Origin of the sequence: Streptosporangium sp. NPDC000509 (genome assembly GCF_042898365.1) — a bacterium.
GTDB lineage: Bacteria > Actinomycetota > Actinomycetes > Streptosporangiales > Streptosporangiaceae > Streptosporangium.
The window spans coordinates 113,822-229,164 of record NZ_JBIAYX010000004.1 but is presented as its reverse complement, the minus strand read 5'-3'; the positions used below and the strand labels follow the sequence as shown (position 1 = coordinate 229,164).

The 115,343-nt window shown below is 69.9% G+C and carries 100 protein-coding genes and 1 pseudogene (1 of these 101 cut by a window edge); 64 read left to right on the top strand and 37 right to left on the bottom strand.

All coding sequences use genetic code 11. The features are described from left to right. Both ACFY3D_RS09750 and ACFY3D_RS09745 read left to right on the top strand, forming a co-directional pair. On the top strand, window positions 1–1,446 hold the 3' portion of the coding sequence (locus tag ACFY3D_RS09750; protein ID WP_389977109.1) for a metallophosphoesterase family protein. It extends 63 nt beyond the left edge of the window; the window shows 1,446 of its 1,509 coding nt (coding positions 64–1,509); its start codon lies off the left edge, out of view; its stop codon occupies window positions 1,444–1,446. A gap of 35 nt (window positions 1,447–1,481) precedes the next feature. Continuing rightward, complete coding sequence (locus ACFY3D_RS09745; RefSeq protein ID WP_389977106.1) at window positions 1,482–3,077, top strand: bifunctional 3'-5' exonuclease/DNA polymerase; 1,596 nt, start codon at window positions 1,482–1,484, stop codon at window positions 3,075–3,077. An 83-nt stretch (window positions 3,078–3,160) separates the two neighbouring features. Here the strand turns inward: ACFY3D_RS09745 and ACFY3D_RS09740 are convergent, their stop codons facing one another. The 5 genes from ACFY3D_RS09740 to ACFY3D_RS09720 form a co-directional block, all read right to left on the bottom strand. Beyond that, window positions 3,161–4,462: an MFS transporter gene (locus ACFY3D_RS09740; protein WP_389977103.1), complete on the bottom strand. Its 1,302-nt coding sequence runs from the start codon at window positions 4,460–4,462 to the stop codon at window positions 3,161–3,163. 238 nt (window positions 4,463–4,700) lie between these two features. Continuing rightward, the gene (locus tag ACFY3D_RS09735) at window positions 4,701–6,791 is read right to left on the bottom strand and encodes a protein kinase (RefSeq protein ID WP_389977100.1); all 2,091 of its coding nucleotides are present in this window, start codon (window positions 6,789–6,791) and stop codon (window positions 4,701–4,703) included. 215 nt (window positions 6,792–7,006) lie between these two features. Next, window positions 7,007–8,416, bottom strand: a complete 1,410-nt coding sequence (locus ACFY3D_RS09730) for a DUF1116 domain-containing protein (protein WP_389774585.1) — start codon at window positions 8,414–8,416, stop codon at window positions 7,007–7,009. 122 nt (window positions 8,417–8,538) lie between these two features. Next, window positions 8,539–9,981 (bottom strand): FdrA family protein, encoded by a 1,443-nt coding sequence (locus ACFY3D_RS09725; protein ID WP_389977097.1) that lies wholly within the window; start codon window positions 9,979–9,981, stop codon window positions 8,539–8,541. Next, window positions 9,968–10,879 carry a DUF2877 domain-containing protein gene (locus tag ACFY3D_RS09720; protein WP_350946737.1) on the bottom strand — a complete coding sequence of 304 codons (912 nt, stop codon included), beginning with the start codon at window positions 10,877–10,879 and terminating at the stop codon, window positions 9,968–9,970. The genes ACFY3D_RS09725 and ACFY3D_RS09720 overlap by 14 nt, the downstream gene beginning before the upstream one ends. 189 nt (window positions 10,880–11,068) lie before the next feature. Here ACFY3D_RS09720 and ACFY3D_RS09715 point away from each other — a divergent pair, with 189 nt between their 5' ends. From ACFY3D_RS09715 to ACFY3D_RS09680, 8 genes are all read left to right on the top strand, one after another. Then, window positions 11,069–12,640, top strand: a complete 1,572-nt coding sequence (locus tag ACFY3D_RS09715; RefSeq protein WP_362900160.1) for a PucR family transcriptional regulator ligand-binding domain-containing protein — start codon at window positions 11,069–11,071, stop codon at window positions 12,638–12,640. A gap of 80 nt (window positions 12,641–12,720) precedes the next feature. Next, entirely contained in the window at window positions 12,721–12,936 is a 216-nt protein-coding gene (locus tag ACFY3D_RS09710) for an RNA-binding S4 domain-containing protein (protein ID WP_350946739.1), read from the top strand. A gap of 211 nt (window positions 12,937–13,147) precedes the next feature. Then, window positions 13,148–14,536 (top strand): uracil-xanthine permease family protein, encoded by a 1,389-nt coding sequence (locus tag ACFY3D_RS09705; RefSeq protein WP_389977095.1) that lies wholly within the window; start codon window positions 13,148–13,150, stop codon window positions 14,534–14,536. Next, entirely contained in the window at window positions 14,533–15,402 is an 870-nt protein-coding gene (locus ACFY3D_RS09700; RefSeq protein ID WP_389977093.1) for an FAD binding domain-containing protein, read from the top strand. Before ACFY3D_RS09705 ends, ACFY3D_RS09700 begins: the two co-directional genes overlap by 4 nt. Beyond that, complete coding sequence (locus tag ACFY3D_RS09695) at window positions 15,395–15,871, top strand: (2Fe-2S)-binding protein (RefSeq protein ID WP_389977090.1); 477 nt, start codon at window positions 15,395–15,397, stop codon at window positions 15,869–15,871. Before ACFY3D_RS09700 ends, ACFY3D_RS09695 begins: the two co-directional genes overlap by 8 nt. Next, window positions 15,868–18,258 (top strand): aerobic carbon-monoxide dehydrogenase large subunit, encoded by a 2,391-nt coding sequence (cutA, locus tag ACFY3D_RS09690; protein WP_389977087.1) that lies wholly within the window; start codon window positions 15,868–15,870, stop codon window positions 18,256–18,258. The genes ACFY3D_RS09695 and cutA overlap by 4 nt, the downstream gene beginning before the upstream one ends. 232 nt (window positions 18,259–18,490) lie before the next feature. Next, on the top strand, window positions 18,491–18,892 hold the full coding sequence (locus tag ACFY3D_RS09685; protein ID WP_350946744.1) for a hypothetical protein: 402 nt from the start codon (window positions 18,491–18,493) through the stop codon (window positions 18,890–18,892). Window positions 18,893–19,362: 470 nt separating this feature from the next. Next, complete coding sequence (locus ACFY3D_RS09680; RefSeq protein ID WP_389977083.1) at window positions 19,363–19,782, top strand: PPOX class F420-dependent oxidoreductase; 420 nt, start codon at window positions 19,363–19,365, stop codon at window positions 19,780–19,782. 65 nt (window positions 19,783–19,847) lie between these two features. Here ACFY3D_RS09680 and ACFY3D_RS09675 read toward each other — a convergent pair whose 3' ends face one another. Next, a complete protein-coding gene (locus ACFY3D_RS09675; protein WP_389977081.1) occupies window positions 19,848–20,747 on the bottom strand; it encodes an LLM class flavin-dependent oxidoreductase in 900 nt (299 codons plus the stop codon). Between the two features lie 323 nt (window positions 20,748–21,070). Between ACFY3D_RS09675 and ACFY3D_RS09670 the strand changes: the two genes are divergently transcribed. Continuing rightward, window positions 21,071–21,721 carry a hypothetical protein gene (locus ACFY3D_RS09670; RefSeq protein WP_389977078.1) on the top strand — a complete coding sequence of 217 codons (651 nt, stop codon included), beginning with the start codon at window positions 21,071–21,073 and terminating at the stop codon, window positions 21,719–21,721. Between the two features lie 172 nt (window positions 21,722–21,893). On the opposite strand, the gene ACFY3D_RS09665 is transcribed toward ACFY3D_RS09670, so the two are convergent. After that, window positions 21,894–22,457: a MarR family winged helix-turn-helix transcriptional regulator gene (locus ACFY3D_RS09665; protein ID WP_389977075.1), complete on the bottom strand. Its 564-nt coding sequence runs from the start codon at window positions 22,455–22,457 to the stop codon at window positions 21,894–21,896. A gap of 151 nt (window positions 22,458–22,608) precedes the next feature. On the opposite strand from ACFY3D_RS09665, the gene ACFY3D_RS09660 reads away from it, so the two are divergent. Continuing rightward, entirely contained in the window at window positions 22,609–24,207 is a 1,599-nt protein-coding gene (locus tag ACFY3D_RS09660; RefSeq protein WP_389977072.1) for an LLM class flavin-dependent oxidoreductase, read from the top strand. 41 nt (window positions 24,208–24,248) lie between these two features. On the opposite strand, the gene cydB is transcribed toward ACFY3D_RS09660, so the two are convergent. The 3 genes from cydB to ACFY3D_RS09645 all read right to left on the bottom strand — a co-directional run bounded on the left by cydB (window position 24,249) and on the right by ACFY3D_RS09645 (window position 28,048). Beyond that, a complete protein-coding gene (cydB, locus tag ACFY3D_RS09655; protein ID WP_389977070.1) occupies window positions 24,249–25,190 on the bottom strand; it encodes a cytochrome d ubiquinol oxidase subunit II in 942 nt (313 codons plus the stop codon). 11 nt (window positions 25,191–25,201) lie between these two features. Continuing rightward, entirely contained in the window at window positions 25,202–26,686 is a 1,485-nt protein-coding gene (locus tag ACFY3D_RS09650) for a cytochrome ubiquinol oxidase subunit I (protein WP_389977067.1), read from the bottom strand. A gap of 489 nt (window positions 26,687–27,175) precedes the next feature. Continuing rightward, entirely contained in the window at window positions 27,176–28,048 is an 873-nt protein-coding gene (locus tag ACFY3D_RS09645; protein WP_389977064.1) for a polysaccharide deacetylase family protein, read from the bottom strand. Window positions 28,049–28,319: 271 nt separating this feature from the next. Between ACFY3D_RS09645 and ACFY3D_RS09640 the strand changes: the two genes are divergently transcribed. The 9 genes from ACFY3D_RS09640 (at window position 28,320) to ACFY3D_RS09600 (ending at window position 37,828) form a co-directional block, all read left to right on the top strand. Continuing rightward, a complete protein-coding gene (locus ACFY3D_RS09640) occupies window positions 28,320–29,387 on the top strand; it encodes a fatty acid desaturase family protein (RefSeq protein ID WP_389977062.1) in 1,068 nt (355 codons plus the stop codon). A gap of 220 nt (window positions 29,388–29,607) precedes the next feature. Then, on the top strand, window positions 29,608–30,327 hold the full coding sequence (locus ACFY3D_RS09635; protein ID WP_389977059.1) for a carbon monoxide dehydrogenase subunit G: 720 nt from the start codon (window positions 29,608–29,610) through the stop codon (window positions 30,325–30,327). Between the two features lie 209 nt (window positions 30,328–30,536). Next, entirely contained in the window at window positions 30,537–33,329 is a 2,793-nt protein-coding gene (locus ACFY3D_RS09630; RefSeq protein WP_389977057.1) for a Na+/H+ antiporter subunit A, read from the top strand. Beyond that, window positions 33,326–34,147, top strand: coding sequence for a Na(+)/H(+) antiporter subunit C (locus ACFY3D_RS09625; protein WP_389977054.1), 822 nt, complete (start codon window positions 33,326–33,328; stop codon window positions 34,145–34,147). The genes ACFY3D_RS09630 and ACFY3D_RS09625 overlap by 4 nt, the downstream gene beginning before the upstream one ends. Next, window positions 34,147–35,760 (top strand): Na+/H+ antiporter subunit D, encoded by a 1,614-nt coding sequence (locus ACFY3D_RS09620; protein WP_389977051.1) that lies wholly within the window; start codon window positions 34,147–34,149, stop codon window positions 35,758–35,760. The genes ACFY3D_RS09625 and ACFY3D_RS09620 overlap by 1 nt, the downstream gene beginning before the upstream one ends. Next, entirely contained in the window at window positions 35,757–36,317 is a 561-nt protein-coding gene (locus tag ACFY3D_RS09615; protein WP_389977048.1) for a Na+/H+ antiporter subunit E, read from the top strand. The genes ACFY3D_RS09620 and ACFY3D_RS09615 overlap by 4 nt, the downstream gene beginning before the upstream one ends. Continuing rightward, window positions 36,314–36,574: a monovalent cation/H+ antiporter complex subunit F gene (locus ACFY3D_RS09610; RefSeq protein WP_362508508.1), complete on the top strand. Its 261-nt coding sequence runs from the start codon at window positions 36,314–36,316 to the stop codon at window positions 36,572–36,574. Before ACFY3D_RS09615 ends, ACFY3D_RS09610 begins: the two co-directional genes overlap by 4 nt. Beyond that, window positions 36,571–36,903, top strand: a complete 333-nt coding sequence (gene mnhG / locus ACFY3D_RS09605; protein WP_389977044.1) for a monovalent cation/H(+) antiporter subunit G — start codon at window positions 36,571–36,573, stop codon at window positions 36,901–36,903. Before ACFY3D_RS09610 ends, mnhG begins: the two co-directional genes overlap by 4 nt. Before the next feature lie 25 nt (window positions 36,904–36,928). Next, window positions 36,929–37,828: a hypothetical protein gene (locus tag ACFY3D_RS09600; protein ID WP_389977041.1), complete on the top strand. Its 900-nt coding sequence runs from the start codon at window positions 36,929–36,931 to the stop codon at window positions 37,826–37,828. An 8-nt stretch (window positions 37,829–37,836) separates the two neighbouring features. On the opposite strand, the gene ACFY3D_RS09595 is transcribed toward ACFY3D_RS09600, so the two are convergent. Then, window positions 37,837–38,811, bottom strand: a complete 975-nt coding sequence (locus ACFY3D_RS09595) for an MBL fold metallo-hydrolase (RefSeq protein ID WP_389977038.1) — start codon at window positions 38,809–38,811, stop codon at window positions 37,837–37,839. A 322-nt stretch (window positions 38,812–39,133) separates the two neighbouring features. Then, on the bottom strand, window positions 39,134–40,015 hold the full coding sequence (locus tag ACFY3D_RS09590; RefSeq protein WP_389977035.1) for a serine hydrolase: 882 nt from the start codon (window positions 40,013–40,015) through the stop codon (window positions 39,134–39,136). Between the two features lie 245 nt (window positions 40,016–40,260). Here ACFY3D_RS09590 and ACFY3D_RS09585 point away from each other — a divergent pair, with 245 nt between their 5' ends. The 3 genes from ACFY3D_RS09585 to ACFY3D_RS09575 all read left to right on the top strand — a co-directional run bounded on the left by ACFY3D_RS09585 (window position 40,261) and on the right by ACFY3D_RS09575 (window position 43,301). Further along, window positions 40,261–41,373, top strand: a complete 1,113-nt coding sequence (locus tag ACFY3D_RS09585) for a LysR family transcriptional regulator (protein ID WP_389977032.1) — start codon at window positions 40,261–40,263, stop codon at window positions 41,371–41,373. Window positions 41,374–41,777: 404 nt separating this feature from the next. Further along, complete coding sequence (locus ACFY3D_RS09580; protein ID WP_389977029.1) at window positions 41,778–42,230, top strand: ATP-binding protein; 453 nt, start codon at window positions 41,778–41,780, stop codon at window positions 42,228–42,230. 372 nt (window positions 42,231–42,602) lie between these two features. Next, window positions 42,603–43,301, top strand: coding sequence for a DsbA family oxidoreductase (locus ACFY3D_RS09575; RefSeq protein ID WP_350946769.1), 699 nt, complete (start codon window positions 42,603–42,605; stop codon window positions 43,299–43,301). 27 nt (window positions 43,302–43,328) lie between these two features. Here the strand turns inward: ACFY3D_RS09575 and ACFY3D_RS09570 are convergent, their stop codons facing one another. Next, window positions 43,329–43,961 carry a thymidine kinase gene (locus tag ACFY3D_RS09570; protein ID WP_389977026.1) on the bottom strand — a complete coding sequence of 211 codons (633 nt, stop codon included), beginning with the start codon at window positions 43,959–43,961 and terminating at the stop codon, window positions 43,329–43,331. A 232-nt stretch (window positions 43,962–44,193) separates the two neighbouring features. Continuing rightward, complete coding sequence (locus ACFY3D_RS09565; protein ID WP_389977023.1) at window positions 44,194–44,832, bottom strand: SRPBCC family protein; 639 nt, start codon at window positions 44,830–44,832, stop codon at window positions 44,194–44,196. 335 nt (window positions 44,833–45,167) lie between these two features. Here ACFY3D_RS09565 and ACFY3D_RS09560 point away from each other — a divergent pair, with 335 nt between their 5' ends. The 7 genes from ACFY3D_RS09560 (at window position 45,168) to ACFY3D_RS09530 (ending at window position 54,594) form a co-directional block, all read left to right on the top strand. Then, window positions 45,168–45,614: a hypothetical protein gene (locus ACFY3D_RS09560; RefSeq protein WP_389977020.1), complete on the top strand. Its 447-nt coding sequence runs from the start codon at window positions 45,168–45,170 to the stop codon at window positions 45,612–45,614. Window positions 45,615–45,823: 209 nt separating this feature from the next. Continuing rightward, entirely contained in the window at window positions 45,824–47,938 is a 2,115-nt protein-coding gene (locus ACFY3D_RS09555) for a hydantoinase/oxoprolinase family protein (protein ID WP_389977017.1), read from the top strand. Continuing rightward, window positions 47,931–49,850: a hydantoinase B/oxoprolinase family protein gene (locus ACFY3D_RS09550; RefSeq protein WP_389977014.1), complete on the top strand. Its 1,920-nt coding sequence runs from the start codon at window positions 47,931–47,933 to the stop codon at window positions 49,848–49,850. The genes ACFY3D_RS09555 and ACFY3D_RS09550 overlap by 8 nt, the downstream gene beginning before the upstream one ends. A 278-nt stretch (window positions 49,851–50,128) precedes the next feature. Next, window positions 50,129–50,332, top strand: coding sequence for a cold-shock protein (locus tag ACFY3D_RS09545; RefSeq protein ID WP_389977011.1), 204 nt, complete (start codon window positions 50,129–50,131; stop codon window positions 50,330–50,332). A gap of 113 nt (window positions 50,333–50,445) precedes the next feature. Next, entirely contained in the window at window positions 50,446–51,093 is a 648-nt protein-coding gene (locus tag ACFY3D_RS09540) for a histidine phosphatase family protein (RefSeq protein ID WP_389977008.1), read from the top strand. 797 nt (window positions 51,094–51,890) lie between these two features. After that, window positions 51,891–53,048 carry a CaiB/BaiF CoA transferase family protein gene (locus tag ACFY3D_RS09535; protein WP_389977542.1) on the top strand — a complete coding sequence of 386 codons (1,158 nt, stop codon included), beginning with the start codon at window positions 51,891–51,893 and terminating at the stop codon, window positions 53,046–53,048. Window positions 53,049–53,097: 49 nt separating this feature from the next. Beyond that, entirely contained in the window at window positions 53,098–54,594 is a 1,497-nt protein-coding gene (locus ACFY3D_RS09530; protein ID WP_389977005.1) for a carboxyl transferase domain-containing protein, read from the top strand. A 124-nt stretch (window positions 54,595–54,718) separates the two neighbouring features. Here ACFY3D_RS09530 and ACFY3D_RS09525 read toward each other — a convergent pair whose 3' ends face one another. From ACFY3D_RS09525 to ACFY3D_RS09500, 6 genes are all read right to left on the bottom strand, one after another. Beyond that, a complete protein-coding gene (locus ACFY3D_RS09525; protein ID WP_350946785.1) occupies window positions 54,719–55,150 on the bottom strand; it encodes a hypothetical protein in 432 nt (143 codons plus the stop codon). Beyond that, window positions 55,147–55,608, bottom strand: a complete 462-nt coding sequence (locus ACFY3D_RS09520) for a hypothetical protein (protein ID WP_362906107.1) — start codon at window positions 55,606–55,608, stop codon at window positions 55,147–55,149. The genes ACFY3D_RS09525 and ACFY3D_RS09520 overlap by 4 nt, the downstream gene beginning before the upstream one ends. 10 nt (window positions 55,609–55,618) lie before the next feature. After that, window positions 55,619–56,413 (bottom strand): carbon-nitrogen hydrolase family protein, encoded by a 795-nt coding sequence (locus ACFY3D_RS09515; RefSeq protein ID WP_389977002.1) that lies wholly within the window; start codon window positions 56,411–56,413, stop codon window positions 55,619–55,621. Continuing rightward, the gene (locus ACFY3D_RS09510) at window positions 56,410–57,399 is read right to left on the bottom strand and encodes a DUF418 domain-containing protein (protein ID WP_389976999.1); all 990 of its coding nucleotides are present in this window, start codon (window positions 57,397–57,399) and stop codon (window positions 56,410–56,412) included. The genes ACFY3D_RS09515 and ACFY3D_RS09510 overlap by 4 nt, the downstream gene beginning before the upstream one ends. 88 nt (window positions 57,400–57,487) lie before the next feature. After that, window positions 57,488–58,843, bottom strand: coding sequence for an extracellular solute-binding protein (locus ACFY3D_RS09505; protein ID WP_389976996.1), 1,356 nt, complete (start codon window positions 58,841–58,843; stop codon window positions 57,488–57,490). Between the two features lie 107 nt (window positions 58,844–58,950). Next, window positions 58,951–60,954 carry a VWA domain-containing protein gene (locus ACFY3D_RS09500; RefSeq protein ID WP_389976992.1) on the bottom strand — a complete coding sequence of 668 codons (2,004 nt, stop codon included), beginning with the start codon at window positions 60,952–60,954 and terminating at the stop codon, window positions 58,951–58,953. A gap of 493 nt (window positions 60,955–61,447) precedes the next feature. Here ACFY3D_RS09500 and ACFY3D_RS09495 point away from each other — a divergent pair, with 493 nt between their 5' ends. From ACFY3D_RS09495 to ACFY3D_RS09485, 3 genes are all read left to right on the top strand, one after another. Continuing rightward, window positions 61,448–62,641 (top strand): pyridoxal phosphate-dependent aminotransferase, encoded by a 1,194-nt coding sequence (locus ACFY3D_RS09495; RefSeq protein ID WP_389976989.1) that lies wholly within the window; start codon window positions 61,448–61,450, stop codon window positions 62,639–62,641. Window positions 62,642–62,861: 220 nt separating this feature from the next. Continuing rightward, a complete protein-coding gene (locus ACFY3D_RS09490) occupies window positions 62,862–63,779 on the top strand; it encodes a tetrahydrofolate dehydrogenase/cyclohydrolase catalytic domain-containing protein (protein WP_350946792.1) in 918 nt (305 codons plus the stop codon). A 225-nt stretch (window positions 63,780–64,004) separates the two neighbouring features. Further along, window positions 64,005–64,505, top strand: coding sequence for an RICIN domain-containing protein (locus ACFY3D_RS09485; RefSeq protein ID WP_389976986.1), 501 nt, complete (start codon window positions 64,005–64,007; stop codon window positions 64,503–64,505). Window positions 64,506–64,708: 203 nt separating this feature from the next. Here the strand turns inward: ACFY3D_RS09485 and ACFY3D_RS09480 are convergent, their stop codons facing one another. Then, entirely contained in the window at window positions 64,709–66,298 is a 1,590-nt protein-coding gene (locus tag ACFY3D_RS09480; protein ID WP_389976983.1) for an MDR family MFS transporter, read from the bottom strand. A gap of 80 nt (window positions 66,299–66,378) precedes the next feature. Here ACFY3D_RS09480 and ACFY3D_RS09475 point away from each other — a divergent pair, with 80 nt between their 5' ends. The 5 genes from ACFY3D_RS09475 (at window position 66,379) to ACFY3D_RS09455 (ending at window position 70,679) form a co-directional block, all read left to right on the top strand. Beyond that, window positions 66,379–66,939: a TetR family transcriptional regulator gene (locus ACFY3D_RS09475; RefSeq protein WP_389976980.1), complete on the top strand. Its 561-nt coding sequence runs from the start codon at window positions 66,379–66,381 to the stop codon at window positions 66,937–66,939. Between the two features lie 129 nt (window positions 66,940–67,068). Then, on the top strand, window positions 67,069–67,797 hold the full coding sequence (locus ACFY3D_RS09470; protein WP_389976977.1) for a thioesterase II family protein: 729 nt from the start codon (window positions 67,069–67,071) through the stop codon (window positions 67,795–67,797). Between the two features lie 88 nt (window positions 67,798–67,885). Next, window positions 67,886–68,794 carry a carbamate kinase gene (locus ACFY3D_RS09465; RefSeq protein WP_362906086.1) on the top strand — a complete coding sequence of 303 codons (909 nt, stop codon included), beginning with the start codon at window positions 67,886–67,888 and terminating at the stop codon, window positions 68,792–68,794. A gap of 27 nt (window positions 68,795–68,821) precedes the next feature. Further along, a complete protein-coding gene (locus ACFY3D_RS09460; protein WP_350946798.1) occupies window positions 68,822–69,913 on the top strand; it encodes a ring-opening amidohydrolase in 1,092 nt (363 codons plus the stop codon). Window positions 69,914–70,115: 202 nt separating this feature from the next. Then, the gene (locus ACFY3D_RS09455; RefSeq protein ID WP_389976974.1) at window positions 70,116–70,679 is read left to right on the top strand and encodes an SseB family protein; all 564 of its coding nucleotides are present in this window, start codon (window positions 70,116–70,118) and stop codon (window positions 70,677–70,679) included. Here the strand turns inward: ACFY3D_RS09455 and ACFY3D_RS09450 are convergent. Together ACFY3D_RS09450 and ACFY3D_RS09445 are read right to left on the bottom strand one after the other, a co-directional pair. Continuing rightward, a complete protein-coding gene (locus ACFY3D_RS09450; RefSeq protein ID WP_389976970.1) occupies window positions 70,600–71,619 on the bottom strand; it encodes a hypothetical protein in 1,020 nt (339 codons plus the stop codon). The two genes, ACFY3D_RS09455 and ACFY3D_RS09450, sit on opposite strands and share 80 nt — an antisense overlap. Then, window positions 71,598–72,590 carry a hypothetical protein gene (locus ACFY3D_RS09445; protein ID WP_389976967.1) on the bottom strand — a complete coding sequence of 331 codons (993 nt, stop codon included), beginning with the start codon at window positions 72,588–72,590 and terminating at the stop codon, window positions 71,598–71,600. The genes ACFY3D_RS09450 and ACFY3D_RS09445 overlap by 22 nt, the downstream gene beginning before the upstream one ends. 385 nt (window positions 72,591–72,975) lie before the next feature. Between ACFY3D_RS09445 and ACFY3D_RS09440 the strand changes: the two genes are divergently transcribed. The 5 genes from ACFY3D_RS09440 (at window position 72,976) to aroQ (ending at window position 77,415) form a co-directional block, all read left to right on the top strand. Beyond that, window positions 72,976–73,740, top strand: a complete 765-nt coding sequence (locus ACFY3D_RS09440; protein ID WP_389976964.1) for a prepilin peptidase — start codon at window positions 72,976–72,978, stop codon at window positions 73,738–73,740. A gap of 356 nt (window positions 73,741–74,096) precedes the next feature. Beyond that, window positions 74,097–75,275: a chorismate synthase gene (gene aroC, locus ACFY3D_RS09435; RefSeq protein ID WP_389976961.1), complete on the top strand. Its 1,179-nt coding sequence runs from the start codon at window positions 74,097–74,099 to the stop codon at window positions 75,273–75,275. 64 nt (window positions 75,276–75,339) lie between these two features. After that, window positions 75,340–75,843 carry a shikimate kinase gene (locus ACFY3D_RS09430; RefSeq protein ID WP_389976958.1) on the top strand — a complete coding sequence of 168 codons (504 nt, stop codon included), beginning with the start codon at window positions 75,340–75,342 and terminating at the stop codon, window positions 75,841–75,843. Next, the gene (aroB, locus tag ACFY3D_RS09425) at window positions 75,840–76,916 is read left to right on the top strand and encodes a 3-dehydroquinate synthase (RefSeq protein ID WP_389976955.1); all 1,077 of its coding nucleotides are present in this window, start codon (window positions 75,840–75,842) and stop codon (window positions 76,914–76,916) included. Before ACFY3D_RS09430 ends, aroB begins: the two co-directional genes overlap by 4 nt. Window positions 76,917–76,980: 64 nt before the next feature. Beyond that, on the top strand, window positions 76,981–77,415 hold the full coding sequence (gene aroQ, locus ACFY3D_RS09420; RefSeq protein ID WP_350946856.1) for a type II 3-dehydroquinate dehydratase: 435 nt from the start codon (window positions 76,981–76,983) through the stop codon (window positions 77,413–77,415). Between the two features lie 101 nt (window positions 77,416–77,516). Here aroQ and ACFY3D_RS09415 read toward each other — a convergent pair whose 3' ends face one another. After that, on the bottom strand, window positions 77,517–79,598 hold the full coding sequence (locus ACFY3D_RS09415; RefSeq protein ID WP_389976953.1) for an ATP-dependent DNA helicase: 2,082 nt from the start codon (window positions 79,596–79,598) through the stop codon (window positions 77,517–77,519). A gap of 265 nt (window positions 79,599–79,863) precedes the next feature. Here ACFY3D_RS09415 and ACFY3D_RS09410 point away from each other — a divergent pair, with 265 nt between their 5' ends. Both ACFY3D_RS09410 and ACFY3D_RS09405 read left to right on the top strand, forming a co-directional pair. Beyond that, complete coding sequence (locus ACFY3D_RS09410) at window positions 79,864–81,264, top strand: hypothetical protein (protein ID WP_389976950.1); 1,401 nt, start codon at window positions 79,864–79,866, stop codon at window positions 81,262–81,264. A 298-nt stretch (window positions 81,265–81,562) separates the two neighbouring features. Beyond that, window positions 81,563–83,146, top strand: coding sequence for a Na+/H+ antiporter (locus tag ACFY3D_RS09405; RefSeq protein WP_389976948.1), 1,584 nt, complete (start codon window positions 81,563–81,565; stop codon window positions 83,144–83,146). An 84-nt stretch (window positions 83,147–83,230) separates the two neighbouring features. Here the strand turns inward: ACFY3D_RS09405 and ACFY3D_RS09400 are convergent, their stop codons facing one another. After that, complete coding sequence (locus ACFY3D_RS09400; RefSeq protein ID WP_389976945.1) at window positions 83,231–84,196, bottom strand: helix-turn-helix transcriptional regulator; 966 nt, start codon at window positions 84,194–84,196, stop codon at window positions 83,231–83,233. 88 nt (window positions 84,197–84,284) lie between these two features. On the opposite strand from ACFY3D_RS09400, the gene ACFY3D_RS09395 reads away from it, so the two are divergent. Next, window positions 84,285–84,692, top strand: coding sequence for a VOC family protein (locus tag ACFY3D_RS09395; RefSeq protein WP_389976942.1), 408 nt, complete (start codon window positions 84,285–84,287; stop codon window positions 84,690–84,692). A 153-nt stretch (window positions 84,693–84,845) separates the two neighbouring features. Here the strand turns inward: ACFY3D_RS09395 and ACFY3D_RS09390 are convergent, their stop codons facing one another. Then, window positions 84,846–85,103 carry a UBP-type zinc finger domain-containing protein gene (locus tag ACFY3D_RS09390; RefSeq protein WP_362906063.1) on the bottom strand — a complete coding sequence of 86 codons (258 nt, stop codon included), beginning with the start codon at window positions 85,101–85,103 and terminating at the stop codon, window positions 84,846–84,848. A gap of 213 nt (window positions 85,104–85,316) precedes the next feature. Between ACFY3D_RS09390 and ACFY3D_RS09385 the strand changes: the two genes are divergently transcribed. The 3 genes from ACFY3D_RS09385 to ACFY3D_RS09375 all read left to right on the top strand — a co-directional run bounded on the left by ACFY3D_RS09385 (window position 85,317) and on the right by ACFY3D_RS09375 (window position 86,563). Further along, the gene (locus tag ACFY3D_RS09385) at window positions 85,317–85,718 is read left to right on the top strand and encodes a hypothetical protein (protein ID WP_389976939.1); all 402 of its coding nucleotides are present in this window, start codon (window positions 85,317–85,319) and stop codon (window positions 85,716–85,718) included. Between the two features lie 163 nt (window positions 85,719–85,881). Next, window positions 85,882–86,223 (top strand): DUF202 domain-containing protein, encoded by a 342-nt coding sequence (locus tag ACFY3D_RS09380; protein WP_350946813.1) that lies wholly within the window; start codon window positions 85,882–85,884, stop codon window positions 86,221–86,223. Between the two features lie 7 nt (window positions 86,224–86,230). Continuing rightward, on the top strand, window positions 86,231–86,563 hold the full coding sequence (locus ACFY3D_RS09375; protein WP_389976936.1) for a DUF202 domain-containing protein: 333 nt from the start codon (window positions 86,231–86,233) through the stop codon (window positions 86,561–86,563). A gap of 276 nt (window positions 86,564–86,839) precedes the next feature. Here the strand turns inward: ACFY3D_RS09375 and ACFY3D_RS09370 are convergent, their stop codons facing one another. Continuing rightward, window positions 86,840–87,214, bottom strand: a complete 375-nt coding sequence (locus tag ACFY3D_RS09370; protein WP_389976933.1) for a transglycosylase SLT domain-containing protein — start codon at window positions 87,212–87,214, stop codon at window positions 86,840–86,842. 460 nt (window positions 87,215–87,674) lie between these two features. Then, a pseudogene (locus ACFY3D_RS09365) lies at window positions 87,675–87,917 on the bottom strand (transglycosylase SLT domain-containing protein); the annotation flags it as partial. Between the two features lie 368 nt (window positions 87,918–88,285). Between ACFY3D_RS09365 and ACFY3D_RS09360 the strand changes: the two are divergent. Then, window positions 88,286–88,771 (top strand): glutathione peroxidase, encoded by a 486-nt coding sequence (locus tag ACFY3D_RS09360; RefSeq protein ID WP_389976930.1) that lies wholly within the window; start codon window positions 88,286–88,288, stop codon window positions 88,769–88,771. Here the strand turns inward: ACFY3D_RS09360 and ACFY3D_RS09355 are convergent. Next, window positions 88,743–89,741, bottom strand: a complete 999-nt coding sequence (locus ACFY3D_RS09355) for a LacI family DNA-binding transcriptional regulator (RefSeq protein ID WP_389976926.1) — start codon at window positions 89,739–89,741, stop codon at window positions 88,743–88,745. The genes ACFY3D_RS09360 and ACFY3D_RS09355 overlap by 29 nt on opposite strands. A gap of 177 nt (window positions 89,742–89,918) precedes the next feature. On the opposite strand from ACFY3D_RS09355, the gene ACFY3D_RS09350 reads away from it, so the two are divergent. Further along, window positions 89,919–91,139, top strand: a complete 1,221-nt coding sequence (locus ACFY3D_RS09350) for an ABC transporter ATP-binding protein (RefSeq protein WP_389976923.1) — start codon at window positions 89,919–89,921, stop codon at window positions 91,137–91,139. A 118-nt stretch (window positions 91,140–91,257) separates the two neighbouring features. Here the strand turns inward: ACFY3D_RS09350 and ACFY3D_RS09345 are convergent, their stop codons facing one another. Continuing rightward, window positions 91,258–92,013, bottom strand: coding sequence for an SDR family NAD(P)-dependent oxidoreductase (locus tag ACFY3D_RS09345; RefSeq protein ID WP_389976920.1), 756 nt, complete (start codon window positions 92,011–92,013; stop codon window positions 91,258–91,260). Between the two features lie 631 nt (window positions 92,014–92,644). Between ACFY3D_RS09345 and ACFY3D_RS09340 the strand changes: the two genes are divergently transcribed. After that, on the top strand, window positions 92,645–95,131 hold the full coding sequence (locus ACFY3D_RS09340; protein WP_389976917.1) for a DNRLRE domain-containing protein: 2,487 nt from the start codon (window positions 92,645–92,647) through the stop codon (window positions 95,129–95,131). A gap of 15 nt (window positions 95,132–95,146) precedes the next feature. Then, window positions 95,147–95,563, top strand: coding sequence for a hypothetical protein (locus ACFY3D_RS09335; RefSeq protein ID WP_389976915.1), 417 nt, complete (start codon window positions 95,147–95,149; stop codon window positions 95,561–95,563). A 747-nt stretch (window positions 95,564–96,310) separates the two neighbouring features. Here ACFY3D_RS09335 and ACFY3D_RS09330 read toward each other — a convergent pair. Then, a complete protein-coding gene (locus ACFY3D_RS09330; protein WP_389976912.1) occupies window positions 96,311–96,769 on the bottom strand; it encodes an ATP-binding protein in 459 nt (152 codons plus the stop codon). 225 nt (window positions 96,770–96,994) lie between these two features. On the opposite strand from ACFY3D_RS09330, the gene ACFY3D_RS09325 reads away from it, so the two are divergent. The 8 genes from ACFY3D_RS09325 to ACFY3D_RS09290 all read left to right on the top strand — a co-directional run bounded on the left by ACFY3D_RS09325 (window position 96,995) and on the right by ACFY3D_RS09290 (window position 105,146). Further along, the gene (locus ACFY3D_RS09325) at window positions 96,995–97,822 is read left to right on the top strand and encodes a Scr1 family TA system antitoxin-like transcriptional regulator (RefSeq protein ID WP_389976909.1); all 828 of its coding nucleotides are present in this window, start codon (window positions 96,995–96,997) and stop codon (window positions 97,820–97,822) included. Continuing rightward, window positions 97,810–98,025: a DUF397 domain-containing protein gene (locus ACFY3D_RS09320; protein WP_389976905.1), complete on the top strand. Its 216-nt coding sequence runs from the start codon at window positions 97,810–97,812 to the stop codon at window positions 98,023–98,025. Before ACFY3D_RS09325 ends, ACFY3D_RS09320 begins: the two co-directional genes overlap by 13 nt. A gap of 505 nt (window positions 98,026–98,530) precedes the next feature. After that, entirely contained in the window at window positions 98,531–99,271 is a 741-nt protein-coding gene (locus ACFY3D_RS09315; RefSeq protein ID WP_389976902.1) for an ABC transporter permease, read from the top strand. Window positions 99,272–99,785: 514 nt separating this feature from the next. Further along, window positions 99,786–99,956, top strand: a complete 171-nt coding sequence (locus ACFY3D_RS09310) for a hypothetical protein (protein ID WP_389976899.1) — start codon at window positions 99,786–99,788, stop codon at window positions 99,954–99,956. A 244-nt stretch (window positions 99,957–100,200) separates the two neighbouring features. Next, window positions 100,201–101,379 carry a PQQ-dependent sugar dehydrogenase gene (locus ACFY3D_RS09305; protein WP_389976896.1) on the top strand — a complete coding sequence of 393 codons (1,179 nt, stop codon included), beginning with the start codon at window positions 100,201–100,203 and terminating at the stop codon, window positions 101,377–101,379. A gap of 195 nt (window positions 101,380–101,574) precedes the next feature. Further along, on the top strand, window positions 101,575–102,483 hold the full coding sequence (locus ACFY3D_RS09300) for an LPXTG cell wall anchor domain-containing protein (protein WP_389976893.1): 909 nt from the start codon (window positions 101,575–101,577) through the stop codon (window positions 102,481–102,483). A gap of 49 nt (window positions 102,484–102,532) precedes the next feature. Continuing rightward, a complete protein-coding gene (locus ACFY3D_RS09295; protein ID WP_389976890.1) occupies window positions 102,533–104,305 on the top strand; it encodes a DUF4012 domain-containing protein in 1,773 nt (590 codons plus the stop codon). Window positions 104,306–104,414: 109 nt separating this feature from the next. After that, window positions 104,415–105,146: a hypothetical protein gene (locus tag ACFY3D_RS09290; RefSeq protein ID WP_389976887.1), complete on the top strand. Its 732-nt coding sequence runs from the start codon at window positions 104,415–104,417 to the stop codon at window positions 105,144–105,146. Here the strand turns inward: ACFY3D_RS09290 and ACFY3D_RS09285 are convergent. Genes ACFY3D_RS09285 through ACFY3D_RS09265 form a run of 5 tightly spaced genes read right to left on the bottom strand, consistent with a single transcriptional unit; the run spans window position 105,124 to window position 110,698 of the window. Further along, a complete protein-coding gene (locus tag ACFY3D_RS09285) occupies window positions 105,124–106,494 on the bottom strand; it encodes a polysaccharide biosynthesis tyrosine autokinase (protein ID WP_389976884.1) in 1,371 nt (456 codons plus the stop codon). The genes ACFY3D_RS09290 and ACFY3D_RS09285 overlap by 23 nt on opposite strands. A 4-nt stretch (window positions 106,495–106,498) precedes the next feature. Continuing rightward, window positions 106,499–107,536, bottom strand: a complete 1,038-nt coding sequence (locus tag ACFY3D_RS09280) for a glycosyltransferase family 4 protein (RefSeq protein WP_389976880.1) — start codon at window positions 107,534–107,536, stop codon at window positions 106,499–106,501. Further along, window positions 107,533–108,522 carry an NAD-dependent epimerase/dehydratase family protein gene (locus ACFY3D_RS09275; protein WP_389976877.1) on the bottom strand — a complete coding sequence of 330 codons (990 nt, stop codon included), beginning with the start codon at window positions 108,520–108,522 and terminating at the stop codon, window positions 107,533–107,535. Before ACFY3D_RS09275 ends, ACFY3D_RS09280 begins: the two co-directional genes overlap by 4 nt. Before the next feature lie 59 nt (window positions 108,523–108,581). Beyond that, window positions 108,582–109,547: an NAD-dependent epimerase/dehydratase family protein gene (locus ACFY3D_RS09270; RefSeq protein WP_389976874.1), complete on the bottom strand. Its 966-nt coding sequence runs from the start codon at window positions 109,545–109,547 to the stop codon at window positions 108,582–108,584. Further along, window positions 109,544–110,698, bottom strand: coding sequence for a glycosyltransferase (locus ACFY3D_RS09265; RefSeq protein WP_389976871.1), 1,155 nt, complete (start codon window positions 110,696–110,698; stop codon window positions 109,544–109,546). The genes ACFY3D_RS09270 and ACFY3D_RS09265 overlap by 4 nt, the downstream gene beginning before the upstream one ends. 390 nt (window positions 110,699–111,088) lie before the next feature. Between ACFY3D_RS09265 and ACFY3D_RS09260 the strand changes: the two genes are divergently transcribed. Both ACFY3D_RS09260 and ACFY3D_RS09255 read left to right on the top strand, forming a co-directional pair. After that, complete coding sequence (locus ACFY3D_RS09260; protein ID WP_389976868.1) at window positions 111,089–112,345, top strand: hypothetical protein; 1,257 nt, start codon at window positions 111,089–111,091, stop codon at window positions 112,343–112,345. 393 nt (window positions 112,346–112,738) lie between these two features. Further along, window positions 112,739–113,665: a glycosyltransferase family 2 protein gene (locus ACFY3D_RS09255; RefSeq protein WP_389976865.1), complete on the top strand. Its 927-nt coding sequence runs from the start codon at window positions 112,739–112,741 to the stop codon at window positions 113,663–113,665. Window positions 113,666–113,799: 134 nt separating this feature from the next. Here the strand turns inward: ACFY3D_RS09255 and ACFY3D_RS09250 are convergent, their stop codons facing one another. Next, complete coding sequence (locus ACFY3D_RS09250) at window positions 113,800–115,116, bottom strand: lipopolysaccharide biosynthesis protein (RefSeq protein ID WP_389976862.1); 1,317 nt, start codon at window positions 115,114–115,116, stop codon at window positions 113,800–113,802. Between the last annotated feature and the right edge of the window lie 227 nt (window positions 115,117–115,343).

Here is a 115,343-nt window from a genome sequence, read left to right as displayed (position 1 = left end):
GGGGCGGGCTGGTCCTGCGCCCAGACGGGCACCTTCAAGGACCTGCTGCCCAGCAAGGAGACCTTCTCCTGGCTGAACCCGCGCACCATCTGGCGGTCGCGGAACGAGGTCCTCGCGATCCTGTTCGGAGACCCCTCGGGGCAGGTGAGGGCGCGCTGGGTGGGCTCGCAGCGGGACCGGGGCGTCGACCCCTCCTTCCGCATCCCGATGGACGTCGGCTCCGAGTTCTCCTTCCTTGTCCTCGGCGACACGGGGGAGGGCGACGCCTCGCAGTACGCCGTGGTGCCGGGCATGCTCAAAGTCGGTGAGGACACCGCGTTCGCGGTTGTCGCCAGCGACGTGATCTACCCCACCGGCTCGGGCAACGAGTACGAGGACAAGTTCTTCCGCCCGTACCAGGACTATCGAGCGCCGATCTACGCGATCCCCGGCAACCACGACTGGTACGACGGGCTCGGTGGTTTCATGCGCGTCTTCTGCGAGGCCCCCGCCCTGGAGGCCGAGAACGAGGGGTTCAAGTTGTCGCCCTCGGGATTGCGCGGTCTGCTCTGGCGCAAGCCGGAGAAGATCGACGAGGCCCGGCTGGCGAGGGCGCGCGAGCTGCGGGCGAAGCCGGAGCAGCGGGCCGTGCAGCCCGCCCCCTACTGGGCGATGGAGACCCCGGGGCTGCTCATCGTCGGGGTGGACACCGGTATCCGCGGCGACATCGACTCCGAGCAGGCCACCTGGCTGCGCGAGGTCTCCCGCGATCCCCGGCCCAAGGTGCTGATCACCGGAAAGCCCATCTACAGCCGTAACGACTACAAACCGTCGAAGCTGGCCGGCGGCGGAACCATCGACGACATCGTCACCGACCCCGCGCACAACTACGTCGCGGCGATAGGCGGCGACGTGCACAACTACCAGCGCTTCCCGGTCAAGGTCGGGGACCGGACCATCCAGTATCTCGTGGCGGGCGGATCAGGGGCCTTCATGCACGCCACCCACACCATCCCGAGGGTCACCGTGGGCGGCGTGCACGAGGACGACTACCGCTGCTACCCGCTGCGCGGTGACTCGCTCTCGTTCTACAGCGGGCTCTACAGCGACCGGCTGCGCATGCGGTGGCTCTACCTCACGCCCGACGAGAGCGCGGCGCTGATGTCCCGGCGGATCGGCAACACCCCGGTGAGGGACATCCCGGCCGTGCCGATCACCCGGCGGATGCGGTGGGCCGCCAGGATCCTCGGCGGCTGGCCGATGCCGCTGCGGCTCCCGGTGGGCAGGACGTTCCACCGTTACCTGTCGGAGCTGTCCGACTGGGACACCCCGCCGTTCTTCAAGAGCTTCCTGCACGTCTCGGTCACCTCGGAGGCCCTCACGATCCGCTGCTTCGCCGCCACCGGCTGCCTGCGGCAGGAGATCGAGCCCCCGGTCGAGGACGAGATCGTCATACCGCTCGTCTGATCGAGAATGTCGTACCGGCGTGGCAGGGTGGGCATATGCACGTGTCGGTCGCGGCGGCTCCCGGGGGTGGGGGCATGCTGCGTGTGGACGGCGAGCCCGCCGGGGCCGTCGCCGATCTGGCCTCGGCCGTCCGCGAGCTGGAGGCCCGGGGGCCGCGCTGGATCTGGGCCGACACGCGGGAGGTCTATCCCGCCCTGCTCGCCGCGGGGGTGCGGCTCGCGCGCTGCCACGACCTCGCGCTGACCGAGGGCCTGCTCCTCGCCCACGAAGGGCGGTTCGGCGAGCCGAGGTCGGCCCCCGCGGCCTACGCCCGGCTGCACGGCCTGCCCGTGCCCGACGATCCGCACGGACCCCAGGCACGGCAGGCCACGCTTTTCGAGGAGGAGGCGTCCCCGCCGGACGCGGATTTGGTCGCGGAGGTCTACGCCGACCAGTTGCGGCGCGTGGAGGCGACCACCGACCCCGGGCGCTTCCGGCTCCTGGTCGCCGCGGAGTCGGCCGGGGCGCTGGTCGCCGCGGAGATGGCGAGGGAGGGCATGCCCTGGCGCCGGGACGTGCACGACGAGCTGCTGACCGGCCTGCTCGGCCCGCGTCCTGTGCACGGCATGCGGCCCGCCAAGCTCCAGGCCCTGGCCGACGAGGTGGCGGCGGCGTTCGGCACGCCGTTCAACCCCGACTCCCCGCAGCAGATCGTGAGGGCGTTCAAGGCGGCGGGCGTGCCCGTCGCCTCCACCAGGGCCCACGACATCAAGCAGGTCGAGCACCCGGGCGTCGCGCCCCTGCTCGCCTACAAGGAGATGGCCAGGTTCTACAGCTTCCACGGCTGGGCCTGGGCCGACCAGTGGGTGCGCGACCACCGTTTCCGGCCCGAATACGTGGTGGGCGGCGTGGTGACGGGCCGGTGGGCGACCAACGGTGGCGGGGCCCTGCAGATCCACAAGCTGATGCGCAAGGTCATCGTGGCCGACGACGGCTGGACGCTCGTCGTCGCCGACGCGGCCCAGCTGGAGCCGCGTGTGCTGGCCGCGATGGCGGGGGACGTCGGCCTCGCGAGGGCGGCCGGGCAGATAGACCTCTATCAGGCGCTGGCGCAGGCGTTCGGCGGCGAGCGCGACAACGCCAAGATCGCGATGCTGTCGGCGATGTACGGAGGCACCAGCGGAGACGCGCCCAAGCTGCTGGCCGTGATGCGCCGGCGCTTTCCCCGCGCCTACCAGTTCGTGGAGGACGCCGCCAGGGCGGGGGAGGAGGGCAAGGTGGTCCGCTCCTGGCTGGGCCGCACCTCGCCCCCGCCCTCCGCCCGCTGGCGGGAGCTGGTCTCCGGCCCCGAGGGAGGCCGCGCGGCTCGCGACCGCGGCCGGTTCACCCGCAACTTCGTCGTCCAGGCGACCGCGGCCGAGTGGGCTCTCGTGCTGATGGCCGTGCTGCGCGGCCTGCTGCCAGAGCCGGCCAGACTGGTGTTCTTCCAGCACGACGAGGTGATGGTGCACTGCCCTGCCGAGCAGGCGGAGGAGGTCGTCGCGGCGGTCGGCAAGGCCGCGGAGGAGGCGACCCGGTTGTTGTTCGGATCGACCCCGGTGCGCTTCCCCATGCTGGCCGTCCCGGTCAGGTGTTACGCCGACGCCAAGTGACGCCCGGTGGGGCCGGGCGTCCCGGACGGTTTCGGACACTCCCGGGCGCCGGTTGAGCGGACCGGGGCGAGGGCCGTCGCGGCTCAGGCGCGGGTGAGGGCGAGCCAGGCGCCGGTGACCGTCACCATGACCGCGACCGCCGCGCCGAGCACGCCGTACGACAGGCCACCGACGATCAGACCGGCGATCACGGTGCCGGCCGCGCCGCAGACGTTCATCAGCAGGTCGGAGAGGCCCTGCACGGGGGTGCGGTGTTCCAGCGGCACGGCCTCGCTGAGCATCGCCGAGCCGGAGATCAGCCCGAACGACCAGCCGAGGCCGAGCAGGAGAAGTCCGACGGCCACCTGCGTGACGTCGTGCGTCCCGGCCCCGCCCGCGAGGACGGCCGCGGCCAGTAGCAGACCCATTCCCGCTACCAGCACCGTTGTCCTGCCCACCCGGTCGGCGAGCCAGCCGACCACGGGCGACAGGACGTACATCCCCGCGATGTGCAGACTGATCACGATCCCGATGACCGTGTACGTCGAACCGCCGTGGTCGAGGTGGACCGGGGTCATGGACATGATCGAGACCATCGCGGTGTGGCTCACCGCGATCGCGACCAGCGCGCGTGCCGCCACGGGGGTCCCGCGCAGCACCCGCCAGGCGGTGCGGAACGTCCCGGCGCCCTTCTCCGAGGGGGCGGGTCCGGGCGCGGGGACGTCGGAAGACGCGTTGGAGGACGCGGAGCGGGCCAGGAGCAGGGGGTCGGGACGCAGGGCGACCACGATGATGCCGAGGGCGATCGCGAAGCTCACCAGGGCGACGGCGAACGGGCCGCTGCCCGACGGCATTCCGAGCCCGGTGCTGAATCGCTCGGCCGGTTCCGCCAGGTTCGGCCCGGCGACCGACCCGACGGTGGTGGCCCACACCACCAGCGAGAGGTGCCTGGCCGAGTGCCCCGGCGGGGACAGATCGGTCGCGGCGTAGCGCGAGGCGAGGTTGCCCGCGCTGGCCGCGCCGAACAGCACCAGCCCGGCGAGCAGCAGCGGCCAGGAGCCCAGGGCGACCGCGAGCAGCGAGACCAGGCAGCCGAGCAGGGCGCAGCCGTAGGCCAGGGTGAGCCCGGCGCGCCTGCCACTCCTCCCGGACGATTTCGCGGTGGGCAGCGCGAGCAGCGCCGCACCCAGCACGGTCGCGGTGCCGGCCAGCCCGCTGAGCGCCGTGGAGCCGGAGAGCTCCTTCACGGTCACCGAGCTGAAGGTGAGCCCCACTGCGACCCCGATCCCGCCGCTGATCTGGGCGGCGGACAGGACGGTGAGCGTCCGCCGCTGTACGGCGGTGACTCGCGTCTTCCTGCCGGGGGAGGCGCCGGGGGGCGTGGTGTTCGTGGGGTTCGCGGTCACGAGCGAAGTCTGCCATCACTCATGACCGTGCCACGAGACCTTTTCGGGAGCGGCACGGTGGACGGCGGGCGCGACCTGGACATGGCGGGACGGCGGTGCAGGGCGAAGGACGACGGGACGGGGTTCGGCCGATGAGGCATGTGATGAGACGAAGGAGGACGGACGGCGGGAGGGATCGGTGGTGAGGTGAAGGATGGTGGACGGCGAGAAGGCCGGGGGTGACGGCCGGTCGCCGGGATCAGCTGACCGAGCTGAAGGTGGCGAAGAACGTCTCCAGGATGTCCGCGTTCTTCTCCCAGTCCAGGTCCTGGACCTTGAACGTGATCTGGTAGGCGGTCCGGCCGTTGAGGGCGACGTAGCGCGTCAGCCCGTGCATCGGGACACCGTTCGGCTGGACGTAGGTGTACTCCCAGTCCGCGGCCTTCCACGTACGGTAGTTCACCGCCATGACGCTGACCTCGGTGTATTCGTCCAGGCCCTTCTTGCTGGCCTTGCCCAGTGCCGTCATCGGTTCCTCGACCGGCACCTCGGCGACGACGATGGTCTGTCCGCCGCTCTTCGGCCCGGTGAAGGTGACCACTCCGCCGGAGCTCGCCTTCACCGTCCAGTCGCCGGGCACCGCGCCGGAGACGCCGGCGGCGCTCGCCAGTTTGAAGCCCTCGGGGATCTCCTCGCTCGGCCCGGTGGACGTCACCGGCGCGTCCGTGGCGGAGATCGCCGTGGACGGGATCGTGGAGACCGGGGTGTCGGAGGCGTCGCTGGGCAGGAAGACGAGCAGTCCGGCGACCACGATGGCCAGCACGCCGCCCCCGCCGAGCATGAGCAGCCGGAAGTCGGGGCCGCCCTCGCTGTTTCCCCGGGCGCGGCGCGAGGTCCCGCGCATCCCGCTCCGGCCGGGCGAGGTGACGGACCGCGAGTCCCGTACGGCGGTGCGGGAGGACGGTTCCCGCGCCGAGGGGGTGGGCCAGAGCGTCGCCTCGCGGGCCCTGGACGCCTCGCTCTGCCCGCCGTGACGCGGTGCGGACGGCTGCGCGGGCGACGGTGCCGACGATGCCGCGACGGGCAGGTCGCCGGAGAAACTGCTCAGCGGGTCGAACGGGTCTCCGTCGGGTCCGGTGGCCGGGATGCGCAGCGCGTCGTAACCGCGTTGGTGCCCTCCGGTCAGACCGGTGGCCCCGCCCGCCTGCGGGAACCCGCCCGAGCCGGACGCGGGAAAGGACAACAGGTCCGCGCGGTGCGACCTCGGAGGGCCGGAGAGCGCGTCGCCGCCCGAGGAGTTGTTGGCGTACGGGACCCGGATCGGCCCCGAGGGCGTCTCGATGATCCGGGAGGGGGGCGGCCCCGACGGCGCGTTCAGCGGGGGCACCAGGTGGATCGGCATGGAGTCGCCCGGGATCGGCATCGACGAGGGCATGGGGCTGGGCGCGCGGTTCGGGGTGCTGGAGCCGTGGCTGCGCAGCACCCGATCGAGCAGGTCCGACACCTGCGAGGCGCTCATCCGGTCGGCGGGGTTCTTGCGGAGCAGGCCCTCGATGACGGCGATGAGGGCACCGGCCCGCTGCGGGCGGCTGGGCTCCTGGGTGAGGATCGCGCCGAGCACGGCCACCGCGTCCGGTCCCTCGTAGGGGGGTCGCCCCTCGACCGCCGCGTACAGCGTGGCGCCGAAGGACCACAGGTCGGAGGCCTGCGTGAACGGCTGGCCCGACAGCCGTTCCGGCGGGATGTAGGCGGGTGAGCCCATCATCAGGCCGGTCTGGGTGACCGTCACGTCTCCCTCGATCGCGGCGATACCGAAGTCGGTGAGCACCACCCGGTCGGAGGTGAGCAGCACGTTGCCCGGCTTGACGTCGCGGTGCATGATCCCGGCGGCGTGGGCGTGGCGGAGCGCGTCGAGCACCCGGACGCCGATCTCCGCGGCCTGGACCACGGGCAGTGGCCCGCTCTGCCGCACGGCCTGCTCCAGCGACCAGGCGCGGACCAGCTCCATCACGATCCAGGGGCGGCCGTCCTCCTCGACGACGTCGTGGACGGTGACGATGCCGGGGTGGCTGAGCCGGGCCGCCGAGCGGGCCTCGCGCAGCATCCGCCGGTGGGCTCCCTGCTTGCCCGCGTGGTCGAGGCCGTAGGGGAGGATCAACTCCTTGACCGCGACGTCCCGGTCGAGCAGGACGTCGTGCGCGTGCCACACCATGCCCATCCCGCCACGTCCGACCGGTGACACCAGGCGGTAGCGCCTGCCCACCAGCCGGCCCTGGCCCTCCGGTGTCGCGCCCGCGGAATCGCCGCCCTCAGGCCCCAGGGGGTTTCTCCCGAGCAAGCGATCGGTCATCGTTCCCCGTTCCCCAAAACCAGCCCTGTGCGGTGGACACGATATCGGGAGGGCATTCGGTTATGGAAGTTTGCATGCCGAGAAGGCGTATGACGGTATTTGTCAGGATCGGTGCTCTTCAGATCACTGATCTTGCGTCCACGCTCTGAACGTCGCCGAATGCTACCGGCGGATGGAGAAATTGTCAGCTTTACCCAATCTTAATAGACAAAAGATCAATACGTAGCCGTGTGTTCATGATCGGCGGCCTCGGCGAGTGCGGCGAGGGCCGAGGTGAAGGCCGAGGCGGGCGGGCTGACCAGCCCCGCGCCGACCTGCCCGGTTCCCGCGACCCGTCCGGCGATACCGGTGTTCACGGTGGGCAGCAGGCCGGTCCTGGCCACCAGCGTGACGTCGACGCCGACCGGCGTGCCCCGGAAGTCCAGCCCCGGGATCTGGTACGCGGGATGCTCGGCCAGGGTGATCTCGTACATGGACCGGGTGGCCGCCATCGCGTCCGACACGTTCCCGCCGACGAACCTCACGATCGCCGGGGCCGCGGCCATCGCGAAGCCGCCCAGCCCCGCCGTCTCGGTGATCGTCGAGTCGCCGATGTCGGGGTTGGCGTCCTCGGGGCCGTAGGCGCCCAGATAGAGGCCGTCAGGCACGCCCGCGGGGCCGGTGAACCAGCGGTCGCCCAGCCCGGAGACCTGGATCCCGAAGTCCGTGCCGTTGCGGGCCATCGCGACGACCATCGTGGAGCCGGGGACGTTCCTCGCCGCGTCCGTGCTGACCTTGCACGCGGCCATGCCCGCGTTGAGGAAGAAGTGGTCGTTGCCGTTGACGAAGCGCAGGACCTCGGAGGCGTGGCCGGGCGCGGCCTCCACCACGTCGGGGGCGAGCTCACGCACCATCAACGAGGTGGCGGCGCGGTTGCGGTTGTGCAGCTCGTCGCCCATCTGCAGGGCCTGCGCGGCGAGCGACCTGAGATCGAGCGGCCCGCTCCGCTCCAGGGTGGCCTGGAGCACCGGGCCGAGCACCTCCGCCATCCAGCGCAGCCGCTCCAGCACCTCGGGCCCGTACGCGCCGTAGCGCAGCACCTTGCCCAGCCCCTCGTTGAGCGAGCAGTAGGCGGTGCCGCCGTGCTCGGCGTCGCGCACCTCGAACATCCACATCGACGGGGTGACCACACCCGCCATCGGCCCGACGGTGCGGTGGTGGTGGCAGGAGTCGAACCGGGCACCCCCGGAGGCGAGCCGCTCCTCGGCCTCCTCGGGGTCGGCGGCGAGCCCTTCCAGTAGCATCGCCCCGATGAGCGCGCCCCGCATCGGTCCCGACGCCCGCTCCCACTCGATCGGCGGGCCGGCGTGCAGGAACGTGCCCTTCGGCAGGTCGAGCACCTCGTGCGCCGGCCGTACCCCGACGAGCTGCGGCCGCGCCGCGACCAGGCGGCCCACGGCCGTCTCGTTGGCGCGGACCCTGCGCGGGTCGGCCAGCACCCTGGCCAGGTCGGCCTCGGTGCCGGGCATCGGCGGGCGCCAGTCCACCCGGACCCGCGAGACGGCCTGCGCGTCCAGCGCCTCGCCGAGCACGTCGGCCCCCACCGTGATCACTTCCGGCTCGCCGGAAAGCATGGACAGCGTCATCACTTCTCCCTGATGAACCTGAGACCCGAGCCCTGAACGGGTCTGAAGACCCGAGCCGGAAACGAGCCCGGAAACCTCCGCTTCCGAGGAGGAGGCACGAACGGCGTGAACAGTGCGAACGATCAACGAGTGTTCGCGGTGATCCCGGCGGCCACCCGCGCGGCGTACCCGGCCGCCTCGGCGTTGGACGTGAACACCGCGGCCCCCGCCGCGTTCAGTGCCCCGGCCTGCGCGGCCAGCCCCTGCGGGTCGCCTTCCGAGCCGACCAGCGCCACCACCGCGGTGACGCCTCCGGCGACGGCCTCGGCGATCGCGGGCGCGAGCCTGGCGGACGGATCGGGGTCGGAGCCGTGGCCGAGAACCACGTCGAGCAGGACGACGTCGCCGGGCGGCACCTCGGCCAGGGCCTCCAGGCGGAGCGTCGGGTCGATCATCGGATGGGCCCTGCCGACCGTGTAGGCGTCGTCGCCGAAGTCGGTGAACTCGCCGGTCCCGGCGATGAGCCTCGCCTCCACGCACAGCGTCCCGCCCGAGTAGATTCCCCGCACGTTCCTTTCCGCGCCCGGGTCACCCGTCCCGGAGAGCCCGGGGGACGCGGGGGCCGCGTCGGTCGTCGCCGGAGCGGGCCAGGAGGGCCAGGTGGGGATCGGGACGCCGAGGGCACGCAGGGCGGCCTCGGTCACCGAGGTGAGGTCGGCCTGTCCGGGACCGAGCAGCGCGGTCACGACCGGTGTGCCGAGCCTCGCGACGGCCTCCTCGACGGCCCGCGCGACCTGAGGGGCCGGAGGCTTGGAGATCAGGACGATCAACTCGGTGGCGGGGTCGGCGTCGAGGGCCTCCAGAGCGCGCAGGGTGGACAGCCCGCCCACGTCCGCGGACAGGTCGCGACCGCCCACGCCGAGCACGTGGGACACCCCCACTCCCGCGAGGTCGAGCAGGCAGGTCACCTGCTGCGCGCCCGTTCCCGAGGCCGCCACCAGCCCGACAGGACCGGGTCTCAGGACGTTCGCGAAGCCGAGGCCCGCCCCGCCGATCACAGCGGTGCCGCAGTCCGGCCCCATGACCAGCACGCCGCGCTCGGCGGCGCGCCTCTTGAGCAGAACCTCCTGCTCGACCGGCACGTTGTCACTGAAGATCATTACCGACAGTCCGGCCTCGACCGCGTCCAGCGCCTCGGCGAACGCGTGCGGGCCGGGCACCGAGACGAGGGCGAGGTCGGCCGCGTGCTCGCGGGCCGCGGCGCGGACGGTGCGCGGAGGGAGCTCGGCGTCGCCGCCTCCGCCCGAGGACGGGGCCGACAGCGCGGCCAGCAACCCGTCCAGTTCCGCGGACGCGGCCTCCAGGGCGTCACTCTCGCCGCGCAGTGCGATCAGCAGGTCGGCGGGACCGGCCTGGGGGAGGTCGAAATCCAGCTCGGAGGCGATCTGCAGGTTGAGTTCGGTGGCCATCGCCACCACCGCGACCTCCACACCGGGCAGCGCGCTCGCCGTGCGGCTGACCCGCATCAGGCTCACGGAGTCGTGGTAGACCCCCGTACGCGTCCGGACCACGTCAGTACTCGCCATTGCCCCCGCCTTCCAAATCGATCACCGCCGCGAGCCCGATCCGCAACCCCCACGCCAGATCGGCCCCGGAGGTGTGGCCCAGTTGCAGAAGGCGGTGCAGCGCCGGCTCCAGGGAGTGCCGGCCCGCCAGACCCCGCAGCACGGCCAGTACCTCACCGCTCGCCTCGCCCCGGGCGGCGCAGTGCAGCAGCGCCGCCGAGATGGGGGTGGTCCTGCCGCGCACGTCGAAGGTGACCGCGGCGGCGAGCCAGTCGGCCAGCCACACGGCACGTCTCGCGCCCACCGCCCCGCCCAGGTGACGCAGCGCGACCAGCAACCCCGCGAGCACGTCGTCGCCGCTCGGCGTGAGCCCGGGACCCAGGCCGACCAACTGCTCGGCGGCCGTCACGCTTTTCAGCAACGAACCCTCGGCGCACCCCTGGGCCAGCAGGCCGGCAGCGCCGTTGCCCTCCAGCCCGGGACGCCTCGGCGACCGCTCGCACAACTCCGCCATCGCGGGCAGCGAGCGGGCCAGCCGCGCCGTCTCCACGGCACCGAGCGCCGGGGCCGGGTTCCACCAGCGGTGGGCCCGCAGGCTGAGCCGTCCGACGTCGATCGAGCCGTCTCCGACGGACGCCTCGTCGCCCACCGCGACGCGAGGCATCGGGTCGGTGACCACCATCGCGTTGGGCAGGCGGGTGGCCTCCCCGGTCACCACCGCGATGACCTGCGGTTCCATCTCCGTGCGTACCTCAAGGTAGACGCCTGCCGGGAAGGCCGCCAGCACCCGCGCCGGACGGCGGGGCGCCTCCAGCACCTGGCGCAGGGCGGTACTGGCCGCACCGGTCCCGTGCGTCCACGCGTGTACGCGCTGCGTCTTCGGCGCCCTCGGCGTCCTCTGGCGTGTTCCAACGGTCATGAGCGCTCCTCGGCAGGCCCCGTGGGTGTGAAGGTGCTCTCTCCAGCGGTTCGCTCGCTCACGGACTCCCCCATCCATTGAGCAGACGGTAGAACGGGCGTGAACGCAGGCCGTACGGAGAAAGCTGCCAACACTCCGCTCAAAGGTTGGCTCTTCCTGACAGACGGGTCCATCAGTCACAATCACCTCATGGAACCCCCCGTACGCCCGGCGAGCACCGGAACGATCATTCACGGCGTCGCCGTCGGCGAGGTCCTCGGCGTCTCGACACTGGCGGGAGCCCGGCTGATCGCGGGGGAGCGGGGGCTGGACCGTGTCGTGCAGCGCCTCAACGTGATGGAGGTGCCCGACGTCCTGGCCTGGGTCAAGCCGCACGAGCTGCTGCTCACCACCGGCTACCCGCTGCGCAACACGCCCCAGTCACTCGGCAGGCTCGTGGCAGACCTCGACGAGCGCGGCCTGGCCGCGCTCGCCATCAAACTCGGCCGCTATCTCGACGAGTTGCCCGAGGAGATGGTGGAGCAGGCCGACCGGCTGGGATTCCCGCTCATCCAGCTCCCCGACGACGTCGGCTTCGACGACATCCTCAACCAGGTCCTCACCGACATCCTCAACCGCCAGGCCGCCGTACTGGCCAGGGCAGAGGAGGCGCACCGGGCACTGGTCCAGGTCGTGCTCGCCGGGGGAGGACTGCGCGAGGTGACGGCCGAGGTCGCCGGGCTGCTGGGCGCGGGGGTGGCCGTGCTGGACGGGACGGGGCACGTGCTGGCCGCGGCAGGGCCGGTCGAGCACGTGGCCGCGCTGCGCGAGGCCTCGAAGGGCCCCGACGGGCGCCACGCCTCGGTGCCGGTGGTGGCGGGCGGCCACCACCACGGCAGAATCGTCGCCTGCGGCCCGGTCGGGGCGATCGGTGACAGCGACGTCGGCATTCTGGAACGTGCCGCCACGGTCGCCGCGCTGGTGGTGACCCGGCAGGAGGCGGTCAACGCCGTCGAGAGCAAGTATCGCGCCGACTTCCTGCGCGATGTGCTCACCGGCAGGGCGGGAGGCTCCGAACGGGTCGCCTCCCGGGCCAGGGCCTTCGGCTGGGACCTGCAGCGCCCGGTCACCGTGCTGGTGGCCGAGCTCGACCCCGAGGGCGACGAGCGCGCCGCCCAGGACCGCCTCGTCACGTGCTGGACCGGTGCGATGCGCCGCCACGACGCACGCGGCGCGGTGGCCGGGTTCTCCCACGAGGTCGTCACCATCGTGGACGCGTCCGTCGACGCGGGCCGCCTCGCCAAGGACGCCGCCGCGGCCTTCGCCGAGTCCCTGCCCGCCACCTTCTCCACCGGCGCGAGCCGCACCGCCGTCGGGGCCGAGGCGCTGCCCGAGGCGTACGGCCAGGCGCTGAAGGCCGCGCGGGTGGGCCGCCAGCTCCACGGCAACGGCGCGGTCGCGAACTTCGACCAGCTCGGCGTCTACCGGCTGCTGTCGCTGGTCAACGACACCGCCGAGCTGCACGCCTTCGTCCGCGAGACCCTCGGCCCGCTCGCCTCCGACGACGACGCGGAGAACGCCGACCTGCGCCGTACGCTGCAGGTGCTGCTGGAGACCAACCTCAACGTGGCCGAGACGGCGCGCAGGCTGCACTTCCACTACAACACGCTGCGCTACCGGATCGGCAAGCTGGAGCGCATGCTCGGCGGCTTCACCGAGGACGCCCACCTGCGCCTGAACCTCACCCTCGCCCTGCACGTCCTGCGGATGCGCGGCATCTGACGGCGGCGTCCGGCGGGGCACCCGGCGGCGGCGCCCGGTACGGCGAGGAGGGCGCGCAGGCGGGATCTAAGCTGTTCGGCGTGAACGAGACCTTCGAGCTGGAAACCGAATACATCCCGCTGTGCGACCTGCTCAAATACTGCGGCGTCACCGAGACGGGCGGTCAGGCCAAACACTTCATCGCCGACGGCAACGTGCTGGTGGACGGCGAGGTCGAGCTCCGCAAGACCTGCAAGATCCGTGACGGCCAGGTGGTGAGCGGCGACGGCTTCGAGATCCACGTGGTCGGGAAGTGACCGCTCCGCGGTCCGCGGGCGGCCCTCACCGGTGCGGCGGGTGCGCGGTGTGCGAGCTGTCCACTGGTACGCCCCGCAGATTTGGCAGATCATGACGATGTAAGGGCATGCTTTCGGTCCTAACGTGCCCGCAACAGCTGTAAGGGGATTCGCCGGAGGGAAGCCCGCGGGGTGGTTCACCGACCGACGGCCCGGTGAAAGGTGGGGCTCGATGGTTGCAGGTTGGACGAAGTACGGCGACGGCAAAACGCTCGCTCCAGGAGAGGTGGTCAAACCCGACGAGCGGCTGTCATGGCCGCGGATGGTCGGATTCGGGGCGCAGCACGTCGTCGCGATGTTCGGCGCGACCTTCGTCTTCCCCCTGGTGATGGGACTCGACCCCAACGTCGCCATCATGTTCTCGGGCGTCGGAACGATCATGTTCCTGCTCATCGTGAAGGGGAAGGTCCCCAGCTACCTCGGGACCAGCGCGTCGTTCGTGGGCGGCGTGCTCGCGATCCGGGCGCTCATGGGCGGTGACACACCCGCCACCGACGCGATCGTCACTGGCGCCATCCTCGTCGCCGGACTCGTCCTCGCGCTCGTGGGCGTGGCCATCCACTTCCTCGGCGTACAGATCATCAACCGCGTCTTCCCGCCGGTCGTCACCGGCGCCGTCGTCATGCTGATCGGCTTCGGTCTGGCGTACGTCGTCGCCGACATCTACTGGCCGCAGGACCAGTGGATCGCCCTGATCACGATGACCGTCACCTTCGTCCTCATCGTGCTCTTCAAGGGCTTCATCGGCAGGATCGCTATCCTGCTCGGTCTGATCATCGGCTTCGCGCTCTCCTGGCTGGCCGACAGGGTCTTCGGGAACATCACCGCCTTCAACGCGGGCACCGGCGCGGTCGACACGCACCCCAGGGTGAGCTTCGAAGGCGTGGCGGCGGCCGACTGGATCGGCCTGCCGAACATGCACTTCCCCGACTTCAAGTTCTCCGCCGTGCTGCTCGTGCTGCCGGCGGTGATCGCATTGGTCGCCGAGAACGTCGGCCACGTCAAGGCCGTCGGCGAGATGACCAAGACCGACGTCGATCCGTACATGGGCCGGGCGGTCGCCGCCGACGGCGCCGCCACCGTCGTCGCCAGCGCCTTCGGCGGCTCCCCGACCACCACCTACGCCGAGAACATCGGCGTCATGGCCGCCACCCGCGTCTACTCGACGGCCGCCTATTACATCGCCGCCGTCATCGCGATCCTGTTCGGCCTCTGCCCGAAGTTCGGCGCGCTGGTCGCGGCCACGCCGGGCGGCGTGCTCGGTGGTATCACCGTCATCCTGTACGGCATGATCGGCCTGCTCGGCGCGAAGATCTGGATCGAGAACCGGGTCGACTTCGCCGACCCCGTCAACCTCGTCCCGATCGGGGCGGGGATCATCCTCGCCATCGGCCCGGTCAAGCATATGATCAGCTCGGACTTCACGCTGGAGGGCATCGCCCTCGGCACCATCGTGGTGGTGGCCGGCTACCACCTGCTCCGGGTCATCGCCGGGCGGGGCGGCAGCGGCGGCGGTGCCGGTCCGCAGGTGTCGGAGGCGCGACGAGAGGCCACCGGGTGAAGCCACCCCCGTTCGAATACCACGCTCCCCGCTCCCTCGGCGAGGCACTCGACGCCCTCGCCGGGGCCGGGGAGCACGGCAAGGTGCTCGCCGGAGGGCAGAGCCTGATCCCGATGCTGAACATGCGGCTCGCCGCCCCCGCCCACCTGATCGACATCAACCGGCTGCCGGAACTGGCGTTCGTCGACGTCACACCGGAGGGCGTCCGCGTCGGAGCCCTCGCCAGGCACGCCCAGGTGGAACGCGACGGATCGGCCGCCGCCGCCCAGCCGCTGCTGGGCAAGGCGCTCCGGCTGGTCGCCCACCCGGTGATCCGCAACCGGGGAACCGTGGTCGGCAGCCTGGCCCACGCCGACCCCGCCGCCGAACTGCCCGCCGTCCTCGCCCTGCTGCAGGGCTCGGTGCGCCTGGCGCGGCCCGGCGCCGTCAGGGACGTCCCCGCCGACGCCTTCTTCACCGGTCCGCTGGAGTCGGCGGTCGCCCCCGGCGAGCTGGCCGTCTCCGCGTTCTTCCCCGCGCCGCCCCCGCGCTCGGGCACCGCGTTCCGCGAGGTCGCCCGCAGGCACGGCGACTACGCCCTGGCCGGGATCGCGGCGCTCGTCGCCCTGGACGACGACCTGAGGATCACCTCGGCGACGGTGGCGTGCGTGAGCCTGGGCCCCGTGCCGCTGCTCGTCGACGTCTCCGAGGCCGTCGGCCACCGTCCGGCCGCCTCGGCCGACTGGGCCTCGGCGGCCCGCGTCGTACGGGACCGGGTCGACCCCGAGGCCGACATCCACGCGACCGCCGCCTACCGGCGGCACCTCGCCGGAGTGCTCACCGAGCAGGCACTCCGTGACGCCGCCAGGGAGGCCGCGGATGCATGAGATCACGCTGACCGTCAACGGGGTGCTCCGGCAGGCCGAGGTCCCCGCGCGGCGGCTGCTGTCGGACTGCCTGCGGCACGACCTCGGTCTGACCGGCACGCACGTCGGGTGCGAGCACGGCGTCTGCGGATGCTGCACGGTGCTGCTGGACGGCGAGCCCGTCCGCTCCTGCCTGACGTTCGCGGTCACCGTGGACGGGCGCGACATCACCACCGTCGAAGGACTCGCCGACGAGGACGGCACGCTCTCGCCGGTGCAGCGGGCCTTCGCCGAGTGCCACGGCCTGCAGTGCGGCTTCTGCACCCCCGGCTTCCTGTGCACGGTGACCGCGCTGCTGCGCGACAACCCGGCGCCGACCGACGAGGAGGTGCTGGAGGGCGTCTCCGGCAACCTGTGCCGGTGCACGGGCTACCAGAACATCGTCAAGTCCGTCCACCGCGCGGCCGAGATCATGGCGGAGGACCCGTGACCACGAAACTGTTCGGCGAACCGATCACCCGGCGCGAGGACCCCCGGCTGCTCACCGGCAGGGGCCTGTACCTGGACGACCTGGGAGCCGGGGCGCTGGAGGCGGCGTTCGTCCGCTCCCCGCACGCCCACGCCAGGATCCGCGACATCGACGTCTCGGCCGCCATCGAGGTCGAGGGACTGGTGGCGATCTACACCTGGGAGGACCTGCCCGGCGCGCTCGCCCAGCCGCTGCCGCTGCTCATCCCGCACCCGGCGCTCACCCACGGCCGCACCGCGTACCCGCTCGCCCGCGAGATCGTCAGGCACGTCGGCGAGCCCGTCGTGATGGTCGTCGCCCGCGACCGCTACCTCGCCGAGGACGCCTGCGCGCTCATCCAGGTCGACTACGAGATCCTCAAGCCGGTGGTCGGCGTGGAGGAGGCCGCGCAGTCCGCCCAGCTCGTCCACGAGGGCGTGCCGGGCAACGTCGGCGCGCACCTGGTCCAGGAGGTGCCCTCGGACGCCGGGCTCGGCGCGCGCGAGGCGATCGACGCCGCGCCGCACACGCTCTCCTTCCGGCTCGACATCGAGCGCAGCGCGTCCATGCCGCTGGAGGGACGCGGCGTGCACGCCCGCTGGGACGCCGACGACCGCTCCCTGCGCGTCCACTCCAGCACCCAGACCTCCACCAGCGTCCGGATGGCCATCGCCGCCAAGCTCGGCCTGCCGCTGCCGAAGGTCGAGGTGATCGCCCCCGACGTGGGCGGCGGGTTCGGCGTGAAGATCGTCCACCCGTGGCCTGAGGAGATCCTCGTCCCGTGGGCGGCGATCACGCTCGGCCACGAGGTGAAGTGGACCGAGGACCGGCGCGAGCACTTCGTCTCCTCCGCGCACGAGCGGGCCCAGGTGCAGTCGGTCCGGGTCGGCTTCGACGACGAGGGCCGGGTGCTCGGCCTGGACGTCGAGATCCTGCACGACCACGGCGCCTACACGCCGTACGGGATCATCGTGCCGATCATCACCTCCACCCAGCTGCTCGGCCCCTACCGGATCGGCGCCTACCGGGTCGAGTTCTCCTCGATCTACACCAACACCGTGCAGGTCACCCCGTACCGCGGGGCGGGCCGCCCCCAGGGGGTCTTCTGCATGGAACGGACGATGGACCACATCGCCGAGTATCTGGGGGCCGACCGTACGGCGGTGCGCGCGGCCAACTTCATCCAGCCCGACGAGTTCCCCTACGACCAGGGCCTGATCTTCCAGGACGGCCGTCCGCTCATCTACGACAGCGGCGACTACCCCGAGTCGCTGCGGATGCTCAAGGAGCTGATCGGCTGGGACGACTTCCCGGAGCTGAAGGCCCGCGCCGCCGAGGAGGGCCGCACGATCGGGATCGGTATCGGCTGCTACGTCGAGGGCACCGGCGTCGGCCCGTACGAGGGCGGGCACGTCCAGATCACCTCGGACGGCCGGGTGCACGTCTCCACCGGCCTCACCTCTCAGGGCCAGGGCCACGAGACGGTGTTCGCGCAGATCGCCGCGTCCGAGCTGGGCGTGCCGATGGAAAGGGTCTCGGTCGTCACCGGCGACACCCGCAGGTTCGGCTACGCGGTCGGCACCTTCGCCTCGCGTGCCGCGGTGATGAGCGGCAACGCGATCGCGCTGGCCTGCAGGAAGGTGCGGGAGAAGGCCCTGCGGATCGCCGCCGACGCGCTGGAGGCCGACCCCCGCGACCTGGAGATCGTCGACGGGGAGGTGCGGGTGGCGGGCACTCCCGGCGCCTCGATCCCGCTCGCGACCGTGGCGGTGCTGTCCAACCCGCTGCGCTACGCCTTCGACGAGGAGGCGGCGAGGGCCACCCAGTTCGCCGGCGTCGCCTCCTACGACCGGCCGCCGGTGGCCGACGGGGAGGAGCCGGGGCTGGAGGGCCGCGACTACTACTCGCCGATCCGCTCGACCTTCGCCTCCGGCATGCACGCCGCCATCGTCGAGACCGACCCGCTCACCGCCGAGATCCGCATCCTGCGCTACGCCGTCGTCCACGACTGCGGCAAGCTGATCAACCCGATGATCGTCGAGGGCCAGATCCACGGCGGCGTCGGCCAGGGCGTCGGCGGGGCCCTGTACGAGAAGATGGTCTACGACGGTCACGGCCAGCTGCTGAACGCCTCCTTCATGGACTTCCTCATGCCGTACGCCACCGAGGTGCCCCTCATCGAGACCGCCCACCTGGAGACGCCGTCCCCGCTCAACCCGCTCGGTATCAAGGGCGCGGGCGAGGCGGGGGTCATCCCGGTCTCGGCGGTGCTCGCCTCGGCGATCGAGGACGCCGAGGGGATCCGGATCGACAAGATGCCCATCTCCCCGTCGGACCTCTTCGACCTGCGCCACGCCGCTACGACCTGACCTCCGGGGGCATCGGGGTTTCCGGGGCCGGTTCTTCTCGGCCGGACGGGAGTCGTCTCCGGGAGATCTGCGGGATCACTCGGCCGCTTGACCGCGCGTTCCCTCTACCTTGTTCTACCTTGTCGGTGCCTCAACGGCACCCTGGAGCCTTACAGGTTGTCGAAAGCAGGGCCGAACAGTGATCGTTGCCTAGGTTCCACAGAACAACGGTTCATCTAGGAAGGATCAACGAGTGATCACTCGTCGAATCGGCGCCGTCGCGCTCGCGGCAGTGTGCGCCGCTGTGCCGCTGACCGCCCTTTCCGCATCCGCGGCCCAGGCAGGAACGGCAGCCTTTCTCGGCCCGGTGAAGTGCGCTCCGATCAGTAACAACGAATTGTGCGCGCGTGGTATCACCGGAAGTCCGGGCGGTTACGACGTGGCCTACTACAAGAACGAGGGGTCCAAGCTCACCGCGCGATTCCGCCTGATGTGCATAAATGGTTTCCAGAAAGACGACAACGGCCCCTTCTCCATCTCGGCGGGCCAGGTGAAGAGCTTCGTCTTCGCGGTCGGTAACCAGGGCTCATGCCGGGTGCGAATGCAGGACATCACCAACGGAGGGTACTACTACAGCCCTTACGTGGTTCCCTGAAAATCGGTGGACAACGATCTGTCGCCTCATCGATAGATCGTTGAATCGAAAAGCCGTCGGGCATCGCCCCTTTTCAGGGACGATGCCCGACGATTTTTTTGCAAGCTCCGGCGGCTCCTGTCCCAGCGCGGAATCATGGCCTCTTCCCATATCCGCGTCCCGACGATCTGGCATGTCCGGAATCTGTGGATCACCTCATCCTCAAAGCTTAGGGTCGCCGTCAAAAGGCAGGGGCGCTCGTGTGATGGTTTCTGCGGTGGATTCCTCGACCTTTCCCGATCTCCTGAGACGGGGGGCGTGGAGGCGACGTCCAGACCTGTGGCCGCGACGGGTCCTTCGGGGGCCGGCGGCGACCATTTGCGGAGAGTCGCCGGACCGTTACCATCCGGGATGTGGCACGGTGGACGGGTATCTCGTGAACCGCACGCGTCACCTGCATCGCAGGGGCACGGAGACGAAGAGGAGCGATCATGTCAAAGCCGCCGCTTCCCGATGAGGCAGTCGCGATGCTGAAGAAGCCGAACCCCGCCGTCATCACCACGCTTCGGCCCGACGGACGGCCGGTGTCCACGGCCACCTGGTATCTCTGGGACGACGGCCGGATCCTGGTCAACATGGACGAGGGCCGCAGACGGCTCGACCACATGCGCGGTGATCCCCGCGTCTCCCTGACCGTGCTCGACGAGAACGGCTGGTACACCCACGTCAGCATCAGCGGGAATGTCGCCGAGATATATGACGACAAGGATCTGAGCGACATCGACAGGCTGTCCCGTCAGTACACGGGGAAGCCGTACCCCCAGCGGGACCGCGGCCGGGTCAGCGCCTGGATCGAGATCGTGAACTGGCACGGCTGGGGCGCGCTCAAGGACAACAGCCAGCCCGGCTGACGGCCGCCGCCCGCGTCGCCGTGTCGGTGTCAGCCGAAGAGGGGGCCGAGCCCTCATCGAGGTGGTCAGGGCAGGAGGGTGCGGGTCTCGGCCAGGAGGTCGCACTGTTCGCGCCAGTCGCCTCCCGCGAACCCCAGGACCACGTGACGCGCCCCGGCCTCGCGGTAGGCGGCCAGCCGCTCTGCCACCCGCGCGGGTTCGCCGGTGAGGGGCAGACGCACGGCCTTCTCCATGGGGATGCCGTATCCGGTGATGCGCGAGGCGATGGCATCGAGGGTGGGCAGTCCGGGAGCCGTGCCGAGGACGCCGGTGGCGCCGATGGCGACGACCGGCTCCGGGCGTCCGTGGGAGGAGGCGAGCTCGGCGAGCGTGGCCCTGCCCGAGGCCACCTCCGACGGGGGGATCATCGAGGGGAACCAGCCGTCCCCGTGGCGGGCCGCGCGTCGCACGGCCACCGCCGACGCGTTGCCGACCCAGATCGGCGGGGGCGTCACGGCCGGTTCGAGCCGTACCTCTCCCGGCTCGTCCACCAGTGCGACGGTCTCCCCGGCCAGTAGCCGCGCGAGCAGCTCCAGCGCGGTGTCGGTGCGCCTGCCGCGCTCCCCGTACGGCACTCCGGCCGCCGCCCACTGCCCGGGGCCGCCGCCGGAGCCGACGCCCAGGACCAGCCGTCCGCCGGAGACGTGCTGCAGGCTCGCGACCTGTTTGGCCGCCCACGCCAGGGGGCGGATCGCCGGGACGAACACGCTCGCCCCGATCCTGATCCGCGCGGTCGCCCCGGCCGCGACGGCGAGCGCCACGGCGCAGTCCAGTGACGCCGTTCCGGTGGCCAGATGGTCGCCGTGCCAGACGCCGTCCAGCCCCACCTGCTCCGCGTGCCGTGCGGCGGTGCCCAGGTCGAGCCGCTGCTCTCGCTGTACGGCGACGGTGGGCAGGATCACTCCGATGTCCATGAGGGAGGCCATGGGAGTCAGTTTTCAACCTCAAGTCTTCTTGAGGTCAATCGCGCTTTCGTGGAGATGTGTACAGGAGCTCCTGCCTGGTGGCCAAGGCAACAAAAGTATAGTCAGATAAATTAACTACAATGCCGACAAATAGTGCGTTGCTCCGGGCAGATGGTCGAGTTGATCTGTCTTTTTCCCTCGATTCCTGTTACTTCTCCAGATCGTATTGCCCTCCGTCTTTCGGGAAAGGAAGGTTTCACTTTACGCTACTCCTGTAGTCAGGAATGCATCTTCTGCCGCCGGGTGGGAGACAGGGTGGAGAGGATGCCGGGAGGGAGATCGGCATGGATTTCATGGGGTCGAGGGGTCGAATCCGGGCGAGGGCGAGGGCGAGGGCGGACGAGGACGGGACGTGGAGCAGGAGGGCCGGGGCCGGGAGGAGCAGGGGAAGGGCGGCGAGGGCGCTCGCCGCGGGGGTGTTGCTCGCCGGGGCCGTGGTGTCGGCTCCTGTCGCGCAGGCGTCCACGTCGGGACAGGCCGGGGTGAGCGCGCCCACCGGGTCCGGGCAGGTGGTGAGTGCCGCCTTCCCCTACCGCTTCCGTACGGCGAGGGTCACCCGGTTCCAGCAGCTGAAGGGGCAGCCCGCCTGGGCGAACAGCGCGCTCTCGCGCGTCAGGAACGCGGTGTGGGTCTTCTCCGGAAACGGCACGTTCGCCTTCAACACCACCAACGTGCGCACGGACCTCTATCCGCTGCGCGGCCGGTTCCAGAGGCAGGGAAACAGCTGGGTCTTCGCGGCGAACGGCTCGTCGCGGATCGGTGGCAGCAGTAGCTTCACCGAGATGGTGGGCAACATCGACTTCAGCGGGAGTCAGCCGGTGATGACGTTCCACTGGGCGAGCGGCGCCGGTTACGGAGCGGTGGTGAACAACCAGCGATTCGGTGCGGGAGCGTCTTCCGCCTACAGCTCCACGCTGATCCTGTCCGTCGGTTGAGTCGCGTCCGGGGCGGTTCCGGGTCGGGGGTGGGGGCGTCCCCGGGCCGGAACGGCTTCTCCGGATCTTCGGTGCGCCCGGTTCGGCGGGTTCTCGGCGCCTGGTTCTTCATGCCCACCGATCCTCCGGCGGCCTCGCGAGCGTGCTCACGGGCGCTCGCGACGGCCGGTGGTCAGCGGCGGGGGGAGCGTCGCGGCTTGGCGGGGGCGGCCGATGCCGAGGGGATGCTTTCCGGGGCGAGCTCCTCGACGAGCCGGCAGGTGTTGTGCTCCGGGTCGAGGCTGTCGGCCCGGGCGGCGAGCCTGCGCAGCAGCTCCCGGAACACCGAGCGGTCGGCGGGGTCCAGCGGCTCCAGCACGTGGTCTTCGGCGTGCTCCAGCCGGGTCTGCGTGTCGACCCAGGCCGCCCTGCCCCGCTCGGTGGCGACGACGCGCTTGTTGCGCCGGTCGGCGGGGTCGGGGCGGCGCTCGACCAGCCCGGCCTTCTCCAGATCGTCGAGCAGGTAGGTCATGACGGTCTTGTCGACGCCGAGACGCTGTGCCAGCGCGCCCTGGCCGCCGGGGAGTCCTTGGGCCGCCGCGGCGAGCACCTGGTAACCGCGCGGGCCGCCGGGGAGGTGGCTGACCAGCGCGTTCGCCGTCCTGACGTAGGCGCGGAAGACGACTCCGAGGGTCCAGCCCAAATCGCTGTCCAGGGCGTCCTGGGTCTCGGCACTGGTGGGTCGGGGCGCGGGCATGTCACGAGGTTACCAGGATCGACGGTTAGTGAGACCTTCTGTTTGACAATTCATCTGTTTTACATACGATCTGTCCTGCCGCACCATCGCGGTGCCGCGCGTCCGGAAGGGACGTGTGTCGCGCATCCGAGATGACGCACCGAGGAGAGACATGCCCGACTACCGGCACGAGTTGTTGTTCGGGACATTCCTGACACCGGTGGCCGACCAGGCCGAGAGGGTCGTCGCGCTCGCCAGGCTCACCGAGCAGGTGGGGCTGGACCTGGTGACCGTGCAGGACCATCCGTACCAGGCGCGGTTCCTCGACACGTGGACCCTGCTCTCGGTCATCGCGGCCGGCACCTCGACGCTGCGAGTGTCGCCGAACGTGGCGAACCTGCCCCTGCGCCCGCCCGCGGTGCTCGCCCGCAGCGTCGCGACCCTGGACATCCTCAGCGGTGGCCGCGTCGAGCTCGGGCTGGGAGCGGGCGCCTTCTGGGACGGTATCGCCGCTCTCGGTGGCCCGCGGCTGACCGCGGCCCAGGGGGTCGACGCGCTTGAGGAGGGCATCGAGGTCATCCGGGCCATGTGGGAGGCAGGGGGCAAAGCCGTGCGGGTGGACGGCGGCCACCACCGCGTGCGGGGGGCACACCCCGGTCCGGCCCCCGTCCACGACGTCGGCATCTGGCTGGGGGCCTACAAGAGGCGCATGCTCGACATGACCGGCAGGCTCGCGGACGGCTGGCTGCCCAGCCACGCCTACGCCGGCCTGGACGCACTCCCGGCGATGAACGCGATCATCGACGAGGCCGCTCTCGGCGCGGGACGCTCACCCGCCGACATCCGGCGTCTGTACAACATCGGCGGCACCTTCACCGGCTCCGGCCGCGCCTTCCTTCAGGGACCCGCGGGCGTGTGGGCCGAGCAACTCGCCGAGCTCACCCTGGACCAGGGGATGAGCGCCTACATCCTCGCGAGCGACGACCCCGACGACATCCGGCGGTTCGCCGCCGAGGTCGTCCCCGCCGTACGCGAACTCGTGGACGCCGAGCGTGCCGGTTCGCGTACGGCCACCGGCGCGGGCCGGTCCACCGGGGTGAGTGCGGCGATCGCGCGGAGCGTGTCACCGGACGCCCCCGCCGCCGTCGCCGCTCCCGGGGGCGGGGTCCCTCCCGCCCTGGGGGTCACGCCGACCCCGGACGACGGCACCCGGCTCTCCGATGTCCGGGTCTGGGACGAGACCACCCGGCCCACCGGTCCCGCTCCCGACCCGGCCCGCACCTACACCCCCAGGGAGCAGGCGGCGGGACGCCATCTCGTCGACATCCACGACCACCTCCGCCAGGAACTGGCCGAGGTACGGCGGCTCGTCGAGGAGGTCACCTCCGGAGCGATGGATCCCGGCATCGCGCGCTCGCACATCAACGCGATGACGATGCGCCAGAACAACTGGACGGTCGGCGCGTACTGCGAGTCCTACTGCCGGGTCGTCACGACCCACCACACCATCGAGGACCAGAGCCTCTTCCCTCGTCTGCGCCGCGCGGACCCCGGACTGGTGCCCGTCGTCGACCGGCTGGAGCAGGAGCACCACGCCATCCACGAGGTCCTCGAAGACGTCGACCGGGCGCTGGTCGCCTTCGTCTCCGAACCTGACGGTCACAAGGCCCTGCGGGGCGCGATGGACCTGCTGAGCGACACGCTCCTGTCGCACCTGTCCTACGAGGAGAGGGAACTCGTCGAGCCGCTCGCCAGGCTCGGCCTGCACTGAGGCGGCTGCCCGGGGCGGCCGGGTCGGGGTGGCCGGTGTTCTCAGGAGACCTCGGCGACCAGGCGCTTGCGGAAGACCCAGTACGACCAGGCCTGATAGCCGAGCACGAACGGCAGCGCGATGAGGCCGATCCAGGTCAGCACGCCCAGCGTGTACGGGCCTGAGGCGGCCTCGGCGACGGTGAGGCCGGGGAAAGGGGCGGGCCACAGGGCGCCGAACAGGGCGGCGCCGCCCAGCGCGATGGACGAGGCCGTGGCGGCGAAGGCCCAGCCGTCCCGGCCGCGCCAGGTGAGCGCGATTCCGGCGGCGAGGGCCGCCATCGCGGCGAGCGAGGCCGCCCACAGCCACGGGGCCGCCGACCACGCGCCGATCGCCGTGGTCGCGACGGGAATGTTCGACAGCGCCGTCACCGCGGCGGGCAGTGCCACCACGGAGGCGATCAGGGCGGCGCGCCGGGCACGGGAGCGCACCGGTCCGGTGGTCTTGAGCGCGATGAACACCGCCCCGTGCAGCACGCACACCGAGAGCGAGAACACTCCGCCGACGAGGGCGGCCGCCGCGCTGCTCCGCAGCAGATCGGCGAAGACCGCGCCCCACAGGAACGCGGGCAGGGCGCTGCCGACGAGCACGCCCAGGTCGCACCAGACGCGGTCGGAGGCGTGCTGGACCTTGCCGCGCCACTCCAGGCCGATGCCGCGCACGATCAGCCCGACGAGGACCAGCACGATCGGCAGGTAGAACTCGCTGAGCAGTCCGGCGTACCAGGCGGGGAAGGCGGCGAACATGGCGCCGACCGCGGTGATCAGCCAGACCTCGTTGCCGTCCCAGACCGGGCCGATCGTGCCCAGGACCTGCTTGCGCTCGGCCTCGTTCCTCGCCAGTGCGGGTGCCAGCATGCCCACGCCGAAGTCGAAGCCCTCCAGCACGAAGTAGCCGGTCCACAGGAACGCGATGACCGCGAACCAGAAGGTGGTGAGTTCCATTGTCGTCGCCTTCAGTACATGAGGGTCGGCTGGAGCCGGGCGTCCGCGTCCTCGTCGTCGCGGGAGGGCGGCGGCGCGAGGGGAGCGGCGGGGGCGGCGGGCTCGGGCCCCGCCTTGACGTGGCGCGTGAGCAGTACCGCCTCGGCCAGCGCGAGCGCGCCGTACAGCGTCGTGAAGACCGCGAGCGAGACGGCCACCTCGGCCAGGCTGACGCCCGGCGAGACGCTCGCGGCCGTGAGCAGTTCGCCCTGGACGGTCCACGGCTGGCGGCCGATCTCGCTGAGCAGCCAACCGGCGATCATCGCGACGGTCGGCAGCGGCAACGCGAGCACGCAGAACCGGGCGAACCAGGTGGGGATCTCCCGGGGGGCGAGGGGGGTGCCGCGCCGCCTGCGGCGGGTGAGCCAGAGACCGAGCACAGAAAGGGCCACCGTGGACAGACCGAAGACGATCATCACGCGGAAGGACCAGAAGACCACCGGCAGGTTGGGCCGGTAGTCACCGGGGCCGAACCGCTCCTCGTACCGTGCCTGCAGGTCCTCGGTGCCCTGGACCACGGCGTTCGGGTCGCCGGTGGACAGGAAGCTGAGCAGCATGGGCACCTCGATCCCGGGGACGGGCGAGAACGCCGCGCCGGCGGTGTCGTGCCGCAGTCCTTCCGCGGCGGCGAGTTTCATGGGCTGCTGCTCGTACAGCAGCTTGGCCGACATGTCGCCGCTGCCCGCGACGAGGGCCCCGGCGATCGCCGTCATCAGCAGCGCGGCCCGCATCGGGGTCCGCCAGATGCTCGGGCCGCCACGCGGCGCCGTCACCGAGGCCGTGCCGGCACCCGGGAGCGCGCCGGCACCCGGGAGCGCGCCGGCGCCGGTGCGGCGCTCGCGCAGGAGGTGGTAGCCGCAGATCGCGAGCACGAAGCCGCCCGCCACGACGAAGGCCCCGGCGATCACGTGGGGCACCTGGGCGAGCGCCGCGGAGTTGGTGAGCACCGCCCACAGGTCCGTCATCCTGGCCTTGCCGTCGACCACCTCGTACCCGACCGGGTGCTTCATCCAGGCGTTGGCGGCGAGGATGAAGTACGCCGACAGGTTGGACCCGATGACCGCGGCCCAGATGGTGGCGAGGTGGACGCGCTTGGGGAGCCTGTCCCAGCCGAAGATCCACAGGCCGATGAAGGTCGACTCCAGGAAGAACGCGAGCAGTGCCTCCAGGGCGAGTGGCGCGCCGAAGACGTCGCCCACGAAGATCGAGTACTCGCTCCAGTTCATGCCGAACTGGAACTCCTGCACGATGCCGGTCACCACGCCCATCGCGAAGTTGATCAGGAAGAGCTTCCCGAAGAACTTCGTGAGCCGCAGGTAGTGCTCCTTGCCCGTCCGGTGCCAGGCGGTCTGCAGGCCGGCCACGAAGACGCCGAGACCGATCGTGAGGGGTACGAACAGAAAGTGGTACACGGTGGTCACCCCGAACTGCCACCGGGCCAGGTCTAGTGCGTCCATCTTCCCCTTGCGTTCCCTTCGCGGGCCAGGAGCTCTACGACTCGTAGTTCTACTTCTAGTAGTACTACGGCTTGTAGAGCAACGGGAGGGGGAGGCGCCGCGAACCGCTGCGATCTTTGTCACATGGCCCGGTGGGAGACCGCACTTCTCCGTCGAACCAAGATCGTCTCTGTCGGCTCGCGACGCCGGATCTTCCTCGTGCCCCCGAGAATCCCCTCTCGGGCGCCCCTCGCGCGCAGGACATGTGTTCCGCCGGATCCGGCGATCCCCGCGCCCGCTTCCCCTCGGGGCGTGGCTCAATGATGGGCCGGGCGCCCTCTCCGGGACGTCCGTCTCCTGGGGGATTTCCGGGTACGCCGGGCGGCGGACCCGCCGTCCGGTACGCGGCCGAGATCGCTTGGAGGGTTACGCCGGGCGGTGGACCCGCTGTCCGGTACGCGGCCGAGATCACTCGGCGGGGCGCGGCCCCCCGCTGTGCGCCGAGATCGCTCAGCGGGTCGCGGCCTCCAGATACGCGTCGAGGTTGCCGATCTCGAAACCCCGGCGCTTGATCTTCGCGACGAGGATCCCGAAGTCGCGGGCGAGGTTCGGCCGGAAGTGCAGCAGCAGGATGTCTCCGGGGCGGAGCCTCTTGTCGGGCACCTGGTAGGCGATCTTCCCGCCCGGCTGCACGGTCGCGGTCCAGAGCAGGAGCGCGTCGATGCCACAGGCCTTGGCGGCCCTGCGGGTGAGGGTGTTGTGGTTGCCGAACGGCGGGCGGAACAGGGTGGGCGCGGTGCCGGTGTGCCTGCGGATCAGCTTGGAGACGCCGCAGATCTCGGCCTTCTGGCCCTCGTAGCCGAGCGTCGGCAGGTTCGGGTGGGTCAGCGTGTGGTTCTCGATCGTCGCCCCCGCGTCGCGCAGGTCGCGCACGTACCCCCACTTGCCCGCACCGAGGTATCTGCCGCCCTGTGCGGTCGGGTCGGCCGCGCCCTTCGCCTCCACGGCGTCGCGGGTGACGAAGGCCGCCACGGGAATCCGCTGGTCGCGGATTCGCGCCACGAAACCGGGATCCTGCTCCCAGCCGTCGTCGATGGTAAGGAAGACGACCTTCCGCTTGGTGGGAATGGAGCTGATCACCGGGGGCAGGCCGTCACCGGGGCGGGGGATCCTGCCCACCTCGCCGGGCCTGGGCCTCACCCCGGGAGGCCCTGCCGGTCTCGCCGTCCGTTCTCCTGGGGAGGGCTTCGAGGCTCGGGAGGCGCCCGGTGCGGGGGTGGCACCGTCCTCGCCCGCACCGTCGAGGCCGGTGGCACACCCGGCGCTCACCGCCAGGGCCGTCGCCGCCGCCGTCCTGATCGTCCAGTATGTCCCCGATGCCATGGGCGACCATCCTGCCAGCAGCCGGGAGCCCGGCCTAACGCCGCTGAAAGCGGCGAATGTGATTACTTCCATGACTGCCCTGCGACAACCCCTAAATCCGTATATTTGCCGGGGTAGGGTCAGCACTACCACAAGCTGGGGTGGAAGCGGGGGTTTGTGATCACAGCTACCGCGCAATCCTAAGATGGCCGTCCTGCTTGGTTGACGCAGATCTGTGCCCCTCCTTGCTGACGCAATCATGTCGAGTGATCCGGCCCATTTGAGGAGAAGCGTGTCCAACTCAACCGCGATCGATGACGAGGACCTTCCCGCCGTCCCGGTAAACGGAGAGCGGGGCAGTGATTTCGCCCGCCTGTCGCGCCGGATCGCCAAAGCCGGTCTGCTCGACCGGCGCCCCGGTTACTACGCCGCGCGACTCGGCCTGGTCGCCGCGGCCTTCGTCGGCGGCTGGGCCGCCTTCTTCGCCCTCGGCGACTCCTGGTACCAGCTGCTGGTGGCGGCCTTCCTCGCGGTGGTGTTCGCCCAGATCGGGCTCGTCGCCCACGACCTGGCCCACCGTCAGGTCTTCCGTTCCCGCCGCTCCAGCCAGATCGCCGGACTGGTGGCGGGAAACCTCGCCATCGGCATGAGCTACGGCTGGTGGATGGACAAGCACACCCGCCACCACGCCAATCCCAACCACGAGGACCACGATCCCGACGTCAGCCCCGACTTCCTGCTCTGGTCACCCGAGCAGGCCGCCGTCAGCAAGGGGTTGCCCAGGTTCATGGGCCGCTGGCAGGCGTTCCTGTTCTTCCCGCTGCTCACGCTCGAGGGGTTCAACCTCCACGTGTCCAGCGTCCGGGCGCTGGCGCGCCCGACGATGAAGAACCGCGTGCTGGAGGCCTCGCTGCTGGTCGTGCACGCCGTCCTGTACGTGGGCGCGCTGTTCGCGGTGCTGTCTCCCGCCAAGGCGGTGGTCTTCTTCCTCCTGCACCAGGCGATCTTCGGCGTCTACCTGGGCTGCACCTTCGCCCCCAACCACAAGGGCATGCCGATGCTCAGGGGCGAGGACAAGCTCGACTTCCTGCGGCGCCAGGTGCTGACCTCGCGCAACGTGCGCGGCGGCGTGCTCCTCGACGTCGTCCTCGGCGGGCTCAACTACCAGATCGAGCATCACCTCTTCCCGAGCATGCCGATGCCCAACCTGCGCCGCGCCCAGCCGATCGTCCGGGCGTACTGCGAGGAAGTGGGGGTCGACTACCTGGAGTCCGGGGTCGTCAGCTCGTACGCGCAGGCGCTGCGCCACCTGCACGACGTGGGCGAGTCCCTGCGGGTGAAGAGTCCCGCGCGCGGCTAGTCCGGTTCGGATCGGTCGGTTCGGCCCGTCCCGCGGTGCCTCGCGTTCGGCCCGTCCCGCGCGGGGCCCGCGTTCCGCAGGCGCGAAGGCCCCGCCCGGGACGCCGAGGCGGCGTCCCGGCGCCGGCGCAGCACTGACACAGCACTGACAAGGGCGGGGCGCGGCGGCGGGCAGATGTTGCTGTTATCCGCCCGACCGGCGATTGCCTATGGTGCTTGGTGTGAAGCTCGCAGGCAGTGCCGTGCTCGGCATCGACAGAGATCGTGTGTGGTCAGCGCTCCAGAACCCGGCCGTGCTCGTACGCACGATCCCGGGGTGCGAGCGCCTTGAGGAGACGGGGCCGGACACCTACCGGATGACCGTCACCGCGGGGGTGGCCTCCATCAAGGGCGTCTACCAGGGCGAGGTCGCCCTGTCGGACCCCGAGGCACCGGAACGGTTCGTGCTCAGGGCCCGGGGCCAGGGCGCTCCGGGAACCGTGGACGCCACCGTGGAGATCCGCCTCAGCGAGGTCGAGGGCGGCACCCGGGTCGACTACGACGCCGAGGCCGTGATCGGGGGCATGATCGGCGGCGTCGGCCAGCGCATGCTCGGCTCCGTCGCGAGGAAGACCGCGGGGGAGTTCTTCTCCGCGGTGGAGAGCCATCTCGCCTCCGGAGGGGTTCCCGCCGCTCCCGCCGGCCACGCCCTCGCCGAGATCGCGCCGGGCGAATCCTCGCTCGCCGCACCCGCCGCCCTCTCGTCCGCCGCGCCGGCATCGTCGGCCGGGGCGGGCCAGGCCGGAGCCGCGCACGTCTTCGAGCGCCCGGTCCCGCCCAGGGAGACCAAGTCGGGAGTCCCCGCCTGGTCGCTCCTGGCCGCGTTCGGGATGGGCGCGGGCGTCGCGCTCGGCGGCGCGGTGATCGGCTGGTTGCTCGGCCGTGGCGGCGGAAAGCGGTGATGTCGCTCACAGCCGGAGCGGGGTGATCGCCTCCTTCGCCCGCGCCGCCGGAGATGTGAATGGCCCTGCCAGCAGGAATGCTCATGGAGTCGATCATGGCTCGGTGGAGAGCGGGCGCTCCCCGGGCAGGCGGCCCGCGAGTTTGACCTGTCAAAGTCGGGCCTTTTAGGATCCTGGCGTACGTCTGCCACGACGGGTCACGGGGGAACATGGAGCCGCTGCTGATCCTGCACGCCGTGGCGGCGATACTCGCTCCGGCGTTGGTACGCCGCTTCGGCAGGAACGCGTTCTTCCTGCTCGCCGCGCCGCCCGCCTGCGGATTCGTCTACACGATCTGGATCGCCCTCACCGGCATCCCCGTCGAGTCGCACCACGACTGGGCGCCCGGCCTCGGCATGGGGCTCTCCTTCCGCGTCGACGCGCTCGCCCTGCTCATGATGGCCCTGGTCACCGGCGTGGGCACCCTGGTCGTGCTGTACTGCTCGCGTTACTTCTCCGCGGGCGCCGAAGGGCTCGGCCTGTTCGCCGGGGTGCTCGTCGCCTTCGCCGGGGCGATGCTCGGGCTCGTGGTCGCGGACGACCTGCTGTTGCTGTTCGTCTTCTGGGAGCTGACCACGGTCTTCTCCTACCTGATGATCGGTCACGACCCCGCGAGCAGAAGCAGCCGCAGGGCCGCGATGCAGGCGCTGATCGTCACCACCACCGGTGGCCTCGCGATGCTGGGCGGCATGATCATACTCGGCGAGTCGGCGGGAACGTACCGCATCTCGCAGATCGTGCAGAGCCCGCCGTCCGGCGGCCTGACGGCGGTCGCGGTGGTGCTGATCCTGATCGGCGCGCTGTCGAAGTCGGCGGTCTTCCCGTTCAGCATGTGGCTGCCCGCCGCGATGGCCGCGCCGACCCCGGTCTCGGCCTACCTGCACGCCGCGGCGATGGTGAAGGCGGGCGTCTACCTGCTCGCCCGCCTGGGCCCCGCCTTCGGAGGGCTCGCCGCCTGGTGGTGGACCGCCGTACCCTTTGGCCTGCTCACCATGCTGTTCTGCGCCTGGCGGGCGCTGCGCGAGCACGACCTCAAGAAGCTGCTCGCCTACGGCACGGTGAGCCAGCTGGGTTTCCTGACGGTGCTGTTCGGCGCGGGCACCCGCGACGCCGCGATCGCCGGGGTCGGGATGCTGCTCGCGCACGCGTTGTTCAAAGCCTCCCTCTTCCTGGTCGTCGGCGTCATCGACCACTCCACCGGCACCCGCGACCTGCGCAAGCTGAGCGGTCTGCGGCGCTCGGCACCCTGGCTGGCCGCGGTCGGCACCGGGGCCGCCGCCTCGATGGCCGGCATCCCGATGTTCCTGGGGTTCGTCGGCAAGGAGGCGGCCTTCGAGTCGCTGATGACCGGGCGGGGCATCGACACGGCGGTGCTCGCCGGGATCGTCCTCGGCTCCGCGCTCACCGCCGGCTACAGCGCGCGTTTCGTGTGGGGCGCCTTCGCCGCCAAGCCCGGTGTCGAGCCGGTGGACGTGCGCTCCTTCGGCGCCGCGGAGTTCGTGCCGCCCGCGCTGCTCTCCGCGCTCGGCCTCGCCGCCGCCCCGTTCGCCGCCCTGTACGGCGGGGCGATGGAGAGCTACACCGACACCTTCGCCGGACCCGGCCACGGCACCCACCTCGCGCTGTGGAGCGGCGCCCTGGTGCCGCTGCTGCTCTCGGCCCTCGCGCTGGCGGGCGGAGCGCTCCTGTTCCGGTTCAGGGAACCGGTGGCGCGGGTCGGGGAGTCCCTGCACGTGATCGACTCCGGCCGGTCCTACTGGGCACTGGTCCGCGGGCTGGAACGCTTCTCCCTGCAGCTGACCGGCGTCGTCCAGCGCGGCTCGCTGCCCGACTACCTCACGATCGCGTTCGTCTCGGTGGCGGCGGTGGGGGTCTTCTCACTGAGCTACGGCCCCGGATTCGACCTCGGGCTGGACATGGTGGTCTGGGACCGCATCGAGCAGCCCGTCATCGGCGTGCTCATCGTCGCCGCGGCGGCCATCGCGCTCCGGATGCGCTCGCACGTCGTGCTCGTGCTGCTGGCCGGCCTGACGGGGTACGGCACGGCGTTGCTCTTCCTCGTCCACGGCGCGCCCGACCTCGCGCTCACCCAGTTCCTCGTCGAGACGCTGAGCCTGGTCGTGTTCGTGCTGGTGCTGCGGAGACTCCCCCTCGGGCCGAGGGAGGACCGGGGCCGGCTGTCGTTCGGCGTGCGGCTCACCCTCGGCATCGTGAGCGGTCTCGTGGTGGCCGGGGCCGGCATGTTCGCGATGAACGCGCGGCAGGCGATACCGATCGGCACGCTGATGGCCGAGGCGGCGCAGGAGGCGGGGGCCGCCAACATCGTGAGCGCGCTCCTCGTCGAGATCAGAGCCTGGGACACCATGGGGGAGAGCTCCGTCCTCGTCGTCCTCACCCTCGGCATGACCGGCCTGGTCTTCCTGCGCAGCCGGGCGCACGCGACGCAGCCCCCGCAGCAGAGAGCCGACGAGGAGAAGCCCAGGACGTACTGGCTGGCGAACACCCAGCCCGCGGGACAGCGGATGGTGATCCTGGAGTTCGTCGCCAGGGTGACCTTCCACACCGTGATGCTGGTCTCGATCTTCCTGCTGTTCACCGGGCACAGCGCAGTGGGCGGCGGGTTCGCCGGAGGCATCGTGGCCGGTCTCGCGCTGGTCCTGCGCTATCTCGCCGGAGGCAGGCACGAGCTGGCCGCCGCCGTGCCGGCCGCCCCCGGGGTGCTGATCGGTCTGGGCCTCCTGCTGTCCACGCTCACCGCGCTGGTGGGGCTGGTCGCGGGTGCCGGGGCGCTGGACATGCTCGCCGCCGATCTGTACGTCCCGCTGGTCGGCAAGCTGCACCTGTCGACGGTGCTCCTGTTCGACATCGGCGTCTACATCACGGTGATCGGCATGGTGCGGGACATCCTGCGCAGCCTGGGCTCCGAACTGGATCGGCAGATCGACGAGGAGGAGAGCCGGTGACCGCGCCCGTAGTGCCGCTCCTGGTGGTCGCCGTGCTCGTGGCCGCGGGAGTCACGCTGCTGCTGGAGAGAAGCCTGGTCCGGCTGCTCGCCGGCGTCATCATGCTCAGCAACGGAGTGAACCTGCTCATCCTCACCGTGGGCGGGCCACCGGGAGCGCCGCCGATCCTGGGCACGACGGAGCCGGAGCGGATGGCCGACCCGCTGCCGCAGGTCATGGTGCTCACCGCCATCGTCATCACGCTGGGCGTCACCGCCTTCCTGCTCGGCATGATCCACAGGTCCTGGCAGCTCACCGGGGCCGACGAGGTGCAGGACGACACCGAGGACCGCCGGGTGCGGCTGCGTGCCAGGCGGGGCGAGCTGAGCCAGGCCGTACTCGACCGTCAGGCGGCCTACCAGCAGCTCGTCCTTGAGCAGCGCGCCGAGCTGGCCCGGCTGGAGGAGGAACACAACGAGTGGGAGCGCAGGGAGGCGGAAGAACTGGAGCAGCGGATCCTCGACGTCAACGCCGACCTGGGCCGCTGGCTGCAGGCGCACAAGAACGACGAGTTGTCCGCGGAACGGCTCGCCGAGCGGTTCGCCGAGGCCCAGCAGGCCGAGGACCTCTCCAAGGAGGAGCGGGAAAGACGCCTCAGTGACGTGCGTGCCGAGTTCGCCCGCAGAGAGCGCGAGCAGGCCGCGCGCGAGCGTGAGATCCGCAAGCGGCTCCGCGTCCGCCAGCGCGACGCCCGCAGGCAGATGCGCGCCGCGATCCGGGAGGACCGGGCACGACAGGCCAGGGCGCAGGATCCCGAGCTCGAGGGGGAGGAGGACTGATGGAGGCACTCATCCCGGTGCCCGTGGTGCTGCCACTGCTCGCCGTCGGCCTCAAGCTGGCCATCGGCAGCAGGCTGCGCAAGCTCCAGGCGCTCATCAGCGTGGGCACGCTCGCGGTGGTGCTGGTCGTCTCGCTGGTCCTGCTGTTCGCGGCGGACCAGGACGGCCCGCTGGTGGCCCATGTCGGGGGCTGGAGCGCGCAGATCGGCATCGCGCTCGTCGCCGACCGGCTCTCCACGCTGATGCTCGCGGTCTCCTCCGCGGTGACGCTCTGCGTGATGATCTACTCCCTCTCCCAGTCATGGGCGGACCAGGACTACAAGGCCTCGCTCTCGATCTTCCACCCGGCTTACCTGATCATGGTCGCCGGAGTGTCGGACGCCTTCCTCTCCGGTGACCTGTTCAACCTCTTCGTCGGGTTCGAGATGCTGCTCGGCGGCTCGTACGTGCTGCTCACCTTCGGCGGGACCGAGTCCCGCATCCGGGCGGGCGCCACCTACACGGTGGTGGGACTCACCTCCTCACTGCTCTTCCTCGTCGCGATCGCGGTGACCTACGGCGCCACGGGCACCGTGTCGATGGCGCAGCTGGCCGAGCGGTTCGCGGTCCTGCCCGAGCACATCAGGCTGCTGATCGAGCTGATGCTCCTGCTGGTCTTCGCGGTCAAGGCCGCGATCTTCCCGATGTCGGCGTGGCTGCCCGACTCGTACCCGACCGCGCCCGCTCCCGCGACGGCGCTCTTCGCCGGTCTGCTCACCAAGGTCGGCGTCTACTCGATCATCCGCCTGGAGGCGCTGCTCTTCCCCTGGGGGCCGGTGAGCAACCTGCTGATGTGGGCGGCGCTGCTGACCATGCTCGTCGGGGTGCTCGGCGCGGTGGCGCAGAGCGACATAAAACGAATGCTGTCCTTCACCCTGGTCAGCCACATCGGCTACATGGTGTTCGGAGTCGCCCTGTTCAGCGCCCAGGGGATGGCGGGTGCCGTTTTCTACGTGGCCCACCACATCACCGTGCAGACGAGCCTGTTCCTGGTGACCGGCATGATCGAACGTCGCACCGGCACCACCTCCCTGGACAGACTCGGCGGCCTGGCGAAACTGTCACCCGTCATCGCGGTGCTCTTCTTCGTGCCCGCGATGAACCTGGCGGGCATCCCGCCGTTATCAGGCTTCCTGGGCAAGCTCGGGCTGATCCAGGCCGGGGTGGCCGACGGTAGCCCGATGGCGATGACCCTGGTCGCCGGGGGACTGGTCACCAGCCTGCTCACCCTGTACGCGGTGGCCACGACCTGGAACAAGGCGTTCTGGCGGGTGCCGCCCGAGGGAATGGTCACCGAGGGGGGAACCGTGCTGGAGACCCAGGAGAACGGTGATGGAGAGGACCCGAAGGGGGCGCCGGTCACGAACGGGAACGGGAACGGGAAGGGGAACGAGGCGATCGTCACCTCCGTAACCCTGCCGAAGCTCATGTTCGCCTCCACGGCCGCCCTGGTGGCGCTCGCCCTGTCCTTCACCGTCCTGGCCGGCCCGCTGCACGCCCTGTCCGAGCGGGCCGCGGAGGAACTCCTGGCCCGCGAACCGTACATCTCCGCGGTGCTCGGCGGTGGGCGATGAGCGAGTCCCGTCCGGCGTTCACGGTGCTGAAGCTGCTGGGCAGGCCCGTGCCGCTGCCGCAGGTGCTCTGGCTGACGCTGATCTGGCTGATGCTCTGGGGCGACCTGAGCGTGGGCAACGTGCTCGGGGGCCTGCTGGTCGGGCTGCTCCTCGTGTGGCTGCTGCCCCTGCCGCTCCAGGACACCGGTATCCGGTTCCATCCCATCAACATCCTGTCGTTCATCGTCCGCTTCGTGCGGGACATGGTGATCTCCAGCTCCCGAGTGATCTTCTGGGCGCTGAGGCTGGGCAAACCACCGCCGATCCAGATCGTCGAGGTGAGGTTGCGCACCTCGTCGGAGCCGATCGTGGTGCTGATGACGGTGGCGCTGTCGGCGCTGCCGGGCAGCCTGGTGCTGGAGGCGAACACCCAGGAGAAGAAGCTCCTGCTCCACGTGCTCGGTATCTCCGGCGACCTGGAGACGGTCAGCCGGATCACCCAGGACGACGTGACCCGGCTGGAGAAGCGCCTCGCGGCCGCCTTCGGTACCCGAGCGGACCAGGAGGAGGTGCGATGACGACGGTCTACCTGATCGTTCTGGGGATGCTCGCCGTCGCGGCGGCGATGACGCTCTACCGGCTGGTGCGCGGCCCGACGATGCTGGACCGCGCCGTCGCGCTGGACGTGCTCACCGCCGTCGTCATCTGCGCGGTCGGGGCGGGGGCGGCCGTCTACCGGGAGTACTCGGTGCTGCCCGTGCTGCTGGTGCTCTCCCTGCTGGGATTCGTCGGCTCGGTCTCGCTGGCCAGGTTCTTCTCGGGACGTGCCCGGTGAGCGCCGCGATGGACGTGGCCGCGGCCGTCTGCCTGCTGCTGGGGGCGATTCTGGCGTTCGCGGCGGGGGTCGGCATGGTCAGGTTCCCCGGCACCCTGGCGCGCATGCACGCGGCGACCAAACCCCAGGTGCTCGGCCTGCACCTCATCCTGCTCGCCATGTGGCTGCGCGACCCCAGCTGGAAGATCGCCGGTGTCATCCTCCTGGTCGCCGTCTACCAGGTGGTGACGGCGGCGGTCGCCGCCTACGTGGTGGGAAGGACCGCGCATCTCACCGAGTCGCCACAGGACGACGGCACGGCCGTACCGCACGGTGACACTCGCGCCTAAGGATCTCCCGGCGTACCGTGTCGGTATGCGTGATGCACGTGCGGAGGACGCGAGGACCGAGGCCAGACGACTGATCCGTGATCTCCTGGGCGAGGAGCGGCCGGACGCCGCCCTGCTGCTGAGCCAGGCGAGGTCGGCGCTGGGCGCCGACCGCGTCGCGCGTTCCGTCGAGCTCGCGCGCGGCGCCCCCCTCACTCGCAGGTCCACCGAACTCGCCGCGCTCGCCGGTCTGCTGGTCGGCACCCGCGAGCTCGGCGAGCGGTGGTGGCACCAGGAGCGCGGCGACAAGCTGCCCGCGCCCGACGAGGCGCTTCGGACCTCCACGGCGATCGACCCGTGGACCGACCTGACCGTCCTGGAGATGCTCGCCGCCTGGATCGCCGACGACGCGGCCGACGAGGCCTGGGGTCGTCCGGCCGCCGTCACCGATCTCAACTCCTGGCAGGCCGAGGACCGGGTCGAGCTGCCCAAGGACGCGCACCCCGGCCAGCGGGTCGTGGTCTCCTTCGACGCCGGCGGCCGCCTCGACGCGGTGGTCCTGCGCCGTCCCGACGACGAGCTCGGCTCCAACCTCGACTTCGACTCGCTGCGCTACTCCCGCCCCGCCGAGGCCCAGTGGAGCTGGGGCGTCGCCGCCGGGCTCGGCCCCCACCGGCTGGACGAGCACCCCGACCCGTACGAGCGGCCGGTCGACGCCGAGGCCGCCGCGACCCTGCACACCTGGGCGCTGCGCCACGGCGCCTCCGCCGAGCAGGCCGGTGAGGTGTGGCGCGACAGGGGCGACGTCGTCGCCTCCATCGAGCGGATCGACTGGATGTGGCGCAGCGGCGAGTGGTTCGCCTGGTGGCGCGGGGTGTCCGCCCTGGTCGACGGCGAGCCCGAGCAACTGGCCGCCCGCCTGCAGGAGATCGCCTCCGTCTCCTGACGCGGACGTCAGCCGAAGGTGTGCGGTGTCAGATAGTCCGGGATCATGACCTTCGTCGTGGGGCTCACCCTGCGCACCGCAGCGACGAACTCGGCGAGGCTCTTCCTCGACTTCTCGTCGGCCTGAGGAGGGTTGCGCAGAGCCACCTCGAAGTTGTCCCAGTGCACCGGCACGACCACCCCCGGCATGTCCAGGGCCTTCAGCAGGCGCGGCACGTAGTCGTACGTGGACGACGAGGAGGTGGTGGGAATCATCGCGACGTCCGGGGCGAGACCGCTGAGGTTACGCTCGACGAAGTCGCTGCCTCCCATGAAGAAAACCGAAGGACCGCCCTTGACCGTCACCTGGAACGCCAGGGTGTCGCCCTCGGGCAACTCGGAGATGTTCTTCGGTTTGCGTTTCGGCCTGGTCAGCCGGACACCGGGAAAGAGCATGGAGTAGTTGGCGTTGCGGCTGTGCAGCGACGCCACCACCTCGACGACGTAGTCGCCGAAGTCCAGGACCTCCCCGCCCTTCACCGGGCTGAGCAGGCTGTCCTGCACGTCGTACGCCAGGGCCAGGTTGCAGGTGGTGGCGGTGCCGACCACCCGTGCCCCGGTCGAGGTCGCGATGTGCGGGACGTCGTTGAAGTGGTCCCAGTGCGCGTGCGTCACCAGCACCACCCGTGGGGTGCCCGTGTGCCTGCGGACGGCCTCGGTGTCCACCTTGAGCGATGTGGCGGGATCGAACTTGCCCGCCGCCAGGCCGGTGTCGAACCGGGTCACGTACGGGTCGACGAGGAGCGTCGACGATCCCACATCCACCCGCCAGCCCGACGTGCCGAGCCATCGGAACGTCGCGGAGGTCTTCCTCCCACTCGGAGCACTCGGACGCGGGGTCGCGGCCCCGGTGGGGGACGGGGACAGGAGGGTTCCGGCCATCGGTGCCAGCGCGGCCCCCGCCGTCGCGGTACGCAGGAAACCTCTTCGATCAAATCGGGACATGTCTCCCCTTGGGTGCGTGTGAACATACGGCCGTCGTCCAGGCATTCCGGGGACGACCGTCGGCCGCGTGCGGCCCGATGAGGACCCAACCATCGCCGCACCGGCCGCGTCCAAGATTCGCGACCGTCGCCTCCCATAGGCGAACACGTATCGGAGCAGGTGAAACGGGGTCCCGGCGGCCCTCGGGGCGGCAGAAGCCGCCTCGGCCGCGATGTGCCGGCGGCGGGAGTCGCCGGGCTCGTCAGCGCGTCGCCGGAACTCGTGTCGGCGGGACTTGAGGGGCTCGTCGACGCGGGCTCGTCGACGCGTCGGCGGGCAGGGCTCACCCGGCTCGCAGCGCGTCGACGGCGGTCCGCGCGGCCTGGCCGATCGCCAGGTCGACGTCGAGACGCCGGGTGGGCAACTCCCCGCTCCGGGCGAAGACCGCCACCGCGTAACTCTCCCCGGAGGGATACTCGACGACCCCGGCCTCCATGTGCAGGCTCGGCAGCGTCCCCGTCTTGGCCGCCACCCGCGTACCCGGCGGGAAACCCGAGGCGATCCGCGTCCAGAAGATCTGTCGTGTCAGGTAGTCGCGGACGGCCGCGCACGCCTCCGGCGGCCCCGCCTCGTCGCGCCAGATCAGCCCGAGCAGCCCGGTCACGTCGCGCGCCGTGCTGGAGGTCGTGCGATCGGGGTCGAGGACCCGCAGCCCCCGAACCCGCTCTGGGGACAGTGTCGGGAAGATCCGCGCGAACTCGGCGTCGTCCCGCGCCCCCACGTCCGCGAACATCGACTCCAGCACCTGCCTGGGCCCGCCGATCACACGCGTGCGCTCCAGTCCCAGCTCCGCGGCGAGCATCCGCACGGTGTCCAGGCCGATCCTCCGCATCAGCAGGTCGGCGGCGGTGTTGTCACTCACCTGTACGGCGAAGTGGACGAGATCACGCAGCGACATCTCCACGTCGTCCGCGCATCCGGCGGTGCCCCACCCGCCGAGCCTGTCCTCCGCCGTCACGAGAACCCGCTCGGCGGGGTCGAGCTGGCCTGCCGCCGCCTGACGGGCGAACTCCAGGACGAGGAGCACCTTGAAGATCGAGGCGATCACGACCTGCTCGTCGGCGCGTACGGCGATCTCATGGCCCTCGGCGACGTCCAGCGCGTGCAGGTGCCCCTCCACCCCCGCGGCCGCGAAGATCTCCGCTATCCGTTCCTCTGGCGACATGCCCGCAACGCTATCCAGTCCCGCGCCCCTGTCCGGACCCGCCGCCGGGTTCCCGCCCGTGCTCGCCCCGGGAAGCACGCCGGGACCCGCCGCCGGGTTCCCGCTCGCGCTCGCCCCGGGAAGCCTCCGGGACCAGCCACCGGAGCCCTGAGCCTGCCCGGACCCGCCGCCGGAAGCCTGTTCTGACCTGCGACGCGACGCGACGCGGGTGCGCGGGGCCGTGGGCGATCGCCTATCGTGACGCCGTGGACCTCACCCGGCATCTGCGGCACTTCCTCGTCGTCGCGGAAGAACTGCACTTCGGCCGTGCCGCGGAGGTGCTGGGCATCGCGCAGCCTCCGCTCAGCCAGTCGATCCAGAGGCTGGAGCGCGAGCTCGGCGCGGAGCTGTTCGACCGCTCGCGCCGGCAGATCGAGCTCACCATGGCGGGACGGCTCCTCGTCGGGGAGGCCGGACGGTTCCTGGCCGGTGAGGAGCGGCTGCGGACGACGATGCGCCAGGCCGCCGACGGTGAGCTGGGAACTCTGCGCGTCGGGGTGCCCCCGGAGATGCCGGCCGTGACGCTGCACGCTCTGCTGGGACATGTCGGGGAGGAGACACCGGGACTGCACCTGGAACTCCACGAGCTCACCACTCCGGAACAGCTGCGCGGCCTGGCCTCCGCCCGCCTCGACGCGGGTCTCGTGCACCACCCCGTCGAGGTTCCTGGCCTGCGGTCTGGCCCCGTCGTGGAGATCCCGCTGGGCGTGGTGCTGCCACGTACCTCCCCCCTGGTACTGACGCGGCCGGGCTCGCGACCCGAGGCGGGGCAGAATCCATGGCCGCAACAGGACCACGGGTCCGCCTTCGGTTTCCGGCCGGAGGCCGGGAGCGGGGCGAACTCCAAGCCGGACCCGCAGCCGGAGACGCGACGGCCGAGGGGGCGGCCGTGGGAGATCGCGCTGGCCGACCTCGCCGGGCACGACCTCGTCGTCTTTCCTCGCGAGACCTCCCCGGCGTGGTACGACCGGATGCTCGATGTCTGCCGCGCCGGGGGTTTCTCGCCCGTACGCCTCCAGCACGCCCGCAACCCGGAGTTCCTGCTGGGGCTCGTGCTGGCCGGGCAAGGGGTGGCGTTCGAGCAGGAGGCGATAGCCCGCAGGGAACCCCGCCTGGTCTGGCGCCCTCTCGCCGGTAACCCCCTCGTCCGAGGGATCCACGTCGTCTGGCCGGAGCGGTCGGCGCACCCCGCCGCCGCCAGGTTCGCCACCCTGGCCACCGAGGTCCTCACCCGGGACGCCGCAGGGACACCACGGGTGGCACCCCGGACCTCACCGTCGCCCACGCCCCGCCCCTGGTCCGTCATCTACACCCCCTAGTTTCCTCGCCCCCGGCGGGTCGTGAGGGAGACGAGCTTTACCCGGCGTGTGGAGAATTCCGCATCGCAAAGAATGCTCTACCAGGACAAGACCGTGTATCTGTCGACCCTCCATACACCTGGGTGTAAATACAGATAAATCGATACATAAATGGCGACAAAATCGACGGCGCGTTCGCTCGGGGAGTGTGGTGGAAGATCCCACACCATGTACGGGTCATAGAACGGATGAATGCGGTCGACGACGGAGTTTCCCGGTTACGGTCGGAACCGTCCGCCGCGAACCGGCCGTGCCGAGGGACCGCCGAGGGCCGCTGAGAGGCGGGAGGCGCGGGTGCGTGTTAGGGCGCTGTCGCCGGGAGACGGAAGCGTTCCCGTCCATCGAGGGCTTTTCGGGAGGTCGGCATGAGACTGTTCGCTCATCTCGCCCTCTTCGTGGCCGCCGTCCCGCTGCCTCGACCCCGCCCCAAGAGAGCGTCCTGGCCGCTCTTCCCCGTCGCGGCCTCGGTACCCAGGGCCCGGTGGCTGATCGGCGGTCGGCTGGCCCAGTGGGGAATCGACGGCCAGAGCGAGGTCGCCCGGCTGCTCGTCAGCGAACTCGTCACCAACGCGCTGCGCCACGCGTGGGGACCGATCCGGCTCACCATCTCCTACCGGGACGGAACGCTGCGCTGTGAGGTGGGTGACGCCAATCCCGACCCGCCCATCCCACGCGACGCCCATGAGGACGACGAGGGAGGGCGCGGGTTGCAGCTGCTGGAGCTGCTCTCCGACCGGTGGGGCAGCGACCGCACGCCCATGGGAAAGGTCAGCTGGTTCGAACTGGCCGACAGGCGTTTCGGTGGTTCAGCGGCGTGAGAGGGGTAAGAGGGCTTTCGGGGACCCGGCTCACCCGACGCGAGAGGACGCTTCTTCCCCGTGAACGACACGCACGACTCGCGCCGCTCGGACGGCGGTACGCGAGGAGGAAAGCGGGCCATGCCCGCGCACGCACACGAAGGAGTCCCGAACGATGCGTCAGATCCGGATCCGCAGGCGACCGCGACGCCCCATCAAGGGCCTGCTGGACCTGCGGACCCCGTCGGGAAGGCTGCTGCCGTACTGACCCCGCCCCGCCGGGCGTGAACACCCCGTCCGGCGCCGCCCCTCATCCCGTCGCGCGGCCCGCGTCCCCGGATGACGGGACGAATCAGCGGAATCAGCGGCCCCCCGTACCGGTTGCAGCGTTGTGTGAAGGTTGAAATTTACTCAGACGTCGTCTGCCCCTGGTGCTACATCGGCCACACCCGCTTCGCCCGCGCCGTGCAGCGCTATCGGGCCAAGGGCGGTGAGGTGGAGGTCGAGTTCAGGCCGTTCCAGCTCGCTCCGGACGCGAAGTCCAGCGGCGAGCTCACGCGAACCTGGGCGGCGGCGAAGTTCGGCGGGGCCGAGCAGGCCGCCCAGATGTTCGCGAGGGTGAGAGGGGTCGCCGCCGAGGACGGGCTGGTGCTGGACTTCGATCACGCGATCCAGGCCAACACCCTCGACGCGCACCGCCTCATCCAGCTCGCCGGGGAGCAGGGCAAGGGGGAGGAGGCGCTCTACGCCCTCTTCCGCGCCCACTTCACCGACGGTCTCGACATCGGTTCCCGGGAGGTTCTCGCCGGGCTGGCCAAGGAGATCGGCGTACAGGCCGACCTGGACGGGGAGGACGGCGTGGCGGCGGTGAAGGAGGAGCTGGCCCAGGCCCGCGCGATCGGTGTCAGCTCGGTACCGCTCTTCCTTTTCGAGGGCCAGTTCGCCGTCTCCGGAGCCCAGCCGGAGGACACCCTGCTCGCGGCTCTGGAGGAGGTCGCCGAGCGGACCGGCCAGTCCCCGGCCGCGCGGGCCGTGAAGGCCGCGACGGCGGGTGGCGACGCCTGCGACGACGAGGGCTACTGCCCGGTCTGATGGTTTTTCTCCTGCCCGGCGGAGAGGTCAGCCGGGCAGGCCGAGCTCGCCGGAGCGGTGGTGGCGGCGGCACAGGACCTGGTAGCGGATCGGATCGGCGCCCGTGTCGCCGATGACGACCTGCTCACCCGTACGGACCATCCTGCCGCCGACCACCCGGGCGTTCAGGCGCCCGGGGCGCCCGCACCAGCACAGCACCTCGACCTGCAGGCGGCTGATCTCGTCGGCCAGCTCGAACAGCCGCTGGGCGGCGGGGAACATCTGCGAGCGGAAGTCCGAGGCGAGGCCGAAGGCGTAGACGTCGATGCCGTGGTCGTCGGTGAGATCGGCGAGCTGCTCGATCTGGGCGACCGTGTAGAAGCACGCCTCGTCGCAGATGACGTAGTCGATGGGTTCGTGCGCGCGGACCAGGGCGACCAGGTCGAGGTCGTCGACGACCTCGACGGCCTCGCTGCCCAGGCCGATCCGGCTGGTGACCTGCGGGGCGCCCGAGCGGTCGTGCTTGGTGAGCACCAGCCCGCGCCTGCCCTGGCGGCCGTGGTTGTAGTTCATCTGCAGGGCCAGCGTGGACTTGCCGCAGTCCATCGGGCCGAAGTAGAAGCGCAGCACTCCGTCCCGGGAACCGGCGGGAACGGCGGAGAGGGCAGACAATTCGGTCACGGGGCGCCAGCCTAGTACTCCGGCCACGCTCCGCGATCTCCACCCCTGACGATCGGTTCGCCGCTCTCGGCTGCCGCCGGGGCGTACGGCGTCTCCCGCCTCGCCTGGCGGGACCGTTCGCGGCTTCGCCGGGCGGAAGCCTCCGGAGCGCCCGGGGGCCAGGGGGGCGGGACGGGGCCCGCCGAGGGAGGCTCGCCATCCCCCGGCGGGCGAACTCCCCTCGGCCGGGGGATTAGAGCTCGCCGCTCTCGATCGCCGCCTTGAGACCCGCCTGCGTCGCCTGGTGGGAGGAGACACCGTTCGTCACGGTGAAGTCGAGGAGCAGGATGCTCGCCTCGAAGGTGAGATGCTCGGTGACGCGCGTCCGTCCGTCGCCCAGGTCATGAAAGACGATCTTCTGGTGCGTGACGACGTTCGGCAGCGTCCAGGTGTCGGTCTCGTAGTAGAGAGCGTCGCGGTGAACGCGCTGCTGTGCGTGCGTGTTGACGGTGACGGGCAGTCCGGCGACCGGGATGTTCTCCACGGCCGTGAAGTTGACGTAGCGCGTGCCGGCGTCGGTCCAGTCGGCGTGGGTGACGACCCGCTGCAGGAACGAGTGCGCGCCGAGGTGGTTGTCGATGTTCGAGTAGGCGTCGAACACGTGCTCCACCGGGGCGTCGATCTCAATGGAGACGTCGCGCTTGGCCTGGCCGCGTCCCGTGATCGGCAGGGGAGCGGTGAGGCACTCGTAGAACCTGTAGGTGTTCCACGCGATCTGCCACTGGGCGGCGAGAACGGGGTCGGTGTCGGCGCGGGCGGGGGTCGAGAACACGGTGGTGAGGAGGACGACGGCGGACAGCGGGGCCACGAGGAGCCGGAGAAGCTTCGTCACAGATACCTCTGAGAGCCGGGCGAGAGTAGTAGATCTCTTGTATCTCGTCTGACCGTGGTTTAGTACGCCGCGACCGGATTGTGATCGCGATGTTTCATGGATGGCTCGTTTTCTTACATCCGCCAGAAAAGAGGGCGATCTCCGCGCGACACTGAGCCGTGCGGCGTATGAGGACGTTTGGGGAGATGATGTCCTGGTAGGGGTGGGGGGTCCCCGGCCGACAAGCCCCGGCCACGCCCCGACTAAGTCCCGACAAGACCTGACATGGTCTGACTTGGCTTGACGGCGAAAACCATGGGAGATTCCTTTTGGTCTATCGAAAAGTGGGAGAATCTGTGACGACCACCAACAACTCCGCTCCACCCCACGGCAAGACCCCGGCCGTCGTGACCTCAGGCCCCTCCAGCGCGGAGACCACCGAGATACCCACGGCCCTCGCGGCGATGATGACCGAGGACGAGGCCGTCGCCGCCCAGGCCGAGGCGGCCCGCTGGCGGTACGGGTTCTACGTCGTCATCGTGGGACTCCTGGTCATCCTGATCGGCTTCGTGGTGATCGCGCTGCGCGCCGGCGACACCGCCGCGCCGTTCGCCGGACTCGTCGGCGTCTCCGGCGCCATCATCGGCGCCTACTTCGGCGTGCAGGTCGGCCAGTCCGGCAAGGACCGGGTCGAGGCCGAACTGCGCCGTACGAACGAGATGGCGATCCGCCTCGCCGCCAAGATCCACGCGCACGACGCCGACGCGGTGATCAACACCACCATGGGCCCCCGCCGCCGCTAGAGCCCGCACCTCGACCCTCCCGGCCCGTGACGGCGAGGCCGTCTCCGGGGCGGGAGGGTCGCCTTCGGCAAGACCGTCTCCCGGGTGGGAGCGTCCCCGGCGAGGCCGCCTGCCACGCCACCTGCCGCCAACACTGCACAAGGAACGGCCACAGCTTCGGCAGGGTCCGCCGATTTGTGGACTCGCCGGGACTGGGTAGACACGGGGGCATGCGCAGCGTCCGTATCGGGGTCGACACCGGAGGCACGTTCACCGACGTGGTAGCGGTGGACGAACAGACCGGTGAGATCACCACCACCAAGACTCCCTCCACCCCGGCCAACCCGGCCGACGGGTTCATGGAGGGGGTGCGAAAAGTCCTGCGTAAGGCGGCCGGCGCCGAGGACGTGACGATGGAGGCCGTCTCCGCCGTCGTGCACGGCACCACGGTCGCCACGAACCAGCTCCTCGAAGACCGCATCGCCGACCTCGGCTTCGTCACCACCGAAGGCTTCGAGTTCATCCTGGAGATCGCCCGCCAGAGCGTGCCGGACGGCTACGGCAACTCCTACTTCTGGGTGAAACCACCCCGCATCGTCCCGGTGCACCGGGTCAAAACCGTCGGCGGACGCCTGGACCACACCGGAGCGGAGGTGCGGCCCTTCGACGAGGAGCAGGCCGTCGCGGCGGCCCGCTGGTTCCGCGACCGCGGCATCACCGCGATCGGCGTGTGCTTCCTGCACTCGTACGCCAACCCCGCCCACGAGCAGCGCATGCGAGAGGTCCTCGAAAGAGAGCACCCGGACGCCGTCGTCTCGCTCTCGTGCGACGTGCTGCGCGAGTACCGCGAGTACGAGCGGTCGGTCACCACCCTCGTCGACGCGGCGGTCAAACCGACCATGCGCCGCTACATCGCGAACCTGGCCGAACGCCTGGAGGCGGCGGGGAGCACGCGTACGGGAATCCCGGAGGAAAGCACGCGGCAGGGGAGCGCGGGGAGGGGGAGCGGCATGCCGTTCTCCGTCATGAAGAGCAACGGCGGCGTGCTGTCCGCGGCCGAGGTCGTGCACCAGCCGATCACCACCGTGCTCTCAGGACCGGCCGCGGGCGCGCTCGGCGCCGCCCTCGTCGCCGCCACCGCCGGACACCCCTCGGTGATCACCCTGGACGGCGGCGGCACCTCGACCGACGTCGCGGTGGTCGTCGACGGCGAACCATCCCTCACCACCGAGGGCAGCATCGGCCGCTACCCCTGCAAGATCCCGATGATCGACATCGTGACCGTCGGTGCGGGCGGCGGCTCCGTCGCGTGGATCTCACCCGAGGGCACGCTCAAGGTCGGCCCCCGATCGGCCGGAGCCGACCCGGGCCCGCTCTGCTACGGCCGGGGCGGCACCGAGGTCACCGTCACCGACGCGCACGTCTTCCTCGGCCGGGTCCCGGCGCACCTGCTCGGCGGGGAGATCCCGCTCGACGCCGACGCCGCCCGCGAGGGCATCGAGGCACTCGCCGGCAAGATCGGCCTGACCCCGGAACGGGCCGCGGCGGGCATCCTGGAGATCAGCGCGTTCAACCAGTCGAACGCCATCCGCCAGATCACCGTCAAACGCGGCCTGGACGTACGCGACTTCCCCATGGTCGCCTTCGGCGGCTCGGGACCGCTGCTGGTCTGCCGGTTGATCGACATCCTCGGCCTGCCATCGGTGATCGTCCCGCCGGACCCGGGCAACGTCTCGGCCTTCGGGCTGCTCACCGTGGACGTCAAGAACGACTACGTACGCACCTTCGTCACCCGAGACCTCTCCCTGAAGGACGCCGAGGAGATCTTCGGCGACCTGGAGGGACAGGCCGCCTCCGCCCTGGACCGCGAGGGCTTCCCCGTCGACGCGCACGTCTACGCGCGCAGCGCCGACCTGCGCTACAACGGCCAGGCATACGAGGTGAGAGTGCCCGCCCCCGCAGGACGGCTCGACGAGGCATGGCGGGCCGAGGTGCTGGACCGCTTCCACACCGAGCACCGCAAACTCTACGGATACGGCTACCGCGACGACCCCCGGCACGGCGTCGAGTGGGTCAACCTCCGCGTCTCCGGCATCGGCCCGATCACCCGGCCCTCCATCGGACGCAGACCCCACGGCGACCCGCGCCCCGAGCCCACCGCCTCCCGCGAGGTCTTCTACGACGAGTGGGGCAGGGTCCCCATCCACCGCCGCCGCGACCTGACCGCCGGAGCGAGGATCACCGGCCCGGCGGTCATCGAGGAGTACGGCTCCACCCTGCCGCTCCACCCCGGCTTCACCGCGACCATGGACGAGTTCGGAAACCTGGAGGTACGCCGTGCATGACGCGGATCGGCCGACGATCGCGGACGAGCGAGGCACGGTGAGCGGTGAGCGACCGGTGAGCACGGGCGGGCGGCCTACGAGCGGGGCCGACCCGGTACTGGTGGAGATCGTCGAAGGGACCCTCGCCTCGGTCGAGATGGAGGTGGAGACGGCGATCGCCCGCACCGCCCGCTCACCCATGATCCGCGACGCGCACGACTTCCGCGCGGGCATCCACGACGTACGGCTGCGCAAGCTGACCGGCAGGTCCTACTCGGCGCTGGTCCAGCCGATCGTGCGCGACTTCCCGATCGACGAGATGAAGCCCGGCGACGTGTTCTTCCACAACGACGTCTACCTGTCCGAGGGCGGCATCGGCCACCTGCCCGACCTGTGCGTGACGGTCCCGGTCTTCCACGAAGGACAGGTCGTCGCCTTCGTCCAGGCGTTCGGCCACCACGACGACATCGGCGGGGCCGTACCGGGCTCCATGCCGAGCAACGCGCGCAGCGTGTTCGAGGAGGGACTGATGGTCCCGCCGATCAAACTGTGGGACGAGGGCGTACCCAACCGGGCGGCACTCACGATCATGACGCGAAACTCCCGGATGCCCGACTCCCTCGCCGGAGACCTGGACGCCGAGTGCTCGGCCTGCCTGATGGGCGCGCGGCGGCTGGGAGAGCTGTTCGACCGCTACGGGCGCGAGGCGGTCGAGGCGTGCTTCGACACGATCATCTCCAACACCACCGAGACGTTCCGCAGGGAACTGCTCGCCAAGATCCCCGAGGGCACCCACGTCTGGGAGGACTACGCGGAACACGACGGCGTGGACGCCCCCCGCCTGCACACACAGCGGATGACCCTCACCGTCGACCACTCCGCGCCGGTGCCGCTGGTGATCGACTTCACCGGCACCTCCCCGCAGGCCAAGGGCCCGATCAACCACGCCGGCGACTACGCCGACGGGGTCTTCCTGAAGAAGTGGCTCGCACCGATCCTGCGCAACCTGGCCGACACCCCCGAACGGATGGCCGAACTCGACGTCAACGAGGGCGTCGTCCCCCTCATCGAAATGCGCTTCCCCGAGAAGGGCACCCTGCTCACCCCGATCTTCCCCGCCCCCACCAACGCCCGCACCTTCGTGATCCTGCGCCTGCTGGGCGTGCTGGCCGGGGTGCTGGCCAAGGCGACCGGCGGCCGGATGCCCGCCGACCAGGAGACCATCCGCTACACCGGCGTCTACGGCGACGGCCTCGACGGCACCCCGTACCTGATGAGGGAGGTCCTCGGCGGCGGCTCTGGCGGCCGATGGTACGCCGACGGCGAGGACACCATCCACGTGGTGCCCGACTCGCGCAACATCCCGGTCGAGTTCGCCGAGTCCCGCTGGCCCTTCCGCGTCGAACGGCTCGGCCTGGCCCGCGACTCCGGCGGCCCCGGCCTCTACCGGGGCGGCCTCGGCTACGACAAGCACCTGCGGATGCTCCGCGACGCCTCGTTCATGTCCATCGCCGACCGCTCGATCCTGTCCTGCTGGGGCGTGAACGGCGGCCGGGCCGGGCGTCCCTTCGTCGTGGAGATCGAAGGTGAGGGGATGGAGGGCCTGGTGGACGACTCACCGGTCCGCGCGGGCGAGATCATCCGGGTCCGCACCACGGGCGGAGGCGGCTGGGGCTCCCCGCTGGATCGCGACCCCGTCCTGGTGGCCGCCGACGTCCGCGACGGCAAGGTCTCGCCCGAGGGCGCCCGCGACGACTACGGGGTCGTCCTGAGCGGCGACCCCGACGATCCCCAGGCGGACACCGAGGCCACCGAGGCCCGCCGGGCGGAACTGCGTGATCTCGTCCCCGCCGACGCGCCCTTCTTCGACCGAGGCCCCGGTTTTCCCACCCTTTCGGGCGGCCTGCCGTACGCGGAGGTGGACCTCATGTGACGCTCCGTGCGGTGCCCATCCCCGGCCGCCCACGCCGTCCGCCGGGCCTGTCGCGACGGCGGCCCGGCGGCGGGGGTGGGCTCGTGCGATGGTCCGGACAGGTGCTAGCCTGGACGTAGTTGCGGTTGTGGTACCCATGAAACTTTGTGTGCACCTGACGGATGACCCTTCAGGTGCATTTTTGTTTTGCCGGTCATCTCCGGATGGGCTCATCGCGGCGACGCGGGTTCCGCGCGGTGCGGATCCCGGCTCTGCCCCCTGTTCGAAGGAGAATGATCATGGCAACTGGAACCGTCAAGTGGTTCAACTCGGAAAAGGGCTTCGGCTTCATCGAGCAGGACGGCGGCGGCGCCGACGTCTTCGCCCACTACTCCAACATCGCCGCCCAGGGCTACCGTGAGCTGCAGGAGGGCCAGCGGGTCTCCTTCGACGTCACGCAGGGCCAGAAGGGCCCGCAGGCGGAGAACATCACCCCCGCCTAGTAGCACCTGTACTTTCACGGGCCGGGGCCCGCACCTTTTCAAGGTGCGGGCCCCGGCTCGTTTCGTGTCCGGTGTTTCTTTCCCACTGATCGAGAAAGTGTTTTCATACGAGAATGCCACTGACGATCACTGTGGTTCGACATGGCCAGAGCGAGTCCAACCTGGCCTTCGAGGAGGCTTTTCACGCGGGCAGGGCGGTCGTCCTGGGGCGCCCCGATTCCGAGACCGAGCTGACCCCGCTCGGCAGAGAGCAGGCCACCAGGCTGGGGCGGCACCTCGCGGCGGGGGATCCGCCGGAACTCGTCCTGTGCTCGCCGTACCTCAGGACCGTGCGGACCTGGGAGCTGGTCGCCGCCGAGCTGGACGCGGACCCCGAGGTCCGGCTGGAGCCGAGACTCAGGGACCACGACATGGGCCGCTGGTCCGGGATGAACGCACTGGCGCTCAAGGAGAGGTTTCCGGACGAGTCGGAGAACTTGATCGCGCGCCTGTACGGCGGCTTCCGGCCCCCGGAGGGGGAGAGTTTCCCGGACCTCGCCGCTCGGATCCGCGAGGTGGTCGAGGAACTGCGTGCCGGGCACACCGATCGCCGCATTCTCGTCGTCGCGCACGACTCCGTCGTGTTGATGTTCAAGCACGTGATCGAGGGCGTCCCGATCGCCTCCGTCGAGGCGTCCGGCCCGGTCGGCAACGCCTCGGTCTCGGTGTGGCGCGACTCCAAGCCCGAGATCTTCAACGAGACGGGCCACTTGCGGGGGTAGTTTCCTAGGGAATGTCTGACAATTCAGAGCGGCGGAGCCAGAGCATGGCGCCACTTACTACTGGGCACATCCGTTCATCCAGGCGAGAGTACGCCACATCCTGTTCGTTCTCCCTTCCCTCAGCCTGAGGGGATCCTCAGAGGGTCACGAGAACCGTGATCCGTCACTTCTTGCCGCGTGAGAGGGCCCGGATCGTGCAGGGCGGAACATCCCCGCAGGCGCGGGGCCAACGAGGTGCACGCGGCGAATGTCTACATGTCGCAGGGGACATCCCCGCAGGCGCGGAGCCGACACCTGCTGACCTGCGATTCCAAGCGGGGAAGGGGGCGAAAATCTTTAGTTGGTCAGTGGGTTGATGCTTCACCGTCGAGAGGCTCGCCCTCTGAGGTGATCTGGGCGTTGAACATTGTAACGAAGCCGAACGAGGTGACAGGTCTCCAGAGAGTTCTCGCACATAAGTTAAATTTCCTATCATTTGGGAAAATTAACCACAAAAGATTCTCGGATCTTTAGTCGGCCAGCCTGCTGTGTTCGGTTTGCGGAGTTGACTGGAGTGTGCGGCGTTGTTTCTGTGCGAGCCGACTGTGGGTGCCCCTGCGTTCTCCGGCCGGAGCCATACGGGAGATCGTGACTGACACGTCCTCGTGATCTTCCCCTCCGGTCCCGCCCGGTGACGGTATGGGAGATCATGGGTGTCCCTCCGTCCGGATATCGTGCCAAGTGGTCTCATGACAAACGGGTCGGAAGCGGGGGAGCCCTCGTCGGCCGGGCCGGCCGCCACGCACCGGAGGTTGATCTTGCAGGGAGCACTCGGCGACATCGTCGTCCTCGATCTCTCTCGCGCGCTCGCGGGTCCGCACGCCGCGCAGATGCTCGGTGACCTGGGGGCCCGGGTGATCAAGGTGGAGCATCCCGCGGGGGGTGACGAGTCGCGGGGGTGGGGGCCGCCGTTCGTGGGGCCTGATCATGATATTTCCACGTATTTCCTGGCGGCCAACCGCAACAAACAGTCGATCGCCGTCGACCTCAAGTCCGCCGAGGGTAAATCGCTGATCGAGCGGCTGGTGCGCCAGAGCGACGTGCTGGTGGAGAACTTCCGTACCGGGGTCCTGGACCGGCTGGGCTTCTCCGTCGAGCGGCTGCACGAGCTCAACCCCCGTCTCGTCATCCTGTCGATCACCGGGTTCGGCCATGACGGCCCGGAGGGTGGCAGGCCCGGCTACGACCAGATCGCGCAGGGGGAGGCGGGGCTGATGAGCCTGACCGGTCCGTCGCCCGAGGAGCCGTACCGGGTGGGCGCCTCGATCGCGGACCTGCTCGGGGGCATCCACGGCGCGTACGGGGTGGTCGCCGCCCTGTACGAGCGGGAGCGGACCGGGCGGGGCAAGGTCGTGCGGACCTCGCTGCTGGCCGCGGTGACCGGAGTGCACTCCTACCACGGCACGGCCTGGACGGTCGGCGGGCAGGTGCCCGGGGCGGGCGGTAACCACCACGCCTCCATCGCCCCGTACGGCGCCTTCCGCTGCGCCGACGGCATGATCCAGATCGCGGCGGCGAACGACGTGCAGTGGCGCAAGGTCGCCGCCCTGCTGGACATCGACCCAGATGTCGCGAAATATGCCACCAATAGGGAAAGATTTGCGCACCGGGACGAGCTGATCGCCGACATGGAGCAGGCGCTCACCAAGCACGACAGGGAGCACTGGCTGGCCGCGCTCGCCGAGGCCGGGGTGCCCGCGGGGGCCATCAGGTCCATCGACGAGGTCTACGCCTGGGACCAGACCCGCTCCCAGGGCCTGGTGGTCGAGGTGGACCACCCCGTGCTCGGCACCATCGAGCTGCCGGGACCGCCGCTGCGCTTCGACGGTGAGGCTCCCGTGCGCCACACCGCCCCGCCGGCCCTCGGCGAGCACGGCGACGAGGTCCTCGCCTGGCTGGAGGAGCGCGAGCGATGACAGGCAGCCTTCCGGCCCACGCCCGCGTGCCGTCTCCCGGAGCGTGGTTATGACCCCGGTACGGCCCGACGCGCGGACGCTGATCGACACCTTTCTCGATCCGGGGACATGGGTCTCGTGGGACGAGCCGCCCGCCGACCCCGCCGCGCCCGGCTCCGGGTACGCGGAGGAGCTCGCCGCGGCCCGGGCCAAGACGGGGTACGACGAGTCGGTGATCTCCGGTGAGGGCCTGCTCGAAGGGCGGCGGGTGGCGATCGTCGCGTGTGAGTTCTCCTTCATGGCCGGTTCGATCGGGGTGGCCGCCGCCGAGCGGCTCACCGCCGCGGTCGAGCGCGCCACCGCGGAAGGGCTCCCGCTGCTGGCCGCCCCGGCCTCGGGCGGGACCCGCATGCAGGAGGGCGCGGTGGCCTTCGTCCAGATGGTGAAGATCACCGCCGCCGTGGCCGCGCACCGCGCGGCGGGGTTGCCGTACGTCGTCTACCTGCGTCATCCCACCACCGGTGGCGTCTTCGCCTCCTGGGGGTCGCTCGGGCACGTCACCGCCGCCGAGCCGGGCGCGCTGATCGGCTTTCTGGGGCCGAGGGTGTTCGAGTCGCTGCACGGCTACCCGTTCCCCGAAGGTGTCCAGGTCTCCGAGAACCTCTTCGCCCACGGCCTGGTCGACGCCGTGGTGTCGGCACAGGACGCCCGGGGGATCGCGGTACGGGCGCTCGCCGTGCTGTGCGCACCGCGCGCGGGCCTGGATCCGGGGGAGGAGCCCGACGGGCGGATTCCCGCGATCGAGGCGTGGGAAGCGATCAGCCGTTCCCGCCGTGACGACCGCCCCGGGGTGCGGGCGCTGCTCAAGCTCGGTGCCTCCGACGTCACCCCGCTGCACGGCACCGGTGTGGGCGAGAACGATCCCGGGCTGATCCTCGCCCTGGCGAGGTTCGGCGAGGCCCCCGCGGTCGTGCTCGGCCAGGACCGGCGGCACCAGCGGATCGACGCCCCGCTCGGCCCGGCCGGGCTGAGGGTCGCGAGGCGGGGCATGCATCTCGCCTCCGAGCTGGGGCTGCCGCTGGTCACCGTGATCGACACCGCCGGTGCCGCGCTGTCGAAGGCGGCCGAGGAGGGCGGCCTCGCCGCGGAGATCGCACGTTCCCTGGCCGATCTGGTGATGCTCGACGCCCCGACGGTGTGTCTGCTGCTGGGGGAGGGGGCGGGCGGTGCCGCCCTGGCGCTGCTGCCCGCCGACCGGGTGCTCTGCGCGCAGCACGGCTGGTTGTCGCCGCTGTCTCCCGAGGGGGCCTCGGCGCTGCTTTACCGGAGTGTCGACTTCGCACCGGAGATCGCCGCGGCGCAGGGGGTGAGATCCACCGACCTGCGCGGGAACGGGCTCGTCGACCGGATCATCCCGGAGTTTCCCGACGCCGCCTACGAGCCGGAGGCGTTCTGCGTCCGGGTCGCGCGCACCCTGGAGCACGAGATCGCGGGGCTGCTGAGCCAGGCCCCCGCCGACCGCCTCGCCGCCAGACTGGCCCGTTACCGGCGGCTCGGCACCGGCTGAAAAGGCAGCGGCTGAGAAAGGCGCCGGCCGAGCGGGATACCGGTTGAGCGGGACCCTCGCCGAAGTGGACCTCGGCTGAGAGGGACGCCTCCGAGGAGGCGCCGGTCGAGAGGAGGGCGGCGGGTTACGGCTCGGCGCCCTCCGGCGAGAGGGGGACGGGCAGCCGCTCGATCCTGATGGAGAAGACCTCGTCGCGGGGGACGACGACCTCGTACGCCCCGTGGTCGACCATCCAGTAACCCAGCGCCTCGGCCTTCATCCCGCTGTGCCCGGTGTAGGCGATGTGCAGGCTCTCCTCGCCGTTCTCCTCGGAGACGTCGAGGACCAGGCACGGCTCCCCGCCGAACGCGCCGACCGTGCGGACCAGCACCAGCCAGTCGAGGTCCTCGCGGGCGACGACGAGCCGCCAGTAGCCGGAGGCCGCCTCGAAGCCCTTCTGGGCCTCCTCGTTGAACAGCACCACCTCGGAGGCGCCGGGACCGAGGGCCGCGGCGTACGTACGGCCCAGGTAGCGGGCGGCGAAGCCCGAGGCCACCGGCTCGATCTCGGCGCTCATGAGGCGGGCCGCCAGCTCAGGCCGTCGTAGAGGCCGAAGAGGCGCTCCTCGCCGGGGACCACGTGGATGATCTCGGCTCCCGCGGGGATCGGCATGGGTGTGGTGTGGAACTGCGGCACGACGTGCTCCCGCGAGGTGGTGAAGCCGTTTCCCGCGAAGGGCGGTGAATCGTTCCAGTCACCGCCCATGTGCGGTCCGTACGGCACGATGTAGGCGTCCATGTCGCGGGCGAACCAGCGCATCAGGTAGATCTCGGGGACCGTCGCGGTCAGCTCCGACCCCTCGAACCCCAGGTCGAGGCCGACGAAGAGCTGCGCGGGGGTGGTCAGCCGCGCGCAGTCCTGAACCCGGTAGACATATCCGGAGATCACGGTGCGTCTGCCGGCCAGATAGGGCACGAGCAGCCGAGGCGGTATGACCTTCTGCATCTGCGTTCTACGCCCAGGTGGCTCACTCACGATCGGCATTTTACGATCTGCCGAGAGGGAGTCGCCGGTGTTCCAGGCACGGTACGGCATTCCGGGTGGCAATCGTGATCTGCGAGTCGATTTCACACGTCTGTACGGCCGGCGTGGGTCCCATATCGGTGCGTATCACTCCCATCGGATCGACCAGCATGCTCCGTCCGATCCCGAATCCGTCGCGGGCCTCGGGGTTCGGCGCCTGGCCCACGGCGGCGACCCAGGTGGTGTTCTCGATCGCGCGGGCCCTGACGAGGGTGGTCCAGTGTTCTTCCTTCATCGGCCCCGACCCCCACGCGGCGATCACCGCGAACACCTCGGCCCCCAGGTCGACGAGGGCCCGGGTGAGCTCGGGGAAGCGGATGTCGTAGCAGGTGACCAGTCCCACCCGGAGCCCGGCCAGCTCGACCACGACCGGCGTGTCGCCCGGCGCGACCAGCTCGGACTCGCGGGCGCCGAAGGAGTCGAACAGGTGGATCTTCCGGTAGGCCGCCTCGATCGAGCCCGAGGGGCCGATGGCGACCGCGGTGTTGTAGACCCGGCCCTCGACGGGCTCGAACACCCCCGCGATCACGGCAAGCCCGTGCTCCCGCGCCGCCGCGGCCAGTCCGGTGACGAACGGCCCGTCCAACGGCTGGGCGAGGTCGGTGACGCGCTTGCCGTACCGGGTGAGGGTGGCCTCCGGGAAGATCGCCAGCTCGGCGCCGCCCGCGGCGGCCTCGGCGAGGGAGTCGAGGGCCCGGCTCAGATTGGCGGAGGGATCTTCGGCCACCGGGATCTGGCAGAGGGCTATGCGCGTCACGGGTGTGACCCTATCCGTCTGTTCGGCACTCGTTCCATCCATGTGAGGCTTCGCCACGCCCATTCCAGCGGGCCGTACCTGAACCTGCCCAGCCACACACGGCTAAACAGCACCTGGAGCGCCAGAACGGCGGCGGAGAGCGCCACACCGGCGAGCCGGGTGGTGTCCGCGACGAGCAGCGGCACGAAGAGCAGGATGATCGGGGTGCTCATGAGGTAGTTCGTGAGCGCCATCCGGCCGAGCGGGGCCAGAAGCGCGAGCAGGAGGTCGCGCAGCCGGGTCCGCAGCAGGAGCAGCAGCCCGGTGCAGTAGGCGGTGGCGGCGGCGAGCCCGGCGGCCGGGTAGACGGACGCGTGGAACAGGGCGGGATCCTTGGCGATGACCACCCAGAGCCAGGTGAGCGTCACGCCCAGCACCGTGCTCGCGACGAACGCGGGGAACAGCAGCCATTCGGGCGGCGGGTGTTCCATCAGGGCCATGCCCAGCACGAACAGGCCGGGGACGAGGATGATCCCGCCGCCCTGGTACACCGCCCACGCGGTGAGGGCGACGCCCAGCACCACCACCGCGGGCTGCGGGAAGAACGAGGCGGGCAGCAGGACCAACACCCCGAAGATCGCGTACGGCAGGAGCACCTCGCCGTGGTTGAAGACCTGGTGGATCGCGCCGAGTGCCGCGAGCACCGCGAGCCTGCGTAGCAGCACGGCCCAGGGGTGCGCGGTCCGTGCGGCCGCCGACCTCAGGAAGAGGACGAAGCTCAGCCCGAACAGGAAGGAGAAGATCGGATAGAACCTGCTCTGCAGCAGGTTGTCGATCGCCCAGTCGACCGCGTTGCGATCGGACTCCCTCAGGTGCTCACGCGTGTGCTGCCAGGTGTTGACCACCATGATCCCGCACACCGCGAAGCCGCGAAGCGCGTCGAGCTCGTGGAGCCGGGGCGGTCCGGTCGGTCCTGACGGTTCCGCCGGTCCGGTCGGTCGGGTCATTCGGGTCACAGCAAATAGACGTACCACCCCATAATCACCTACGCATAGACGACCCCATCCATAAGCCCTTTCAGGCTTCCGGTCCGGCTCAGCCGCCGGCCAATGCCTTTCTCAGCTTGAGGGCGAGGCCGGCCGTGAACGTCTTCGCGTCCTCGCAACCCTTCCGCCCGAGTGACCAGCAACTGAGCAGCTCGTGGACCTCGGTGCGGAAGACCCGGCTGAACTCGCTGTAGTACGGGGAGGGCGGACGGAGCCTGGCCTGGGTCAGCGCGCGCAGCAGCGTGTCGGGCCGCACGCTCTCGGACTCCGGTTCCGCGCTTGAGGAACCGGAGGAACCGGAGCGAGGGCCGGGTGGGGCCGCCGGGGCCGGGCCGTCGCAACCGGTCCCCGCCTCCGTGTAGAGGGCTGAGACTCTGGCCGGGGCGAACCCGCCGCACCGGTAGAGCAGTCCGGCCGCCTCCTCGCCGGTCAACGCCGCCACCAGTCGCTGCGCGAGGTCGCGCCGGGGAGTGTGTCTGGAGACGGCGAGGTACTGGCCGCCGAGGACCCCCTGCCAGGGGAGTGGCGCCGCCCGGAAGGCGATTCCGCCCGACTTCCGTTCCCCGGAGAGCACCTCGTGGGCGTAGGGCCAGTGCCTCAGGAACAGCGCGCGCCTCTCGCGGAAGGCGGTCAGCGACTCCGCCTCCGTGCTACCGAGGGTCTCCCCGGAGATCACGCCGGCCTTCACCGTCTCGATGAGCCGTCCGACGGCCTCCACACCCTCCTTCTGGGCGATCACCACCTGGCCGTCCGCGTCGACCACCTCGCCGCCGTTGGCCCAGATCGCCTCCAGGGCGTTGACCGTGAGCCCTTCGTAGGAGGCGAACTGCCCGGAGAGGCCGAGGGCGGTGGGGTCGGGCCCGGCGCGGCGCGCCTTCGCGAGGTCGGTCATGTCCCGCCAGTTCGCCGGTGCCCGCAGGTCGTCGCGGTAGTAGAGCAGTCCCACGTCGGTGTTGAACGGCACCGCGTACTGGACGCCGTGCCAGGCGCCCGCGGACCAGATCTGGGAGAGGAAGTCGTTGGTCCCGCCGTGTGCGGTGGTGTCGATCGGGCGCAGGTATCCCTCCTCGGCGAACTCGGGGATCCACTGGATGTCGAGGTTGTACACGTCGTAGTGCCCGGCCTTCGACTGGGCGGCCGAGATCATCGCGCTGCGCTGCTCGTCCGCGACCGAGGAGATCGCCACGAAGCACGCCCGGGGCCTGCCCTTGACGCCGTTCCAGACGGCTTCGAGCGCCCGTTCGCGGGCACCTCCCGAGACGTCGGCGCCACTGGCGATGCGCAGGACGCAGTCCTGCCTGGGCGGTCCCGGGGGAGGGGTGGGCGCGGTGCTCGCCGCCAGGGAGGGAAAGCAGGCGAGTAGCAGGAGGAGAAGGATCACTCCGCGGCCGGCCGGCTCCGCCACGGCCGGTGTTCCTTGCCTGGCCGTCCCACTTGAGGAAGCCGGTGTGACCCGCCCGCCCGTCCCACCTGAGGAGAACGGCGATGACGGCGGAGGCGGCGTGGGACGGATCATCCGGTGACCGGCCGGAGTTCGGTGAACGCGTCGTCCAGCTTCTGGTCGGGGTCGGTGCTCGCGTCGTAGCAGGACATCAGGCCCTCGTCCCTGAGCGCGGGCAGTGGGGAGGTGTCGCAGCCGTGCAGGTCGAAGGAGAGCATCAGCAGGCGCACACCGTCGCGTCCTTTGATGTCCTCGCCGCTCAGCCCTCTCGGATTCCCGCCGTCGGTGAGCACGAGCACGACCTTCCGCTCCCCCGGGGCGCCCGTCCTCTCCAACTGGTCGAGAGCCTTTTCGATGATCGGACGCATCGGGGGATCGGGGCGCGAACCGCCTCGGTAGGCGTTCTGGACTTCGGTGAGCCTGCCGGTGAGGGCCTTTCCCTCGTCGCCGACGGGTGCGGGGGAGACGGCGCGGCCGTCATCGGGGAAGAACGTCATGATTCCCGTGGTCCGCTCGCCGCGCTTGGACGTGACGGCGACCTGGGCCACCTGGATCGCCGCCTCCAGCCGTGACCTGCCGTCGTTCACCTTGTTGCGCGCCATCGAGCCGGAGACGTCGACCACGACGAGGACGTGGTCCGCGAGGGGGGTCGTCAGCTTGTACAGCAGCTTGGGAATGTCGGGCTTCCAGTTCGCCGCCACCGGCGCGTCGCTCCTCAGCCGATGTGTTCTCACCGGCAGCCTCTGGACGTCCAGGCGGCCCTCGGCGTCACGGAATCCGTAGTGGGGGAGGGTCTCCCGCAGGAAGTCGCAGAACTCCTCGACCGTCTGCTCGACGGCAGGGGGTCGCCTCAGGTCGGGCCACCGCTTGGAGACGCATTCGTACCGCATGGCGTGGCCGCCCTTCGGGTAGACGGCGACCGGTCGCGGAGGCTTCTTGCCGGCGCTTCGCGGCACGGAGACGGCGCCGGGCGACGGCCGTTCGCCTCCCGCACCGGAAAGGGCGCAGCCGCCCGGCTCGGGAAGCGCGGGGTCGGCGCCCGACAGCGCGACGTCGAGCTCGTAGAACTGCTGCTCGGTCATGATCATCGCGGAGGTGTCGAGGGAGTTCGCGTACCGGCACATCACGTCGCGGACGGTGTCGCCCGGCCGCACCTTCCTGGACAGTCCTTCCGCGGGGCCGGGCGCGGCGGCCGTGGCCATCAGGCCGACGTTGGAGGCGAGCGGATGGGTGCGCACGACCTGCTGCCGGGCGCCGGGCCTGCTCCGCAGCAGGTCGGCCCAGTCGCGCTCTCCGGGATTCCTGTTCGCCTCGGTGAGCTCCTCCGCGAGCCTCTCCGGTGCGGCGATGACCAGTGGCGAGGTCGCGACGACCGTCCGCTCGCCGAACGTCGCCACGCCGTCCGTGTCCCTGTTCACGTAGTCGATCTCCTGGGAGGAGTCGGCGATCCACCCGTCGGGCCGGGCGCCGGGGGGTTTCCTCGCCGTCCGGCCGGCGCCGGGCCCGACGGCCGGTTGGACGGGGAACGTCCAGTCGCTCAGCCGGTCCCGCACCTCGGCGGCGCGCAGCCCGCTGACGTTGATGTTGATCTGCCGGCAGCCCCACAGGTCGACCTTCCCTGCCATGAACTCCCCGGCCGCCCGCTGGACGACCGGGGAGGTCTCGGCGGACGCCAGGAGCGTGATCTCGTCGGGGACCCGGCAGGTCACCCACGGCTCGTCCTTGGGAACGACCGCGAGGGCGGCGACGACGGTGACCGCGACTCCGGTGCAGAGGAGCCACCAGACGTCCCGGCGCACCCATCGGGAGAACATCGTGAGAACGCCGTACGACCGCTCGGGAATGACGCGACGCAGCCATGCGGTGCTTTTCAGCAGGTGGCCTGGGAAGATGGTCAGCGTCGTCAGCGCGAGAATCCCGAGGACCAGGGCGACTTTCGAAGCCGTGGAAATGGAGAGGGCGAGAAGCACGAGAAGTGTCTGGATGAGAGCGTTGGAGAAACCCGTCACCATCTGCCAGGCGCGGTTCGTCGATCCGGCGGGCGGGGTCTCCGAAGTCTTCTCGCTGTTCACCATCTGTCAGCTGTCTCCGCCGGTGGTTTCCCGCTGGTCCGCCTTCACCCTACGTCGGATCATCACCACCGAGAGATGCTTTCTGTGATCTAGGGAAGGGGGATTAACCGCTTTGGTGTTTACGGTCGGCCGCATTTGAGGGCGGGAGAGGCCGGGGCATTCGGGCTGGTGTGTTACGTCCGTATCGCGAACTCCAGTGGAATGAAGAGTCGACAATCGGGCGACTCGCCGCCGGACGCAGCCGATGTGTGATTGTCGAGGCGCGTCTATCATCGTTGACAGAACGTATTCGGCGTGCTTTCCCGTCGCGTGCTCACCGCTTTTCCGGGCGCTCTTCGTGAATGCCGGCGCGTCAGGCCCCCGTCACCGCGCCTGCGACGCTCTCGGGACGCGACGCTCTCGGGACGAGATGTTCCCGGGAAAGGGCGCGCTCGGGAACGAGCGCCGGGGCGGAGGCCACGAGGCGGCGGGAAAGGGCGGGACTACGCTGTAGCGCGTGAACGATCCTCTGGTGGCGCGGATGCGCGAGTTCGGTACGACCATCTTCGCCGAGATGTCGGCGCTCGCCCTGCGAACCGGCTCGATCAACCTCGGGCAGGGCTTTCCCGACACCGACGGGCCCGCCGCGATGCTGGAGCGGGCGGTGTCGGCGATCCGGGAGGGCTCCAACCAGTACCCGCCGGGGCCGGGGACGCCCGAACTGCGCCAGGCCGTCTCCGAGCACCGCAAGGACCACTACGGGCTCGACTACGACCCCGACGGCGAGGTCCTCGTCACCGTCGGAGCCACCGAGGCCATCGCCGCGACGATCCTCGCGCTGTGCGAGCCCGGCGACGAGGTGATCGCCTTCGAGCCGTACTACGACTCCTACGCCGCCGCCGTCGCCCTCGCCGGGGCCGTGCTCCGCCCGGTCACCCTGCGCCCGGTCGAGGGCCGCTTCACCTTCGACCCCGCCGAGTTGCGCGCGGCGGCCGGGCCGCGCACCCGGGTCGTCCTGGTCAACTCCCCGCACAACCCCACCGGCACGGTCTTCACCCGCGCCGAGCTGGACGAGATCGCCCGGCTGTGCCTGGAGCGCGATCTGGTCGCGGTCACCGACGAGGTCTACGAGCACCTCACCTTCGACGGGGTCGAGCACGTGCCGATCGCCACCCTGCCGGACATGCGCGAGCGCACCGTGATGATCTCCTCGGCGGGCAAGACCTTCTCGGTCACCGGCTGGAAGACGGGCTGGATCTGCGCGCCGCCCGAGTTCGTCAGGGCCGTGCAGACCGTCAAGCAGTTCCTCACCTACACCGCCTCCGCGCCCTGGCAGCTCGCCGTCGCCCACGGTCTGCGGCACGAGTCGGCCTGGGTCTCCGCCCTGCGGGCGGATCTGGAGTCCAAGCGCGACCGCCTGATGGCGGGCTTGTCCGCGGCGGGATTCGAGGTCTACCGCCCCGCGGGCACGTACTTCGTGCAGACCGACATCCGTCCCCTGGGGTTCACCGACGGCCTCGCCCTCACCCGGGAGCTGCCGTCCCTGGCGGGAGTGGTCGCCATCCCGACCCAGGTCTTCTACACCCACCCCGAGCGCGGGAGCCACTTCGTCCGCTTCGCCTTCTGCAAGCGGGACGAGGTCATCGACGAGGCGGTGAGCCGCCTGGCCGGGCTCGGCGCGGCGGGCGCGGCGCGAGGTGGAGGGGGATGATGCGCTTGGCCGGCCCCGGTGGGGCGGGCGCGGCGCGAGATGGAGACAGAGGGGGATGATTCGCCTGGCCGGGCCCGGTGCGGCGGGGGCGGTTCGACCTGGAGGGGGATGATCGGGCATCCTTGGGGATGACGCGACTGGCGGCAAAGGGATGGCATCAACCATCGGGGAGCTCGCCGTGGGAGTCGACCGCCTGGGCGCCCACGCCGGGAGGAAGCGCATGTCCCAGCCCGTATCGAACGGTTCCAGCTCCGAGGGCACGTCGTCGGCCCGGTTGCTTCCCGGCGGCCCGGTCGCCGAGCGGATCCTCGCCGACGTGGCCGAGCGGGTGGCCGCCCTGACCGGCCGGGGTGTCACCCCGAGCCTGGCGACGGTCCTGGTCGGTGACGACGACGCCAGCGCCGGATACATCCGCATCAAGCAGCGGCAGGCCGCCGAGCTCGGTTTCGCCTCGCCGCACGAGCACCTGCCCGCGAGCGCCACCCAGGCGGACCTGCACGCGGTCATCACCGCCTTCAACGACGACCCGGCGGTGCACGGTCTGCTCGTGCAGCACCCCGTCCCCAAGCACCTCGACTACGACCGGGCCCTGCAGGTCATGGATCCCGACAAGGACGTCGACGGCATGCACCCGCTCAACATCGGGCGGCTGGCGCTGGAGCTTCCCGGCCCGCTGCCGTGTACGCCCGCCGGGATCGAGGCGCTGCTCGCGCACTACGAGATCCCGGTGGCGGGCCGGGAGGTGGTCATCCTCGGGCGCGGGGCCACGCTCGGCCGTCCCCTCTCGATCCTCCTCGCGCAGAAGCGCCCGACGGCGAACGCCGCCGTCACGGTCGTGCACACCGGGGTGAGCGACTGGCCGCGCTACACGCTCCGCGCCGACGTCCTGGTCGCCGCCGCGGGCGTGCCGGGGATCATCCGGCCCGAGCACGTCAAGCCCGGCGCGGTCGTCATCGGCGGCGGGGTGCGTTACGAGGGCAGGCGTCTGCTGCCCGACGTCGACGAGTCCTGCGCCGAGGTGGCCGGGGCGATCACCCCCAGGGTCGGCGGGGTCGGGCCCACCACGGTCGCGATGCTGTTCCGCAACGCGATCACGGCGGCCGAGCGCGCCGTGGGCTCCGCCTCCTCGGAAGGCTGAGGACACCCGGTAGCCGCCCGGAAGGCGCCCGTACCTCCCTGAAACGCCGGTCGCCGTCTCGTCCACCCGGGACCGATCTCCGTACGTGTACTTTCTGCTGCGGAGAGTGATCGACGGGCGTGTCCGCGGGGTGACGCGCACGGTGCGGGGCGGGTGGGCGGCGGGTTCCTTCCGCCGACGCGCCGCTCTCCACCTCCGTGATTCGCAGGAAGGAGAGCATCGACGATGCGACGGGGATTCAGGGTGCTGGTGTCGGCGGCGGCGGTCGCGCTGGGTTGCGCGGGATTCGTCCCGGGTGCGGCGGCCTCGGACTCGGAGTCCGCCGCCTGGGGGCCCGTCCGCAGTCACCAGAACTGGCGCTGCCTGGACGCGGATCTCGGGACCATCGGCCCGAACGGGACCAAGGTGCAGCTGTGGGGCTGCAACGGCTGGGACAACCAGTCGTGGAGCTACGAGGTCTCCACTCACACGATCCACAGCAAGGAGAACGGCCGCTGCCTGGACGCGGATCTCGGGACCATCAACGCGAACGGCACCAAGGTGCAGCTGTGGGACTGCAACGGCTGGACCAACCAGAAATGGATCTACGACGCGACGAGCCACACGATCTACAGCATGCACAACGGCCGCTGCCTGGACGCGGACCTGGGGACCGTCAACGCGAACGGGACCAAGGTGCAGCTGTGGGACTGCAACGGCTGGGCCAACCAGAAGTGGACGCTCTGACGGCCGCCCGAGGGCGGCGCTACGTGCCATGTCCGTCGTTCGCCCGCGCGGGGGCCTGATCCCGGCCGGGGAAGGGGGGCGACTCCCCGTGGCGCCGCCATGAGGGGCCGCCCTCGCCCGGGGGAGGGCCGATGCGCGCGAGGCGGAGGTGAGAGGGCCCGGGGCCGGCCGGAGAGCGGGCCGGTCCCGGGCCGCGCGGGGGGTTACGGCCTGCCCGCGCCGATCGGCGGGGCGGCGGGGTCGGCGGCCGCCGGGGCGGGGGTCCGCGCCGAGCGCAGCGGGATCTCCTTGATCATCAGGACGGCGAGCGAGGCGAGGACGGCGATCGGGACGCCGACCACGAAGACCGCGCTCATCGCCCGGGTGAAGGCCTCCAGGATGATCTCCAGGACGGGCGCGGGGAGGTTGTGGATGGCCTCGGGGGAGCCGAGGCTGGGCACCGCGCCACCACCGCTCAGCGGCAGGTGCGCCGCCTTCGCGAGGGAGACCAGCTCCGCGGTGAGCCGGTTGGACAGGATCGCGCCGAAGGCCGCGACGCCCACCGCGCCGCCGAGTGAGCGGAAGAACGCCACCCCGGAGGTCGCCGAGGCGAGGTTCGCGCGGCTCACCGCGTTCTGGGCGGCGAGGATCAGGATCTGCATGGAGGCGCCGAGCCCGATGCCGAGCACCGCGTTGTCGATGCCGACGATCACCAGCGAGCTGTCGACGTGCAGGCGCGAGAGCAGGAACAACCCGAGCGCGACCAGCAGCATGCCCACCACGGGGAAGATCTTCCAGCGGCCCGTCCTGCTGACGAGCCGGCCGGTGAGGATCGAGGAGGTGAGCAGGCCGAGCACCAGGGGGAGGGTCATCAGGCCCGATCCCGTGGGGCTCATGCCCTTGACGATCTGCAGATACTGCGGCAGGAACATCAGCGCGCCGAACATCGCCGCGCCGACCAGCAGGGAGGCGACGGAGGTGAGCACGAAGGTGCGGTCGCGGAACAGGTGCGGGGGCAGGATCGGGTCGACGGCCCTGCGCTCGGCGACGACGGCGAGACCGAACATCACCAGGCTGAGCGCGCCCAGGCCGTAGGTCCACGCGGAGTTCCAGCCGAACTCCTTGCCCCCGAGGGAGAGCAGCAGCATCAGCGCGGTGGTGCCGCCGGTGATGAGGGTCGCGCCCCACCAGTCGACCTTCGTGTCGCGGCGGACGAGCGGCAGCCTCAGCACCCTCTGGATGACGACGAAGGCGACCACGGCGAGCGGTACGCAGATCCAGAAGGTCCAGCGCCAGGACATGTTGTCCACGATGAACCCGCCGAGCAGCGGGCCGGCCACGGTCGAGACACCGAAGACCGCGCCGATGTAGCCCGAGTAGCGTCCGCGCTCGCGGGGCTCGACCACGTCGCCGAGGATGATCTGCGGCAGCGCGGCGAGGCCGCCGGCGCCGATGCCCTGCAGCGCCCTGGCGGCGATGAGCTGGGCCATGTCCTGGGAGAACCCGGCGGCGATGGAGGCCACCACGAAGACGACCAGCGAGACCTGGAACATGAGCTTGCGGCCGTAGAGGTCGGAGAGCTTGCCCCAGATCGGGGTGGAGGCGGTCATGGTGAGCAGGGTCGCGCTGGCGACCCACGCGAGCTGGTCCTGGCCGCCGAGCGTGCCGACGATCGTCGGCAGCGCGGTGCCCACCACGGACGTCGAGATCATCGACGTCAGCATGGCGAGCATCAGTCCGGCCAGGATCTCCAGCACCTGCCTGTGGGTGAAGGACGGTGCGGCCTCGGCCTGGATCTGTTGTTCGGTCAGCATGAACCGCCCCCAATGTATGTACGGTACATGCGAAGTTAGTAGACGCTTGTTTACTCGTCAAATCTGGAAGGATCCCGTAAGTGGATGAGACACGGCATCGCGACAGGGAGGGCACCAGGCGGCGCATCCTCGACGCCGCACGCCTGCTGTTCGCCGAGCTCGGGTACGACCAGGTGACGATGCGGATGATCGCCGCCGAGGCGGACGCCAACATCGCGCTGATCAACCGCTACTTCGGCAGCAAGCGGGACCTGTTCGCCGAGGTGCTCGCGATGCAGGGACGTTTCCCCGGCGTCCTGGAGGGCCCTGAGGAGGAGCTGCCCCGCCGGCTGGCCGAGTACGTCGCCGAACGGCTCCGCTCCGACCAGGGGAGCGTGGTGCTGGCCGCGCTCATCCGGTCGTCCAGCGCCCCGGAGATCCACGAGATCATCAGCGACCGGGTCAGGACGGCGATCCTGGAACCCCTCTCGGCGCGGCTTCCCGGCCCCGACGCGGCCTTCCGGGCGATGATCGCCACCGCGCTCGTCACCGGCACGGGCACGATGCGCCAGCTCTACGGCCCCGACGCGGCCGGCGCCCCCGACCGCGAGACCGTGATCGCCCGCCTCACCGCCGTCTTCGAGGTCTGCCTCAGGGCATGAGGTCCGTCGGAGGACATGAGCCCGCCCCGGGACATTGGGGCCTGCAGCAAGACATGAGGTCCGCCCCAGGAGATCGAGGTCCGCCCCAGGGCATGAGGCGCCGGGCCCACGCCATGGGATCATGGTCACATGACCTGGTTGCGCTGTGCCTTTCCCCGCCCGGGGGCGACCACGCGGTTGTTCTGCCTCACGCACGCGGGCGGATCGGCCAACGCCTACCGCGCGTGGTCCGAGCTGCTGCCCCTGTCCGTCGAGCTGCACGCGACGCAGCTGCCCGGCAGGGCCGACCGGTTCGCCGAGCCGCTGCCCGGCGACATGGACGCGCTCGCCGACGAGGTGACCGGGTCGATGCTGCCGCTGCTCGACCGGCGTTTCGCGCTGTTCGGGCACAGCATGGGGGCGACGCTCGCCTACGAGGTCACGCGCCGCCTCGAGGCGAGGGGGATAGCTCCGGCGCGGTTGTTCGTCTCCGGCGCGAGAGCGCCGCACGATCCCCGCGACAGGCCCGCGATCTCGGAGTACGCCGACGAAGACTTCGCGGCCGAGCTGGCGAAACTCGGCGGCACCGAGGCGGAGGTGCTGTCCCATCGGGCGATGCGCGAGGTCGTCCTGCCCTACGTCCGCGCCGACTTCCGCCTGGCCGAGGCCTACCGGCACCGTCCCGGCCCCCCGCTGCACACCCCGATCTCCGTCCTCGTCGGCGACGCCGACCCGGTGGTCACCCCGGCCCAGGCCAAGTCGTGGGAGACCCGTACGAGCTCCGGCTTCTCCCTCACGGTCTTCCCCGGCGACCACTTCTACCTGCAGCCGCGGCGCGTGCCGGTGGTCGAGGAGATCACCCGTACGCTCATGGGGTGAGAGATTGGCCGGTTGTGCCGAAGGACGGGCGCCCCTTGGGCAATGAGTGCCCATGAGGCGGGACGGGCAGGCCGTTAACGTCGGCCAGGTGGGTGAACGAATACTGATCGCGCTCGGCGGCAACGCCATGACCGGGCCCGACGGAGGCGCCTCGCCAGGCGACCAGCACCGCGCGGTCGAGCAGGCGATGCGCCACGTCGTCGCGCTCATCCAGGAGGGTCACCAGGTGACCCTCACCCACGGCAACGGCCCCCAGGTCGGCAACCTGATCCTGAAGAACCAGCTCGCCGCCCACGTCGTGCCCCCGGTGCCGCTCGACTGGTGCGGGGCGCAGACCCAGGCCACCATCGGCACCCTCGTACTCAACGCGCTCGACGGCCGCGCCGCGGTCGTGGTCACCCGTACGCTCGTCGACCCCGACGACCCCGCCTTCGCCGACCCGGTCAAGCCGATCGGCCGCTACTTCAGCGAGGCCGAGGCACGCCGGTTCGAGGAACTCGGCCAGACCTGGCGCCACTTCGAGCGGGGCTGGCGCCGCGTGGTGGCCTCCCCCGAGCCGCTGGAGATCCTCGACGCGCCCGCGGTGGCCGCGCTGGTGGCCGCGGGCTTCACCGTCGTGGCCGCGGGGGGCGGCGGCGTGCCCGTGACCCGCGACGCGCAGGGGCGGCTCGCCGGGGTCGAGGCCGTGATCGACAAGGACCTCGCCGCCGCGGTGCTCGCCCGGGCCGTGCGGGCGACGGTCCTGATCATCGCGACCGACGTCCCCCAGGCCGTCGTCGGGTTCGGCACGCCCCGGGCCAGGCCCCTGGGTCACATCACCGCGGCCGAGCTGCGCGTGCTGCACGCCGCGGGCCATTTCGCCGGGGGCAGTATGGGGCCGAAGGTCGAGGCCGCGCTGCGCTTCGTCGAGCAGGGCGGCGACCGGTCGGTGATCACCTCCCTGCAGGACATGGGCGCGGCGCTCACCGGGGAGACCGGCACCGTGGTGCGAAAGTGAACAGGACGCGATCGAAAGGCGGCAGAGATGCCCGAACCCATTGAAGTGCGCAAGGTGCCCATCGAGAGTGTGACCGACGCCTCCGGGCTGGCCAGGCTCATCGACGACGGGGTGATCGAGGCGCACCGGGTGCTCGCGGTGATCGGCAAGACCGAGGGCAACGGCGGCGTGAACGACTACACCCGCATCCTGGCCGACCGGGCGTTTCGCGAGGTGCTCCAGGCCAAGGGGCACCCGTCCCCGGAGAGCGTGCCCCTGGTGTGGTCGGGCGGCACCGACGGCGTGCTCAGCCCGCACGCCACCGTCTTCGCCACCACCGCGAACGCCGAGCCGAGCGACGAGCCGAGGGTGAGCGTCGGCATCGCGATGAGCGAGGTGATCCTGCCCGAGGACATCGGCCGCCCCGCGATGGTGGAGAAGGTCGCCGCCGGAGTCCGCGAGGCGATGAAGATCGCCGGGATCGACGACCCCGCCGACGTCCACTACGTCCAGACCAAGACCCCGCTGCTCACCCTGTCCACGATCAACGACGCCAAGTCGCGCGGCAAGGACGTGGTGATCGAGGACACCGGCCCGTCGATGGACATCTCCAACTCCACCACCGCCCTCGGCATCGCCGTCGCCCTCGGCGAGATCGAGATGCCCTCCGCCGACCAGATCCACCGCGACCTGTCGCTCTACTCCTCCGTCGCGTCGTGCTCCTCGGGCGTCGAGCTGGACCGCGCCCAGATCGTGGTCGTCGGCAACGTACGGGGGATCGGCGGCCGATACCGGATCGGCCACTCGGTCATGAAGGACGCGCTGGACGCCGACGGCATCTGGGAGGCGATCCGCTCCAGCGGCATCGAGCTGCCCGAGCGCCCCCACCCGTCCGACCTCGGCGACCGGCTCGTCAACGTCTTCATGAAGTGCGAGGCCGACCCGTCGGGCAGCGTGCGGGGGCGCCGCAACATCATGCTCGACGACTCCGACGTGCACTGGCACCGCCAGATCAAGGCCACCGTCGGCGGTGTCGCGGCGAGCGTCACCGGAGACCCGGCCGTGTTCGTCTCGGTCGCGGCGGTCCACCAGGGGCCCAGCGGCGGCGGCCCCGTGGCCGCCATCGCCGACCTCGGCTGACGGGCGGCACACGCCCCGGCGCACCGCCCGGGGACACCTTTACCCCTGGCTACCCCCGGCGTCCCCGTGCTCCCGGCCCCCCGCGTGATCGGGGTGCCCCGGCCCGGTGCGCCGCTCCGGTGTACGCGTCACGCCCGAGCCAGGGTCGGGCCGGGTGGGGCGATCGTCCCCCCTGGCCCGGCCGAGGGTAGGCTCCCGGTTCGTGCCGAGCATTCCGCGACCCCTGGTCCCCGGCGACGACGGTGCCGCCGACGCCGCCGTGACATCCGCGCTCGCCGCCTTCGCCGAGGGAAAGGCGCAGGCCGGCGAGGTCGTCGCCGCGCTGAGCGGGGCCCGGCTGCTCGTGCCGGTGGTCGCCCTGCTCAAGGAGTCGGAGATCGGCGAGCACGGGCTGCGGCAGGAGAAGGAGAGCGAGATGGCCCTCCCGAAGCTCGTCGGAGCCGACGGCCGCGAGGCGGTGCTCGCCTTCACCGGGACCGAGGCGCTGCGGCGGTGGCGCCCCGACGCCAGGCCCATCCAGGCCACGATCCTTCAGGTCTGCCAGGCCGCGGTGCACGAGGGCAGCGCGGCGGCGGTGGTCGACGTCGCGGGCCCGGTGCCCTTCGTGATCGAGGGCGGTCTCCTGCGGGCGCTCGCCGCGGTCGAGTCGGGCACCCTGGACCGGCTGGCATCCGAGGCCCCCGACGTCACAGTGGCGCGGATGGAAGAGATCGTCGAGCCTCCCAGGCGTCGGCGGTTCGGTTGGCCGCCGCGTGGACGAGGTTGACCGTGAGGATCGCCGGGGCGATCACGGCAACGAACCCCCCGAAGTCGCGTTCGAAGACCAGGGCGAGGATCACCGCCGTCACCCCGTTCTGCTGGGCCAGCCCCAGATGCACCCGGTCGATCATCGGCAGGCCGTGGGTGAGGACCAGCGCGGCGACCATCTGCGCGGCGTACGCGGCCAGTCCGAGCAGCACGCCCATCCCCATGTTCGTCCCGCCGACGAGCAGCAGGCCGGTCAGGAACGCCGACAGCGCGAACGCCGCGCTCACCGCCCGGCCCAGCCAGCGCGCGTCGGGCAGGCGTAGGTAGAGCCCGACGGTCGCGATGCCGAGCATGAGGGAGGTCCAGGCGGCCGAGGCGACCGCTCCGGCGGCCGTCACGTAGGTCAGCACCGGAGGGGCCTTCCTGATCAGCCGCCACAGCAGATAGACCGCGACCGCGAACAGCACGTTCAACCCCAGGTCGGCGAAGTACGAGGCCGACTGCCCGCTGCCGCCGGAACCGCTCACCAGCGCCGCCGCGTAGACGGCGAGGATGATCGTCACGGGGTCGTCGAAGGAGGACCACGCCCCGAGGATCGTCTTCGCCCGGTTCGACAGACGGCTGTCCCGCATCACGCCGGCGACCGAGAGCGGGTCGATCTGGGCGACCACCACCGCCATGATCAGAGCCCGGGGGTCGCCGGAGACGAGGTAGACGACCCCGGCGATGAACGCGGTCTTGAGCAGCACCCCGACGGTGACCGCGAGCACGATCAGCCGCGAGTGCTCTCTGGCCTCGGCGCGGTCGATCCCGTGCGTGCTGCCGTACAGGCCGATCGCGAGCAACAGGCTGCTGAACAGCACGTACGCGCTGGAGTGTTCCAGATCACGCAGGCCGCCCAGGTCGGCGGCGAGCCAGCCGAAGCCGACGACGACGATCAAGAGCCCGATTCGGGCCAACGTTCGCTCCTTGGGATGGATCGCAGGTGCCCATGGGATTTCGGGGCGCGTTCTCGCTGGTTGATCGGGGGCAGGGTGAAGTGCCCGCGGATGGTGTCCACGAGCCGTGCCATCTTGTCGTCGGCGATGTCGACCTTGCGCTGGTCCAGGGTCACCCCGATGAGATAGCGGGTCTCGTCGACCCAGTAGAAGAACATGGCCCCGCGCTCCACGTCGAGGACCGTGCGGATGAGGATGCCGCCCTCCAGCCTGTGCAGCTGCTGGTTGAGCCGCTGGGTCAGCCAGTTGAGCTGGTTACCCGCTCTGAGATAGATCTTCCTGCGCTCCTCCTGGTCGGTCTCGTGGAAGAAGTGGGCCAGGTCGCCGTCCTCCAGCACGTCGGTGTAGAAGCGGCATCTCTGGTCGCCGAAGTAGGCCACGAAGTGCAGGTCGTCCTGGTCGACCATGGCCACGCAGCTGGCCAGTGCCTTCTCCACCGAGGGGCCGATGTCCGGCATGGTGCGGATCAGGATCTCCGACTCGCCGATCACCCTGCGCTTGGTGGCCGTGGGCAGCGGGCCCATCCCGGCCTCCAGGTAGGGGAGGTAGAGGCCCCGGCGATACTGGACGAGCAGGTAGACGCCGGTGGCCACGGCGAACGCGCTCACCCCCGCGGTCACCAGGCCGTGCAGCTCGCCGGGCACCCCGCCCCGCCAGAGCACGGGGCCGAACGCGGCCACGAACCCCAGGACCGCCTCGCCCGCCGCGGTGACCGTGAGCGCGACCACCATCAGCACCGGCAGCCGAGCCCTGATCCGGCCGAGCACGGTGGCGATGAGGGCGAGCGCGACGATCACCGTGATCACGGTGGCCGCGCGGGCCACGTCGTACTCCTCGCCCTCGATGTACCACGCGAGGAGTTCGAGCAGCACGGGCAGGAGAACGAGTGACGCGATGACCGCGGGCAGCTTGCTGAAGCGATCCGTGTCCACGCGTTCCTGACCTCCGGGGGTAGGTAGGGATGCCTACAGCCTCCGTGATCATCGCCGTCATCGTCAATGACCTCCGAGGTCACTTCGATCCTTCGGTGTGGACGGGGCTCGGCGTGCGGGGTGGCCACCGGATGCGCACCGCTCGGGGCTCTTTCCGCGGAGCTGGAGACCGGTGCGGGACGGCCACCGAATGCGGGTCTTCTCGGCCACTCTGGTGGGGGCGGGGCTCGGCGTGCGGGGTGACCACCGGGTCCCTTCGGCGGGGAGGGAGGTCGGTGCGCGGCGTGGTCGTCGGGCGCGGGCCGTTTCGGCACACCCGGCGTGGGAGGGGAGGAGTGCCCGGATTCCCGGCGCGGGCAGAGGACCGCCGATTATGGTCGGCTTCATGAGCCCCCTGACCCTTCTGCCCCTCTCCGCGACGGCGGTCCTGGCGGCTCTGGCCGGACTCGCGATCGGGCGCGGGACGCGGCGCCTGGTGGCCCGTTTCTCGGGGGCCGAGTTGTCGGGGGCCGAGTTGTCAGGGGTCGAGGGGGAGCGGCGGGGCGCCCGGCCCGTGGCCGGGGCGGTGGAGGGGGTCACCGCGGTGGTGCTGGCCGCCCTCGCGCTGCGGGCCCTGTGGCCGGACGCGGCGGCGGGAGCGGCCGCCTGGCCGGGAGTGCCGGAGGGGGCGGAGGTCACGCCGGTAGGGAGGGCGACGGAACTGCTCGCCTTCGGCTGGCTCGCGGTGGTCGCCGTCGTCCTGTCCTTCGTCGACGCCGCCGTTCACCGGCTGCCCGACAGGCTCACCCTCGCCGCCTACCTGGGGACCGCCGCCCCGCTCGCCGTCTCGGCCCTCGCCGACGGCCGCCTCGGGGACCTGCTCGGCGCCGGGCTGGGCGGCCTCGCTCTGGCGGGCTTCTACCTGCTGCTGTTCCTGGTCAACCCGGCGGGAATGGGGTTCGGCGATGTCAAGTTCGCGGCGAGCCTGGGCACGGCCCTCGGCTGGCTGGGCTGGAACACCCTGGTCACCGGGGCCTTCCTCGGTCTGCTGGCCGGAGGGCTCTACGGGGCCGCCCTGATGGCCGCGCGCCGCGCGGGCCGCAAGAGCGAGATCCCCTTCGGCCCCTTCATGGCCGTCGGCGCGCTCGCCGCCGTCCTCACCGCCCTGTGACCGGACCGTCCTTGAGAGCGCCCACTCCCCGAGGGCGTCCCCGGACCGTCGTTCCCCGGATGGTCCGCGTTGCGAACGGCTCGTCTCCTGAGAACCCGTCCCCGTGGACGGCTGTTCTCCGGACGGTCCGCCTCGCGAACGGTTCGCCTCCTGAGAGCCCGTCCCTTGGACGGCCGTTCTCCGGACGGTGTCCTGTGAACGGTCCGTCTCCCGGATGGTCCGCCCCTTGGACCCGTTCGTTTCACGAACGGTATGTCCCCCCGGATCACCCGTCTCCGGTTCGACGATCACCCGCGGATGTCTCAACCGGTGAACGAAGGCCATTCCAGTGGGCGGCACGTGGAAGACTTGTCACCATGTTGCGCTGGTTGACCGCAGGGGAGTCCCACGGCCCCGAGCTCGTCGCGATCCTGGAAGGACTGCCCGCCGGGGTGGAGGTGACCACGGCACAGCTGGACGAGGCGCTGCGCCGTCGCCGCCTCGGCTACGGGCGCGGGGCGCGGATGAAGTTCGAGCAGGACGTCGTGACCATCGTGGGCGGAGTCCGCCACGGCCGGACGCTCGGCAGTCCCGTCGCCATCCGGGTGGGCAACACCGAGTGGCCCAAGTGGGAGACGGTGATGGCCGCCGACCCCGTCGACCCGGCCGTGCTGGAGGGCCAGGCGCGCAACGCGCCGCGTTCCCGCCCCCGTCCCGGCCACGCGGACCTCGCCGGGATGCAGAAGTACGGCTTCGACGACGCCCGCCCGGTGCTCGACCGGGCCAGCGCCCGCGAGACCGCCGCCCGCGTCGCGCTCGGCCAGGTGGCGCGGAACTTCCTCAAGCAGGCGCTCGGCGTCGACATCGTCAGCCACGTCGTCTCGATCGGCGGGGCCGCCACCACCCCGGGCGTCGTCCCCGGCCCCGGCGACCTGGAGGCGATCGACGCCGACCCGGTGCGCTGCGCCGACCCCGCGGGCAGCGCGGCCATGGTCGCCGAGATCGACAAGGCGCACAAGGACGGCGACACCCTCGGCGGCGTCGTCGAGGTGATCGCCTACGGCCTGCCGCCGGGCCTGGGCAGCTACACCCACTGGGACCGCCGCCTCGACGCCCGCCTCGCCGCCGGTCTGATGGGCATCCAGGCGATCAAGGGCGTCGGTGTCGGCGACGGGTTCGAGACGGCCCGCCGCCCCGGCTCCCTGGCCCACGACGAGATCGAGAACACCGCCGACGGCGTACGCCGGATGACCAACCGGGCCGGTGGCGTCGAGGGCGGCATGACCAACGGCGAGCCGCTGCGCGTCAGCGCGGCGATGAAGCCGATCTCCACCGTCCCCCGGGCGCTCGCCACCGTCGACGTGCTGACCGGCGAGGCCGCCAAGGCCCACCACGAGCGCTCCGACGTGTGCGCGGTCCCGGCGGCCGCGATCGTCGCCGAGGCGATGGTCGCGCTGATCCTGGCCGACGCCGCGATCGAGAAGTTCGGCGGCGACTCCGTCGAGGAGGTCGCCCGCAACCTGTCCGGCTACCTCTCCTCGTTGGTGATCAAGTGAGCGGGCGTCCCGGCGAGGCCGCTCTCGGCTCCCCGACGGGCGGGCCGGCGTCGAAGGAGATCGCATGAGTCCCCGAGCAGTGCTGATCGGTCCTCCCGGATCGGGCAAGTCGACCGTCGGGCAGCTTCTCGCCGAACGGCTCGGGGTCGCCTTCCGCGACACCGACACCGACGTGGAGCAGGTGGCGGGCAAGCCGGTGAGCGACATCTTCGTCGAGGACGGCGAGGAGGTCTTCCGCGAGCTGGAGGCCGACGCCGTACGGCGGGCGCTGGCCGAGCACGAGGGGGTGCTCTCCCTGGGCGGCGGCGCGATCCTCGCCGAGGCCACCCGCGCGCTGCTGGCCGGGCAGCCGGTGGTCTACCTGGAGGTCGGTCTTTCCAACGCCGTCCAGCGGGTGGGCCTGGGCTCGGCGCGACCGCTGCTCGTGCTGAACCCGCGCAGTCAGCTGAAGAAGCTGATGGACGCCCGTCGCCCCGTCTACGAGGAGCTCGCCACGATCGTGGTGGCGACCGACGAGCGCGAACCCGGCCAGATCGTCGACCAGATCGTGGAGGACCTGAAGCCGTGACGATCTCCAGGATCGGTGTGCCCGGCGAGAGCCCGTACGAGGTGGTGGTCGGCACCGGGGTGCTCGGCGAGCTGCCCGGCCTGCTGGGGGCGGGGGTGAACACCGTCGCCGTGATCCACCCGGGGAGCCTGCCGGAGATCGCCCGTCCCGTCTGCGGCGCGATCGAGGCGGCCGGGTACGAGGTCGTCGCGCTGCCTGTGCCCGACGCCGAGCGCGCGAAGACGGTCGAGGTGGTCGCGGAGCTGTGGTCGGCCTTCGGCCGCGCGGGCGTCACCCGCTCGGACGCCGTGGTCGGCGTCGGCGGGGGAGCCACCACCGACCTGGCGGGGTTCGCCGCCGCCACCTGGCTGCGCGGCGTCAAGGTCGTGCAGGTGCCGACCACCCTGCTCGGCATGGTCGACGCGGCGGTGGGCGGCAAGACCGGCATCAACACCCCCGAGGGCAAGAACCTCGTCGGGTCCTTCCACCCGCCCGCCGGGGTGCTGTGCGACCTGGCGACGCTGGTCTCGGTGCCTCGCGACGACTACGTGGGCGGCCTGGCGGAGATCATCAAGGGTGGTTTCATCGCCGACCCCCGGATCCTTGAGCTCATCGAGGACGACCCGGACGGCGCCAGGCGCCCCGAGGGCCGCCACACCCGCGAGCTGATCGAGCGGAAGGTCCGGATCAAGGCCGAGGTCGTCGGAGCCGACCTGCGCGAGAGCGGTCTGCGGGAGATCCTCAACTACGGCCACACGCTGGCGCACGCGATCGAGCGCGTCGAGGAATACCGGATGCGCCATGGCGAGGCCGTCGCGATCGGCATGGTCTACGCGGCCGAGCTGTCCCGGCTGGACGGCAGGATCGGCGCCGACGTCGTGGAGCGGACCAGGTCCATCCTCACCTCGGTCGGGCTGCCCACCGCCTACCGCCGCGAGGCCTGGCCCGAGCTGCGCGACCACATGCGCCTCGACAAGAAGAGCCGCGGAGCCAAGTTGCGCTTCGTCCTCCTGGACGACCTGGCGAAGGTGTCTCCGCTGGTCGACCCGCCGGAGGAGCTCCTGGAGGCCGCCTACCACGAGGTCGCCCGGTAAGTCTGCTGAGTCACGTCGGCCGCCGCGGCAGGCGCGCGGCCATCAAGGAGCGGTGAGTGACCCGATGAGACCCGTCTACGTGCTCAACGGCCCCAACCTGGGGCGGCTCGGCACCCGCGAGCCGGATGTCTACGGCGCGGAGACCTTCGCCGACCTGGCCGCGCTCTGCCGGGACACCGGCAGGGAGCTCGGCCTGTCGGTCGACGTCCGGCAGACCGACGACGAGGCCGAGATGCTGGGCTGGCTGCACGAGGCGGCCGACGGCAGGATCCCCGTGGTGCTGAACCCCGCCGCGTTCACCCACTACTCCTACGCGCTGCGCGACGCCATCGCCCAGCGCACCGCGCCCCTGGTCGAGGTGCACATCAGCAACCCGGCCGCCCGCGAGGAGTTCCGGCACAACTCGGTGGTCGCCGCCGTGGCGACCGGCACCATCGCGGGCTTCGGCCTGCGGTCGTACGTGCTGGCGTTGCAGGCCATCGCCGAGACCGCCACCTGATCCCGGGCCGGTAAGAGGGCCTCGGCCTGCCGCACCGGCCGTTTTCGGATCCGCGGATCCCTCGGCGACGAGGGACCCGCGCGGTCCGGCGGCCGATGGTCTCAGGAGGAGCTGAGGCGCTTGAGGGCGCTGCGGACCTTCGCCGGATCGTTGGTGGGCCAGAAGGGCGGCAGCGAGTCGCGCAGGAACCCCGCGTAGCGTGCCGTCGCGAGCCGGGGGTCGAGCACCGCGACCACACCCTTGTCGTGCTGGCTGCGCAGCAGGCGCCCCGCGCCCTGGGCCAGCAGCAGCGCGGCGTGGGTGGCGGCGACGGACATGAACCCGTTGCCGCCCTTGGCCGCGACGTGGCGCTGGCGGGCGGAGCTGAGCGGGTCGTCGGGGCGGGGGAAGGGGATGCGGTCGATGATGACCAGGCGCAGCGAGGGACCGGGGACGTCGACACCCTGCCAGAGCGACAGCGTGCCGAACAGGCAGGTCGGCTCGTCCTCCGCGAACTGCTTGACCAGCAGCATCGTGGAGTCGTCGCCCTGGCAGAGCAGCGGCACGCTCAGCCGGTCGCGCAGGGCCTCGGTGGCCGCCTTGGCGGCGCGCATCGAGGAGAACAGGCCGAGGGTGCGGCCTCCCGCCGCCTCGATCAGCTCGGTGATCTCCTCAAGGTATGCCTCGGGCAGACCGTCGCGCCCCGGCTGGGGCAGGTGCTTGGCGACGTAGAGGATGCCGCTGCGCGGGTGGTCGAAGGGGGAACCGACGTCGATGCCGGTCCAACCGGCTCCGCCCTTGTCGCGTTTCTTCCGCTTCCTGTCCCCGCCTTCCCGCGTCTCCTCTTCCACGGGTTCCGCGGCGTCCTTCCCGCCGCCCAGGCCCCACTGGCGGGCCAGGCCGTCGAAGGCGCCGCCCAGGGCGAGCGTGGCGGAGGTCAGGATGACCGTACGGTCGCCGAAGAGCTTGTCGCGCAGCATGCCCGCCACCGTGAGCGGCGCCACCCGCAGCAGGGGAGGACGCCGGTCGGTGCCCGCCTCCAGCCAGACCACCTCGGCCCGGTCGATCTCCTCGGCGTGGCCGAAGGCGTCGAGCATGCGCTGCGCGGTGTCGTGGACCTCGTCCAGCGAGGTGAAGGCCGCCCTGCGCAGCCCCGCGCCCTCCGGGTCGTCCTTGTCGCCACTTCGCGGGCCGAGGGCGGTGATGCACGCCCACGCCGCGTCGCGGATCAGGGCGAGGGTCATCCCGAGCACCTGGGGGAGCTCGTCGAGGCGCCCGGCCGGGGCCGCGGCGAGCAGGGCCTTGAGGTCCTCGCCGGCCTCCATGAGCCGGTCGGCGAGGTGCTGCTCGATGAGCTTGCCGACCCGCCGCGCGGCGACCGCGACCATGGTCTCCGACAGCTCGCCGCTCACCACCGAGGTGACGCGGTCGACGAGCTCGTGGGCCTCGTCGACCACGACCACCTCGTGCTCGGGCAGGAGCGGGAAGTCCTCCATCGCGTCGATCGCGAGCAGCGCGTGGTTGGTCACGACCACGTCGGACTCACCGGCGCGGGCGCGGGCCAGCTCGGCGAAGCACTCCATGCCGCTCGGGCAGCGGGTGGCCCCCAGGCACTCCCTGGCACTGACCGAGAACTGGCGCCAGGCCTGCTCGTTGACACCGGGGACGAGCTCGTCGCGGTCGCCGGTCTCCGTCTCGTTCGCCCACTCCTGGATGCGCTGGACCATCCGGCCCGTCGCGTTGACCTCCCGGGGGTCGAAGAGCTGGTCCTGCTCCTCGTCCGGCCATCCCGCGCTCGCCTTGTATCGGCACAGGTAGTTGCGGCGACCCTTGAGGATCGCGAACGCGGGCTCGTGCGGCAGCTTCGGGGCGAGGGCCTTGGCGAGGCGGGGCAGGTCGCGGTCGACGAGCTGGCGCTGGAGCGCGATGGTGGCGGTGGAGACCACCACGGCGCCCTTGGAGGTCATCGCGTGCCTGATCGAGGGGATCAGGTAGGCGAGTGACTTGCCGGTGCCCGTGCCGGCCTGGACGGCGAGGTGGTCGCCCGACTCGATCGCGTGCTGCACCGCCCTCGTCATCGTGATCTGCCCGGGGCGCTCGACCCCGCCGACCGCCTCGACGGCGGTGCTCAGCAAATCCTCAACCGGGGGAATATCCACCTTTGAGGAGACGTCTTCGGATGGGGCGATGGAGTCGGTCGGCACGACAGCCAACCGTACCCGTTCGCCCCGACAGTCGCGGCTGCTCCGGCGAGTCGCGGCGTGGACGCATACCCGTATTCCGGAACCCGAGGTTCACGTCACATGGCAAACTGGCTGGATCACCCGGCTCATCAATCCTCGTAAGGTCAAGGGAGGGGCTACCGTTTTGGTGCCGCTGAGGCGGAAGATAGGGACGTAAAGACCGGTTCGGTAGGGTTTCCCGAGGTCGAGTGGACGAATAAAGGCTGGTTAGAGAACTATGTCTTCCATGTCGGAAGTGGTCCCGTTGCCGTCGTTCGGCGAGGTGTTCTTTGACGAGCGTGGCCAGGAGCGGGTGCTCCGGGTCACCTGGCACGAAGGCACGCTGGTGCTGAGCCTGTGGCGCGGCGAGATGTGCACCGCGAGTTTCCGCATGCCCATGAGCGATGTGGGACGCCTGGTCGACACACTTGACGAGGGTTTCGTCGAGGCCGGTGGGCAGTACCCCGACGAGGTGGGCGAGCCCGTTCACGCCGAGCAGCCCTCCCAGGACGAGCCGCAGCCCTACGGCGAGTATCCCGGCACCGGTCAGTACGCCCGGCCCCGCCCGGAGGACTACGCCCAGGCGCAGCAGTACTCCGACCCGGCGGGTCACGTCCCCTCGCCGCTGGACGAACCCCGCCAGGCCGCCACCCTCGGTCCGAACGACGTGCTCGTCGCGCGAGGCGCGGTGCCGCCGCCCCCCCTCGACCGCCCCCAGGAGCGGATGCCCCAGGGGTACGGCTCCCCGGACGTCGTGCCGCGCGAGAACATGATCGTGAACGACTCCCTGCCCTACGGGCAGCCGCAGCCGGTCGAGCCGCTCGGCTCGGGTCCCGCCACCGGCGAGGCCGCCTACCAGCTGTCCGGCGACCGCTACCCGCCCGCGCCGCCCGCCCCGTACGGTGCCCAGCAGCCGGACCCCTACGGCGCTCCGCCCGCCCAGCCCGACCCGTACGGCGCCCCGCCCGCCCAGCCGGATCCCTACGCCGCCCCGCCCGGCCGGCAGGCCGCCTACGGCGCCCAGCCCGACCCCTACGGCGCCCAGCGGCCCGATCCGTACGGCGTGCCGCCCCAGTCCCCGTCCCAGCCCGCCGATCCGTTCACGGCCCCGGCGGGCCGCAGGAAGCCGGCCACCTCGTTCACGCCGCGCCTCGACCAGTTCGCCGGACAGTTCGCCGAGTCCGCCCAGCGGCCGGAGCCCGACCCTTACGGGCAGGGACAGCAGAACTCGACCGACCCCTTCGGGTTCGCCGCCCAGCAGCAGGCCGCCTACGACGCCTCCCAGGGCGACTCCTACGGCGGCTACCCGGCCCCCGCACAGCCCGATCCCTACGCCTACGGCGCCCAGCAGCACCAGGCCGGTCATCCCGCCGACCTGCGCGACCTGTACGGCGCGCCGCCCTCGTACGCCCAGCAGGACGTCGACCCGTCCGATCCGCTGGGCCTGCGAGGTCAGGCCGCGCCCGACCAGAGACTGCCCCGCCCCTACGTCCAGGATCAGCCACCGCACTCCACCGGTGAGAGGCTCCGCCCCGAGCAGCGCTACGACGAGCGGTACGACGATCATCGCCGAGACGAGCGCCAGTACGACGACAGGCGCCGCGAGGGCCGGCGCCGCAGCGACCGGGACGAGCAGCGCGACTGGTGACCTCTCCCCGGGACGCGGCCCCCTGCTCGCATGGCCACGCCGTGTCCCGTCGTGAGGTCTGAGCTGTTCCGGCCGTCCACTCCGCCACGCCCTGTCGCGGAGCTCTTCGTCCGGACGGACAGCGTGTGGCGTCCGCCGGGGGCGCGACTCGCGCCGTATGGTGGTCTCGGCCCGCCGGGGAGGGCGGTTCGCGAGGCGTGCCGGGGCACGTAGGCTGCTTCGGTGGCCGCTCAGCGGCTGTGCGGTGGCTGCCCGGTGACTCCCGGGTGACCGACCGATCCCTACCTGACGGGGTGGCGTGGAAGAGTCGACGGTGCTGCAGATGCTGGCGGTGTCGGCCGTCGGGATCGCGGTGGCCGCGGTGGCCAGGCGCAGGGGATGGCCGGCGCCGCTGCTGCTCGTGCTCGCCGGTGTGGTGCTGTCGCCCTTCGTGCCCGAGTACGACCTCGACCCCCAGCTGGTCCTGCTGGTCTTCCTGCCCCCGCTGCTCTACTCGGCGGCGATCGACAGCTCCTACCTGAGGCTGAAGGACCTGCGCAGGCCGATCGCGCTGCTCTCGGTCGGCCTGGTGCTGTTCACCACGCTGGTCGTCGGGTGGGTCACCCATCTGCTCCTGCCCCAGCTGCCGGTGGCCGCCGCGTTCGCGCTGGGCGCGATCGTGGCCCCGCCCGACGCGGTCGCCGCCGTCGCCGTGGCCCGCAGGCTCGGGCTGCCCCGCAAGGTGGTCACCATCCTGGTGGGGGAGAGCCTGTTCAACGACGCCACCGCGCTCACCGCCTACCGGGTGGCGATCGCGGCGGCGGTCGGGCACGGCATCACCTGGCAGGACGCAGCCCTGGACTTCGCGCGTTCCGCGGCGGGCGGCGTGGCGATGGGCCTCGCGCTCGCCTGGGTCCTGACCCGGGTGCTGGTCCGGCTGCGTGACGCGCTCGTCGAGAACACCGTCATGCTGCTCATCCCGTTCGCCGTCTACCTCGCGGCCGAGATCCTGAACGTCTCCGGCGTGATCGTCGTGGTGATCGTCGGCCTCTACATCGGCCACCACATGCCCAGGGCGGGCTTCGGCACCCGGTTGCTCTCGGAAGCGGTCTGGCGGGTCTTCGGCTTCTTCCTGGAGACGATCGTCTTCGCGCTGATCGGCCTGCAGATGTGGCCGATCATGAGGGAGCTGGAGTGGGGCGACGGGTGGAGGCTCGCCGGGATGGCGCTCGCCGTCTTCGGCGCCGCGGTGGTCGCGAGGGCGGTCTGGGTCGTGCCCAGCATCTACCTGCCCCGGATGCTGTCCAAGAAGGTCCGGCAGGCCGAGACCCAAGCGCCGACCTGGCAGAACGTGACGATCGTGAGCTGGGCGGGCATGCGCGGAGTGGTCTCCCTGGCCGCGGCCTTCGCCATACCCGCGACCTTCCCCGGCCGTGACCTGCTCCTGTTCCTCACCTTCTCGGTGGTGATCGGCACGCTCCTGGTCCAGGGCCTGACGTTCCCGGCGCTGATCCGCAGGTTGAAGGTCTCCAACGAGCGGGAGATCTACGCCGACAACCTGGCCGAGGCGGCCGCGCAGCAGGCGGCCGCCACGGCCGCGCTGGCCCGGCTGGACGAACTGGTGGCCGAGGGCGTCGACGAACTCCACAGGGAGGTCGTCGACCAGCTGAGAACCCGCGCCGAGCGCCGTACCCTCACCGCCTGGGAGCGCCTGGGCGGCGGTACGGGACCCGAGGGGGAGGAGACGCCGAGCGGCGTCTACCGGCGGCTCCGCAGGGAGATGCTGATGGTCGAGCGCGAGGTGTTCGTCGGACTCCGCGACGAGCGGCGCATCGACGACGAGGTGCTCCGCAGGGTCCTCCACGAGATCGACTTCGAAGAGGCCACCCTGGAGCGTGACTAGCCGACCCCGAGCAGGTCGGCACCGGAGCGGATCGGGCCGCCACCACCGTGTTCCGCGGTCGGCGGCCCGGCCACCTCAGGGCCGTCAACCGGTGGCGGACTCCCTCCGGGCGGCGTAGCGCTCGGTGAGTTCCGAGCCGAGCCGGGCGAGTTCGGCACGGACGGGATCCGGTTCCTCGACCTCGACGGCGGCGCCCCAACCGGCGAGCTGCTGAGCGATCATCAGTGGCGTCGGGGCGCTGAGGCGGACACGGACACGCCCGTCGCCGGCGGGGCCGTCGACGACGCAGTGGCGCCCGAACTGGTCGCGCAGGACCGGCAGGTGGCGGGCGTCGGCGAGCACGGTCGCCGAGACGCGCGAGCGTCGCCTCTCCATCTCGTCGACGACCCGCTGCCACGCCTGTGACAGTTCGAAATCGTCGGGTCGCTGAGAGGGGAGGTCCGTCACGACCGCTTCGACGATCCGATCGACCCGGAAGGTTCGTTGCCCGTCGTCGGTTCCGGCCATGAGGTACCAGATGTCGTCCTTGTCGATCAAACCCCAGGGGGCGACGAGCCGTCGCCTCTGTTCACCCGCCCGGTTGGTGTAGGTGAGATCGACCTTGAGGTGGCGGACGGTGGCGTTCTGCAGGATTTCGACCAGTTGGGGACGCCGGCGTTCCCGCGCACCCCAGCCGGCCGGGTCGACCACGATGGCTCTCGCCGCGGCCTCGGCGTCGGCGCGGAATGTGCCGGGCAGGGCCCTCAGAAGCTTGCGCAGCGCGGATTTGGCCTCGGGGACGACGGACGTCGCCGGGCCGAGGAGCAGGAACAGGGCCTGGGCCTCGGTCGCCGACAGGCCGCTGAGGTCGGTGCGGGCGCCGCCGACGAGGGACCATCCGCCGCCGCGTCCTGGTTGGGGGTAGACCGGGACGCCGGCCGCCGACAGCGCCTCGAGGTCGCGGCGGGCGGTGGCCACGGACACCTCCAGCTCCTCGGCCAGCTCGGACGCGGTCACTCGGCCGCGGGCCTGCATGAGCAGGAGGACGGCGACAAGACGGTCGGCGCGCATGCTTCCGGTTCTCCAGAAAAGTGATCAGTTGGTGAGCACTTTAGAGCCGAAAATGGTTGGTACCACTGATCGAACGAAGGAAACACCCATGTTGCGAGGACCGGCCACCATCAACCTCTGGGCCGATGACCTGGAGGCCGCCAAGAAGTGGTACGCCGACCTGCTGGACGTCGAACCGTACTTCGAGGCCCCCGGTGACGGGCAACCGGCCGCCTACTACGAGTTCCGGATCGGCGACCACCTGTCGGAACTCGGTCTCGTCGACCGGCGGTACGCCCCGTCGGAGGCGGCCGCCACCCCGGGAGGCGCGGTCGTCCACTGGCACGTCGACGACGTGCGGGCCACGTTGGACCGGTTACTGGCGATGGGGGCCACGCCGTACATGCCGATCACCGAGCGCGGCCCTGGTTTCGTCACCGCGTCCGTGGTCGATCCGTTCGGCAACGTGCTGGGGATCATGTACAACGAGCACTACCTGGAAACGCTGGACCGTTGACGCGCGACGTGACCGTCGCCGAGCCTTCGAAGTGGAGGGCTCGCTCGTGAGCCGGGGCCGGAGGCCGCCGGACGGCCGCGAGGTGGTGTTCGTCCGGGCCGGGCCGTCATCCGCCGGTCCGGCCCGGTCGGTTGTGGGCGTGGGGCCGACGGGTCAGCCGATGATGTTGTCCACGTAGCACCAGCGCCAGTCCTCGCCCGGCTCGAACGAGGCCATGACCGGATCGGAGGTCTCCCGGAAGTGGGCGCTGGCGTGCTTGTTGGGTGAGGAGTCGCAGCAGCCGATGTGCCCGCAGGACAGGCACTTGCGCAGGTGGACCCAGCGACTGCCCATCGCCAGGCATTCCTCGCATCCCTGAGGCGTGCGCGGCGGCGGGTCCTGGGCTTTCAGGATGTGCTCACAGGTCGGCATGATCTCCCCCTCGCTCGTGTGACTACCGATCGATCGTACGGCCAGCGCGGCGTCCCGGATCCGGAGCCTCCCCGCGTCCCGGCCCCGCGGTCTTCCCGCGCCTGGTTCCCGGGCCCTCCCGCGTCCCGCATCCCGCCTCCACGGGCGGATCCGGCGGGTAACGAGCCGGTACGGCGGCGCCTGTCGCGGGGGTCCGTTGGGTAGGGTCGGGACATGCGACCCCTTCCGCGACGAATTCCCGTCCTCGCCGCCTCCGTGCTGGCCGCAGTCCTCGTCACCACCGGCTGTTCGGAGCTTCAGGAGGTGAGCCAGGGCATCGACAAGGCGCAGGAGTGCGTGCAGGCGACGGGCATCGTCACCGAGACCGTCTCCAAGGTCTCCGGGCTGCTCAACGACCCCGCCGCGATGGAGCAGGCGCTGAACGAGGGCGGCGCCAAGCTGGGCGACCTCGCCGACAAGGCGGCCAACACCTCGCTGAAGGAGGCGGCCGAGGGCGTCTCCAACACCCTGGAGGGCATCAACGTCACCGACGCCAACAGCGCCGTCGACGCCGCCCAGAAGGTGGCCACCGACTCGGCACGCTGGGTTCAGCAGCTGACGGAAGCCTGCGGATAGTCCTCGCCGCCTGAGCGCGGAGATCACCCGCCGCCGGAGCCTTCGTCCCGGCGGCCGGGCGGGTGAGACCCGGAGGTGTCGGAGCGCACCTCCGGAAATCCCGGGTTCTCTAGGGGGAATGTCGCTGAAATAGCGTCGTTCCTATGAAGACCCAGGAAAGTTCATGAACTCTCCGGACAACGAGCCGGACCCCCGGTTCACCCTCGCCAACGAACGCACGTACCTGACCTGGTTGAGTACGTCGCTCGCGCTGAGCGCGGGCGGCGTGGCGATGGCCGCCGTCTCCGCCGACGTCTTCGTCCCGTGGATGCGCACCCTGCTCGCCGTGATCCTGGTGTCGCTCTCGGCCCTGGCGGCCGCGATGGCCTACCCTCGCTGGCGCCGCGTCCAGAACGCCCTGCGCAGCTCCGCCCCGCTCCCGCCGCCGGCCCTCGCGCCCCTGTTCGGATACGGTGTGGCGGCGGTCGCCGTGCTCGCCCTCGTCCTCATCCTGCTGTCCAGGTGATCCCGCGGTGAACAGGCTCTGGGACGAAGGGCTGCAGAACGAACGGACCCGTCTCGCCTGGGTCCGCACCACCGCGGTGCTGGCCGTCACCAGCCTGGCCGGCGCGGGCGTCGCCCTGCGCGAGGGAACGCCCGTCCTCGCCATCGTCCCCTTCGTCCCCGCGGTGTTCTGCGCCGTCCTGCTGCTGACCCACACGGGCGTCCGCTACCGGCGCACCCAGGAGGCACTGCACGGGGACCACCCCCTCGACAACCGGGCCGACGCCCTCATCGTCTGGATCGGCACCCTCGCGGCCGTGGCCGGGGCCGTCGTCTTCGTGCTGGGAAGGTTCGGAAGGTAAGGGGAGCGGGTCAGGAGGGCGACTCCCCGCCTTCGCCCCGGAGAGCCTCATCCAGGCGATGGCGGTGCGTCCCGACCGGTGAGCGGCCGCGCGTCCCGGCCGGCCGGTGACGATCGTGCGTCTCGGCCGTACCGCTCGGCAGGCGGCGAGGTCGCGCGGTGGGCCGCTGAAACGGCCGTAGGGCTCGAAAGACTCGAAAAGGGTGACGTCCGGGGCCTGGGGCCCCAGGCCCCGGACGTCAGGAGAGTTGTCCCTTCCCCTGGAGACTCTCCTGGGTCAGTACCAGTTGCTCGACCGGAAGTGACCCCACGCGCCGCACGGTGACCCGTAGCGGCTCTTGATGTATCGCAGACCCCAGTGGATCTGCGTGGCCGGGTTGTAGCGCCAGTCCTTGCCACTGCCGGCCATCTTGCCCGCGGGCAGCGCCTGCGGGATGCCGTACGCACCCGACGAGCGGTTGTACGCGCGGTGGTTCCAGTTGCTCTCCCTGGTCCAGAGACTGTCCAGGCAGCGGAACTGGCTGTGCGGCCACGCTCGGCGGGACACCAGACGATAGGCGATCGTCTTGTTCCTGCCCTTGGCGGTTCTCGCGACCGCTTTCACCCTCGGCTTCACCTGGGTGGCCCAGGTGAGCCTGTGCACCGTCCTCATCGTCCCTTTCCTGGACGTCTCGGAGGTGCTTTCAGCCTTCCCCGTCGCCGATGGGCCGACCATCGTCGATGCTGCCAGAACGGTCGCGACGGTGTTGCGCAGAACGCGGTAGCTGTTCACGTGGATCCTTGTCCTCGGGCCGCGTGCGGAAGACGAGGGAGTGACACTGAGTGTCCTGCCTCGTCCGACGATCCGGCGTCCGTGGCTCGGACGGGGACGTCCGCGCGGTCTCTCCGGCCTGTTTCCGGCATGAGACGCCGCGGCGATCTCTCTAGGCGGCTTTCTATTACGTGAGAGAGCGCCGAACGGTGGATGGGGACACGCGAAGGGGAGGTTTTTGCCCGATCTTCGTGATCTACGGGTGGTTCGAGGAAGGGCCGGTTACGACCGGCGAATCACCCATGCCGGGAGACGGTGTGAAAATCGCCCTGCCATGGGGTTTCAGATCACCGCTTGCCGATCAGTACCAGCCCCGCGCCAGGGAGTGGTTCCAGGCCTGGCACGGTGAGCCGTAGCGCTGCTTGATGTAGCCGAGTCCCCACTTGATCTGTGTTCTGGGGTTGGTGCGCCAGTCGCGCCCCGCGGTGGCCATCTTGCCCGCGGGCAGCGCCTGCGGGATGCCGTACGCACCCGAGGAGCGGTTGAGTGCGCGGTGGTTCCAGTTGCTCTCCTTGCTCCAGAGCTTGCGAAGACAGGTGAACTGGCTCTTGTTCCAGCCGTGCGCGGACACCAGCGGCTTGGCGACGGCCTGGTTGCCCGCTCGTGCCGAGGACGCCTGGGCGACCGTGGTGGTGCCGAGGGCGAGCACGGAAGTGATCACCAGCACACCGGTACGGCGTAGCGTCGACATGGGACTCCCTTGTGCGTTGAGTACGGGGAACGGCCGACACGATGCCTCGCCGTTCGGCGGCGGGCCAGTCGACAGCGCCTGTCAGGAGTCCTGTCAAAGATCGGTAAGAGAATGATCAAAGCCTTGGTGAGGGGGGCGCCGTCTCATCTGTGGCCTCAGTCACATTTCACTTTATGGACGGCATAACTCTCAAATGTGACAAGGAGATTAGGCTGCGACTCATGGGAATCCGTGATATCGCCATCGACACTCTCGCCGACACGCCCACCACTCTGGCCGAGCTGGCCGGAGACAAGGCCGTTCTCGTGGTGAACGTCGCCTCCAGGTGTGGCCTCACCCCTCAGTACGCCGGTCTCGTCGACCTGCAGCGGACCTACGGCGAGCGGGGCTTCACCGTCGTCGGAGTGCCGTGCAACCAGTTCTACGGTCAGGAGCCGGGCACCGCCGAGGAGATCCAGGAGTTCTGCTCCACCACCTACGGCGTCGACTTCCCGCTGCTCGCCAAGACCGAGGTCAACGGCGAGGGCAGGCACCCCCTCTACGACGTGCTGACCGCCACCCCCGACGCCGAGGGCAAGGCCGGTGACGTCGAGTGGAACTTCGAGAAGTTTCTCGTCGCCCGGGACGGGGAGGTGCTGGCGAGGTTCCGGCCCAAGGTCCAGCCCGACGACCCCGCCGTCATCGCGGCGATCGAGAAGTCCCTCTAGCCGCGCAGCTGCCCCTCACGATCAACTCGGTGGGCAGCAGCACACCCCGCGGCCTCCTGGTGCCGCCGCGCAGCACCAGCTCGGCGGCGCGGTAGCCGATGTCCCTGGCGGGCTGGGCGATCACCGTCAGCGGCGGTGAGCACAGCTCCGCCCAGGGCACGTCGTCGAACATGATCAGAGACAGGTCCCTGGGGATGCGCAGGTCCAGCTCCCGCGCCGCCAGCACCGCCGCCTCGCCCAGCAGGTTGCCCCCGGCCAGCACGGCGGTCAGGTCCGGCCGATGCTGGAAGAGCCCGGCCGCGGCGGCGTACGCGGAGTCGCGGCTGCCCCGGGCGACGACGATGAGGTCCTCGTCGACGAGAGGGCCCAGCGCCTGCCTGAAGGTCGACAGTCGCTGCTGCTGTCCCGGGCCGCCCAGATAGGCGATGCGCCGGTGCCCCAGCCCCGTCAGGTAGTCGACCGCGGTCCCGACTCCCGCGCGGTCGTCGGCCACCACCGCGGGGATGTCGTCGCGCCCGGTGGAGAGCCGGTGCGCGAACACCGTGATCACCCCCGCCCGCAGGGTCGGCGCCCAGCCGTCGCCGTCGCCGGAGGGGATCGCGATCACCCGGTCCACCCCCTGCTCGAGCAGCATGCCGATCAGCTCGGCCTCGCGCTCCGGGTCGTCCCCGGTCGTGCCCACGATCACCGGCTCGCCCGCCGAGCGCGCGCAGGCGAGCACGCCGTCGGCCACGCGGCCGTAGAAGGTGTCGGTGATGTCGGGCAGCAGCAGCCCGATGCCGCCCGAGCGCCGCTGGCGCAGGTTGCGTCCGAGTGCGCTGGGCCGGTAGTCGAGCTGGGCGGCGACGGTCAGCACCCGCTCCCTGGTCTCCGGGCTGGCCGACCCACCCGACAGCACCCGCGACACCGTGGCGACCCCCACGCCGGCCGCCCCGGCGACATCCTTGATCGTCGTACGACGCATGTTCATGGAAACGATTCCATCATGTTTTCCGTGTTCGTTCCAGTGCGGAGCGAGAACGACTGTCGTGCTGACAGGCCAGAACCGGGCAAACCCTTGACAGGGTTATCCGTTTCCGGTGAGATGCATGAAAACGTATCCAATATCGGGTGAACGCGGGGTTGGCCCGAGGCGACAAGGACATCCATGGCATCCATCGTTCTCAGCAAAGTCGACAAGATCTACGCGGGCGGCGTCAAAGCAGTGAACGGCCTTGATCTTGAGATCAAGGACGGGGAGTTCATGGTGCTGGTGGGGCCGTCCGGATGTGGCAAGTCCACCGCCCTGCGGATGATCGCCGGCCTTGAGGACATCAGCGGCGGCGAGATCGCGATCGGCGACCGGGTGGTCAACCACCTGCCCCCGAAGGACCGTGACATCGCCATGGTCTTCCAGAACTACGCGCTCTACCCGCACATGACCGTCGAGGAGAACCTCGCCTTCGGTCTGAAGCTCCGCAAGATGCCCAAGGCGGAGATCTCCAAGCGCGTCGGCGAGGCCGCCAAGATGCTCGGCCTCGACCAGTACCTCAAGCGCAAGCCCGCCGCCCTCTCCGGTGGTCAGCGTCAGCGTGTCGCCATGGGCCGCGCCATCGTGCGCGAGCCGCAGGCCTTCCTCATGGACGAGCCGCTGTCCAACCTGGACGCCAAGCTCCGCGTCTCCATGCGGGCCTCCCTCAACACCCTGCACGAGCGCCTCGGCGTGACGACCGTCTACGTCACCCACGACCAGGTCGAGGCGATGACCCTCGGCGACCGCGTCTGCGTGCTGCGCGACGGCCTGCTCCAGCAGGTCGACACCCCGCAGAACCTCTTCGACAAGCCGGTCAACCTGTTCGTCGCGGGCTTCATGGGCTCGCCGTCGATGAACTTCGTCAACGCCGAGCTGGTGCGCGGCGACGGCGGCCTCGCCGTCGCGTTCGCGGGTTTCAAGCTGCCGGTGCCGAACGAGACCGTCGCCGAGAAGCGCGCCCTGGAGCAGTACATCGGCAAGAAGATCATCCTGGGCATCCGCCCCTCCGACTTCGACGACTCGGTCGCCGCCAACGCCTCCTCCTCCGGATGGGTGCGCCTGCCGGTCCGCGCCGAGGTCACCGAGGAACTGGGCTCCGAGATCAACGTGCTCTTCCTCATCGACGCCCCGCCGGTCCAGCACCAGGACACCGTGGCCGCCGCCGCCGACGACGGCGACGAGGACTCGGCGCTGCCGCTGGTGGGCGACAAGTCGCTGTGGACCGCCCGCGTCAACTCCCGCAGCCACGTCCGTCCCGGCCAGAACATCGAGCTGATCGTCGACACCCACAACCTGCACTTCTTCGACCCGGTCTCGGGTCTGGCGATCGGCCACGAGGCCGGCATCCGCGTCTGATCCACCGAGCGGGCCGCCATCGAAGGAAAGGCCCGTCCGCGACCATCACCGCAGGCAGAAAGGGCCCGCGCCACGACCCCCTCCCGTGGCGCGGGCCCTTTCGTCGTGCCGGGTCTCGTTACCGGTGGCGGCCGAAGCCGCGCGAGAGCCTGCCGACCACGGAGACGGGGAGCAGCCTGCCGAGGCCGGCGATGACCTTGTAGCGCGGGTCGGGGATGCTCACCCGCACGCCGCGGGCCAGATCACGCATGGCGTCGCGGACGACGTCGTCCGCCGACAGCCAGAGGAATTCGGGGATCCCCGACTTGTCTATAGCGGCACGCTCGTGGAACTCGGTGTGCACGAACCCCGGGCACAGGGCCATGACCCGCACGCGGCTCCCGGTCAGCTCGGCCGCCGTGGACTGGCTGAAACCGACCACCCACGCCTTGGACGCGCTGTAGGAACCCTGCACGAAGAACGCCGCCACCGACGCGACGTTGATCACCGCGCCCCGGTCGCGCTCCCTCATCCTCGGCAGGGCCGCCAGCGTGAGCCGCAACACCGCCTCGCAGTGCAGCTTGAGCATCTTGCGCTCCTCCTCCACGGGCACGTCGAGAAAGCGCCCCTGGTGGCCGAAGCCGGCGTTGTTGACGAGCAGATCGACCCCCTCGTGAAGCCGCCGCTCCACCGCCTCCAGACCCTCTTCGGTCACCAGGTCGGCGGTGAGCACCTCACTGCTCACCCCGTACCGCAGGCGTAGCTCCTCGGCGGTGGAGACGAGACGTTTCTCGTCGCGGGCGACCAGGACGAGCGAGAATCCGTCGGCGGCGAGGCGGCGGGCGAAGGCGGCACCGATGCCGGCCGTCGCCCCCGTGATCAGTGCGGTTGGCATACCTGCAGTCTAGGGACGGGTGCGGACGACCCCGACGAGGCGATCGGCGCGGACGGAGAGTGCCTTTTGCGTTGTGTGCCCCCTGGCCGGGTCCTGCCCTCGCGGGGGCGAAGAGGGAAGGTGACAGAAAGGGGCATGTGTCTTTGGCCGACATCTGTAACAGCGGAGCAGAACGTCTCATTGCGGTACGGGATTCGGTTCGAACATTGATGAACAAAACGGGCAAATAGGCAGGGTTCTCGTAGCTTTCGCCAAATTTCGGCCACCCTGCACATGCGACGAATATGCACAAGGAGCCAAAAGCCCTCACTTAGCGTATTGACATAGATCAATTGACTCAAAGTTGAGCGATTGTTAGATTCCATGCGCCAGATGATCTTTTTCATAGATCGGGGTTTTTGTGCAAAATTTCTCCACCCCTCCATCGGCCCCCCATGGCCGAAACCGTTTCTTGAAAGGAGTCGCCGCCGGGCTACTGATCACACCCCTCCTTGTAGCCACCGTCACTCCAGCGGCCTCAGCCGACCCCGCCCCCATCACGTCTCCCCAAGCCGGCTCACCGAAAGCACCCGTTGAACTGCTGGGCGCGGCGACAGAGACCGCCCGATACTGGAAACACCCCGACGGCCACGTGACCACGGAGATCTGGTCAAGGCCCGTTCGCGTCAAGCAGCGTGGCGATTGGGCGTGGATCGACCCCACCCTGGTCGAGCAGAACGGCGTCGTGAAGCCCAAGGTCATCAAGGGGGAGCTGTCACTTCCAACAGGAGACGGCAGCGACCCGATTACCACGTTCGCCCCGTCTCCGCAGCAGTCCCTGGCCCTGTCGTGGCCCACCGAACTGCCCAAACCCACCCTGGATCGCAGCCGGGCCGTTTACACCGACGCGGCCGGGCCGGGCGCCGACCTGGTGATCACCGCGCTGTCCACCGGGTTCCGCTACGACGTGGTCCTGCGAGACCGCCCAGCCAAGGCGCCCGAACTCACGATCCCGATGCAGGGCAAAGGGCTCAGCCTGCGCGAAGCGGCCGACGGCCGACTGCGACTGACCGACAAGGACGGCGCGAGCGTCGCCATCGCCGCCAAACCCACCCTGCACGCCAAGACAGCCTCGAAGACCCACGACGGCGAACGCGGCACCGTGGACGTCAAGGTACGCACCGACAACGGGCAGCAGACCCTGCTCATCAAGCCCGATCCCGGCTTCCTGGCAGATCCGGCAACCTCCTATCCGGTGACCCTCAGCTCCGTGTTCGGCATGCAACTCATCGCCGACACCGATGTCAACAGCGTCGTGGACTTCAACAACGTCGACGGCCCGTTCCTCAAGGCGGGAACCACATCCGGTGGCGAGAAGGCCCGCACGTACCTGAAGTTCGACCTCTCACCGCTGACAGGCCAGAACGTCAGCAATGCCACACTTTCCCTACTGAATGTCGACGGCCCCAGCTGCGGCACAAACGTGGGAGCCGGCGTTCAGGTCCGCCGCGTCACCAGCGCGTGGAACCCCTTCACCATCACCTGGTCCCCCCAGCCAACCAACACCACCGTAGACGCGGTCACCAACACCAGCAGCGTCCGTTCGGGATCATGTAATCCCGCTCCGATGAACTGGAACATCACCGCCATCGCGAACCAATGGACCGGCGAGGCCGGCAACTACGGCCTGGTCCTCATGTCCCCCACCGAAAACAACAGCGCCAACTTCCGGGTCTTCCCCTCCTCCGAAGACACCGACTTCAACACCCCACCCAAACTCACCGCCGCCTTCACCCCGATCGGCGGCCCGACCGTCGTCAACCCCGCTGGATCTGGCGGCGTAGAGGTCTTTACGGCCCCCGATAACTGGGGGGTGGATTCCCTTCCCTTGGCTGAGTCACAAGCGCACGCCCTGAGTTCAGCACAGGATCGCGTTGAGGCTCATCCGAATGTGCTTGCCCCGCCGCACGTTGACATGGTCAGCGGCCAGGTCGTTGTCCCCGCCGCCGCAGACGCTGGCCGGGCGACTGCCTCACAGGCGCTCATCGGCACGGCAATCCTCAGCCACGGTGCAACCGATTGGACAGTACCCGGCGAGTACACCGGCGCGGACACCGATGAGGACGGCGAAGGACCTGCCAACACGACCGAGGACTACACTTTCACCCCTTACGTTCCCGCAGCAAACGCACCCGTTAGCATTTCCACGCTGACGGGCATCGCCGAAGAGGCCCTTGACCTGAACACCAGCCAACTCCCTGGTGCCGACAACCTCATCGCCGCTGGCATCTGGCCCGAACGAGGTCAAGTCATCCTCCAGGCCACAGCGGTCACCTCGCAGCTACGTCTAGCCCTGGCCCAGCGTTACGGAGTTAGTGCTGTCGCCATCTGGCTGCGCCCCAACGCCGCCCGGCTGGTACCTGCGGATAGCCGTCTTAACGATAACGATGGCTTCATCAACGGCGGAAGCGGCTTCACCGAGACCGATGGCACTGGTCTTTGCACCACCGGATTCGCCTGGGGTACTGCGGCCCAGGACTACATGATCACTGCTGGACACTGCATGCCACGAAACGGCTCAGGACTCTCCTCTATCGGCGCACTGACCGGTTATCCTAATCTGACCAGCACTTGGATCGATGGTGTCGGCAGTGCCAAACTTGCCGGGCAATCTACCTACTACGGTGATGTAGCACAACTCGAAATCATCCCTGGTAAGCACACTGCTTCCATTTTCGTCGGCGGGGTCAACTCGACCACGAAGAAGGCGGTAGCCGGTCGCTGGTCTCGTCGCGCTCAGGTGGGCGACCAGTACTGCGTCGGAGGCGCGAGAACTGGGCAAACCTGCGGCTGGAAAGTTAGCAATCTGGGCTGGAAGGTAGAGTACGAAGATGCAGGTCAGCCCATCGAGACGGTGCGCTGGGTCCACGTAGGCAAAAAGCGCTACGGAGCCTGCGCGGCAAAGGGTGACTCCGGTGGACCGGTCTATACTTTCCGGTCGGATCAATATGTAACCGCAAAAGGCATAACCAGCGGCAGTAACTACGAGAATCCTACCAATGACAACTGCCAGCACACCTTCACCGATATACACGATGTCGTCAAGGCCTTTGGTGGCGACATCAAAAAGCGAAGCTAGTAGAAAGAGACCTCCTTGCCCACCCCTCTTGCAAGAAGATCTGGCCTCGCGCTCGTCTTGGTATGTCAAGTGCTGGCACTAGCGGCCTGCGCTAAGCCGACATACTGGGATCAGATCATCACCGCCACACTGTCACCTGATGGGTTGACGCTGACTGCGGAGTTAATAGGGGGGAAGGCTAGAGCCGACGGTACCCGCTGCGAGGAAGTGGCGAGCAAAGAGGTGGACGAGTCCCCCTCCCAGGTGATCATCGCGATTCAGATGCGGGACAACTGTGCGCCACTCTTCCCTTGGGAGCAGAAATTCCACAAACTCAAGGGATATTCATTCAATGTGGATCTACATCTACAGGCTCCTCTGGAAGGGCGGACAGTTGTCGACAAAAAGAGCCGAGAGCGCGTCATAATTAAGCGAGCTTCCGGCGACTCGTAGTAAAATACATCTCTCGTTCGCATAGGGCAAAGTCGGCGCCGACAATTCAACCTTTTCTGCACTTTTAAAAATGGTCCGACACCTCAAAATCGAGGTGTCGGACCATTTAATCAGTCGAATGCATGAACTCTGATCGCCTCGGCGAACCCAGGGGGAAAGGCCGCTCGGCTGGTGACCGAGCGGCGCACGATGCGGACCGTGGCCAGGAGCTTGATCCGGTCGGGGGCGACCCCGGCGGCGGTGGTGGCCGCGACGCAGATTCAGCGTCGCGATGGCCTAGTGAGTGAGGAGGTAGGCCCAAATCTCCTGCCGCGCCAGGCGGGGAGTGCGGGGCCGCAGGATCCGGCCCGGTCCGCGTAGAAACGCACCCAACCCCACCAGATCCGTCAACCGGCCCGGACCGTCGACCTTGATCAATTGCGCTCGGCGACGCTACCAGCACAAATCTTATCTAAACGGCATTGGCCCGAAAAAGAGTTGTGCCCCCTGACCGCTTCCTGTCCTCGCGGGGTGAGGCGGGAAGGTGGTGTGGGGTCTCACCTTGCGGTCAGGGGGCGTTGCCCCCGGTAGGGCGCGGTCAGGGGGACTGACCAGGGAAGAATCGCGCCCTACCGGGGGAGTCTCAGGAGGTGCGCCACGAGTCCCGGTGTTGTGGTCGCCACCCGTCGCGTCAGCCCTTCACGAAGAAGACAACGACGATGATGAAGTCGGTAACCTTCCCGATCGCTTCAGTGATCGTGTTTTCCGTCATGGTCGGCATCTCTCCGCGATGGGCTCGGCGGCCAGCTCGCACCACACGGTCCTTCCCCGGTCGTGGGTGTGGCTTCCCCAGTTGCCCTGTGACAGCCCATCAACGATCACCAAGCCACGCCCGGACTCGGCGTTGGTGTTCTCCCCATCCGCGTAAGGCACTTCACGACGGGGGATCTCGCACGCGGACCCGCGATCGCTCACCTCCACCCGCAGGACCGGACCTTCGCTGAACAGGGCGAGTCTGATCACCGCTCCGATTTCACCTCGATCCGAATACTTGAAAGCATTGGTTACGAGCTCGGAGACGACTAATGCGACATCGTCTTTTATGGGGTGGTCGTGGCCGATAATGTCTCGCGCCGCGTCTCTGGCCAAACCCGCGGACGTGGGAGTGCTTTCCAGGATGACTTCTCCTAGGAGCGTCCTCCTTTGATTGATATGTCCGGCATTCATCGGTTTCACCTCGCTCGTTAAGAGTTTCCGCTGGTGGCACGCGATCTTCGCCGACCGGTGTGACATGGCCTCGATTCAAGGCCGTGTTTTCTGTCGGGCAGTTCTCAGAGTGCCTGTAACGAGCTATCTTTTGTGTGGAACCAGTAAGACACCTTCGGACAGATCAGTACTGACCTCGGTGTTACGCGTGTGATCATTGTGTGAACCCGCCATCACGGAGTCGTTATGCCCGCACCTAAAGAGCTAGATCCACATGCTGGGCCTTTGGCCCTATTTGGCTATGAACTGCGTAAATACCGGGAATCTCTCGGCTGGTCTCAGGATCAGTTGGCGGACAGAATTCGATTCAGTACGAGCATGGTCGGGCAGGTGGAACGAGCGGTCAGAAAGCCACCGCGTGTCTTCGTGGAGCGGTGCGAGACGGCACTCGGGCTCAGCGGTGAACTGCTCACACATTGGCCGATCCTCACAAGGGAAACGTCTCCGCGATGGTTCCGCAGCTGGCTGGAGGTCGAGGCGGAGGCAGAGGTCATCCGCACGTGGGAGCCCCTCGTGCTGCCGGGGCTTCTACAGACCGAGGAGTACGCGCGGGCGGTGATCCAGGGCAAACCGGGAGCCACAGCCGAACACGTGGACAAGGCTCTCGGTATCCGAATGGACAGGAAGAAACTCTTCCAGCGCACCAGCCAGCCGATGTACTGGGTCGTGATCGACGAGAGCGTACTGAGGCGGCCCATCGGCGGCCCCGATGTGATGCGTCGGCAGCTCGCGCACCTGTTGGAAGCGATAGAGTCCCCACGCATCAGCATCCAGGTCGTTCCTTTCGACCTGGGTTCCACCACGGGCCTCTCTGGCGGGTTCGCCGTGGCCCAGATCAGGGGAGCTCCGGATACGGCCTACCTCGAATCACCCGGAGTCGGGCATGTAACCGATCGCTCCGAAGAGGTCGAGGAGATTATCCTGAGATATGAGGCGATTCGAGGGGATGCGCACTCGCAACACGCCTCGACACAGCTCATACGAGAGGTGATGGTGAAGGTATGGACGACCTGACCGCTGAGCTAGAGAACGCCGCCTGGCGGAAGGCCAGAAAATCCAGCTCGAATGACGGCAACTGCATCGAAGTCGCCCCGCTGTCCGGGGGCCGGGTAGGCATACGGGACACCGAAGCACCCGAAAAGGCCCCCTTCGTAGTGAGCGCCGGTGTCTGGGACGCCTTCGTGGACGGCGCCAAGAAGGGCGAATTCGACTTTTAGTCTTCTCTCAAGCTGAAAAGGATCTCCGGCTTCATTGCCGGAGGTCTTCTTGTCGGATCACGCGTATCGCAGGGCCGTTGCGTTCCCGACAGATGAGAGGGGTGCACCCCTCCCGAAAAAGAGTGCGTGCCCCTGACCGCTTCCTGCCCTCGCGGGGGGGAGGGACGGTGGTGTGGGGTCTCACCTGCGGTCAGGGGGCGTTGCCCCGGTAGAGCGCGGTCAGGGGGCTGACCGGGGAAGAATCGCGCCCTGCCGGGGGAGTTTCAGGAGGTGCGCCATGAGTCCCGTTGCCGTGGTCGCCACCTGTTGAGCCAGTCCTCCACAGAGAAGGCGGCGACGGTGATGGAGTCGGAGGCTTTCCTGACCGCTTCAGTGATCATGTTTTTCCGTAGCCGGCAGGGAGGAGGGAATATCGCTCAGAAGCCCGTGGCGGAAGACGATCCGATGTGCGGCGCGGTCATGGCCGGCACCTCTTTGCGATGGGGTCGGCGGCACACTACCTGTTGTGCGTTCCTCTTCGTTGATCTCCGTGACCGCTCTCCTGCCGGTGGCCTTGGTCGCCCTCGTCGTGTTGGGTGCGTTGGTGACCTGGCTCGGCCGGCTCGGACACGGACGAGCGGTCCTTTCCGCCTGCCTGCGGGCGGCAGCCCAACTCGGCGCGGTCTCTGTGCTGATCGCCTGGGTGATCGCCTCCTTCGCGGCCACGGCGGGGTTCGTCCTGCTCATGTACGGGGTGGCCGCCTTCACCGCGGGCCGGCGCATCACCCGCGGCCGGAAGGCATGGCGGGCGGCGGTGCCGATCGCGGCGGGCGCCGCGCCGGTGCTGGCGATGCTGGCCGTGAGCGGGACGATTTCCCTGAACGGGATCGTCGTGATCCCGATCGCGGGGATCCTGCTGGGTGGCTGCCTGACCGCTACCTCTCTGGCCGGACGGCGGGCCGTTGAGGAGTTGGTCCAGCGACGGGGAGAAGTGGAGGCGGCTCTGGCGTTGGGCTTCCTTCCCAGGGAGGCGGCGCTGGAGATCTGTCGCCCAGCGGCGGCCCAGGCTCTGCTCCCCGCGCTGGACCAGACCCGGACGGTAGGGCTCGTCACCCTGCCTGGCGCCTTCGTCGGGATGCTGCTCGGCGGGGCGAGCCCGACCGAGGCCGGAGTCGTACAACTCGTCGTCCTGGTGGCTCTGCTGGCCGCCGAGGCGGTCGCGGTCCTGGTGACGACCGAGATGGTCGCGCGTGGTTGCTTCACGTGAACCGCCTGGCGCGTCCTGGCTCGGCGGGTCGGCGGGGTTGGGAGATGCTTCACGCTCAGCTTTCGGCCAAGGCGGCAAAAGCGATCCGGACCGGTTGAAGAGACCGTCGCGCCGGCGAGCCGGTCGAAGCTCAAAGATCAAGCCGCGCACCTGGCGTAGCCGGTCGGCGATACGCGTCACCGAGGCGGCGAGGGAGGGCTCATGACAGCGCCGCATGCTGGGCGGGCGGCCGGGTTCCGAACACACTGGCGGTGAGCTTCTGCAGCAGGCTGTAGGCCAGGATCGGCAGGAGGACCTGCGGACGGTGCGCGAAACACCGAAGCTCCTGACCAGTTCCCTTATGTGGTGCGGGGTGAGGTCTGGGCAGCGTTCATCGATGGAGCGAAGAAGGGCGAGTTCGACTTCTAGCCCTCTCCGAGCTGAAAAGGACCCCCGGCTTCATGGCCGGGGGTCTTCTTGTCGGATCGCACAGCGTGTTTGTCATACGACAAACACGGCAGACGGCGGATGGGCGGTGTATCAGCACGGGCCGATCAAGCTGTGGGACGAGGTCGAAGAGGCCGTCCTCATCTGGCAGGAGGCTGGCTCTCCGCACCGGTCCGGATTCGGGCTCACCGTCACGAGGGAACGCCGGCGCGTCTGGCTCGGTGATCCCGCCGGGCCGAGCTGGGACCTTCCGGCGTAGGCGATCGCGAGAGGTGAAGCCTCCGGCTCCGGCCGGAGGCTTCACCCGTTTGGGCCATCGGGCATCCGCAGGCACCGTGACCTCTGACAGGCCGGGGAAGGCGGCCCGGGAGAATGGATGGATCCGGATGGGGGAGGGCAGGGGGCGGGAATCGCCAGGTGTGGCCGGAACCTTTGCGGCGGCCGGTGCGTAGACCCGTACAGACGATCGTTTGAGCAGGCGAAGAACACAGGAGGCTGAAACCGTGCCGATCTCCCGCCGGACAGGACTGGGCCTGGCCCTGCTGAGTGCGGCGCTGGTCGCCTGCTCCTCCACCGGGACCACCGGGTCCGCCGACTCCGCGTCCGTCCCACCCACCGCCACGACCTCTCAGACGCAGTCCGCGGGGCAGGCGGCCCCGAAGGTCCGCTTCACCGAGTTCGCCCAGCTCGACATGCCGGTGGCGATGGCCCTGCGCAAGGACGACCAGACGCTCTACATCGCCGAGCAGACGGGGCGGCTGCGCGCGGTGAAGGACGGGAAGGTCGCCGAGGCGCCCGTCGTCGATCTCTCCGGAGAGATCAGCAAGGGCAACGAGCAGGGACTGCTCGGGGTGGCCTTCCATCCGGAGGGGGACTTCCTTTACCTCAACTGGACCGACCGCGAAGGGAGCACCCACATCACCGAATGGGCCTTCTCCGGCGGTAAGGCGACCGACCGCAGGGACGTGCTGACCCAGCGGCAGCCGTACGCCAACCACAACGGCGGGCAGCTCGCCTTCGGACCCGACGGATACCTCTACATCGCCCTCGGCGACGGCGGCAGCGGGGGAGACCCGCAGGGCAACGGCCAGAAACTGGACACCTGGCTCGGCAAGATCCTTAGGATCGACCCGCGCGGCACCCCGTACAAGGTTCCCGACGACAACCCGTTCGTCGGCAGGGAGGGGGCGAAGCCGGAGATCTGGTCGTACGGCCTGCGCAACCCCTGGCGGTTCACCTTCGACGCGAAGACCGGCGACATGTGGATCGGGGACGTCGGCCAGAACGCCTGGGAGGAGGTCGACTTCGAGCCGAAGGGCGAGGGGGGCCGCAACTACGGCTGGAACCTCAAGGAGGGCACCCACCCCTTCGACGGAGGTGGCGGCGGCGACACCGCCGACCTGGTGGACCCGATCATCGAGTATCCGCTGCGTGAGGACGGCAACTGCTCGGTCATCGCCGGATACGTCTACCGGGGCGAGAAGATCCCCGGCCTTGAGGGACGATTCGTCTACGGCGACTTCTGCGCGGGCTGGGTCAAGGCCGCGCCCCCAGGAGGGGAGGGGAGCGGCGACGACCTCGGCAGGGTGGAGCAGCTGTCGTCCTTCGGCCAGGGGCACGACGGCGAGCTGTACGCGCTCAGCCTGTCGGGGCCCGTCTACCGGGTCGAGGCCGCGCCGTGACCTCTTCTTTTTTTCTCCGCGTTGGCGCAGCCGGGCGAGTCCCAATATTCGGAGAATGGTTGACGATCATTCGGTAAGGGGGGGAATGGCCTACGGGTTATCGCGGAACGGGCGAATATAACAAGCTCTGGGGACATGTCGCTTCTGTTTCAGCGTCTTGTTCTGTGGCCTGAACCATCGCTCTGGGAGCCCTAAATGGCTAGAAAATACATGATGTGTTTCCTGCTCGCGGTAATGACCGGGGGCGGCCCGATACTCGGTCCCGCGGGGGCGGTGATCGCGGAGAGCGGTCATCCGCCGCTGGGGCCCGTCTCGGGCGCGCCGTACCCGCCGCACATCATTTTCCTCACCGTAGCGGAGGACCTCGCCGACGAGGCCGACGCGATCGGCAGACGGGCGGACGACCTCGCCGAGCAGGCAGCGGATGTCGCCGAGTCCTGCGCGGAGGCTGTGGGGGAGAGCTGCATTGAGATTAACAACAGGAACGACAACCGCAACCAGCTGAGGAACATCGACAGGAACAGGATAGGCGGGGTCGCCGTCTTCCCCACCCCGGAGCCCACCTCCACGGCTCTGCGGGTCAACCCGGCCGCCGCGAGGCTCGCCCTTGGTGCCTCGGCGGGGGGAGCCGTCTTCGGGAGCACCGTCGAGGCCGGACTCATCACCGCCGAGGCCAGGCGCATCGTCGCCGAGGCCAAGCGCATCGTCCCGGAGGCCGGGCGCATCGCCGGTGAGGCAGGGCACATCGTCGGCCTCGCCAACGGAGTCGATCCCAAGGCCGAGCAGGTGGCCTCCGGAGCCGTGGGGAGGGCGGAGGCCGCGAAGAAGAAGGCCTCTGAGGCGGGGAGGATCGCACTCCAGGTCGCCCGGACGCCCCTCGGGAAGAATGCCGTTGAAGACGACGACTGCAGGGACGGTGACTGCGAGAACGAGGCCGTCAGCAACGACTGCGGTAACGGGGGACGTTCGTGCGGGGCCGGGGAGAGTCTCCCGTTCACGGGAGCGCCCACGACGGCGTTCGCCGGGCTGGGAGTCGGCCTGCTGGTCGCGGGAGCCGGTGTGCTGTGGCTGGTGCGGCGCCGCCGATCCATCGGTGCCAAGTAGGCGGCAGGGAGGGAGAACCCGCCGTGACGTCGGGCCGTCCCTTCCAGTGGTGCGGAGCGGGCCGTCCGGATGGAGGGCCCGCCGGATCGTCCTGTCGGCCTCGGCCGCCTTCGCCGCCCTGGTGATCGCCGGAACCTGGGGAGCCCACCTGGGCCTGCGGGTGCGTGACCATCTGGTGGCGGCCGAAGGCGTGCTGACACGGCTGGGCTCGCTGGTGAGCGCGGGGGCCCCCGCCCAGGTGGCGGAGGCGCTCGCGGACGCCCGGTCGCACACGGTCGAGGCGCGGCGGCTCACCGGGGGACCCAGCTGGTGGGTGATCTCCCACATCCCGTTCGCGGGAGACGCCGCGACGACTGTGCGCGGCCTCGCCCGGGCCGCCGACGAGTTGACCGGCGTCCTCACCGACGTGCAGCGGGCGGCCACGCCGTTCATGACGTCCGCCCCCTCCTCCCAAGGCGCCGTGCGGGGGCGGCTGGCCGCCCTCGACGCTGCGGCACCGGTCCTGGCGAGCGCGGTCACTCGCCTCGCGCGGGCGGACTCACTTCTGCGTGCCACCCCGGCCGACAGCGGACTGGACACGCTGGACGAGGCGAGGAGCACCGCGCTGGGCGAGATGACCCGGCTGCGCGACCTGCTGCGCACCGTCGCCGACGCCGCCGCTCTGCTGCCTCCGATGTTCGGTGGCGACGGTCCCCGCCGCTACTTCCTGGCCTTCCAGAACAACGCCGAGGCGCGGGGCACCGGGGGCCTTGTGGGCGCCTTCGGCATCCTGAGGGCCGACCGGGGCCGGATCGCCGTCGAGCGGCTGTCCGCCGACACCGGTCTGTTCACGAGCCCCGTCCCCGTCGTCGACCATGGCCGGGACTTCCTCAGGCGCTACGGGCCGGGGGCGACCAGAGTGTTGTCCGTCTCCAACCTCTCCCCGCACTTTCCGTACGCCGCCGCCACCTGGATCCGGTTGTGGGAGAGGCGGGCCGGCACGCGGCTCGACGGAGCCGTGGCCGTCGACCCGGCCGGGCTGGCCCACCTGTTACGGCTGATCGGTCCGGTCACCCTTCCCAGCGGGGAGAAGGTGACCTCGGCGAACATCGTCGATCTCACCGAGCGGGCGGCCTACGCCCGCTACCACGATCCGGTGGCGCGCAAGCGGTTCCTCATCGAGGTCGCCGGCGCCGTCGGGGAGGCGTTGCCCGAGTCCTTCGCCGACCCCGCCGGGCTGCTGCCCGTACTGGGCCGCATGGTCGACGAGCGGCGGATCCAGGTCTGGAGCCGTCACGAGGCCGAGCAGCGGATCCTGGCCCGCGCCCCGATCGGCGGCGTGCTGCCCTCACGGCCGGGACCGTTCGCGGGGCTGGTGGTCAACAACTCGGCCGGAGGCAAGCTCGACTACTACCTGGAGCGTTTTCTGGACTACGAGCTGGGCGCCTGCCGGGACGGCCTGCGTCCCTCGACCGTGCGGATCCGGCTTGTCAACGACGTCCCGGCGGAGGTCCTGCCCTCCTATGTCACCGGTCGGCTCGACCTCCCTCGGCGACCGCACGTTCCCGGGTCCAACCTGCTGTGGGTGTCGCTGTACGGCGGGCTCGGCGGGCGGATGACCGCGGCCAGGCTGGACGGGGAGCGGGCGGCCGTCGTCAGGGGGACGGAGCGCTCCCACCCCGTCTACTCGGTCATGCTGGAACTCGCTCCCGGGCAGTCGAGGTCCCTGGAGTTCGACTTCGTCGAGCCCGCCTCGGACGCGGCGCCGCTGGTCCCCGTGCAGCCGCTCGTCCGGCCCCAGCGGACCCACGTCACCGAGGACCCGCGCGGTTGCGCCCCCTGATGGGAACAGATGTCTTCGGCCGCACGATCCATCACGTGCGCTGGTATGAAAGGGCAAAGAGCGGTGTGCCGAGGGCGATGGCGTACGGGAGCCGATCTACCCTCTCGGGATGAGAGCCTCACCGGAGAACGCCGGGATCGCGTGGAGTCCCACGACCGGAGAAGACTCCGGTGTCACCGGGAACGGGGAGATCGAGATCGCTACATCCGGGCACGAGTGCTGCGGCCCGCGCTGCTGGAGGGACGTGTGGAAGGCGCCGACGCCCCGGGAGGGCGTCCGCTTCCGCATCCTGTTCGTCTGCACGGGCAACATCTGCCGTTCCCCGCTCGCCGAGCGGCTGACCCGCTCGGCGCTCGGGCCGTGCCCGGCGGTCCAGGTGATCAGCGCGGGCACACACGCCCAGCCCGGGCTGGAGATGACCGGGCACGCCCGGCGGACGCTGGTCCGGCTCGGCGGAGACCCCGCGGACTTCGGCTCCCGCCTCCTCGTTCCCGAGCTGGTGGCCGACGCGGACCTGATACTCACGGCCACCAGCCGGCATCGGGCGGAATCAGTGGCCCTGCATCTCGCGGCGGCCGCGCGGGCCTTCACCATCGCCGAGTTCGGCACGCTGGTGCGGGCCGTGCCGTCCGAGAAGATCACCCAGCACCGGGATCCCGTGCGGCGGGCCCGCGCGCTGGTCGACGAGGCACGGGCGCTGCGAGGGCTGGTCCGGATCGACCAGCTCGACATCGCCGACCCGTACGGGCGTTCCCGACTGGCCTACTGGGCGGCGGGACGGGGCATCGCGAGGTCACTCGCCGTCCCGCTTCGGCTGCTCACACACTCACCGGATCCTTGACCTCGGACTTGTAGCCGTAGCCGCTGTTGTGGCCGTAGTACGTGCCGCTACCGGCCGGGACGAAGTTCAGGACGGTTCCCACCACGCGGGCGTTGATCGACGCCAGCAGTTCCGAGGCGCGGGCCATGTGCTCCCGGCGGGTCTTGCCGTACCGGGCGACGAGCAGCGCACCGTCGCAGAGCGCGGTGATCGTCGCCGCGTCGGTGACGGGCAGCAGCGGCGGCGCGTCGATGATCACCATGTCGTACGTCCCGGTGAGCTGGGCGAGCACCTGACGCATTCCGTTCGAGCCGAGCAGCTCACTCGGGTTCGGCGGAATCTGACCGCTCGGCAGGACGGACAGGCCGGCATCGCCCCAGACCTGGATGACCTCGTTCAGGCGCGCCTTGTCGATCAGCACGTCCGTCAGGCCCGTCGCCCCCTCGATGCCGAGGTAGGAGGGAATGCTGGGGCGGCGCAGGTCGCCGTCCACGAGGACGACCCGCCAGCCCGCCTGGGCCAGCGTGATCGCGAGGTTTGCGGAGGTCGAGGACTTCCCCTCGCCGGGCAGGCAACTGGTGATCACGAGTGACTTCGGCTGCCGGTCGACGCCGATGAACTGCAGGTTGGTCCGGAGCGCGCGGAACGCCTCGGATCGGGACGACCGGCCACGGTCGCGCAGGATCAGGGGGTGGTGCCGCGCGTCCCGCTCGTAGCCGATGACCCCGAGGACCGAGCTGCCCGACGCCTTCCGCAGCGCCTCGGAGGACGTGAGGGTCGTGTCCAGGCGGTCACGGAGGACGATCACGGTCATGATGGCGAGCAGCGCGATCAGCACGGCGACCGCCAGGTTGAACAGTGGCCTGGGGCTGACCGGTTCCTGAGGGACGTCCGCCTTGTCCACTATCGTGATCTTGATGGTGGGGCGGCTGCCCGGAGTGGGGCGCTCGATCTGGTCGATCAGCTTCGAGAAGCGGTCTCCCAGGGCGTTGGCCAGCAGGGAGGCTCGCGCGGGGTCGGTGTCGGTGACCGTGGCACGCAGGAGCACGGTGCCGGGGACGGCCTCGGCGCTGATGTTTCCCTGGAGGCGCGCGATGTCCTCTCCCGCGACGATCTGGCCGACCACCCGGCGACTGGACAGCAGGTTGGCGTAGGACTGCACCCGCTGGGCCGACAGCATGCCCGCCTGGTAGGCGGTGGAGAGGCTGCCCTCCCTGTCGTGGCCCGACACCAGCATGGAGATCGTCGAGACGTATTTCGGCGGCGTGTTCGCCGTGACGGCGAGTGCCGCCCCCGCCGCCAGGATCAGTGAGAGAAGGATGATCAGCCAGTTCCTGCGCACCAGCCGTGCGTAGTAGAGCAGATCCACGGGATCAACGCCGCCTTTCGTGAGTTTTCTGAGGGATCTGGGGGAGGTGGGCCGACGGGCGGGTGTTCGTGTCCCGCAGCAGGCTGACGAGAGTGACGGCGATCGCGCCCGCCGCGACCATCGCGACGAGCGGTGACAGCAGACCCGAGACCGTCGTCAGGCAGAGGGCGCCGGTGAACGCCGTGATCGCGCCCAGTGTCGCGGCGACCGCACGGGTTCCCAGGCCCATACGGCGCAGCCGGTGCGAGACGTGGTCGGTACCGCCCCGCAACGGCGGGCGGTTCGCCAGCAGGCGGGAGAGGAAGACCACGCAGGTGTCGACGGTCGCCATGAACGTCGGCAGGAACAATCCGGCGATCATCGCGTCCGGGGGCCGTCCCATGACCAGGACGGTCGCCGAGCAGGCCACCGTGAATCCGAGGAACAGCGACCCGGAGTCTCCCATGAACATTCTCGCGGGCGCCCAGTTGTGCGGCAGGAAGCCCAGGCACGCGCAGGCGAGCGCGCACAGGAGCACCGCGAGCGAGGTGTGGCCCTGGAGCAGGGCCGTGGCCGCGAGGAGACCGGCGGTCACGGTGGTGACGGTTCCCAGCGCGCCGTCCATGTTGTCCAGCAGGTTGAAGGAGTTCGTCATCACGATGATCCACGCCACGGTGAGGACACTGTCCAGCCACGTCCCAGTGACGGTCGCCTGGACGCCGGAGAACACCACCCCGATCGCCACCGCGGTCTCCACGATCAACCTGGTGGCCGCGGGCAGGGGGGTGATGTCGTCGATCAGGCCGAGGAGGGACACCGTGGCGGCGGCGAGGAGGATCGCGATGATCTGCAGATCGGCGAGGCCGAGCGTGATCACGGTGGGCACGACCGTGCCCACCGTGATCGCGACACCGCCGAGGTACGGGGTCGGGCGACTGTGGGTTTTGTGCCCGCCGGGGTGGTCGGTGAGGTCCCACCGCAGCGCCAGGCGCCTCAGCGGCACGGCGGCCGTCACGCTGAGCAGGCAGGCCGTTCCCGCGGCGAGGGCGATCGTCCCGCTCATCGGGGGAACGCCGCCGGATCTCCGGAGGACTCTCTGATGATCTCGGTGAGGATCTGGTCGAGAGAACGCCGCGGGGCCCAGCCGGTGAGCGCGCGGAGCTTCGTGGTGTCCGGAACCCTGCGGGTCATGTCCTCGAACCCCTGCTCGTAGGCCTCGGAGTAGGGGATGAGGTCGACTCCGGAGGTAGAGCCGGTGAACTCGATGATGAGCTTCGCCAGCTCCATGATGCTCACCTCGTCGGCGGAGCCGATGTTGAAGGTCTCACCGACGGCCGCGTCGTTGTCGAGCAGCCGGAGCAGCGCGTCGACGATGTCCGCGACGTGCGCGAAGCAGCGGGTCTGGGTCCCGTCGCCGAAGACCGTCAGGGGCGTGGCCGACAGGGCCTGCCGGACGAGGCTCGGGATCACCATGCCATAGGTCGGGCTCTGCCGCGGGCCCACGGTGTTGAACAGCCGGACGACGATCGTCGGCAGGCCGCGCTCCTTGTGATAGGCGTTGGCGAGGATCTCGTCGACGGCCTTGGCGGTGCTGTAGGCCCATCGGACCACCGCGGGGCTGCCGAGGATGCGGTCGGCGTCCTCGCGCAGCGCGCCGGAGGAGTTCTTGCCGTAGATCTCGCTCGTGCTGGTGACCAGGATCTTCTTCCGGTACCGGTGCGCGGCCTCGATGACGATCTCCGAACCCCGGATGTTGGTCGTCAGCGACCGCAGCGGTTGCTCGACGATCAGCTTGACGCCGACCGCGGCCGCCATGTGGACGACGACGTCGCATCGATGGACCAACTCGTCGACCATGAGTTCGTCCAGGACCGAACCGTGCACGAAACGCAGGCCCGGATGGGGGCGCAGGTTCTCCAGCCGTCCCGTCGAAAGGTTGTCCAGGGCGACGACGGAGTCGCCGCGCGCGAGCAGCGCGTCGGCCAGATGCGATCCAATGAAGCCACTACCGCCTGTTATCAGATATTTGGTGCTTGATGTCGTGCTCACAGGGTTCTCCTCATCACGTGCTTGGAGAGCGATCTCTATCGGCGGGAGGAAGTGGTGGATCACGGGTGGCTGCCGACCTCCGCCTTGACACCCGGAACCTGCGTTCTCTCGAACCAGGCCACCGTTGTGCGGAGCCCGTCCTCAAGCGGGACGGGACACACGCCGGGGAACAGTTCGCGCAGCAGATGGGGAGAGGCCTGGGATTGCCGGATGTCGCCCGGTCGGGGCGGCAGGCAGGTCTCCTCGACGGGGCGGCCGAGGATCTCGGCGAGGACGCCCATCAGGTGCCGGAGGGAGACGAGGGTGCCGAACGCCAGGTTCACCGGCTTCGTGCTGGTCATCCGGCGCGCGGCCGCGTCGGCGAGGACCTGGGTCACCGAGCCCACGTAGGTGAAGTCCCGCGACTGGAGGCCGTCGCCGTGCAGTGGAACCGGCTCGCCCCGCAGCGCGGCGGAGACGAACGCCGGGATCACGGCCGCGTACGCGTGCCCGGCGCTCTGCAGCGGGCCGTAGACGTTGAAGAAGCGGAACGGCAGGACCGGCAGGCCGTAGCTGTGCGCGTAGGCCAGCGCGTACGCCTCCGCGGCGAGCTTGCCGGCCCCGTACGGGCTGAGCGGTCTGGTGGGCAGGTCCTCGTGCTTATGGGGCTCGGGACTGTCGCCGTACACCGACGACGAGGAGGCGAGGATCACGTGCGGTCTGCTCGCGCGGCACGCCTCCAGCACGTTCAGGGTGCCGGTCGCGTTGGCGGCGTGCGAGGCCAGCGGGTCGAGGAGCGAGCGGGGCACCGACGGGCGGGCGGCGAGGTGGATCACGTGCGTGACGCTCGCCACGAGTTCCGTCAGCAGGTCGCGGTCCAGGATGCTGCCCGTCACGATGTCGGCCTCGACACCGTCGAGGTTGGTAAGGTCCCCACTGCTCAGGTCGTCCAGCACAGTGACGTGCCCGACGTCGGGCCGGGCGGCCAGCGCCCGGCACGTGTGCGCGCCGATGAACCCGGCACCGCCTGTCACCAGTACTCTCATTGGCTGCTTTCCTTCGTAACGAGATGACGGTTGGATGTCTCGCGCAGCGACCGGTAGAGGTGCTCCGTGTCCGAGACGAGGCGGTCCACACTGAATGCGTAGGCGGTCCAGTCGCGGGCTGCCTCGCCCATCTGGCGGGCGAAGTCCGGGTCGGACAGCAGGCGGACGGTATGCGCCGCCAGTTTGTCCGGGTCTGTCGTTGACAGCAGGCCGGTGTGCCCGTCCCGGACAACCTCGGAGACGCTCCCCACGCGCGTGGAGACGACAGGCGTGCCCGCCATTCCCGCCTCGATGAGCGTGAGGGGGGTGCCCTCGTTGTCGGAGGTCAGCAGGACCACATCGGCGGCGGCGTAGACGGTCTCGACGTCCTTGCGCCACCCGAGCAGGTGGAAGGAGTCGTGGATGGGCGCGATGTCCCGCTCGACTTGTTGCCCGAGCTCGCCACCGCCGCACATGACGAAGTGGCATCCGGGGATCCGCCCGAGCACGATATTGGCCACGGCGAGGAACCGGTCGGGCCGTTTCACCTGGGTGAGGCGGCCCACGTACGCGACGACGGGCGCGTCCTGCGGCAGGCCCAGCTCGGCGCGGGCCGCCTCACGGCCGGGGACCGATCCCAGGCCGACTCCGGGCGGGATCACCACGTACTGCCCGGCGCGGCCGATGCCGGCCCTGAGCAGGTCGTCCCTGACCTGGAAGCCCACCGTCACCAGCCGATCCGACATTGAGGCCAGTAGTCGTTCCGACTGGATGTAGAGCCGGCGCTTGACCGGGGAGAAGTAGCCGTGCAGGAGGTGTCCATGAAAGACGTGCACCCGGGCCGAGCCGATGCCGGCCAGACGGGCGGCCACGCGACCCAGGGCACCCGCCTTGGCCGTGCGGGTGTGCACGATGTGCGGGCGGAACACCCGCATGGCGCTGATCAGCCAGAAGAGCGCGCGGTAGTCGTCGCCCGGTCGGATCGCCCGGCCGAGGCCCGGGACCCGATGCACCCGCGTCTCCGCGTCGCGCAGCCGGAGATGATCACTCTCGTGATCGTCGACGTAGCCGGTGTAGAGGCGATGGTCGAACTCCTCCGGGTTCAGCCCTTTGGACAATCCCATTACCTGGGTAGCGGGGCCGCCGACATTCATCCGGGCAATGATTTCCATGACACGAATCCGACTGTCGGGCTTCACGCAGGCTCCTTGCTGACAGGCATGGCTCACGTCGAGAAGCTAACTAGGGATTCCGGCCGTTCCGTCCACGCCGTCACGGCAGTGGCGAAATGTTTTATCGCTCCCTACCTGCGCGTTATCGAGTCGCGTTGCCCGGTGTGACGGCCGTCCGCGTCGCTTCACGGACAGCGGGCTCAACCGGCGGGATACGCCGGCTAAAAGAATCGGCAACGGAGGGTAATCACCAGACCATGGACATCCTTCGGACACGATGACATCCGTCCCTCGCGCTAGCGTCGCCGACGCAGAGTCGCTCGCTGGTGGGTCAAACCGACCGCCGGCCCCCTGTGACGTCGTCCTGACGCGGATCGAAGGTGGCCTTCCGTGGAATATCTCATCGTTGCCGCCGCCGCAGTGGCGCTTGTCTTTCTTGTCCGTGCGAACCTGGGCGCCGCAGTGGCGCGGCGGGTCCTACCGGTCCTGCTCGCCGCCTTCGTCGTCCGGCTGGTCGTCCATGTCCTGGTGATGCGGAGCGGTGTCATCGACTACGGCGGCGACAATCTGGGTTACGAGGGGAGGGCCGTTGGAATCGTCGAATACTGGAGGCAGGAGGGTTTTCGGTTCGTCACGGCCGATGAGATCGACACCCTCACCGCCGTCGCTGTGCCGTGCCAGGTCTTCGCGATCGTCATCTATCTGTGCGGTGGCCTCGCTCCGCTCGCCTGCACCGCCATCGTCGCGCTCCTCGCCTGTGCGCTGTGCATCGTCATCTACAAACTTGCCCGGCTCGTCGGCGCCGACGAGCGCTCGGCGTTTCTGGTGCTCGTCGTCACGGCGTTCATGCCCGCGTTTCTGTTGCACACCTCGGATACGTACAAGGACGGCTTCAACGCATTTCTCGTGGTGACCAGCATCGGCCTGGGAGTTTCGCTTTCACGACGATTCGACCTGCACAGGCTCCTCATGCTCGTCCCGCTGCTGTGGGCCCTGTGGTACGTGCGGCCGTACATGGTGTTCATGTGCGCGGTGCCGCTGATCCTTGGCCTGGTGGGCCTCAAGAACGCGTTCTCCCTGCGGCGCATGCTCGTCTTCGCGATGCTGCTGATATCCGCCGTGTTCGTTTTCGGGGGCACTTACGGGGAAGCCCAGCTCGAGGCGGCCCAGGAGCAGCTTGAGAACGGCCAGTCGGCGGCCGTCCGTCGTTCCAACGGGGATGGGAGGTCGGGCGTCGCCTTCGAAGACGGCGGCGACCCGTGGAACGCGCTCGGCTCCAAAGTGCTCTACACGCTCCTGTCCCCGTTCCCCTGGACCGAGGGCGACCTGACATTGCACCTCGGGAAGATAGACGTCCTTATCTGGTATTTCCTTCTTTACAGCGCGATGCGCGGGTGCCGCCGGTTGTGGCGCCGTGACCGCGCGACACTCCTGATCCTCATGTCGTTCATCATCCCGGGCACGATCGCCTACGCCAGCACCATGGCCAACATCGGCCTGATCTTCCGGCAACGCATACCGATCGTCCTGGTCACGAGTGTGCTCGCCGCAGTGGCGTGGACCAGGAGTTCACGGGACGAGGAGCAGCCCGCGGCCTCTCCTCCATCCGGGCGGTCTGCCGATGACGGTGTCTCGAAGGTGATTTGACAGCGCGACCGGGCCGGGCCGCCGGGGGAAGCGCGGCCGGTGCTTCAACGCCGGAACCATACCTCCGGCATGACCAACGTTGGCCGAACCTTTCGCCGGTGCATGCTGATCATCACGGCTGCGCGCCCGCCGTCCGCCGTAGCATCGGTCGCGATACGACAGCCTGCGGATTCGCTTCAGGACGGATGGTTCGATCGCACGGCACCGAGCCGGCTCGAAGAGCCCGCGGGGTCTCCTTCGTCTGCCGTCCGTTTCCAGGATCCGCCCCTTCCCGAGATGGGAGCCATGTGGTGATGATGCGCCGGATCGACATGAGCGCGGTCCCCGGCCTGGTCCTCGCCGGACGGCGGGCAGGCGACGATCGGCCGCGCGGGGGAGCCGTCGTACCGCCTGATGTCTTCGCGACAGTGGTATGAGGTGTGCCCGATGTTGGTCACCGTTCTCACTCCCACGTTCAACCGGGCAGGGTATCTCCCGGAACTCCACGCGAGTCTGTTACGTCAGGACATGGACCTGGAATGGGTCGTCATCGACGACGGGTCGACCGACGACACCGAAGATGTCATGGAAGAACTGGCCCGGATCAGCCCGTTCCCGGTCCGCTGTCAACGGCAGCCGAACGGTGGGAAGCACTCGGCGTTCAATCACGGGGTCTCGATGGCCCGCGGCGAGCTGATCGCTCAGATCGACTCGGACGACCTGCTCGTTCCCGGCGGGCTGCGTCGCCTCCTGGACCATTGGTCCGATATCGGGGACAACCGGCGGTACGCCGGGGTCGCCGGCCTCTGCGTGGACGAGCGGGGGCATGTCGTCGGTGAGAGATTCCCGCGCGACATGATGGATGCAAGCTGGCAGGAAGCGGTCTATCGGTATTCCATGGCCGGCGACAAACCGAGGATGTACAGAACCGATGTCCTCCGCGCGCATCCCTTTCCCCTGAAAGCGGGGTACGTCGCCGAAAGCGTGGTCTGGCGGGCGATCGGAAGAAATTATCTGACGCGCCACGTCAACGAGCAGGTCGTCGTGTGCCGTATGTCCGCGCAGAATCGCCTGACCCGACGTCCCTTCGCTGAGATCGCCTCTGGGGCCGTCATGCAGCACGGCATCACCCTCGCGGAGGACATCGCATGGCTGCGCTTCAGGCCGGTTCATTTCGCCAGGGCCGCGGTGAATTTCTCGCGGGCCTGTTTCCATCGGAAGGAACCGGTGTGGCGCCGCTCCCGCGGGTTCGACGCGGTGGCCGCCAGAGCTCTGAGCCTGGGCTCGATACCACTCGGCTGGGTGTTCTACCGAATGGACCTGCTCTCCTCCGGCTCATGAGAAAGTCATCACGAGCGTGGGGGAGCGAGTCGGCCCTTCCGGCTGAGGGGCCGTGACCTCCGTGACCGGTGTCTGATCACGGCCACCGCCGGCCCCCGGGCGGCCCCCCGAACCTCCCCCGGAAGGAACCGGCATCAGGCGTCACGGCGGCGCCACCGGGCGATCAGGCCGGAATCCGTCAGCGGTGCCAGTACCGAACGCGCCTCGGACAGGCGAGGCAGGAGATCGCGTAGCGGGAGGCGTGCCGAACGCGTGAACCATGCCACTTCGAGCAAGGCCATGAGGATGTAGGCGACGCTGGACGCGAGGGCGGCGCCCAGCGCGCCCCAGCGAGGAATCAACACCAGGTTGAGCAGGACGTTCATGGTCAGCGCGCCGATGGCGATGACAGTCATGGAGATCGGCCGGGCGAGCCGTATGAGATGCTGCTCGACCAATCGGATCACCGAAAGCGCGATCATTCCGGGGGCCAGTGCCAGCAGCGGTATGACGCTACCGGCGAAAGGCCGGCCGTAGACCAGCGGGATCAGCACGGGGGAGACGGCCGCCAGGGTCCCGATGAAGGCTGCGGAGAGAAGCAGGTTGAGCCGGAAGGCGCGGACGGTGATCTGCTCGGCCTGCCGGATGTCGCCATAGGCCTGCCGGGGAAGCATGACCCGAGTGATCGCCTCTGCCGGGATGCAGGCAAGGGAGAGCGTCGTGACCGCGACGGTGTAGATCCCGACCGTGGCGGCGGAGTCGAGAGCGTTTATCAGCAGAGTGTCAAAGGTCATCAGGAGATAGAAGGCCACCAGCCCGATGTGGTAGCGGCTCCCCATGGCGAGCTGGCGGCAGGCGAGCCGACCGTCCGTCAGCAGGGGGCGCGGGCGGAGCGCCTGGATGAGGAGGACGAAAGGAAGGACCACTGACATCGTCCAGCACACGATGACGCTGGTCACCGTGACGTGGCCGGTGGCTGCCAGGACCAGAAGGGGGAGGCACTGGATCGACGCGGCGGCGACGGTACCGCGGTTGATGATGTTCACCTGTGATCGCAGCAGCGCGATGCCTTTGAGATTCGTGGCCGCCACGCCGAAGGGCACGGTGAGCAGTGCCAGCCCGAGCAGCGGAGAGGTCGTCGACATGGCGCCGACACACATCAACGTCAGCGCGATCAGTGCGGTGGCCGTCCCCGAGAGCAGGCCGATCACCAGGCCGTTCGCGAGGAGACTGCGGTGCCGTGCCTGGTCCGTCCACAGATAGATCTGTGCTTTCTCGACAGACAGGTGCCCCAGCACGATGGCGGTGAGCGTCGTGGTCGCGATGACCGAGTAGGTTCCCCGCCCCTCGGGCTGAAGGATCCGTGCGATCAGCACGCCCGTCACCGTGCCCAGCAACACCTGGACCGCATGACTCCCGACGGTCTGGAGCACCTTGCTGAGGGAGGAGCTCAGGTCCGCGGTACGGGGCATCGGAAGCCTGTCCGGACGCCGCGGGATGACCGCTCGGTTGAACGGCCGATCCGGTCGACCTCAGTGGATCTTGATCCGGAGGGAGAGGTGCGACGGACGAGTTCGGGGTCCGGGTGTGATGTTGTGGCCATTCCGGCCATTCCACACATCGGGTCTCCAGGAGTTGGTGGTACAGGTTGATGTGCTGGGTGGTCATGGCGGTTGCGTCGAGGTCCTTGCGTGCCCAG

Bases quoted from the DNA above. Each gene is read 5' to 3' on its own strand.
- ACFY3D_RS09745 (WP_389977106.1), top strand. From the start codon at position 1,482: ATGCACGTGTCGGTCGCGGCGGCTCCCGGGGGTGGGGGCATGCTGCGT.
- ACFY3D_RS09735 (WP_389977100.1), bottom strand. From the start codon at position 6,791: ATGACCGATCGCTTGCTCGGGAGAAACCCCCTGGGGCCTGAGGGCGGC.
- ACFY3D_RS09730 (WP_389774585.1), bottom strand. From the start codon at position 8,416: ATGACGCTGTCCATGCTTTCCGGCGAGCCGGAAGTGATCACGGTGGGG.
- ACFY3D_RS09725 (WP_389977097.1), bottom strand. From the start codon at position 9,981: ATGGCGAGTACTGACGTGGTCCGGACGCGTACGGGGGTCTACCACGAC.
- ACFY3D_RS09720 (WP_350946737.1), bottom strand. From the start codon at position 10,879: ATGACCGTTGGAACACGCCAGAGGACGCCGAGGGCGCCGAAGACGCAG.
- ACFY3D_RS09715 (WP_362900160.1), top strand. From the start codon at position 11,069: ATGGAACCCCCCGTACGCCCGGCGAGCACCGGAACGATCATTCACGGC.
- ACFY3D_RS09705 (WP_389977095.1), top strand. From the start codon at position 13,148: ATGGTTGCAGGTTGGACGAAGTACGGCGACGGCAAAACGCTCGCTCCA.
- ACFY3D_RS09695 (WP_389977090.1), top strand. From the start codon at position 15,395: ATGCATGAGATCACGCTGACCGTCAACGGGGTGCTCCGGCAGGCCGAG.
- ACFY3D_RS09680 (WP_389977083.1), top strand. From the start codon at position 19,363: ATGTCAAAGCCGCCGCTTCCCGATGAGGCAGTCGCGATGCTGAAGAAG.
- ACFY3D_RS09675 (WP_389977081.1), bottom strand. From the start codon at position 20,747: ATGGCCTCCCTCATGGACATCGGAGTGATCCTGCCCACCGTCGCCGTA.
- ACFY3D_RS09670 (WP_389977078.1), top strand. From the start codon at position 21,071: ATGGATTTCATGGGGTCGAGGGGTCGAATCCGGGCGAGGGCGAGGGCG.
- ACFY3D_RS09665 (WP_389977075.1), bottom strand. From the start codon at position 22,457: ATGCCCGCGCCCCGACCCACCAGTGCCGAGACCCAGGACGCCCTGGAC.
- ACFY3D_RS09660 (WP_389977072.1), top strand. From the start codon at position 22,609: ATGCCCGACTACCGGCACGAGTTGTTGTTCGGGACATTCCTGACACCG.
- cydB (WP_389977070.1), bottom strand. From the start codon at position 25,190: ATGGAACTCACCACCTTCTGGTTCGCGGTCATCGCGTTCCTGTGGACC.
- ACFY3D_RS09650 (WP_389977067.1), bottom strand. From the start codon at position 26,686: ATGGACGCACTAGACCTGGCCCGGTGGCAGTTCGGGGTGACCACCGTG.
- ACFY3D_RS09645 (WP_389977064.1), bottom strand. From the start codon at position 28,048: ATGGCATCGGGGACATACTGGACGATCAGGACGGCGGCGGCGACGGCC.
- ACFY3D_RS09630 (WP_389977057.1), top strand. From the start codon at position 30,537: ATGGAGCCGCTGCTGATCCTGCACGCCGTGGCGGCGATACTCGCTCCG.
- ACFY3D_RS09620 (WP_389977051.1), top strand. From the start codon at position 34,147: ATGGAGGCACTCATCCCGGTGCCCGTGGTGCTGCCACTGCTCGCCGTC.
- ACFY3D_RS09615 (WP_389977048.1), top strand. From the start codon at position 35,757: ATGAGCGAGTCCCGTCCGGCGTTCACGGTGCTGAAGCTGCTGGGCAGG.
- ACFY3D_RS09610 (WP_362508508.1), top strand. From the start codon at position 36,314: ATGACGACGGTCTACCTGATCGTTCTGGGGATGCTCGCCGTCGCGGCG.
- ACFY3D_RS09600 (WP_389977041.1), top strand. From the start codon at position 36,929: ATGCGTGATGCACGTGCGGAGGACGCGAGGACCGAGGCCAGACGACTG.
- ACFY3D_RS09595 (WP_389977038.1), bottom strand. From the start codon at position 38,811: ATGTCCCGATTTGATCGAAGAGGTTTCCTGCGTACCGCGACGGCGGGG.
- ACFY3D_RS09590 (WP_389977035.1), bottom strand. From the start codon at position 40,015: ATGTCGCCAGAGGAACGGATAGCGGAGATCTTCGCGGCCGCGGGGGTG.
- ACFY3D_RS09580 (WP_389977029.1), top strand. From the start codon at position 41,778: ATGAGACTGTTCGCTCATCTCGCCCTCTTCGTGGCCGCCGTCCCGCTG.
- ACFY3D_RS09555 (WP_389977017.1), top strand. From the start codon at position 45,824: ATGCGCAGCGTCCGTATCGGGGTCGACACCGGAGGCACGTTCACCGAC.
- ACFY3D_RS09545 (WP_389977011.1), top strand. From the start codon at position 50,129: ATGGCAACTGGAACCGTCAAGTGGTTCAACTCGGAAAAGGGCTTCGGC.
- ACFY3D_RS09540 (WP_389977008.1), top strand. From the start codon at position 50,446: ATGCCACTGACGATCACTGTGGTTCGACATGGCCAGAGCGAGTCCAAC.
- ACFY3D_RS09530 (WP_389977005.1), top strand. From the start codon at position 53,098: ATGACCCCGGTACGGCCCGACGCGCGGACGCTGATCGACACCTTTCTC.
- ACFY3D_RS09525 (WP_350946785.1), bottom strand. From the start codon at position 55,150: ATGAGCGCCGAGATCGAGCCGGTGGCCTCGGGCTTCGCCGCCCGCTAC.
- ACFY3D_RS09510 (WP_389976999.1), bottom strand. From the start codon at position 57,399: ATGACCCGACCGACCGGACCGGCGGAACCGTCAGGACCGACCGGACCG.
- ACFY3D_RS09500 (WP_389976992.1), bottom strand. From the start codon at position 60,954: ATGGTGAACAGCGAGAAGACTTCGGAGACCCCGCCCGCCGGATCGACG.
- ACFY3D_RS09490 (WP_350946792.1), top strand. From the start codon at position 62,862: ATGTCCCAGCCCGTATCGAACGGTTCCAGCTCCGAGGGCACGTCGTCG.
- ACFY3D_RS09485 (WP_389976986.1), top strand. From the start codon at position 64,005: ATGCGACGGGGATTCAGGGTGCTGGTGTCGGCGGCGGCGGTCGCGCTG.
- ACFY3D_RS09480 (WP_389976983.1), bottom strand. From the start codon at position 66,298: ATGCTGACCGAACAACAGATCCAGGCCGAGGCCGCACCGTCCTTCACC.
- ACFY3D_RS09470 (WP_389976977.1), top strand. From the start codon at position 67,069: ATGACCTGGTTGCGCTGTGCCTTTCCCCGCCCGGGGGCGACCACGCGG.
- ACFY3D_RS09460 (WP_350946798.1), top strand. From the start codon at position 68,822: ATGCCCGAACCCATTGAAGTGCGCAAGGTGCCCATCGAGAGTGTGACC.
- ACFY3D_RS09440 (WP_389976964.1), top strand. From the start codon at position 72,976: ATGAGCCCCCTGACCCTTCTGCCCCTCTCCGCGACGGCGGTCCTGGCG.
- aroC (WP_389976961.1), top strand. From the start codon at position 74,097: ATGTTGCGCTGGTTGACCGCAGGGGAGTCCCACGGCCCCGAGCTCGTC.
- ACFY3D_RS09430 (WP_389976958.1), top strand. From the start codon at position 75,340: ATGAGTCCCCGAGCAGTGCTGATCGGTCCTCCCGGATCGGGCAAGTCG.
- aroQ (WP_350946856.1), top strand. From the start codon at position 76,981: ATGAGACCCGTCTACGTGCTCAACGGCCCCAACCTGGGGCGGCTCGGC.
- ACFY3D_RS09410 (WP_389976950.1), top strand. From the start codon at position 79,864: ATGTCGGAAGTGGTCCCGTTGCCGTCGTTCGGCGAGGTGTTCTTTGAC.
- ACFY3D_RS09400 (WP_389976945.1), bottom strand. From the start codon at position 84,196: ATGCGCGCCGACCGTCTTGTCGCCGTCCTCCTGCTCATGCAGGCCCGC.
- ACFY3D_RS09395 (WP_389976942.1), top strand. From the start codon at position 84,285: ATGTTGCGAGGACCGGCCACCATCAACCTCTGGGCCGATGACCTGGAG.
- ACFY3D_RS09390 (WP_362906063.1), bottom strand. From the start codon at position 85,103: ATGCCGACCTGTGAGCACATCCTGAAAGCCCAGGACCCGCCGCCGCGC.
- ACFY3D_RS09385 (WP_389976939.1), top strand. From the start codon at position 85,317: ATGCGACCCCTTCCGCGACGAATTCCCGTCCTCGCCGCCTCCGTGCTG.
- ACFY3D_RS09380 (WP_350946813.1), top strand. From the start codon at position 85,882: ATGAACTCTCCGGACAACGAGCCGGACCCCCGGTTCACCCTCGCCAAC.
- ACFY3D_RS09370 (WP_389976933.1), bottom strand. From the start codon at position 87,214: ATGAGGACGGTGCACAGGCTCACCTGGGCCACCCAGGTGAAGCCGAGG.
- ACFY3D_RS09360 (WP_389976930.1), top strand. From the start codon at position 88,286: ATGGGAATCCGTGATATCGCCATCGACACTCTCGCCGACACGCCCACC.
- ACFY3D_RS09355 (WP_389976926.1), bottom strand. From the start codon at position 89,741: ATGAACATGCGTCGTACGACGATCAAGGATGTCGCCGGGGCGGCCGGC.
- ACFY3D_RS09350 (WP_389976923.1), top strand. From the start codon at position 89,919: ATGGCATCCATCGTTCTCAGCAAAGTCGACAAGATCTACGCGGGCGGC.
- ACFY3D_RS09345 (WP_389976920.1), bottom strand. From the start codon at position 92,013: ATGCCAACCGCACTGATCACGGGGGCGACGGCCGGCATCGGTGCCGCC.
- ACFY3D_RS09330 (WP_389976912.1), bottom strand. From the start codon at position 96,769: ATGAATGCCGGACATATCAATCAAAGGAGGACGCTCCTAGGAGAAGTC.
- ACFY3D_RS09325 (WP_389976909.1), top strand. From the start codon at position 96,995: ATGCCCGCACCTAAAGAGCTAGATCCACATGCTGGGCCTTTGGCCCTA.
- ACFY3D_RS09320 (WP_389976905.1), top strand. From the start codon at position 97,810: ATGGACGACCTGACCGCTGAGCTAGAGAACGCCGCCTGGCGGAAGGCC.
- ACFY3D_RS09300 (WP_389976893.1), top strand. From the start codon at position 101,575: ATGGCTAGAAAATACATGATGTGTTTCCTGCTCGCGGTAATGACCGGG.
- ACFY3D_RS09290 (WP_389976887.1), top strand. From the start codon at position 104,415: ATGAGAGCCTCACCGGAGAACGCCGGGATCGCGTGGAGTCCCACGACC.
- ACFY3D_RS09280 (WP_389976880.1), bottom strand. From the start codon at position 107,536: ATGAGCGGGACGATCGCCCTCGCCGCGGGAACGGCCTGCCTGCTCAGC.
- ACFY3D_RS09270 (WP_389976874.1), bottom strand. From the start codon at position 109,547: ATGAGAGTACTGGTGACAGGCGGTGCCGGGTTCATCGGCGCGCACACG.
- ACFY3D_RS09265 (WP_389976871.1), bottom strand. From the start codon at position 110,698: ATGGAAATCATTGCCCGGATGAATGTCGGCGGCCCCGCTACCCAGGTA.
- ACFY3D_RS09255 (WP_389976865.1), top strand. From the start codon at position 112,739: ATGTCTTCGCGACAGTGGTATGAGGTGTGCCCGATGTTGGTCACCGTT.
- ACFY3D_RS09250 (WP_389976862.1), bottom strand. From the start codon at position 115,116: ATGCCCCGTACCGCGGACCTGAGCTCCTCCCTCAGCAAGGTGCTCCAG.